The organism is Gallicola sp. Sow4_E12, from assembly GCF_052116305.1.
Taxonomy (GTDB): domain Bacteria; phylum Bacillota; class Clostridia; order Tissierellales; family Peptoniphilaceae; genus JBQKLI01.
Genome location: NZ_JBQKLI010000002.1, coordinates 55,468 through 170,241, shown reverse-complemented (window position 1 = coordinate 170,241; position 114,774 = coordinate 55,468). Strand labels below are relative to the sequence as shown.

The following is a 114,774-nucleotide window of genomic DNA, read 5'->3' as shown; positions in this document are numbered from 1 at the left end:
ATAATGAAAGGAGAAAATATCGGAGAGGAAGAAAAAGAATTCATCAGTATTATTGCTATACTACATGATATTGGTGCGGTTGAAGCACAAAAAAAATACGATTCTATTGATGGTGTCTATCAAGAAAAGGAAGGACCAGAAGTAGCGAAAGAAATATTAAAAAAGGTAGGCTATAACAAAAATATTGATAGAATATGCTTTATAATAGGCAACCATCATACTCCATCTAAAATTGATGGACTTGATTTTCAAATACAATGGGAAGCTGATTTGCTTGAAAATTTAACGGTTATGGATAAAGAAAAAGAACAGGAAAAGATAAAAAAGTGTATAGATGAAAACTTTAAAACAAACACAGGAAAAAGGATAGCTTATAATCGCTTTATTTTAGATTAGTAGTAGATTATTACAGTTATGTATTTTATATCGCAAAGAAAAAATAGTAGTTAAGTTTAACCCTAGATAATAAGCAGCAAAGGAGTGCGATAAGATGATATCTAATAATACCTCCATGCCTACAACGGATGATGGGTTGCAAAAGAATACGGTTGGTTGTTAAGGATTCTGCTGATGAGTCATCCTACGTTCCAGTGTTGGAAGCGGCCGGATATGTGCTACAGATTCGAGAACCTGACTGGTTTGAGCATCGTTTGTTTAAAGGACCGGATACCGATATTAATCTGCATGTGTTCAGTTTGGGCACATCAGAGATTGATAGAATGTTACGCTTCCGTGATTGGTTGCGGACTAATGATACTGATCGGGACAAATATGCACAAGTCAAACGAAGCTTGGCAAAGAATAAATGGAGGCATGTCCAGCACTATGCGAATGCTAAAACATCAATAGTACAGGAAATCATGAAAAGAGCGAATAGTAATAATGCTTAAGGAGAGTGTCATGTTTTCTTGGTTTGTTATAGGAGGTTATATAAATGAAAAATACAGTAGATAATTTGTCGAAAAGTAAAGTTATTTTAATGTGCGGCCCTGCGGGAGCAGGTAAATCAACACTAGCAAAAAAATTTGAAAGTACCGGGATGACAATACTATCTTATGATGAAGAATCATTCAAACGAGGTTTGAATGAACATCCTTTACCTCAGGAGGTTTTAGAAGATATTAAAACCTATCTTGATGAAAAACTAATTTCACTTATCATGCAAAACATTGATATTGTTCTCGATTATTCATTTTGGTCTAGAGAAATGAGAAATGAATATATTTCATTATTAAAGAAATACGACATAGAACCCAAAATCTATTATATAAAGACACCTAAGGAAGTTGTTATGGAACGTATTCGAAAAAGAAACGGAAATCATCAAAATGATATCATATTGACGCAGCAAACAGCTTCCACTTATTATGATCATTTTCAACCCCCAACTGATGAAGAAGGTGAAGTTATAGTAGTCGAGGGATATTAATATTGTGGTTTTAGGCATGGGAATTGTACTAGATGATAAGTTTTGTCAAATTTTTTGAAAGATATACTTCCAACAAGGGGATACCAGCTTCAGGTGATATCATTATTGTCATCTCAGAGCAGGGGGTAGTATTGATTCAGCCGGAAGAATAAGTGGCGATGCAATGAAGACGATGAATGCATTATTGAAATTACAGGAAAAAAACTTACTGAAATACGTTATGTTTATTCTTTTGACATCTCTACTCAATCATGATTATGCAATTAGACACGTTATTTTTTATCATGAATGGATATGTTCTCGTCTACCGATAGTGCTGAAAACGCAGTGGATATGTTTCCGAGAACGAACATACTCAAATGACATTCATTCTGTCCTCTCAAGCCATGTTGAGACGGTGGTATTGATGTCAAGGGTGGAAAAGTAAGAGTATAGAAACATGTGTAAATAAGAGCTTTCCGTGATTTGAGGTCTGGTTACAAGCCGGAAGGATAATCACGGTATTTTGCTTTAAGGGAACTTATCCAAAATAGGCAGGTTACAAGGTTGAACAGATAATTAGGATATTGATGTGGTGTGTGGATAAGATTACTGTCAAAAATGTGGTGAGTGGATAGAATGATTGTCAAAAAAGTAGAAAACAATTACATTATATATTGACTCGGTCAATTAAATGAATTATAATAAATATTAGATTGGAACATTGCCCTGCACCAGGAGGTGAGAACTTGATAGGATTAGAATATATTTTAAATCTCTATAACCTTCAACATATAGAACTTGCAGAAAAACTTGGCATAAAAAAACAAAATATAAACATGTGGGTGAAAGGGCGACAGAACATTCCAAAAAAGTATCTACCGATTTTAGAAGAACTTTTTGGAATTGATGCGTCTTACTTTGGACGTGAGCTTACAGAAATTGATCAATTGGAGATTCAGAAGGAAAAGCTGAAAAGAGATCTGAAGCCTGCAATCAAAAAGCATGAGCAGCAGTTTTCTGTGGGTGAAATGAATGATCTCGTTGAAGTTCCCATTTACGATAAAGAAGAAATGAATGCCATCGAGCGAGATATTGAAAAAGCAAAACTCATATCAAGGTTTAAGGCTGCAATGGATATAGTAGATAATAATCCATACTTAGAGACCTATAAACTCATCATAGAACTACTTGAAAAAGTGCAGCATGAATCAGTACTACACAAAACGGTCGAAGCGTTGGCACACTATTACGAAGTCTTGCCTGATTGGGTAAGCAGCGAACCAGAACAAGAAGGCTTTGAAGGTGAAATATTTGAAGTCTTTGATGATCATAACTATTAAACATTTTGAGGTAATATAAATGACTGAGAATACAGGAAATATTGAATATGAAGAGACACTTTGAAAAGCGGCCGATAAATTCGAAACAAAATTCAATGCACTTATTGAAGAAGGTGGAGGCTTTGAGGAAGACCGAGATGAATATGAAGAAGAGAACAGTTTGCCAGCGTTGAAGGAAAACCTGGTGGAGAATTTTTGACATCTACTATCATAATTAAGATTGTAGTTGAGATGATTAAACCATGCGAAAGGAGGCGGCTATTTGATTTTAGGAAATACTATGATTAATTCAATTGAAGAAAATAAAGATCGAAATATCGATTCAATTAGCTCGACCGATATTCTTGAAAATACAATACGTGAACAAATGCCTGGCATATTGGATATTTTGTTAATTGATCGAACCACATCAACTTCTAAGAAGAAAAAAAATATTATATGGGCAAACGAAAATTATGTGAAGTTCGGCTCAAAATCTTATGCGGCAACTGCTCAGATGTTACCTGAATTAGTAACAGGACGAATGGGAAATATTATTAAACCGCGTGCTCTCAAATCTAAAGAGATGCAAAAAGAACGAACCAAATCAAAAGCAGAGGTATTCACACCTATCTGGATTGTGAAGAAGCAAAATGATGAGATTGAAAAAGATTATATAAACGATGATTTGGAAACGTATGTCAAGCGGACTTGGTTAGAGATTACAGCTGGTGAAGCACCTTATATGGCGACTCGCTATGATATGGAAACCGGTGAAATAGTGCCACTTACTAAACGGGTTGGCTTTGTCGATAGGAAACTTAAACGTATCAATGCAGAAGTTGACGATAAAGCTGAATGGCAACGTTTAGTGGTTGAAGCGTATAAATCAAGTTATGGTTTTGAGTGGAATGGGGACTCTCTTTTAATTGCTAGGGAAAACCTTCTTTACACATACAGAGATTATTATTTTGAAAAATGGCTTGAAGGACCAACTTATGGTTTGTTTGCAGATATAGCAGAAATCATCAGTTACAATCTTTTTCAGATGGATGGATTGAAGTATATCATCCCATTAACGGAAAAACGCGAAAAGATTCTTGAAGTACAAATATCACTTTTTGATTATGAAGAGCCAGAGGAACAATGGAGGATAAAGCCAGGAAAACGCGTAAAAATCATGAACTGGGTAACGAATAAAATGGAATTCTTTGATAAAGGAGTTAGGTTGATATGAGTGATAATACAGTTATTAAAACGACTAAAATCATTTATCCGAAAATTTACGCTTATACGTTGCCAACTATCCAAGACTATAATGGGTGGGTAAAAATCGGCTATACAGAACGTAAAAATGTTGATGAACGTATTAAGGAGCAAACAAAAACGGCGGCTATTAACTTAGCTTATGACAAATTGTGGTCTGAACCAGCAAAGTTCAATACGTCTGATGATTGGTTTAAGGACAAACAACTGCACACTTATTTGCGTAGGTACAAAAATATTGAACAGCGCACTAATACTGAGTGGTTTTTCTATAATGGGACACCAGAAAAATCCCATGCTGATTTTAATGATTTTCGTAATAATGAGAGAAGTCAGGTAAAGGAAAAATTACAGTATACCTTGCGAAATGAGCAAGAAGATGCTGTTAATATGACGCTTGATTATGCAAAAAAATATAAAGGTGGTGAATTCTTGTGGAATGCTAAACCAAGATTTGGTAAAACACTCACAACGTATGATTTCATAAGAAAACTTGATGCGGCTAAAGTTTTAATCGTAACCAACCGACCAGCTATTGCAAATTCTTGGTTTGATGATTTTGAAAAATTCATTGCATGGCAAACGGACTATGCATTTGTTTCTACTAGTGATTCCTTGAAAGATCGTCCAGTAATGGATCGAGATGAATTTATAGGACAGATGATGGATGGCAAGAATAAAATGCTGGCCTTTATTTCACTTCAAGATTTAAAAGGAGCGATTTCATTTGGTGGAAACCACGACAAATTGAAATGGGTGAAAGACTTAGAATGGGATTTGCTTGTTATCGATGAATCTCATGAAGGGGTTGACACTTTAAAAACTGATATCGCGTTTGAAAATATCAATCGTAATTTCACACTACATTTATCGGGGACGCCATTTAAAGCAGTTGCATCAGGTAAGTTTTCAGATGATCAAATTTATAACTGGATATATGCTGATGAACAAGAGGCAAAAGCCGATTGGCCAATAGAGTCTGAAGAAAATAATCCCTACGAAAAAATGCCTCGTTTAAGCTTGTTTTCTTATCAGATGAGTCAAATGATCACTGATGAAGTAAATAAAGGTGCAAAAATTGATGGCGAGAACATTGACTATGCCTTTGATCTAAATGAATTTTTTGAAACCAATGATGTAGGGAAGTTTATCTACGAAGCAGATATAAAGAAATGGTTGGATTCTCTGTCTCATAATGAGAAGTACCCGTTTTCTACAGAAGAACTACGCGCTGAATTAAAACATACATTTTGGTTATTAAATCGCGTAGCTAGCGCGAAGGCTCTTGAGAAATTACTTAAGAATCATCGGGTTTTTGATAGCTACGAAATCATTCTTGCTGCAGGTGATGGTAGAACAACTGATGACCAAATCATCAATCAAAAGTCACTTGATCGTGTTAGAGACGCAATTGCAGAAAATGACCGAACTATAACATTATCGGTTGGTCAATTAACGACTGGTGTGACTGTGCCAGAGTGGACAGCAGTACTCATGCTATCAAATATGAAATCACCAAGTCTGTATATGCAAGCGGCATTTCGTGCTCAAAATCCATGGGAGTACGAAGTAAATGGTGAAATGCATCAAAAGGAAAATGCCTATGTTTTCGACTTTGCGCCAGAACGTACACTTACTATTTATGATGAATTTGCAAATAACCTATTGCGTAAGACGTCAAACGGTGGTGGGACAACCGACGACCGAAGAGATAACATTAGAACCTTGTTAAATTTTTTCCCTGTCATTGCAGAAGATAATGAAGGAAAAATGGTCGAGCTTGATGTGAATCAAGTCTTAACTATTCCAAAGGCAATTAAGGCACAAGAGGTTGTTCGTCGTGGATTCATGTCTAACTTGCTATTCCAAAATATTTCAGGAATATTCGCTTCAGCTGGGGCGCGTGAAATCCTTGAGCAATTAAATCCGGTTGATCAAGGGAAGACTGTGCCACGTAAGACGGACGATCCGATTGATACCAAGGATGTAAAAGTTGATGACAATGGTGAAGTAACTGTTGAACAAGATATTGTAGTAGCGAGAACAGAAGCTCATTTTGGCGAAAAAGTCTATGCAGATATCAAAGCGACAGTTGAAAAAGCAGCAGATGACGCGGCTAACAACTTATCAAGTGTGGTTGCAACTAGCTTCAAACAAAGCACACAAGATGCTGTGAAAGAACTAGCAAAAGAAAACGGTTTAACGGCTAGCGCAGCAGAACAAGTTGTGCAACAAAGTGCTAATGTCATCGCACGTGAGGTTGAAACTGTTCAAAGGCAAGCTGAAATCAAACATAATGAAGCTGAAGTGGAATACAAGTCAGTGGTTGCTGAATCGCATAATGACCCAATAAAGGTAGCAGAAGCAAAAACAACTTACGAAGCTAAGAAACAAGAAATCGAAGAAAACTTCAAGAAAGAAGTTGTTGCGACTGTTGAAACTAAGACTAAGGAATTGACGCAAAAAGCAACTGAAACAGTGCTTCAAAAAGCGGAAGAGAAGAAGAAAAATACAGTTGAAGATGATGTCCGTGCGCGCTTGCGTGGTTTTTCCCGTACAATCCCATCATTCTTGATGGCTTACGGTGAGCCTACAACAACGCTTGCTAACTTTGACACGACTATCACGAATTCAGTTTTCAAAGAAGTGACCGGCATCACCTTAAATCAATTTCGTACTTTGCGTGATACGTATAATTTCTTTGATCCAATCGTATTTGATGAGTCATGTCAGGAGTTCCTGCATAAACGTCAAGTGTTGGCTAACTACTTTGATGAAAGTCAAGAAGAGGATATTTTTGACTACATTCCACCGCAACAAACCAACCAAATCTTTACACCGAAAAAAGTAGTAAAGATGATGGTGGATAAGTTACAGGAAGAAAGTCCAGAAGATTTTAGGAACCCAGATAAGACATTTGTTGATTTATACATCAAATCAGGTTTATATTTAACAGAAATCGTGAAACGTTTGTATGTCGGCTTAGAAGATCAAATTCCTGATAAAGATTCTCGCTTGAAGCACATTCTTGAAAACCAAGTCTATGGATTTGCGCCAAGTGAAATCATCTATAATATCGCACGAAATTTCATCTTTGGATTTGATGAAAATGCGAAAAATATTGATGATTCCCACGTGGTATATCTAGATACAACGCCTTTTGCTCGTGGTGAAGGTGATTTTGAAGCGAAATGTGATGAATTGTTTGGAGGTAATAAATAATGAAATTTGATGTAGTGGTGGGAAATCCACCATATCAAGATGGAGCGTATCAGTTATATGCTAATTTTTACAGAATGGCTATAAGTGTTGGCGATGAAGCTTCACTTATTTTTCCGACAAGTTGGCAACTTCCCAAAAATAAAAATGGGTTATCGTTATTAAACAACGAGGAAGTAAAACATGATACTCAAATTATTTCAATTGATAATGTTGAAGATGCATTTCCAGGAATTAACGGCGCAAAATATACTAATATAATTCATTGGAAACATGGATATGATAATGGATTAAGCGGTAAACAGTTAATTTATAGCAATGGAAAAGATCCTCAAATAGTTGAGTTGTATATTGATGATTACCTTTTTGGTAAGCCGAAAGAATTAATTGATATATCTAATAAAGTTGAAATCACTTCTAGTTTTGAGTCTATATTTAGCCATATATACCTGCAAAACAAGTTTGATTTGAAACAGGTTTATGACTGGAATCAGAAATTAAAAAGTAAAGTTAAGTCTAATGGAAAAGAGAAGCGTCTTAGGACAAACATTTTTAAATCATTACCTGAAGTATTTCAAAACGAAAAAAGTAGAGATAATGATGTATTGATATATGGGCTTGATGGATTGACAAGAACTACCCGATATATAAGAAGAAATTTTCTGTTGAAACATTCAAACTTAGACAAATATAAAGTGTTGATTCCAAAAGCAGTAACGGCAGGATTTGGTGAAAGAATAACAGAACCTCTTGTAGTATCGCCCGAAGTTGGTTATACGGAAACCTTTTTAGGATTTGGCTCATTTAACACTGAAATTGAGGCGAATAATTTAAAGAAATATGTGAAAACCAAATTTTCTAGGGCTTTATTAGGAGTTCTAAAAATGACGCAAGATACAGCTCCAGATAAATGGAAAAAAGTTCCGATGCAAGACTTTACCTCTGATTCTGATATTGATTGGACGAAATCTATTCCTGAAATTGACCAACAGTTATATAAAAAATATGGTCTGGGCCAAAATGAAATTAACTTTATTGAGAGTAAAGTGAAAGCGATGGATTAGAATATGTTGGGGGTGTAGAACATGTACAGTATTAAAGGGAAACAAGCTGCCAGGATTGAACCGGTCACTTTTTCAGAACTGAATATGACTGAAAATGATATAGAGGAAGTTTTAAGAAACAGTATTGATATGATCTGTGATGAAGAAGAATCTATGCTCATTGTCGGTAGACAAGTTAGAAATGAGAAGAATGGAAGAAGTGATTTGACCGCAGTCGATAACAACGGAAATATTGTACTAATTGAAATTAAGAGGGACCGAAAAGATATTGAACATCGCAAAGAAGCTTTTGAATTTCAAGCAATAAGATATGTAGCTAGTTACGCAACAATAGATAAAATCGATGATTTAGTGAAAAAAGTTTACGCTCCATACATTGAAAAATATAGAAGTGAGTTTGAACCGGGAGAGTTAACCTCATTTGAACTTCGTATTCGTAAGTTAAATGAGTTCCTTCGGGTGAATGATGCACAGAAGAACTTCAATGAAAAGCAAAGGATCATCTTGGTGGCGTCTGATTTTGATGAGCAGACATTGTCGGCAGTTGCGTGGCTTAATAGCAATAATGTTGACATGAGTTGCTTTAGATTAACTCCGTAGGGTCCTGAGGTATGTAAGAACCGAACCGTAAAAGAAGATGAACTTTATGGTGCAGTAATGACTGCAATTAATAAGCTACTTGCAGGTGGGAACAATATGATAAAGACACTGGAAGAGAATATTCATGCTGTGATTGGCGAAACCACAGAATACCAAATTTCAGAGATTAACAACTTACTGGAGGAAAAGCAAAAAGAACTCATCAAGCTGGCTAATAAGGGTCAAGATTATGAACATCTAGCAGATGAGATTGATGAGCTGAGAGACAAGCGACAGCTCCTTTTAGTAGAAGATGCCTCCCTCAGTGGCGAGAACGAGCGAATCAATGAGCTGATTGAATTTATCCGCAAGAACAAATTCCGCACCTTAGAATATGATGATAAGCTTGTAAGGAAGATAATCCAGAGTGTTACAGTCTATGAAGAACACTTCGTCATATCCTTCAAATCTGGCATTGAAATGGAAATATGAAAATCAGAAGTAAATAGCCCATGACTCTGAAGTAGAGTTGTGGGTTTTCTTTTGCTTGCTGATTATAATAATATTTTAATAACTATTGTGTTTATCAACCAAATGGTTTATAATATTCTTAGCGTAAACTTGGAGGTGTTGTATGACTACGGCAGAAATGATTAAAGAACTGTGTGAGCAAATGAATATAAGTGTTTCCGAACTTGCTAGACGTATTGGCCAGACTCCACAGAATTTCAATAAAAAATTACAACGAGAAACGGTAACCTTGGATGAGTTGAAGGCCATCGCTGATGTACTAGGTGTCAAGTTTGTGCAGGCATTTATATTACCAGATGGAGATGAAATAAATATATCTAATGAATAAAGGAGGCAATCAATTTATGGATTAATCAAAAGAACTGGAAGCACGAGTATAATAAAATTGTCTAAATATAAAACAATATAGATAAAAGGAATTAATAGTTATTTTCAGTTTATCAAAAAAACATATATGAATAGGAGTATAAAAATGAAAGAAAGAAAAAAAGCAATTATAAATATATTAATATTATTTTTAACACTTGTAATAAATGCCCTCGGAGCCCTCGGCCTAATCAATGGCTACTCACAAAAAAAGGTATCTGACAGATATTTGACCCTGATAACACCAAGCCCAACTACATTCAGTATTTGGAGCATAATTTATATTCTTGTAATTTTATCATGTATTATAATGGTAATTAGAAGTGATAATGATTACTATAAAAACGTTATAAATAGAATTACTTCGCTCTTCCGCTTTTCCAGTTTATTCAACATACTATGGATTATATCATTTTCTTATCTACAATTAGAATTGTCAGTTATTTTTATTGTTGCTTTTTTATTTTCGCTATCATTAATATTAGAAAAATTATTATCATTAAAATCTAAAGGGCATTTTATAATACCTTTATCATTTGGAATGTATGCCGGTTGGCTTTTTATAGCAACAGTTGTAAACATGTCTGCAACTTTGGTTAAACTCAACTGGAATGGATTTGGAATATCTGACACTTTGTGGGCTTTTACAATCTTAATAGTAGCTGTAGTGATTGTATTTCTAGTCAACGTAAAAAATAAAAACGCTGTATTCCCTTTACCGATAGCCTGGGCTTATTTTGGAATCAATAATTTTCTTAAATCAAGCCAAGGCTTTTCGGGCTCGTATCCTATATTAGAAAAAGCATCTATAGTAGGGATGATTTTACTTATAATGATATCAATTTTTAGATTTTATAAAAACAATTACAAAATTATTCCTACCACTTAAACTTAGTTTTTCTATTAACATATTTTATAAGATAATAAAATACAAGCCTAAACGAATAGGCATAGGAGGGCAACGTGGGAAATTCTGTTTTATGGATAAGAAATGATTTTAGATTTCATGATAATACCGCGCTTATTAGTGCTATCAATGACATAAAAGATAATGAAAATCTTATATTTATATATCATTTAGATCCTGAGCTAATAAAGATTGAAACGACAAGTTATGCTTATTTTTTTTCTTCGTTGAATAGCTATTATGAAAGTTGTTTAAAAAAAGGTCTGGATATTTATTTTTTATATGGAGAAATTTTAACTTGTTTTGATACACTTCTCAATGAATTTAGTAACATAGACAAAATATATTATAATATTATTGAATGCGGATATGGGAAATCTCAAGAACAAAAGTTGAATAGATTCCTAAAAAGAAAAAACGTTGAAGTTTTCTCATTTTATGACCATCATTTACACTCAGCAAACAAAGTATTGAAAGAGGACAATTCTCATTATAAAGTTTTTACACATTATTATAATAAATGGATGGGTAGCAAAAAACCTGAAGAACAGAATATTGATTATGCTAAACTATCTGAGATTATATTAAGCGATTTCAGTAAAAAAGACCCTATTGGTAAAGAAAAGTTTATTGAATTAAGAAGTCTTTTGAATAATGACTTTTCTATGTTTATAGGAGAAGAGAATGCTAGAGAATGCCTTGCTGATTTTATGAACGCGAAACTTTGTAGTTACAACGAAAATAGAGAATATCCGTTTCTTGATGGAACAAGTCATTTATCGCATTATTTAACAACAGGTCAGTTGTCTGTCAGAGAAGTATTCAATGCTGCAACAATGATGCCTTTTTCTCTGGGAAAAGAAATATTTATTAAAGAGCTAGCCTGGAGAGATTTCTATAATATGATATACTATTTTCATCCAAATCAGCACAATGAAGAGATAATTGAAAAATATAGATGTATTAATTGGGAATATGATGAGGGAAATTTTATAAAATGGAAATCTGGACTAACTGGATTCCCTATAATAGACGCAGCAATGCGCCAACTTAGTGAAGAAGGTTGGATGCACAATCGTCTTAGAATGATTACCGCTTCTTTTTTAATTAAAGACTTACTGATTGACTGGAGGCTAGGCGAAAAATATTTTTCTGAAATGCTCATAGACTATGATATTGCCTCTAACATTGGCGGGTGGCAATGGGCTGCATCTGTAGGAACTGATGCAGTCCCTTACTTTAGGATTTTTAACCCAATCACTCAAAGTAAGAAGTACGATCCTGAAGGTAAGTTTATAAAAAGGTATGTAAAGGAATTGGAAGATATTCCAACACAATATATACATGAACCCTTTAAATTTAAGAAACAGCTAGAAGAAAACTACGGTATTGATATAAAAAAATTGTATGTAAGCCCTATCGTAGATCATAAAACGCAAAGACAAAAAGCGTTAGAAATGTTTAATATATAAATATTTGGAGGAAATGAAGTGAAACCAAAAATCTTAATAAGTAAGTGTTTAGGTTTTGAGAATTGCAGATATAATGGTGCTATTGTACAATTCGATCTATTAGATAAAATGAAAGATCAAATTGAATTTATTCCACTGTGCCCTGAGATAGAAATTGGTTTAGGATTACCAAGAGAAAGTCTGCGTTTAATTAAAGTGCATGACGGTATAGAATTAGTTCAACCTAAATCTAAAAAATATTTAACGAATGATATGAAAAAATATTCCCAAGATATTCTTAAAGATATTTCCGATATAGATGGACTTATATTAAAAGGACGATCACCATCTTGTGGGATAAAAGATGTTAAAGTATACTCGGGTATGGAAAAATCCCCTGTAATCGGAAAAAGTAAGGGTTTATTTGCGGCTGAAATGGAAAAGCATTTCCCTTATTTGCCAATTGAAGAAGAAGGGAGATTAACAAACCTGATAATAAGAGAGCATTTTTTTACAAAACTATATGCGATTTTTAATTTTAAAAAAATGGCACAAAGTAAATCTATAAAAAAATTAGCGGATTATCATGCAAAAAATAAATATTTATACTTTGCTTATAATCAAACATTAAAAAACAAATTAGGGCTAATTGTTGCAAATCATGAAAAATTAGAAACAAATATAGTGTTAGATAATTACTTTAATGAAATGGTAAAATTATTTTTGAACCTACCTTCTAAAAAGAATTACATTAATGCCTATCAACATATATTTGGGTATTTCTCAAACTTCGCGAGCAAAGAAGAAAAAGTGTTTATCTTACAATTAATGGAAAAATACAGAAATGGAAAGATTGACAAATCTGCCATAGCGAGTATTTTAAAAGGTTACTCTATAAAATATAATATTGAATACTTGTTAGGACAAACTATATTCGAGCCGTTTCCAGAAGAATTACTTTCATTAAATGATAGTGGTAAGCTTTAAGATGTCTCAGGTTAGAAATACAAAATTTATACAGAAATATAAATGAAATCAGTTCAGAATGATATTGTTAATATCTCTTTACACTTTTGACTCAAGGATGTTTGAACTACGCAACACCCTGTGATGAGATATAGTACAGATGTCTCTTAACCATAGGAGGTAACCCTCAGTTGGTAGAGCAGATTCTCCTGTTATTCCAATAGCTGATGAAATATCTCCAGATGAGAGTTTTAACAGTTTCAACTTTCATTTTAGTGGTATCATAGCGATTATAGAGAAGTTCCTCTTTCAGCCTTGCCCACATGCTTTCGCATTGTGCATTATCATGGCATCTGCCACCTGCACTATTCATACTTTGGAGAATGCCATATTTACTTATTGCTTTTCGGTAGAGCTCACTAGTGGAGTGCTAACATTAAAGTAGAGTCATGAAACTCACCAAATATATGTTATTATCAAAGCACATAGAAAGGTGAGAACAACATGCAATATGAAAAATCATTTAAAGAACAGGCCGTTAAACTCTTTGATGAAATCGGCGTAAAAGCAGTTGCAAATCAACTGGAATTCCTTACTATACTATTCCACTTGGAGAAATCAGCGAAAAAAATATGGAGCAGATACTTATGTTGGCAGTGGCCATAAAAGAATATCTGCGGATAACAAAGAGCAGCGTATTTTGGAGCTGGAAAAAGAAAATGCGTAACTCAAACATTCCAATGAGATCTTACAGGAGGCACTCGGTTTTTTCGCCGTACGCCGAAAGAAGTAAGAGCTCATCAGCGCTACCTTTTCATCTATGAACGTCACAGCAAACGTTGGACAATCAAACTGATGTGTCACATTCTTGGGGTCAGTACATCCGGTTATTTTAAATATAAAAAAATGATTGGACGTCCAAACAAGGATGCTATTCTTTCGGCAGAAATGGAAGATATTTTAAACGAATCTCCATTTAATGACAATTACGGTGCTCCGCGGATGCAGTTGGCTTTGCTACAACGTGGCCTAAAAGCAGGAATCTGTAGAATTACAAGGATCATGCGCGAGCATGGATGGTTGCATAAACCGCGCCGAAAACCGAAAGGACTCACGCACCCTACTACTTAGATCCAAGAACAGGAAAATCTACTGAAACAGGATTTTTCTTCGAAAAAACCATTGTAAAAGCTTTTAACGGATATCTCTCAGATACAATGCTTGGATGGAAAGCTGTAGATTTCTCCCATCTTGGATTGTTTTAATGGGGAAATACTAACCCTGATTATGAGAGACAACATGAAGAAAGAGCTCTGTCTGTATACTCTTAAGGCTGTTACACATCGATATAAACTAGATGGGACTATCCTTCATTCGGACAGGGGCAGTCAGTATACCAGTGATGCCTTTCGTCAGGAATTATCAAACCTAGGAATGACGCAAAGTCTTAGCGGTGTGGATTATTGCTACGATAATGCAAGGATGGAAAGCTTCTTTGCTACCTTGAAGAAGGAGTTACTTTATTGCATCCCTACCTATAAGATGAAACGAGAGGATGTCAAGAGCATCATCTTCAAGTATGTGTTTACCTATTACAATCGAATCAGAGTCTATACTGCAAACCCAGGAGGATATCCTCCTGCTGTATATAGAGAGCTGTCAGCAGAACAACTTCTGGCAGCATAACCATCAAAGGAAATTTAGTGAGTTTATATGACTACACTTTTCTTGACAATTCCACTAGTGTACTGCGTGCCTCTGTCACTATGTATGATACATCCTCGGATTCCGGGATGTGATTTATAGGTATTTTCCAGCGTTTTTTCACAAAGAGTTGCTTTCATGTTTGTATCCATTGCTAATCCCAATACTGCAGAATCAAAGCAATCAAAAATAGCCGATACATATAGTTTACCATCCAGGCATTTTACCTGAGTCATATCTGTTACGCATTTTTCCAGAGGTTTATCAGATGTGAAGTTACGCTTGATCAGGTCAACTGATTTTCTGGCTTCTTTATCGGCTCTTGTGATTCCATTTGGCTTTCTCTTTGGCCTATGGCTGATGCCAATTTCTTCCATAACTCGGTAAATGGTCCGTTCACTTGGAACATTGATGCCATCAGGCTGCTTTTGTTCCAATGCCTGATGCATTCGAACTCGCCCATAAGTATCATTGCATTCATCTTCAGCACAGATATCTAACATAGCATCAGCAAGAGACTGATATTTCCAAGGACTATTCTTATATTTTAAGTAATTATGAAAGCCTTGTCTTGTAACATCAAGACTTTTACAATAGAACGAGATTTTTCCTTTAAGTGTGCTTTCTTCTGTTTTAATAGCGATGAACATTAATCTCTGTTTTTTGCTGACTTCCGACGGCTGGCTGCGAAAAAAGCGCTTGCTTCCTCGAGAAATTCATTTTCTTCTTTTAAACGACGAATTTCTTTATCCTGTTCTTTTAGTTGTTTTCTAAGAGTAATAAGTTTCTCGTTGAGAGTCAGGGCATTTTCTGGAGTATGAACAGCTGCTTTTGCAGCCAATCGTCCTTCTTTGAAAGCCTTGATCCATGTATAAATAGTACCTGCTGAAACGTCTAACTCCTCAGCAGCTTTGTACCCACCAATTTCCTGCGCTAATTTAACGGCTTGTGATTTGAATTCTTGGTCATAAGTTTTTGTGATTCTTTTTGTTATTTTGAGTTCTCCTATTCATCATTGAATTATATAGCAAAATCCTTGAGAATAGGGTGGTAATTTTTATTGTACAACATCAGAATGAAGGATAAGGTGTAACGTCAATGAGAGAATTTAAATTTATTAAACGAGTTGAATTGTTGGTTCAATCTATAATAGTATCGTAGCTATTAGAAGATTAATCAGAGCTATATTTTTGTAATGTATATCAAATTGCAAAGTATAGGAAACTATATTGTTTGATAGAAAAAATGTATTATTCAAAATTCTAAACTTCTTATTGTTTTCAGTGATAGAGTAGACAAGAAATTGATATGTTTCCACATATATAATTACGCCGTGGACATATTTCCTCAGATAAGAATCTTTTAAAGATATTTAAGCTATTCATTTTTGAAAGCTATCTATACCTCTCAAAACATGTGGAAAGTGTGGGACTTTTGGACAGAGAATAGAATAATGTCTAATCGTTATAAGTATAATTATTAAATATCAAGCAATAGTTGCATCGGATTATGCTATTAACATTGTAAAATATTATATAAAAACAATGAGAATGCAATTAAAAAAGAACAAGAACGACAGATAGATTCAGCTAAAGGATATTTAAAATGAATACTCTGCTTTGTACTTGGATAAAGAATAGAGTTATAAGAGAATAAGCAGGACATATTCAGAAAACTAATAGTAAGATAAGATATAAACACTACACCACATTATATAACGGAGGGATGGTATTGCTTTTTCAGTATGGAGAAAAAGAGTTAGACTATTTAAAATCAAAAGATAAAAAACTTGGAGAGCTTATAGATCATGTAGGATATTTGGAGATCCCAGTAGATGAGGATGTGTTTTCATCTGTTGTAAGACATATTATCGGGCAGCAGATTTCTATGGCGGCTCAAAATACGATATGGAATCGGTTAAAAGAGAAATTAGGAAAAATAAGTCCAGAAAAAATTCTCAGCCTTTCAAGAGAAGAACTCCAGTCTATCGGTATTACCTTTAAAAAAGCAGACTATATATTAAATTTTGCTCAGCAAATCTATGAGGAATCCTTTAGTATGGCAGCATTGCATGAGATGTCTGATGAAGAAGTCATTAAAGAGCTGTCTAAGATAGAGGGTATCGGTCCTTGGACAGCTGAAATGATTATGACCTTCAGCATGCAGCGTTCGGATATTCTCAGCTATGGAGATTTAGCGATACTTCGGGGAATGAGAATGCTGTATCGCCACAGAAAAATAGATAAAGCAAAATTTGAAAGATATAGAAAACGCTATTCACCCTATGGGTCTATTGCGAGTTTTTACCTATGGGAACTGGCTGAAGGAGATTTTCCTGAGGTCAAAGATCCGGGGATAAAGAGGGTTAAAAAGTAAATTAAGAGCAGGAGTTGGGAATATCGGGATTTGAGATTGGTTAAATAGCTGTAGAAGAGGTATTTATAGTTACTCTATACTTTAAAGAAATAAAAGAAAGACCGATTTCTTCTTCTGAAGAGTACTTGCATCGTGCAAGTGCTTTTATTTTTTAAGTAGTTTTTACCAGTGCAATTTTAAAACAGCTTCTATATCTATCTGCAGGAGCAAAATGGGTACATAGATAGGAACTAGAAAAGACTGGAATTATGTGACAGCTATAATTTCCATAAACAGGGACACAAAGGAGGTGCTAAGATGATTAAAAACAATAAACAACATCATGTATACAATATCTTTGAATATATCTTGTTTTTCTTTGGATATGCAGGGATTGGTTATTTATATGAAACCATTCTTGAAGTTATTATTTATCGGTGGGGATTTAGCAACAGGGGAGTTTTATTTGGACCTTGGCTGCCGATCTATGGGGTCGGGGGGATTGTATTCGTATTATTATGGTATAGGCTGATTCGAAATAAGCCTATTAAAAAGAAGCTGCTTCTGATTCCGGCTGTTTTTCTTTTGACTATGGCTACGGCAACATTTCTAGAACTTCTCACAAGCTATATACTAGAGTGGACTATGGGAAGCTGGCCTTGGCAGACTTATATAGATTATGACTTTAATTTTCAAGGGAGGATTGCCCTTAGTCCCAGTATTCGATTCGGTTTAGGAGGAGTACTGTTTTTGTATTTTGTACAACCTTTTTTCGAAAAGATCGTGAAGAAAATAGGTAGAAGGAAAACAAAGATTATCGCAGGAGTGATTCTACTTTTAATTCTGTTAGATATGATTTATTCTTTTATAGCAGCATAGAAATGGCTATAAAACGTACTGGGAGAAGAAATGGAAAAGATAGATTTAAGAGTGGTTAAAACAAAAGAAAATATTACGCATAGTTTCTTAGAGCTGCTTGAAAAAAAGAGTATTGAAAAGATTACAGTAAAAGAGTTATGCGAAAAGGCAAGAATAAGCAGAAATACATTTTATCAGCATTATCAGTATAAGGTAATGCATCATATCTCTTTATGGAATAAAGTTTAACTTTTTATTTGTCGAGAGATCATTGTTAGAACAGGTATAAAGATGTAAAAAGTATTCCTATTGCAGCGGAAAGTTCGTTTTGGCAATGGGAATAGTTTTTATCAATGAATAAAGGAATGCGGACTTTGTTGCTGCTGGACATTATTTATTTTCGATACCTGCCAGCCCTACTGCTCCAGGTCCGCCGTGGCAGGATATGACCGCACCGGCGTCTACCCATTCTGTCTTCGTTACGCCTTGTTCTTTTAGAATCGTTTCGATTTCAATGATATCTTTTTTCTCTAAGCCGTGCACTTTTACAAGGCGGATCGTCTCCCGGTCAAGTTCAAAACGGCTGAAAAATTTATCGATCATATTTTTGTAGGCTTTTTTGAAACTACCCCGATACTTTGAGCCAGCGACCAGATACCCGTTTTCAAGATTGATCGTGGGGTAGATTTTTAAGAGCATCGCTCCGATATAAGAGGCATTTGAAATTCTTCCTCCAGCTTTTAAATACAATAAGCTGTAGGGCAAGAATACAAATCGCGTTCTTTCTCTGATTTCTTCTACAAATTGAATAATATCCTGAGCTTCTGCGCCGGGATTATTCTCTATATATTCTGCGGCAGCGATAACAACTGTCCCAAGACCTACTGTGCAGTTTTTACTGTCGATCATATGAACATTTGAAAACTCCTCGGCAGCAATTCTCGCAGAGTTGAAGGAAACAGTTGTTACTGAGGAATAGGCGATATATATGATTTCTGCATCGAGATAGGTTACGTTAATATTTCTAAAGATTTCTGTAAAGTCGTTAGGGGTTGATCCGGAGGTAGTAGGTAAAATTTTGTTTTTCTCATAATAATCAAAAACATCTTCAGCTTTTATGTCGGAATCTTTAAAGGTGTTTTCTCCAAAATTTACATACATAGGGACGATTTTAATGTTAAAGCGGTCGATATATTTTTGCGGCAGATCGGCGCCGCTTTCTGTAACTAGAATGAATTGACTCATATTTTATCTCCAAGGTTTATTTTGCAAGTATCGTGAACTACGTTTATTTCATAGTATCATATAGGACTATGAAAAAAGAATGTTTTTATAACTTACTAGAAGAAGTTTCAATTCTAAAGCGAAAAAGCGGGAACAAGTCTATAATCAAGATAATTATACTTTGCATACCTTTACTGATAGAAAGGGGTAATGGAACGAATTTTAAAAGATAATATAATTCAAAGAAAAGTGCCGGAAAGAGATTTACTCGTCTCCGGCACTTTGTTGTTGTAAAGCTAGAAAGGTTGTTCTAATTCATAAGGTCGCGTTTTCGATATCCGATAAAGCCTGCTGCAGACAATAGAATAAACAAAACGGTCATAAGAATAGAAGCTCCCCAAGTAATTTCCTCTAAAGGATAGGAAACTACATTTCCAAAAGGAGTAAGATCTCCTAAAATGTCCGGGAAATCCAGCATATCCCCTAAATAGACGATCACAAAGTTGTAGCATAAAAAGATGTAATTCAGCCAAGCAAATCTAGGAGTGATGCCGATTAAAAAGGTTGAGACTCCGATCATAAGCCATATAGCAGGGACGTATAGAAGAGCTGCTTTTATAAATATTTCCAGAGTGGGTATATTTTCCAAATATATCCTTCCTACAGACCAAAATCCTAATGCTACTAAGACTTGCAGGATAAAGGCGGTGCATATAGAGATTATAAAAAAGGAAAACAAATATTCATAACGGGAGACTGGTTTTGTTAATATTTCTTCGCTCAAACCTTTATGTTCTTCGCTGATTATTCTGTGAAGAAAGGCGAGGGAAGGTATAGTTGTGATGATCGCCATAATCACCATAAGCAAAGAAATAAACTGTTCTGTCAAAGAGTGGACTCCTTGTACATTAAACATGTTTTTCAAAAGATCAGAAGAATTGATATAGTTTTCCAAATCTCCAAACACAGAGCCATACATTCCAGAAAATATAAAAATGACCAAAGCCCAAATAAGAAAGCCGCTGCGGTTGATTCGAAAGGCAAAAGTTTTTATCCCGGAAAGAAATACGGATGCCGAAGATTTTCCTTTTCTTTCAGGAATGAGACCGCTGCCGAGATCCCTGTTTTTGGCAAAGAAAAATGAAAGAAGTGCAACTAGGATTATTTCGAGGAGCAAAATCCAAAAGGGCCATATATAATCGTTGACGAAGTTTTCTGTTCTTGTGACAAGACCAAGAGGAGAAACTAAAGACAATGCTTCCATCGAAACGTCGCCGACTGCTCTTAAAATATAGCTTAAAAACAAGAGGAAAAAACCTGCACCCATTACAGCTCTATTGTTTGTAAAAATTTCTCCTAACAAAGAGACGATACAGGCAAAGAGAAATCCATATCCATAAATTCCAGCTGAAAAGATAATCGCTCCCTTTAGATAAATATCAGGGGAAATAAAATACATCCCTATAGCTGTAGCTAGTAAAAGGATTAGATTTGCAAAAAAGGCGATGATTAAACTTGCTGACAGATTAGAAAGTCTTCCTACAGGTAAAGCCCGAAGGAGTTCTGTCCTTCCTAGTTCTTCATCATTTCTAGTATTGCTTGAGACGATGAAGATATTCATAGCTCCGGCGATTAAGGCTGAAAAAACCATCATATAATTCGCATAGATAGAGCCGATAGTATAGCTGTCTTCTACAAAGACGGGGCCTATCATCGCGATCATCGCAGGGTTTTTCATCGTGTCCACTAAAACCTGAGAGTTTGAAGAGGTGTCTAGTATTCCTTGAAATACAGGGATAAAACCGACCCCGTAAGCAATTAAAGCGATGATCCAGATTAAAATCTTGATTTTGTCTTTTTTTAAAATGAAACCGATAATGCTTCCAGTATTATAAAAGATATGTTTCATTATTGAATCGTCCTTTCATAATGGCTCATAAATAATTCTTCAAGGGTAGGAGGCTGTGTTTCCAAAGTCAAAATATCATATTTGCTGATTAAGGAAATAATTTCCCCTAAGTTTTTGCCGTCTACACTGAATTCTGTCAAACCTTCGTTTATATGAAAATCGTGAACTGCATGATTCGATTCGAAATCAGACAAGGGTTTTCTAGTTCTTACCTTTATTTTAGACATCGTTAAATGCCTCAATTCTGCTAAAGGACCGGATTCGATAATGGTTCCGTCTTTTATAATACTGATAGAGCCGCAGAGTTTTTCTACTTCAGATAATATATGAGAAGAAAGAAGAATACTTTTTCCTTCCCTTTTTATTCGATGAACTTCTTCTTGAAATATACTTTCCATCAAAGGATCCAGTCCGGATGTAGGTTCGTCAAAGATATACAAATCGACATCAGCAGCTAAAGCAGAGATCAAGGCGACTTTTTGCCGATTTCCTTTTGAATAAGTTCTGCATTTTTTCCGAGGATCAAAATCGAATTTTTCGATAAGCTCTTCTTTATAGTTGGAATTTTTCTGTTTTTTTAATTTCAAGAATAAATCGATCACTTCGCCTCCCGTAAGATTCGGCCAAAGATTTACATCCCCGGGTACATAGGAAAGATTTTTATGAATTTCTATAGCATCTTTCCAAGGGTCGAGTCCAAAAACCTTTGAATCTCCTGCGCCTTTTAAGATTCCGAGGATAATTCGTATAGTTGTTGTTTTTCCAGCACCATTAGGCCCTATAAACCCAAGGATCTCTCCTTTTTGAAGTTCAAGGTAAACTCCCTTTAGAGCTTCTGTTTTTCCGAAGTTTTTACTAACATCTTTTAAAGAAATTACGCTCATTGATATTTCTCCTTATAAAAAAGTCTTTTTAAATCTAGTATCATTTTGTCGAAATCTTTCCAGTCTTCATCGAAATTCTTATGGCTTATGCTTTCACCAATTAACCGTTGAGTCAGTTCGGCAGAATAACCGTCTATGATCCAGTTAATATATTTTTTTGAAGAATCAATATTTAAATCCGTTCTGAAAAAGTTGTCGTTTTTTGAACTGGATAGAATTTCTAATATCTTATTTCTATATTCTATATTCTTATCAAATTCTTCCTTAATCCTAGTAGAAATAAGTGTATTTTCTGGATTTAAATAAAGCATCCCGATAAAATCAAAAGCCTCTTTATTATCTCTATAAGCTTTAAGTTTTATTTTAGCGGCACGTTCATACTGGCCGATATAATCTAAATCCTCTATATTTTCCAAGAATTTTTCTGAAATCCCAATTCCAAAATCCGCTGTAAAAGATGCTAAGAATTCAAAAAGGCTTAATTTACTGCCGAAATAATGAAAAACCATAGATTTTGAGATGCCGGCCGACTCTGCGATTTGTTCTACAGATGTTTTTTTATATCCATATTTCCCAAATTCCTGCAGTGCTGCTCTTAAAATAATGTCTCTTTTATTCTCATCAAGGGCTAAAAACTTTTCGTACATATCATACCTCCATAAACCATTTTGGTTTATATAGAGCATACTACAATAGACTGGATCGGTCAATGGTTTTATGGTGTAGATTTAAACATCTTTAGATCCTTAAGGGCGTGATAGTTTAAAAGATAATTAGAGTCAGCGGTTATCCCGTGAAATGGGAGGGTAAATATTATAGACAAGAAAATTCGAATATAAAAAGAAAGGATATAGATACGAATGTCTGGATATAGACGTTAATTATTAGTTTGGGACTCTTTGTGTTTTTTATGTTCAAAAGATTTGTTCAAAAATGGAAAAAAGCTTCAACGCTGATCATGCTGTTTATTGCAGCATTATACAGTTCTTTTCGTTTTATAATCCCCATGAATCCTTCTCCTGATCTAGCAGGAGGAGAAAAAAATTCAGACAGAAACAGCTTTTTATATACACAAAACGCAATTTCATGAAATGTCGACAGATGGAGAAGAAAGAGAAATCTCTGTTTATATATGGGTGCTTAGTGAACTATAGTATGGTATAGGAAGTTACTCATCGATATATTTTGAAACGTCAGCTATCCCAGAAGGAATCAAGAAACAATCTATCCTTATTTTACGGTGATATCGGAAAAGTTTTGGATAAAATGAAAACGTAGATCCAAAAAATACAGCATAGTGGAATCTTGTAGAAAGCAGAGGTCGTAAAATGCTAATAATAAATGATATAGCAGCTTTTATTATAGAGATATTTTCAGTTTTATTGGTTGTAAGATGGGCTTATATTATTCTAGAGCAGATGTGGCATAAGATTTCTTTGTCTGTGGCAGCGGCTGCAGTATTTGCTCTGCTATGGAGAATCTTTTTTTCTCCAAAGGCAGCATATCCATTAAGTGGAAATCTCAGATGGTCTTTAGAGTTTTTGATATTATTGTTTCCTTATCTTCAGTTTTTGAACAAGAAGACCAGTTATATTATTTTTGCAGGGATTGGGATTTTTATAAACCTTTTTATACAGGCAAAATTTGGCAGGTCAGATTTCTAATAAATGTGCAGATGTTTTAAAGGCACTTGAATATCTATTTTTATTATGTTACAGTTGATTAGTAGTATAATTTTCAGATAGAAAGCAGCAGCGGTTTTATCGGAATAATACTATGTTCGTGAAATTGAAAATCGAATACTCACTAGGAGTGCTGGAGAGGCCAGCTGAGAGAAAGATCCTGATATCTTTTAATCCTTTAACCTGATCTGGATAATACCAGCGTAGGAAAGTGAACGACTTGTTTATAATTTACTATATGCTTGTAAAACACAAATTCTAGATCAGGATTTGTGTTTTTTTATTTGGGATAAAATGATTTTCTTGATATGTCTTGAGTGTATTTGATTTTATAAAGCTGCAAAAAATAAAAGGAGGCGGTATTATGATTTCATCTACAGTTGTGATTTCTTTAATACTTATTACAGTAATTATTTTTACGTTTATTGGTATTGTTTACAGCAAAGGGAAAATTGAGAACATCGATGATTATTTAACAGCGAGAGGAAGTACAGGTTCCCAAAGATTGACTGCTACATTTTTAGCATCTTTTATAGGGGTGTTTATATTATTCACTCCTCCAGAAGCAGGAGCTATCGGCGGAATTGCTACTATTATAGGTTATGCTTTTGGGGCAGCAAGTCTTTACTTTGCTTTTTCCATCTTAAGTCCTAAAGTAAGAGCCTATCTTCCGGAGGGTAGTACCATAAGCGATTATGCACTGAAAAGATACGGATCTAAAATGTACGTTTTAACCATTCTTTTATCTATATTTTATATGCTGGTACATTTAATAGCGGAGCTGACAGCGATAGCTCAAGTGGCTTTTCAAATGGCAGAAGTTCCTTTAGTATATACTGCATTGTTAGTAGGAGCAGCGACAATGATCTACACAACTTATGGCGGGCTCAAGGCTTCTATGTTTACAGATGCAATTCAGATGGTCTTGATCATTGTGTTAACATTAACTGTAGCTGCTGGCGTGTTGTATTATAGCGGAGGTATGGGAGAAATTATCAGACAAACTCAGGTGAACCGTCCCGATCTGCTTGATATTGGAAATATAGGCGGCATCGAATATGGTTTAACCCTTTGTATCGGGGTGTTTGCTGCGAATCTATTCCATCAAGGGTACTGGCAAAGAATTTATTCTGGAAAGAATGATGCTGCGATCAAAAAATCTCTGATTGCTTGTATACTGGTTGTTCTTCCAATAATGTTCATTACAGGATTTATCGGTATCGCCTCAGCGGGGATGGGGATAGGTGATAATCCTTCCGTGGCTTTGTTTGCTCTTGTCTATGAATTGTTTCCGACAGGACTGATTATCGCTGCGTTTATTCTAGCTTTAGTTCTTGTTATGAGTACTGTGGATACTTTGCTGAATGCAATGGTTGCAACCTTTGCCATTAAAAGAAAGAAAGAAAATAAATCTATGCTTTCTTTGCAGAAGGCAAGATGGATGACAGTTATACTGATTATAATTTCTGTCTTTATTGCATCGAGAGGATATAGCGTTTTAACACTTTTCCTAGTAGCGGATTTAGTTTGTGCAGGTGTATTTATTCCGCTGTTCTTCGGTTTATACAGTCCGAAGCTAAGAGAAAACACAGCAGTTTTGGGAGCTGTGCTGGGAGTGGCATCGGGAGTTCCTTTCTTTATCCAAAATAAATTATTCATCGCATTTCTGATCCCGATCTTTGTATCTGCAGGGATCTGTATTCTGGGAAACAAATTTGCACCCTTGGAAGCAGCGGAAGAGATGAAAGAGATGGAAGAGATGAAAGCTCTGTAAGTAGAAGAAATAGAAAATATTAGAAAAACTGCGGTTTAAGATAATCGTAGTTTTTCTTAATTGCTGAAATATACGATAAATGAATAGAATGATTTATTAGGAAAATATAGTATAATTGAAATTAACTGTATTGACAGTAAAGGAGCAAAAGGGTATACTTCAGAACTATGGGAATAATAAAAAGTGAACATTCGAGGTGCAAATATGAATATAATCGATAAAATAAATCAATTAAAGAAAGAAAAGAATGCCGTCATTATGGCTCATTACTATGTAGATGGAGACATACAAAAAATTGCAGATCTTGTAGGAGATTCTTATTATCTCAGCAAGAAGGCTTCTGAAACAGATGCAGATACCATAATTCTTTGCGGAGTATCTTTTATGGGAGAAAGTGCGAAGATATTAAACCCAGACAAAAAGGTATATCTTCCTGACAGCGATGCTGATTGTCCTATGGCTCACATGGTCGATGCAAAAAGTATCGAGAAGAAGAGAGAAGAGTATGAAGATCTTGCAGTGGTCTGTTATATAAACACTACAGCAGAAATTAAAACTTATTCTGATGTAATTGTTACTTCTTCAAATGCAGTGAAGATTGTAAGAGAGCTTCCGAATAAAAATATCTTCTTTATACCAGACGGGAATTTAGGAAGATATGTAGCAGAACAAGTTCCTGAGAAAAATATTATTTTGAATAAAGGCTACTGTCCTATTCATCAAACCATCACCGCTGAAAAGGTTCTAGAAGCGAAAAAAATCCACCCGAAAGCTTTATTTGCAGCTCATCCAGAATGTACATATGATGTATTAGAGGAAGCGGATTTTGTGGGAAGTACTTCTGGGATTATCGACTTTGTTACACGATCTCCTAGGAAGGAATTTATTATAGGAACAGAAACAGGAATCTTCTATCAGCTGAAGGAAAAAAATCCGGATAAGACATTTTATCCCGTTATAGAGGGCCAAATTTGCGAGGATATGAAAAAAGTGAACTTGGAAAAAGTTCTTGCAGTCCTTGAAGGGGAGACCGAAGAGGTAAAAGTTTCAGAGGAAACAAGGGTAAAATCACTTATTCCCCTTGAAAGAATGCTTGAGTTAGGGAATTAATAACTGAGGTAGAGGAAATGAAAAGAGCAGATGTTTTAATAGCAGGAACAGGCTGTGCTGGTCTTTATTGTGCGCTTAACCTTCCACGAAATAAAAAGATCATGATGATTACAAAGTCAGATCTTAAAAGCAGCGATTCATTTTTAGCTCAAGGCGGGATAGCCGCTTTAAAAGAGGAGAAAGACTATGAGTCTTATTTTGAAGATACAATGAAAGCAGGTCATTACGAAAACGACCCAAAATCAGTAGAAATCATGATTCGTTCATCGAAGAGTGTGATAAAAGATTTAATCGGTTACGGTGTTAAATTTCAGCGGGAGGAGAATGGAGAACTGTCCTTTACAAAAGAAGGTGCCCATTCGGCAAAAAGAATACTTTATTCCGAAGATATTACGGGGGAGAGAATTACCAGCAGACTATTAGAGGAAGTACACAAACTTTCGAATGTAGAAATCTATGAGTATACAGAGATGACCGATCTTTTAAGCCAGGATAATCGATGCTATGGAGCGGTAGTACAAAACAAAAAGAGAGAAAAAGAAGAGATCCTTGCAGATCATGTAGTCATGGCGACAGGGGGAGTCGGAGGTTTGTATGCTCATTCTACAAATTATAAGCATTTGACGGGTGATGCTATAGCGATTGCTTTGAAGTATGATATAGAAGTTAAAGATCTGGAGTATGTTCAGTTTCATCCGACAACCCTTTATAGTGCAGAAAAAGAAGAGAGAAGTTTTCTGATTTCCGAATCTGCACGAGGTGAAGGAGCGAAACTTTATAATAAAGACATGGAAAGATTTGTAGACGAGCTTCTGCCTAGAGATCTATTAACAGATGCAATTTTCAAGCAGATGAAAAAAGACGATAGAGAATTTGTTTGGGAGGATTTACGATCCATTCCACAAGAAGAGTTGGACAGCCATTTTCCAAACATTGTAAAATACTGCAAATCAAAAGGATACGATGTGAAAAAAGAGTGCATACCTGTTGTCCCTGCACAACATTATTTTATGGGAGGGATTCGGGTAGATTATTCCAGCCGAACCTCTATGAAATATTTATATGCTGTAGGAGAGACAGCCTGTAACGGCGTTCATGGAAAAAATCGTTTAGCCAGCAATTCTCTCTTAGAAAGTCTTGTATTTGCGAAGAGGGCAGCAGAGTCTATGGTTTTTCCTGCAAGAAAAAAAGAATGGAAAAAAGGATGTTTTTATAAAAGAATGGAAAACAGAGACATTTCTTATGAGAATCTGATATCTTTGCTAGAAGGAAAAATAGATTCAAAAAGAGCTGCTCTTTCGATGGAAAATTAGAATGGAGGAAATATGTTCGACCCTATAACATTAAAATTAAATGTTGATCCTTTGATTATCAGTGCTTTACAGGAAGATATATCCAGCGAAGATGTCTCTACCAACTGTGTGATGCCTTCTGAAAAATTGGGAGAAGCGGATCTAATCTGTAAAGAAGATGGAATCATCTGCGGTCTTCAAATATTCTCTAGAGTTTTTGAACTATTAGAGGATCGGATGAAGACGGAGTTTTTTGTGAAAGATGGAGAATGGGCAGAGAAAGGGAAGCTGATCGGAAAAATATATGGAGATATGCGGGTGATTTTAAGCGGAGAGCGAACCGCTTTAAATTATCTTCAGCGGATGAGCGGGATAGCAAGCTATACCTATTTTACAGCAGAACTTTTAAAAGGAAGAAATACTAAACTTTTGGATACTCGAAAAACCACTCCGAACAATCGTATCTTCGAGAAGTATGCAGTTCGTATAGGAGGCGGGAATAACCATCGATATAATTTATCCGACGCAGTAATGCTTAAAGATAATCATATCGGAGCTGCTGGAGGCGTCAAAGAAGCGATAAGAATGGCAAAGGAATATGCTCCTTTCGTACGCAAAATAGAAGTAGAAACGGAAAATCTCGAGATGGTAAAAGAAGCCCTTGAAGCAGGTGCGGATATTATTATGCTGGATAATATGAATTATGAAGAGATAAAACAAGGGATGGAAATCATAGAGGGGAAAGCCCTTGTTGAAGTATCGGGAAATATTACAAAAGAAAATATCTTAAAACTAGCAGATTTAGGAGTCGACTTTATTTCCAGCGGTGCATTAACCCATTCTGCTCCGATACTAGATATTTCCCTAAAAAATCTCCATAGTATATAGCACTTGTCTGGATAGAATTGTATAATAGTCTTTCTAAGAGTTAGAACATAAAAGAATTAGAAAGAAACAAGAGTTAAAAGATCTTAGAAGAAAAATTATATCGGATGTTTAGAATGGATATTCTAAGCATCCGGTTTTTTTACGAATAAGATTGCGAAGAAATGAAGAGCAATATATAATGAGGATACTGATTTACAAGAGTCCTTTCAGTTAAAGATAGAAAGGGCAGAAGGAGGAAAGATGTATAAACCCCAGCTTAAGGATTTAAGAACAGAGCAAATGATATCTGGAGAAGCTCTCTTTTGTTTTTAAGATTATTCATTGTATATATTCTGCTTTTTATTGCAGAGATCGCTGCGATTATGATTTTTCCGAATCGGGTCGGCTTTGTTTTAGTGATATCACTGATCTTGAATGTTTTCTTTATATTCAGATTTATGAATTATGGTTATCAAAAGCTTAGAGAAAATCATAGAATGGAGAGGCTTTTCTTTCTGGTCTACGGAATAATCTGCTATTTGTGTTTGATCTTTCAGCTTGCGGTGTTATTCTATATTTTCTATCTGACTTTAAACGGAGCAGGTGTTATTCCGAAGGAAGTGATGGAGGGTCTCGATAAACTTCAGAATGCAGCGAATGATGAGAAGGTGTTTCAAGATTATGTTTCGCCGATGTTTACCTATGTGTTTCCAGGATTTTATAAATTTCCATCGAATGGGTCAATTTACTCTATCATGCAGTATTATGTGGGGAAATTTATCGACCTCTTTATCTTAGCTTATATAGTGGAAGCAATCCGAAAAAGAACAGGGCTTAAATAAAACAGAGGAGACTCTGTTTTTTTGTGGCTTTTTTTAAGAAATATTTTGAATAGACTTGGATATAAAGTGATTGTAAAAATTTTAAAAATGAGTTTGAGTTCCCGAATATTTACTCGAGCAATAGTAAAAGTCTGCTCAAAAAAACAGCCGGATAAGAACACAGTAATTTCACTTATCGGGCTGTTTTCTGATTACAATAATTCACGGTTGTCATTTTTAAAGATAATATTTCCAGAGCTTCGGCATCGGTCTAGAAGTTTCATAACGGCAAGGGTAGCATCCTTTGCTTCTTCATATCTTTCTTTATTATTATTTTCTATAATATTAGAAAAAGTTTCTATTTCATAAGCGAGATAGTTTTCGTATCGATTATATTCTTTCCATTCTCCGGCTAAAAAGAAACCTTCCATCAAACTAATTGTCCCGGTACTGATCTTTTGGTCTGCGTTGATACAGACAAATTGATCTTCGCTTTCGGCTTCTTTGCTGGCAAGGAGAGTGGCGTTAAAAGTGTCATACTCCATAACAATAGTTCCGCTTAGATCAATGCCGTTTTTCAATTTTTTTGGAAAATAGCTTAAATTATTCGGTTTTCCAAAGAGGGCATAACAAGCATGAAGCTGATACACCATTAGATCCATAAGCACACCTCCAGAAAAATCCAAGTTAAAAACATTGGGAGTTCCGCCGGACAGGAGTGCCTGATAACGACTGGAAAGCTGATGGAAACTAGAATACACAACAGAAGGTTCTGTGATGGAGGCTTTCATTTTTAAAAAATTCGGGTTATAAATATTGCAGATGCCCTCAAAGATATAGACATCATGTGCGCAAGCTTCTTTAAAAAGATGCTCTGCTTCTCGCAAGCTGCTGGTGAAGGGTTTTTCCAGTATTACATGCCGGCCTGCTCGTATAGCTTTTAAAGCATATTCGTAATGAAGACTATTCGGAAGAGCAATATAAATTATGTCGTTATCTTCCTCTTTTAAAAACTCCTCTAATTCATAATAGATTTTTTCAATTCCAAAATCCTGAAAGAACTCCTTTTTATTTTCGGAGCGGAGATAAGCGCTGTGAAGCTGAAAAGCGCCGCTTTCTAATACTCCTTCCATCCATGTTTTTACAATCGACCCGTTTCCTATAATTCCAACCTTCAGCATAAGATCATCCCCTTTGTATTATTACAATCATTATAACAGGCTTTTCAAAGGGAAGGCAGAAAAAAGAGAAGCGGAGATAAAATCCAGCTTCTCTTTTTATATAGGGTCTTTCTTTTGTTCTTCTTTTCGTTTTTTCATTTTCTTCAAACGGAAAAATTCTTCTCTCTCTTTTTCTTCTAATGTTTCGGAAATATATTTTATGGTTTCTTCATATTCCGGGATCTTGATTTTTTCTAAAGCGTTCGCCCGTTTTTGATTCTTCTTAATTTCCACAGAAAGTTTATAGACAGTGTTTTCCGTTTCGGCAAGCCTATAAATCAAATGCTTTACTTTTCGGAAAATATAGATGGCTTCGTCTACTTCTGGAGAAGTCATAAAGAGGCTGTAGTGGGGACGAAGGGGTTTATGAGCGTATTTTATCTTCGGCACATCGAGACCCATGATGGATTGATAGGTGATTTCAAAAGGTTCGGCTTTGTCGATGGAAGTGGCTATATCATGGATCTCCCGTACACCCATGGAGATATTTGCTTTTTGCAGAAGAAGATAAGCTTTTGAAAAAAGCTCTCCTACTTCAACCTGAATTTCTTTAGCTTTATCAATCTGGGAAAGAAGTTCTTTTATTAATACAGTACGTTTTTTATCGATAAGATTATATCCTGTTTGGGATAACTTCAGGCTTTCTTTTAATTTTAAATAATTGGCTTTTGTAGGGGCAATATTTTCGATCATTTTTCCCACCTGCCATATTTTTCGATATATTTTGTTTCCAAACGATCCAACTCTGTTTGGGGGAAAAGAGAAAACAATTCCCAAGCCAAACTTAAGGTTTGATCAATCGTTCTGGATTCATGAAAATCTTGATTTAAGAATCGGTCTTCAAACTCTCGTCCAAACTGCATATAAGTTCTGTCAAGAGGAGATAGATCCTCTTCTCCGATGATTTGGGAAAGAGATCGTACTTCGATAACTTTAGAGTATAGGGCGAAAAGCTGAGACTGAACGCTTTCGTGGTCTTCTCTAGTATATCCCTCTCCGATACCGTCTTTCATAAGTCTGGAAAGGGAAGGAAGAATATTGATAGGCGGATAAATATTTTTTTGGAAAAGTTCTCTGGAAAGTACGATTTGTCCTTCTGTAATAAATCCAGTCAAGTCTGGAATCGGATGGGTGATGTCGTCATTTGGCATTGTTAAAATAGGAATAAAGGTGATTGATCCTTTTTTCTCTTTAATCATACCGGCTCTTTCATAAAGGGTAGAGAGGTCGGAATAAAGGTATCCTGGATAGCCCTTTCTTCCTGGAACTTCTTCTCTGGCAGAAGAGATCTCTCTTAAAGCTTCTGCGTAGCTTGTAATATCGGTCATAACTACAAGGATATGCATATCTTCTTCAAAAGCTAAATATTCTGCTGCAGTTAAAGCTGCCCGAGGAGTAGAGATCCTTTCAACGATAGGCGCATCGGCAAGATTTATAAAAGAGACAAGCCTTTGGGAAGCACCAGATTCTTCAAAGGTAGATTTGAAGAAGTTATAATCATCGTGTTTGATTCCAAGTCCTGCAAAGACGATTCCGAATTTTTCATCGGAATTTTTCAGCTTTGCCTGGCGGACGATTTGTGCTGCTAGCTGATTATGGCTTAAACCATTAGAGGAGAAAATAGGAAGCTTTTGTCCACGGATTAATGTAGTTAAAGCATCTATAGATGAGATACCTGTTTCTAGATAGTCCCTAGGGTATTGTCTTGCAAAGGGGTTGATAGGGCTTCCGTTAATATTATAAGTTTTTTCAGAAAGAATCGGTTCTCCGCCGTCGATAGGCTCCCCTAGTCCGCTAAAAGTTCTGCCTAATATATTCTTGCTTAGATGGATTTCTAAAGGGGAACCTTTAAAAGTAACGGTAGCATTATCGGTAGAGATTCCAGAAGTTCCCTCAAAGACTTGGGCGATTATCGTATCTCCTTCGATGCGGATGACCTTTGCCCGTCGGAGCTCTCCGCTGTCAAGGCGGATATCCATCATCTCTTCATAGCCTGCACCGGCTACGCCTTTTAATACAATTAAAGGACCTTCTATTTTGCTTAATTTTAAATATTGTTTAATCATCATAATCACCGTTTTCTTTCGCATCTTTCTTCAATTGATCATAGTACAATGTGATCTTTCCGTTTAATTTGTTGAAATATTCCATAAAATCTTCATTAGGAATGTCGTATTTCATTCTTTGGATTTCAGCGAAAAGATCATCGTTTTTAACAAGAGTTAATGCGACATGGTTTTTAACAGCATCCATAGACTCTGTATAGAGAAGATCAATGGTTTTTAGCATTTGATATTGTTTTTTCAATGGGACATAAGTGTCAAATTCATTATTGGCATTTTGCTGCAAGAATCCTTTTTTTATGACCTTTGCGATCTCAAGAACAAGCCGTTGATCAGAAGGAAGGACATCTTCTCCTACCAGCTGTGCGATCTGATTTAGTTTGTCGTCTTGGGAAAGAAGGTCCATCGCTCTATTTCGAAGAGGCAGAAGTTCAGAAGATACATTTTCATCATAATAATCTTTTAATAATGGAATGTACTCGCTATAGCTTGTGAGATAATTTACTGCTGGATAATGTCTGATATAAGCTAAAGCTTTTTCTAAAACTAGAAAAGAAGAAACAAATCTCTTTGTATTTTCTGTTACCGGCTCAGAAAAATCTCCTCCTGGAGGGGAAACGGCGCCGATAATAGTGACAGATCCTTCTTCGCCGCCTAAGGTTTCAACATAGCCGGATCTTTCGTAGAACTGTGCAATTCTTGAAGGAAGATAAGCCGGATAACCTTCTTCAGCAGGCATTTCTTCCAGACGTCCTGAAATTTCTCTCAAAGCTTCTGCCCATCGAGAGGTAGAGTCGGCCATGATTGCGACATGATAGCCCATATCTCTGTAGTATTCTGCAATAGTAACACCTGTATAAATAGAAGCTTCTCTGGCAGCTACGGGCATATTTGAAGTGTTTGCAATTAAAACGGTCCGTTCCATCAAAGGTCTTCCAGTTCTAGGGTCGGTAAGTTTCGGGAAGTCTTCTAATACTTCAGTCATTTCATTACCCCGTTCGCCGCAGCCGATATAAACGATAATATCAGCGTCAGACCATTTTGCAAGCTGATGCTGTGTCATCGTTTTTCCTGTACCAAAACCGCCTGGAAGAGCAGCGCTGCCGCCCTTTGCAATGGGGAAGAACACATCGAGTATTCTTTGGCCGGTTACAAGGAGTTTCGAGATCGGCATTCTTTTTTTAGAAGGTCTGGGAACACGAACTGGCCAGTTTTGATAAAGCTTAAGAGCTGTCTTTTCATGATCTTCATTTTCAAGAATGACAACGTCTGTTTCAATATTGTATTTTCCAGGAGGAAGGACTTTGATTGCCTTTCCCCCTTTGTTTGGAGGAACCATAATTTTGTTTTCGATAAGAGTTGTTTCTTTTACCTTTGCATAAGTGTCGCCGGCATTTAAAATATCTCCTTCTTTGACTGTGATTTCTACATCCCAAAGTTTATCTTTATCAAGAGAGATTAAACCGATACCTTCACCGATGAAGTTGCCGGTCAAATTATAAATAGTTTCCAAAGGCCTTTGAATACCGTCGAATATATTTCCGATGATCCCAGGTCCTAATGTAGCAGAAAGAGGCATCTCCATTGAGCTGATTTCCTCTCCTGTTTTAAGACCCTGCGTTTCTTCGTATACTTGAATGGTTCCTATATTTTGAGCGATTGCAACGATCTCGCCGATTAATTTCTTATCGCCTACAGCTACCATATCTCTTACTTTAAAACTGCCGATAGGTTGGGCTTTTACGACGGGACCGTTGATATCTATAATTTTAGTGATGTCTTTATTTTCCATTTTCTACACTTCCTTAATGGGCTTGTCCCGCTTTTAGAAATTGTTTCGCGTCATTGTTTATTCTGCTTCTGTTTTCTTCTACTATATAGTCCATAGTACAATTGATTTGAGAGGAGTGATCTTCACTTAAAATAATAGCTCCGCCGATTTTAATTTCTTTCTTTACAGCAGTTTTATTTTGAGGGAAAAGTTCTTTTACGATTTTTTCATCTCGGGAATAATTGTTTTCTGAAAGATAGATGAGATCTTGATCCGAGATACTAGATTTATTTTTCAAAAGCTGGTCTTTTAAAAAATCAGCCCCTTCTTCTCCTTGATAAGATTTTTTCAGCTTTTTTAAAAGAGATTTTTGAAGATCGGCATAAATTTCGTTTTCCGCATCGGAAAGGAGGGATTCTCCTTCTTTTTGGACTTGAGAGAGGATCCTTTCTTTTTGAAGGTTTAGCTTATTTTCATAGTCTTTTTTGATTTCGATGATTTTCTTTTGGATAGTATCGTTATATTTTTTAACTTCAGAATCCGCTTCCTCTTTGAGCTCTTTTATTTTTTCTTCGTTTTCTGCTGTGATTTCATCGGAAATAATTTTTCTAAATGAATCCAGTTTATCGTTAATACTAATCATATCTGTACTCCTTTAAATACTAATGCCGATGGAGTCGTTTATATACTCTGTAATAAAATCCGGACTTCTTCGTAAACCATGGCGATCAGGAATTTCTACTATAAGAGGAAATTTTCGTTTCAGTTTGATCTCCATACATTCTTCTTGAAGCAGATCAAACACCTTTTCCGTTAAGATCAGAATTCCGATTTCTTTATTTTGAAGACATTTATGAAATTCTTCTCTTGTTTCTTTATCGCCGTGGACTACGACTCCGGAGATTCCTCCAAGCCGCATTCCCACTAACGTATCTGTATTATCAGAGATTAAATAACTTTTCATAAGAACACCTTCTATTGTGCTACTAGGATCATAATAGAAATAATTAATCCGTAAATAGCAATCCCTTCTGCAAGACCTAAGATAATCATAGTTTTACCCATAATACTTGAATCTTCAGAAATAGCACCGATAGCAGCGGAACCGGCTTGTCCTACTGCAACACCAGATCCAATGCAGGCAAGACCAGTAGAGAAGGCAGCGCCGATATATTTTAGTCCACTAGAGGCTTGAGCAGCAGCTGGAGCAGCGGCTTGTGCAGAAGCGGCAAATGCAAGATTTGGAATTAGAGCGATCGCTAAAAGTCCAAAGACAGAAACGATATTAATAGCCATCATTTTCTTTAATCTTTTTTGGTTCCCGGCAACGCCTTTTATTTCATACCGAATACCTGTAATAATAGTGGCTAAGATAATACAAGTGACGATAGTTAAAATTATTTTCATTTTAGATTCCTCCAATAGAATTTGTTTTTAATTTGTATATATAATGATTTTTAAGACCCATTATTTTAGAATTTTTTGATATTCATCGGATCGTAGGAGACGCCTTCTCCTTTGAAATATCGGCTGAATAGTTCATAATACTCTAAACGAATGGATTGAATAGCAACGATCAGACCTTCAAGTACGATAATGATAATATTTCCCAGGATAAGCATAACTGCGTTTCCAATGGTGGAACCTGTCATTTGGCCAAGGGCATGAAAAGCCATAAATAAACCGACATGGTTGATTGCAAAAGCTCCAACCCGTATAAAGGATAGAGTGTTTGTAAAGAAACTCATAATCGTTTCGAAAAGCTCAAAGCCTCTTTCTACGCCGTTTGGTTTTTCCATGTGTTTATATTCTTCTGCTGTTAAGACCTTAGCGGCAAGTGCCGGTTTCATAAATAAAATAAAACAAGCGATGATCATAACTGCAGCGGTAATAATAGAAAGAATCGGTGAAAACTGCGGTATGATTCTTTTACCAAAGATCATATTTACTATAAAGATCAAAAAGGCGAGGTAGAACAACAACCCTGTAATACCATTTTTATCAAAATATAAATTGACTTTATCTTTTCGTTTGGCTAAATTGCCAAGTCCGATTCCATAAGCGATTAAGATTAACACAATTCCTAGGCAAATAGCTGCAATAAGAATGGTGTTTACCTCTTCCATTGGCCGGATAAGCAATGACGGAATGATATTTTCTATACCAAACACACTTCCGTATAAAAAACCAAAGATCATAGAACTAACACCGATTCGGCTGGCGATTCCTGCTAAACTCGGGATTTTTTTTGCGAGGAGCAAACCTGCAAGCACTAGAATAAGCCCTTGTCCAACATCGCCAAACATCATGCCGAAAAACAGCATATAAGTGATTGCGAAAAAAGGCGTCGGGTCTTTTTCATTGTAGTTTGGGACAGAATACATATTGACTAAAGTCTCAAAGGGAGCAAACAATGTATTATTTTTTAGTTTTGTAGGTGCAGGAGCTATATCTTTTACAGTATCAGCATCTTCAAAGGTTAGGATGGTCTCTGGAGCGATTTCCATAATAGAGCGTTCCATATCTTTTATTTTTGAGATGGGAATAAAACCTGCGATGAAAAAGAAGTGATCTGTTTGCGCAATATAGCCTTCTATTTGAGTACTAAGATCTGCAACCTTATAGTTATAGTACAGACTTTTTATTTTAGAAGAATTCTTTTGTACAAAAAGATTTTTCTTCTGAATAAAATCTTCTTTATTTTTGTTTTTCTCAGATAATAGTTTTTCCATCCTAGCAAGAAGGGAAGAGAAAGTATCTTCATCGTTCTCTTCAAAATCAGGCAGCTCTAAAGGAGTAAAGTTTAATGACTTTAGAATGTTTTTACTGTCTGAGGTTTTTGATAGGGGAGAAAACACCATTACCAGCTCTTCGCTTTGAGTATGATGAGTTGCAGAAGTTCTTCCTGCATGAACTACAATATCTTTTATATTTTCGTAATTATCTTTTAGCTTCTTATAGGCATCTTGTGATAATGTCCCAAAGACGTAGTTCATAAATTTTAAATTTCTGATATCTTTTATCTTTATATCTCCGGCACCTTTTTCGGTGAAAAACTGCAGAAAATCTACATATAACTGAAGATTGATCAGTTCATGATCGATTTTATATTCAAAATCTCTTAACTTGATAACCTCTGTATAGAGATCGTTGATATCAGAGAGTTCCTCAAGAGAAGGTCTGTTTTCGGTTTTTTGGTCTTGGGGATTGTTGTCGATATTAAGATAGTCAAAAATTTCTAGAAACTGCTGCTTGTATTTTCTGCTATCAAGGGAGTGATCTACTTCAAAAGGACTCAAGGAAATAGATTCTTCGTTATCCTTATCCAGATTATTATTAAGCCGTTCAAAGGCTTTAATTGTAAAATCTGAAGGTTTATTTTTGTCTGCGATATGAAAAGATCCTTGTATAATGATCTCTTTTAATACTGCAGAAGCATCCTTTTTTAAGAAGACCCCGCTCATTAGCTTCATGGGTTCAACAGCCATAAAGCACCTCCGTTACTGTTCTGAATGTATTCAAAAAATAGAAAAGTTTTATACACCGACAAGGAAGCTTTTGATTTCTTCTTTATCTTTTAAGGAGTATTTTTGCATTTCAGCTAATTTGATTAAATTTCTATTTTGATTATCAAAGCGGATATAGAACTTTAAAAAAGTGCCGATATCATTTTGATAATCTATGAGTACAGTTTGTTTATCATAGAAATTTTCCAACATTCGCTGATAAACAGTGTCTTTGTTATTTTTTTCTTGAAATGATTTGTAATACCCATTCTCGCGAATATAGGATACAGCTTCCTGAACGTTTTGGGTATATACAAGAGTTTTTAATCTTTCGCCTTTAAAAATTTTGCCGTGGCGAATAGAATAGTTGAAAATCTCTTCGTTAGAAAGATGATAAAATCTTTTCGATCGGAGAATCCACTGAATATTAACCAGATCAATTAAAGTGTGAAAATATTCGTTTACAAGTTTTTTATCTTTCGGACGCAGTTTTTTCGATGCTTTCTCTATTTCTAAGAAATAAAGATTATCTAAACTCATCTCGATATGGAAGTGTTTTTGAAGGACATCTTCATCACGAACGGAATAGATAGCATGTCGAAAAGGCGTACCGATCAGAGCTTCTGTAAACTGTCTGATATTATCGCAGTTTGCGAGGCGGTCATGATCTAGGTATCGGCTGGTCTTATACGTCAGCATTTCTTTTTCCAGATCGAGAGGATCTTTTTCCACAATAGATCGTAGAATCAGTTTCAAATCATAAATTTCATATTTGAAAATAAGGGATTCTATAAAATCTTTGTGAAACACGCCAATAAAAGGTTTTAACTTCTGCATAATTCGGACTTCGGATTTGTGAATCAAAAATTCAAAACCATATCGTTCGGCATAATAATTATATTGCAGACCTAGAAAATCTTGGCTATGCTCTTTATAATCATTCATTTCATTGTCGTATAAAGGATTCGTTGATAGATAATCAACGAGCTGTTCTTTATCAGAAAGGGAAAGAATATTTTCGTACTCGTCTTTAGAAAACAAACCTTTCTTCAAAAAACCAAGCTTTCCGTTTAGGGCATTATAGCTTTCCATCATAATAATCACTCTTCATTAAATTATTCGTTAAAGACTGGAGGATTTCTTCTTTTTTCTTAGAATAGAGATCTTTGATCTGTGCCGCTTTCTTCTGATAGTTCGACAAAAGGTCTGTATTCTCTTTTTTGAAATCCTCAACCAGCCGTTTATAGTGGAGCCGTTCTTCATCGGCTACCGTAGCTAAATGCTGATCGAGAAGCCTCAGCTGCTCATTCTTGGAAACTGCGATTTCCTTCTTTTTCTTATCATATTCGTCGGTCAGTTCTTTCGCATAAGAATCGACCTCCAGAATATCCTGCAACGTATTTTTCATGATGCTCACCCTCTTTTCTTCTAACAAACAAAACTATCGCAATAATGTAATAAAGCGATTAGAAAAACAAAAAACGATGTAGATACATCGCTTGTCCTGATACACATTCAGTTGAGAGTCTATAGAGGCGAAAACCTTACATACTCAAAACAAGTGCTGATTAAGTTTTATTAGAGTAACAAAGACCGTTCTTCCCGATGGTGAATCGGGGAGTCTGTTTTTCTATGACAATTATTATATACCTCGTAAAATAAAATGCAAATCATTTTTTCGGGTTTTTTTGATAAATTAACTATATTTGTTATTAAATATTAATAAAATTAAACATTTATAGGGTATAGAATGTCTTTAGAAAAAGAAAGACACTCCCTTAACAAAAGAGAGTGTCTAACACAGGAATTAATATTTGTTTCTCCATGAAAAATTTGTGTGAAGCAGTTCATGAGATTTTTCGTTTCCTGGTTCTCCAAGAAATTCTTTATATATTTTTTGAATAGAAGGATTCTCATAGGATCGTCTTATTTCTTTTTCTCGGTCTTCTCTATGAATAGCATGCATTCTTTGGCGAAGTTTTCGATAGTCGCCGTGAAGAGGCGGTTGTCCGCCGCCGTCAATACAGCCTCCGGGACAAGCCATAATTTCGATAATATCGTATTTGTTTCGATCTTCTCTTACTTCTTCCAACAGCTTTCTTGCATTTCCAAGTCCGCTGGCAACAGCAGCTCTTACTTTACGGCCTTGGATTTCAAGTTCAGCTTCTTTAATGCCGCTGATTTCTTTCAGACCTTTAAATTCAAGAACTTCCAAGTCTTCTCCGGTTATCATATGGTAAGCTGTACGGATAGCGGACTCGAGAACTCCTCCAGAAGCGCCGAAGATAACTCCAGCACCCGTAGATTCCCCTAAAGGATCATCAAAATCAGAATCTGGAAGGTTCACAAAGTCCATAGAAAAATCTCGAATCATAGAAGCCAATTCTTTTGTCGTAAGGACAATGTCTACATCGGAGATGTCGTTGTCGATCCCAAGTTCTGGACGGGCAGATTCATATTTTTTTGCCACACAAGGCATGATAGAAACGACGACCATATTTTTTGGATCGATTCCATGGCTTTGAGCAAAATACGTTTTTGCGATAGATCCGAACATTTCGTGGGGAGATTTACAGGTGGATGGAATTTCTAAAAGGTCCCCATAATTATGTTCGATAAATTTAATCCAGCTGGGACAGCAGGAAGTAAGAATTGGGAGGTTTTCCTGCTTTTCAAAACGCTCTGCAAATTCTTTTGCCTCTTCCATTGTGGTTAAATCTGCTGCGAAATCAGTATCGAAAACGTAGTCGAAGCCCAGCCGTCTAAGAGCTGTTGTCATTTTGCCTGTAACAACAGAACCGGGCTCCATTCCGTATTCTTCTCCTAAAGCAACCCGGACTGCAGGAGCTGTCTGAACGACAACGACTTTATCCTTATCGCTCAGGGCTTTATAAGCGTCTTTTATATTATGCACATAGTCTAAGGCTCCTGTCGGACATACGGCAAGGCATTGACCGCAGAATGTACAGTTCGTTTGAAACATGGGCTCGTTATAAGCAGTTCCGATAACGGTGCTGAAGCCTCTTCCGATATCTGTAAGGGTGCCAACAGTTTGAACTTCATTGCACATTGTTTCGCATCGTTTGCAAAGGATACATTTATTTGGATTGCGCACAATAGAAAGGGAGCTTTTATCAAGAGGAAAATCGAAACGTTCTCCTTCATAACGGATTTCTTTAATATTAGCAAGGACAGCCAAGTCTTGAAGTTCGCAATCTCCATTCTTGCTGCAGATTAAGCAGTTTTTAGGGTGATTGGATAAAAGAAGCTCAATATTGACTCTTCGAGCCGTAACAACTCTTAAGGTGTCTGTATGGATGTCCATCCCTTCTTTGACTAAAGTGTTGCAGGCAGGGACGAGTTTTCCGCCTTTATTTTGTTCTACTAAACAAATCCGGCAGTTTGCTTCCCGATTGATATAACCCAACCCTTCCATATCTAGATGGCATAAAGTAGGGACATGGATTCCCGCAAGCTTTGTTGCATCAAGGATTGTAGAACCTTCTTCTATTTCTACAGGGATATTATTGATTTTTAAATGAATCATAAAGGTTTACCTCATTTCTATTGCATTCACTGGACAGCGTTGTCTGCAGTTATCGCATTTTATACATAAAGCTAAATCAATCTCATGTTTTTCTTTCGATGCTCCTGATATCGCATCCACCGGGCATTCTCTTTTGCATAAGCTGCAGCCGATACAGCGTGGGGTGATAATATAGCTTAAAAGATCTTTACAAACAGAAGCACGGCATTTCTTTTCTAGAATATGTTCTTCATATTCCTCTAGAAAATACTGTATAGAACTTGAAACGGGATTGGTGGCAGATTTACCCAAGCCGCAGAGGCTGGTATCTGTGATAACCCAGCAGAGTTCTTTTAGAAGATCAATATCATGTTCTACTCCTTTTCCAGAAGCAATCCGATCTAATATTTCGAGAACTCTCTTGTTTCCGATGCGGCAAGGAGTACATTTTCCGCAGGACTCATCTACTGTAAATTTCATAAAGAACTTGGCAATATCTACCATACAGTCTGTTTCATCCATAACAACCATACCGCCGGAACCCATAATGGATCCGATCTTTTTAAGGGAAGCAAAATCTACAGGTGTGTCGAATAATTCTGGAGGAATACATCCACCGGAAGGTCCGCCTGTTTGAACAGCCTTTACTTTCTTTTCGTTGGGGATTCCGCCGCCGATATCAAAGACGATTTCATTGATTGTCATCCCCATAGGTACTTCTACAAGACCTGCATTTTTTACTTTTCCTACAAGGGCAAACACTTTTGTTCCCGAGGAGTCTTCTGTACCGATGGATTTAAACCAGTCGGAACCCTTCGTAATAATCTGAGCGATATTCGCTAATGTTTCTACATTATTCACAACAGTTGGTTTTTCGAAAAGCCCTCTTTGGGTGGTTCGATAAACTTTCGACTGGGGCATTCCTCGGTTTCCTTCTACAGATTTGATTAAAGCGGTTCCTTCGCCGCAGACAAAAGCTCCTGCACCAAGACGGATTTCCAAATCAAAGTTAAAATCTGTGCCAAGAATATGATCGCCTAAAAGGTTCATTTCTCGAGCTTTTCGCAGTGCTGTTTTGAGACTTTCTACAGCTTTTGGATATTCGGCTCGGACATAGACGTACCCTTTTTCTGCACCTATGGCATAGGCGCAGATCGCCATTCCTTCTATTACAGAGTGGGGATCTCCTTCTAAAATGGAGCGGTCCATATAGGCACCCGGGTCTCCTTCATCTGCATTGCATATAACGAATTTTATATCGGATTCTTCTACGAAAGCACTTTCCCACTTTCTTCCGGTAGGAAATCCAGCGCCTCCTCGTCCTCTAAGATTGGAATCTTTTATAATATCTATAATCTCTTCTCGGCTCAGTTCAAATAAAGCTTTCTCTAAAGCAAAATAGCCCCCAGAGGCGATATATTCATCGATGCTTTCGGGATTAATAATATTGAAGTTTTTTAGAGCGATACGCTGCTGCTTTTCATAAAAACTTCCAGCTAATTGCACACTGCCCTCTTTCACAACGAAACGTTTATCATTAGAAACTCTTTCTAAAAATAATGGATAGGTTTTTTCTTTGATTTTCGTTAACATTCCGGTTCTATTCATGGATATCCTCCCCGATATCGGCTAAAATGTTCGGTACATCCGATACTTTAACATTTCTATAGACGATATTATTTACTATAACAACAGGAGCATCAGCACATTCTCCGACACAACGAGTATCTTCCATGGAAAAAAGCAGATCTTCCGTAGTCTCTCCGACTTTAATGCCCAGCATTTGAGAGAATTTCTCTAGTATCGATTCTGCACCCTTTACATAACAGGCAGTTCCCATACAAACTGAAATACAGTATTTTCCTTTAGGATACAGATTAAACCTGGAGTAAAAAGTGTTTACGCCATAAATTTTTGAAAGAGGAATTTTTAGCTCTTTTGCAATCTGTACTGCTGCTTCTCTAGGGATATAGTTATAAATGTCCTGAGTGAAATGAAGAATTTCAATTAAATCTTCTTCTTTTTTACCTTTTATGAATTGTGTTAGTTTTTCTTGCTTAACATCTGTAGTAATCATAAACCACCTCATAAGTATAATTGGTACTGTTTTTTTCAGACAAAATGTATACATCTTTTTGTAAATATATTGATTTTATCCTCCTTTCTTTAAAATTTATTTAAATTGGTATTCTATGTATAATAAAAATTTTAACTGTTTTAAATATGTAATTATTGGATAATCATTATACCAAATAATATTTTAACAAGCAACAAAGCATATCAAAAGTATAAAAACCTAGAGTTAGACAGGAAAAGTATTGATAACAGCTCTCAAAAATAAATGAAAAATTCTTAATTTAAACTAATTATTATACATGAAAGATTGACATTTATATTTTATGGGTTTACCATTTAATTATAGTGACGATAAAGAGAATTCTGAGTTGAAACTGTGATATTTCTATGAATAATGGGATGCAGCAAAAAACGGCCTGTTTTTTGTTCTCTTGCTATAGAAAAGCACGGTTTGACCGTGTTTTTTTGTTTAAAGAATTTGCTGAAAAGAAGGGATCTTTATGAAAAAGAGAATTGCGATTGTCGGTATTATTATTGAAGACAGCAGCCAGAATAAAAATGTTCAAGAAATACTTCATCAGTATGGAGAATTCATTTTAGGGAGAATGGGAATTCCTAGAGTCGAAGAAGGGATCAATATTATCAGTGTTGTTGTCCGTGCTGAGCAGAAAGAGATTGCTGCATTAAGCGGGAAGCTGGGAAATCTAAAAAATGTTACAGCAAAAGCAGTATATAAACAGGAGAAAAGCGATGAATGATATGATCCAAAAACTTCAGCAAGGGCAGGAGTTAAAGGACGATGAATTATTAGCTGTTTTAAAAAATGAAGATCCTGTATGTATGGAAGAACTAAGGAAGATAGCCGAAGAAAAACTATTCAGCAATTGCGGGAATAAAGTGTATATACGGGGGCTTGTGGAATATTCGAATTACTGCAGGGAGAATTGCCGATACTGCGGGATCCAAAGGGACAATAAAAACATCGAAAGGTTTCGATTAACAAAAGAAGAAATCCTTTCGTCGGTACATAAAGGATATAAGCTGGGATTTCGTACATTTGTATTGCAGGGGGGAGAAGATCCTTTCTTAACGAAAGAGTTTTTCACAGAGATCATCCGAGAGATAAAAAATTATTATCCAGAAACAAGAATTACTTTGTCCTTGGGGGTAAAAAGTTTTGAAGAATTAAAAGCCTTTAAAGATGCAGGAGCAGACCGTTTCCTTCTGCGCCACGAAGCCGCATCTGAAGAACTGTTCCATAAGCTTCATCCAGATAATCAAAGTTTTGCCAAACGGAAAGAAACCTTGTATTCCTTAAAGGAGCTGGGGTTTGTAACGGGAACAGGATTTATGATAGGTGCTCCTTCCCAAACAGCAGAAGATCTTGTTGCGGATTTTAATTTTATAAAAGAATTGCAGCCGGAGATGATAGGAGTAGGTCCTTTTATTCCGCAAAAAGATACCAAGTATAAGGATTACGCTCAAGGCGATTTGAATTTAAGTCTTCGAATCGTAGCGCTGCTTCGGATTCTCTTTCCAAAAGCACTAATCCCTTCAACAACTGCTCTTAATTCTATTGATAAAAAGGGACGTACTTTAGGACTGCAGTACGGAGCCAATGTTATTATGCCGAATCTCTCGCCTGATTTTGCGAAAGAAAAGTATAAACTATACGATCATAAAGCAATTACAGATTTAGAGTCTGGAGAGCACATTAAACAATTGCAGAAAGAAATGGAGAAAATCGGAAGAACCATTGTAATAGATACAGGAGATCCGATTAGATAGAAACAAGAATTAGAAAGAGGAAAATATGACTAGCTATAATTCAAAAAGCGAAAAAGCTGAAGAATTTATCAGTAACGAAGAGATACTCGATACGATTCGTTATGGAGAAGAAAATAAAAATAATAGAGATTTAATCATACAGATCATTGAAAAAGCCAAGCAGATGAAAGGTCTTTCTCACAAAGAAGCTTTTGTACTTTTAAAATGCGAAGAAACAGATTTAAACGAAGAGATTTTTCAGCTGGCTAAAAAAATAAAATTGAAGATTTACGGCAATCGTATCGTTTTGTTTGCTCCGTTATATTTATCAAATTATTGTGTTAACGGTTGTGTATACTGTCCATATCATGCGAAAAACAAAAATATGCCCCGCAAGAAATTGTCTATGGAAGAGATCGAAAAGGAAGTCATTGCACTTCAGAATATTGGTCACAAAAGATTGGCGTTAGAAGCAGGAGAAGATCCTAAAAATGCTCCTATCGAATATATTTTAGACGCGATCAAGACAATTTATTCTGTTCATCATAAGAATGGAGATACAAGAAGAGTTAACGTTAATATTGCAGCTACAACAATAAAAGAATATCGGATGCTAAAAGAGGCAGGAATTGGAACTTATATATTATTCCAAGAAACTTATAATAAGCCTTCCTATGAAGAACTCCATCCTACAGGACCAAAATCGAACTATGCCTATCATACAGAAGCGATGGATCGAGCTATGGAAGCGGGAATCGATGATGTAGGATGCGGAGTTCTCTTTGGACTTAATAATTATGAATACGACTTTATTGGTCTTTTAATGCATGCGGAACATTTAGAAGCAAGGTTTGGGGTCGGTCCTCATACATTCTCCGTGCCAAGAGTAAGACCGGCAGATGATATTGATCCAGAAGAATTCGATAATTCTTTAAAAGATGAAATGTTTGAAAAAATAGTAGCACTTCTTCGCATCAGCACTCCTTATGTAGGTCTTATTATGTCTACAAGAGAGTCAAGAGAAATGAGAGAGCGTGTATTGGAACTAGGCATCTCTCAAGTAAGCGGCGGATCGAAAACGTCAGTAGGAGGATATGCTGATGGGATTGAGGAACAAGACAGCGCCCAGTTTGAAATTGTCGATGATAGAAATCTAGACGAAGTGGTTCATTGGCTATTAGATCAAGGACATATTCCATCCTTCTGCACAGCCTGCTACCGAGAAGGAAGAACGGGAGACCGATTTATGTCTTTTGCAAAAAGCGGAGAAATCGGGAATTACTGCCAGCCGAATGCCCTCATGACTCTAGAGGAATATTTGGAAGATTATGCCTCTGAGGAAACAAAGGTAAAAGGCTATGAAATTATTGAAAAAGAAGTACAAAATATACCAGAAGAGAGAATCCGAAACCTTACACAAGAGCGGTTAAAAGAGATTAAAACAGGTAAGAGAGACTTCAGGCTATGATAAAGACACCTAGATCGATGAGAACCCATATAGGTATTTTTGGAAAAACCAATGCGGGGAAATCGACACTCCTTAATAAAATTACAGATCAAAAGGTATCTATTACAAGTCGGATTCCAGGCACTACCACCGACAATGTATATAAAAGTATGGAGATTCATAATGTAGGTCCAGTTGTGTTTATAGATACTCCCGGTTATTACGATGAAAGCGAACTGGGAAAAGAGCGGCTTCTCAATACAAAAAAAGCCGTAGAAGAATCGGATATAGGAATTTTTGTCTTTTCAGACGATCGAAAAGCAGACCGGGAGATTCTTAAAGAATTAAAGAAAAAAGAAATTCCCGTAATCTATATGTGCCGAAGAGAATATCAATCTGCCCTGGAAGAGGCAGAAAGGAGCAGCTGTATATTTTTCGATCTGGAAGAAGACAGCTTTTTAAAGGAATTGTTTCGGGAATTAGAGCAAGCTGTAAAAAGAGAAGAAGAATCTATTACAGGGAGTCTTGTGAAAGAGAAGGATCTGGTTCTTCTCGTAATGCCTCAGGATATCCAGGCTCCAAAAGGCCGGCTCATTCTGCCTCAAGTTCAGACGATACGGGAATTGTTGGATAAAAAGGCTGTTGTAATATCAGCTTCAATAGATAATTTCATACAGTCTATAGAGTATATGGCGCAAATGCCGAATTTGATCATTACAGATTCACAATGTTTTTCTTATGTGTATGAACAGAAACCGGAAGGAGTTCCTCTAACTTCTTTCTCCGTGCTTTTTTCGAAATATAAAGGTGATATCGATTATTTTGTGGAATCAACTCGAGTACTAAGTGATTTTCCAGAGAATGGGAAAATTTTAATTGCGGAAGCCTGCACCCATCCTCCTATGGAAGAAGATATTGGGAGAATAAAAATACCGAAACTTCTTAAAAATAGAATAAGAAAAAATATAGAGATTGACTTTGTACGCGGCGGTGATTTTTCGCCGGAAGGATATCAATTGGTTATTCATTGCGGCGCCTGCATGTTTAATAGAAGTCATGTTGTAAATAGGGTAGAATACTGTAAAGAGAAGGGAATTCCTATGACGAATTATGGGATTGTCCTTGCTTATTTAAATGGAATTCTAGAAAATATAGTCTACTAAACCCTGAAGGAGACAACAGGACGACTTATTCAATAAAGCAGAAAGAAGGTGCAGCATGGCTAGACCAAAAACAAAAGTGGAATTATTATTAAAAGCAGATCATGATTACGCTAAACTCTGGGATTTTATAAGTTCAATGAACTACATAGAATTAAGTACAAAATTCGATTTTTCAAAAGATCCGAATAGAAAGCTGGGACATTGGAAAAGAGACAAAAATCTTAGAGATATTCTAGTTCAACTCTATGAATGGCATCAGCTTCTGATAAAATGGATCAACTCCAATATGGAAGGTATAGAAAAACCTTTCCTGCCGGAACCTTACAACTGGGAAACCTATGAGTGCATGAATAACGGCATATGGAATATACATCAAAGAACATCCTTTGAAGATTCAAAGAATATGATTATTAAAAGCCATATAGAAGTAATGAACATCATTAGAAAGTTTACAAATGAAGAATTGTTTTCAAGGAATATATTCTCATGGACCGAGACTGCTGCTTTAGGAAACTGCTTTTATTGGGCAACTTCAAGCCATTATAACTGGGCGTTTAAGAAATTGAAAGCCCATAGGAAAAAATTGTCAAAAGGAAGAAAATACAAGATAAAAATGAACCGGGAAAAGAATCAGAGCCCGGTTTTTTGTTAAAAAAATTAAAACTGCAAAATCTTAGACAAGATCGATAGGCTAAAGAACTATGGAGAGGAGAATGCTGTTTTTACGAAAAAAGTTTCAGAGATCAAAAAGACATTTTAATCTTTGTTTGAAATAAAACTTGTATTCTGTTTCTATTAATGATAAATAAATGTTAGCAGCTGACGAAATAAGCTATATAAAAAATTGGAAGGCGTTTTATGATATAATTATAACAATGCTGATTCCAAAGGAGGAAATATATGTTAAATAGAATCAAGATTAATTATGATGTATTGGAAATGATGGTGTTTTTTTGGGAAAGTATGAGCTCAAAAGAAAAAGTGGTTGATGCTTATTGTATTGAGGTTTCAGAAAAAACGGAAATGGCGCCTCTTTATGGAAAGGAGTTTACAAAAGAATCCGTCCGCAAAGTGATGTCTGCATTATCCAACAGAGAACTGGTCAATCATCCCACAAAAAAAGAATCTCGTTTTTGGAATAACAACATGTGGATGACAGAAGATATGGACAATATGAAAGAAATGCTTCAATCGGTGAAATTGCTCAACTTGGACCATTTAAAAGAGGAGTATACAGAACAAACAAAAAGCGAAGAGATCAACATTGTATTTATTCCAGGCCATGAAGATACCTATTATGTAGACGGAAATACATTAACCATTAATTTTTTCAAATTGATCGCTGACTTTTTAGATGGAAGTATTAAAATAGAAGGCAAACCGATGCAGGAATTTATAGAAGAAAAAGTGAAAGAATTATTATAAAAAAACACCGTCAAGATGATGTATCTTGGCGGTGCTTTTGTGTTTCATACAATAATTTGTCTTAAAAATTTTCTCCAAACCAATCAAGAAAATGGTGCAGAAAATTCCTATTATAACAGCAGGAGCCTCTTTAAGCTGCCCGGCTTTTGCATATTTAAATACTAAGCGGCATCTTTACAGGCTTTCGCACATTTAAAGCAGGCTTCTGCACATTTTTGGCAGTGATCATGATCATGTTTTTCGCATTCCTTGCCGCAGGCCTCGCATATTGCGGCACAAGCTGCTGCGAGTTCTTTCACGAAGGGGGTATCCCTTGCGAGCCCTTTTGAAAACAGGGAACAGATTTCAGAACATTCCACATCTAAGCGGATACAGCCAGCCATCATTTTTACATCTTCTTCCTTCAAGCAAGCATCGAAACAATGGCTGCAGGCAGCGGTACATTCTTCCAATATTTGTATTAATTCTTTGTTTTTATCATGTGTCATATGTAGATCCTCCTTTTATTTTTTGCTTCATTAATTATCTACCCAAGCATTCTGAAGAGATAACAAGATAGACCTTAATAAATGACAAAATTATCTTTTTATGTAAATAATTTAATATTTAATGAACACTGTTTTTATGGGTAAAATAACTGCAAGACCGTATTTTATTATATCGATAGAGCAATATGAAAAAAATAGAGGAGAAATAAGATGGCATCACTAGATCGTTTTTTAAAGGCGCAAGAAGACTCGTATAGCAGAGCCCTTCGGGAAATTCAATCAGGACAAAAAAAGTCACATTGGATGTGGTATATCTTCCCTCAGCTTAAAGGGTTGGGGAGAAGCGAAACAGCACTTTACTATGGCATAAAAGATCTGAAAGAAGCACAGGAGTATACAAAAAACAAGGTTCTTTGGATGAGACTTTTAGAGATAACACAGGCGTTGCTGGAAATAGATACAAGTGATCCAACTGCAGTTTTTGGGTCTCCAGACGATAAGAAACTACGATCTTCCATGACATTGTTTTTATCTATCAGCGGGGATACTATTTTTCAGAAAGTGCTGGACAAATTTTATCATGGTGAAATGGACCCTGTTACCTTAAGGATGATCAAGGAACAGAAGAAAGATTTGAATAAGAAAAAATCTTTTTAGAAGGTCAATAATTTAATATATCCTAAGAATATAGAAAAGTATTATTTGTATATTTCTATAAACTTAAAAAGAGCTTTCCTGATGGAAAGCTCTTTTTAAGTTTATTCTACTATTTGTTCCCTTTTTTTATATCTTTTCTGCATTGCTGTTCCTATAAAATAGACGATAACAGGACAAAATATTGAAATTCCGTATACAATTGGGGATACTGCATAGTCTCCATGTCCGAATATCAGAATCTGCGTAGTAGCAAAACAGCTTTGAAGGGAATGGCTAACCATAGCTGCTGTCATAGAACGAGTCAATAGATAAACAATACTGAATCCGGCACTCGTTACAAAATAGGCGAGTGTCATTACACTAATATTTAGATCAGCAACATGGGGCAGGATGAAAGCTATGGCTGTTAAAATGATGGAAAGAATTGCGGGAATACCAAAAATCCCAGTAGATTTTGGGAAAAATTTTAATAATCCATCATGAAAAGAGCGCAGCATAAATCCGCGATAAATCAATTCTTCAAAAACTGGAGCGATTATGGTTCCAGCAATTATGAGTATTAGATCAGCAACAAAGCCTTTTCCGAATCCTCCACTTGTAAATTCTACTTGAGGATTAGAAGTAACGCCTCTTAATTTTGATAGAAAATAAAAGATCAAATGAGTGATAACAAAGGTGAGGAGAACAATAATGATATTTTTTTTCGTTAATGTTTTCGTATCAAAGCCTAAGTCTGCAGATCTGGGTTTCTTTTTTGAAAGGAACACAAAGACGATATAGATCAAAAGAAAGGCAATGATCAAATGAAGAATAGGGCTAAGCTGTATGATTACGTTGCCAAGTCCCGGAATCATAGTAAGAAAGTTCAGCAGAAAGGAAGGGACAGCCATGAGAAGAAAAGGAACAAGGCCCTACCATATAGGCCATTTTGTGGGCTTTTCAGCCAAACGATTGTAGAGACGGTATTTCATAATAAACCTCCTGTATTTTAGGTTAAGGAAATAGAATTATTTTTCTTCTTAATAGCCTGATTTATAAATATAATATCATTAATTAAGATATTTATTTGCTGAAAAATAAAATGTAGAAATTTCTTGTATTTCATGTAGCTTTTTTGAAGATAGTTGTTAGGATAATTAAGGTAAAATAAGAGAGTACAAATATTGATTATGAATACGGAGGTAAGATCATGAAAAAGGCGATATTAATCTTTATTGTAGTGGCTCTTTTGAGTTCTTGCAATTTTTAAAAGAAATAGATGAATACGGATACATAAGATTGCGAAAGATTCTTCTACCTGCCTTATAAGATGAGGGGAAGAATTTTAAAATAGATAAAAGGAGAGCTTCTTCGAATAAAAAAGAAAAAGGAAACTTAACAAAAAACAGGGATTCTTATACATATAGTAGCAGGATCCCTGTTTTTTACAGCTGCTATCTGCGGAAAAATTTTTTAATAAAAGAATTTGTTTCCTGAATTTTAGTCCATTCATAAAAAGCCTCGCTAAAAGGACGAGATCTATATTATTTGCTTAAAACAGAACATCTTCTGGTATATGTTCTTGAAATCTATTTAAAAGATCTTCATTAGGGGCAATTTTACGGATAGGGAATTTTATATAGTCTCTTGTTTTTTTCAATAAAGATATTTGGTCCATAATAACTCCTTTCTATTTCTATATCTATGATAGATACTTACTTTGATTTTACCAGAAAATATCGGGTAAAGTAGTTAAAGAAGAATAAAAGGAGGGATAAGAATTGAGAATAGTAGTAACAAGCAGGATACCAGAAGAAATTATTAAGGCATTAGAAGAAAATTTTGATGTAGATTATCACAACAGCAATACTCCTCTCAAGAAAGAAGAGATCATGGATAAAATAAAAGATGCGGAGGGATTGGTTTGCCCCTTATCGGATAAGATCGATAAAGAAATAATAGACGGGGGAGAAACATTAAAGATCATCGCAAATTACGGCGCCGGTTTCGATAATATCGATATAGAGTATGCTAAGGAAAAAGGGATTGTTGTGACCAATGCCCCTGCTCCTTCTTCGGCTGTTTCGACAGCAGAACTTGCCTTTGCATTGATACTTTCCGCCTCCAGAAAATTATCACAAGCTGAAAAAAATCTCCGCAAGGGCGAATTTTTAGGATGGAGACCGACTTATTTTCTGGGTAATCAGATAAAAGGTAAAACGTTGGGGATTATCGGTATGGGAAACATCGGAAAGACTCTTGCAAAAAGGGCGCTGGCATTCGAGATGAATGTAATATATTATTCCAGAAATCGAAAAGAAGATATCGAGGCGGAAGGGGTTGTATATAAGGAGAAGGAAGACGTAATAAAAGAATCAGATTTTCTAAGTATTCATACTGTTTTTGCTCCAGAGCTTCATCATATGATTGGGAAAGAAGAGTTTGATAAGATGAAATCATCAGCTTATTTTATCAATGCAGCGAGAGGTCCTTTGATGAACGAGTCAGAGTTGGTAGAAGCGTTAAAAGAGGGAGCTATTCAAGGTGCGGCCTTAGATGTATACGAATTTGAGCCGAAAGTTTCAAAGGAGCTTTTAGAATTGGATAATGTTACTCTTATTCCCCATTTAGGAAATGCTACTGTGGAGGCGAGAATGGAAATGGGAAGAGCCTGTGTAGACAATTTATTGGACTATAAGAATGGAGAAACACCAAGAAATAAAGTGAATTAATCCAAGATGATTTATTTTTCGCGGATAAACAGGGTATAAAAAACAAAAAGCAGAGTGAATAGATTTTATGGGTTGGGGTATTTTAATAAAAAATAAAGAAAATAGGTGAAAAAATGAAAATAGACATTAGCAAATACCGGTTTGATTCAGATAAAGAACTGGATTTGAAGGACTTCAACCAATGCGAAAAGACTCTCTACTCTGATGAGGAATTGAAGGAAAAATTAATTCCGGAAATGACTGAAAGATTAGCGGATCTTCATACAAAATTTCATGCAGAAGAAAAAAAGGGGATCGTGCTAATATTGCAGGCGATGGACGCAGCTGGAAAAGACGAAATCATAGCCTTTATATTCAAGCATCTTCTTCCACAAGGGTTAAAAATAACCTCCTCCCATAAACCCTCAGAAGTGGAAGTAAAGCATGATTTTTTATGGAGAAGCCATCAAGCTTTGCCGGAGAGAGGACAAATTTCTGTGTTAAACCGTTCCTATTATGAAGAAATACTGGCATTGCTGGCAAAAGATGGTGAAGGGACGATTCCAGACCACGGGGAGAGAAAGGATAAAGAGACGTGGGAAATACGCTGCAATCATATCAATCAATACGAAAAATATTTAGTAGAAAGCGGTTTTCCAATTATTAAAATCTTCCCTTATATTTCTAAAGAGGCTCAAAGAGATAGGCTTTTAGAAAGAATGAAAGATCCCGAAAAGAATTGGGAATTTTCTTTCAGCGATATCGAAGACCGGAGAAGATGGGATGTGTTTCAAGATTCTTATGAGAAAATAATTAAAAAAACCTCCACACCCTGGGCGCCTTGGTATATACTGCCTGCAGACAATGCTTGGTATTCAAGGCTTCTTGCCGGCGAAATTGCTCTGGATCTTCTAAAGAGTATCAATCCTAAATTTCCAAAGATCTCAGGAGAAGATAAAAAACGTTTAGAAAAAGCCATACAAGAACTGGAGAATGAAAAATAGATTTTATGAGGGCTGAGCACATAAGCCCTTTTTTATGTAAAATCTCTAAATTTCATAATTTGTTTAAATTTAGGATGGACAGGTATAAATAACTGAAGTATAAAAACATTATTGGGGGGCGTCATGGATTATATTAAGCATAACAAAGAAGAACATAGCGAGTTTAAAAAATTGATGAAGAAAATCGAAAAGGCATCTGGAAAAGAAAAAAAGAAGCTTTTTAGAAAACTGTTTGTTAAATTATACGGTCATCATAACGGGGAAGAAGCAGTAGTGTTTCCGGCTGTAAAAGAGAATGTGTCGGGAAAAGACTTAGATACGGTTTTAGAAATGATCGAGGAGCATAAGCTTGGAAATTACCAGTTTAGTGTATTAGAAAGAACATCTATAGAAAATGAAACTTGGGATGCGAAGTTCGCTGTGTTAAAAGAGGTGTTAGAGCATCATATGGATGAGGAAGAGGATGAGTTCTCAGCTATTGCGAAAAAGGCTTTATCTAAAAAAGATAGAGAACAGCTTTTAGAAGAGTTTGAAGAAGTCTCTGAGAAAAAGGAAAAGGAAAAAAAGAAAGATCTTAAATAAAACCAACAGGGCTGGAGAATATATCTCCAGTCTTTTTTCTATAAACAGGGAAATAGTCTGTTTATATATCAGACTGGCGACAGATAATGAATATAAAGTATAATAGTATTTATAAGTATATAAAACTTTGAATTACAAGTGTAAATTTTATAGGAGGAATTATGTTTGATTATAAGGGAAAAGTAGTCTTTATCACTGGAGGATCTTCAGGTCTTGGCACACAAATGGCCAGAGGATTTGCACAACAAGGGGCGGATCTAGTTATTACCGCAAGACGTATAGAAAAGTTGGAAGCTGTAGCAGAAGATTTAAGACAATACGGAACGAAAGTACTGCCTGTAAAATGTGATGTTACTGTTACAGAAGAAGTAAATGAAGCTGTAGAAAAGGCTGTTAAAGAATTTGGCAAAATAGATGTCTTAGTCAACAACGCAGGAAGCAGCAAGAATGCAGCTGTAACTGAAATGACGGATGAAGAATGGGATTTTACGATCGAAACGGACCTTTCTTCAGTATTTAAGATGACGCGTGCTGTGGCGAATAAAATGGCGGAAAAGAATTACGGAAGAATTATTAATATTGCTTCTATGTACGGGATTTTAGGAACGAATCAAAACACCTCTGCCTATCATGCTTCAAAAGCCGGTGTAATAAACTTTACAAGAGCGGCGGCTGCAGAGCTGGCTCCAAAAGGAATCACTGTAAATGCAATTTGCCCTGGGTTTTTCACTACAGAGTTAACGATCGACACATTGGAAACAGATGATTTCAAACAATATATGGGAATTACTGTACCATTAAAACGACCAGGCAATGAAGGAGAGCTGAATGCAGGAGCGATATTTTTAGGTTCTGAAGAGGCAGCTTATGTTACTGGTATAGCTTTGCCTATCGATGGCGGATGGAGCAGTGCAAAGTAGTTTTTTTATGAAAAGAAGCAGAAGATGGATTCTGCTTCTTTTTTTAAAATCATAGATAAAAATTATGGATAAGATAAATAGAAGTATAGGCAAGGATATTTATCTACATCAATAGGCTCAAAGGAGAGGAGAACAGCCATGGCAGATAAAAAAAAGATCTCTGATTTTGCATATAAATGGATATTGATTTTTCAAAACCCTATGACAAAGGAATCCGAAGTGAATCAAAATTTTCCGAAGGAGTGTTTTTCTCTAGGTTTTCAGATAAGGGCAGAAGAACTTCAATCCGGCGGGCTGGTTCAAAAAGAAGCGTTGGCGGATATATCTGTGCTTTACGAAGAGCTTATCCGAATTTCAGATATAGAGAGATTAGGAACGATACTTTTTTCCATGTGGAAGCATTTAAGTCAATGGACAAAAGAAGGTCTCTTAATTCCCTTCAACCGCCTTTGGTTTATTACAGTATTAGGACGAATGGAAATGCTATGTTCAAATACTGGCATGAATCCATTTCTTTTTAGGGGTAAGCCGAAAAAAATTACTATTATCTCAAATAATGCGATCTTTGGTCAACCGCTAGAAGATAGAGAAGAAATTCAGCAGAAACTTATCCTAGCAGAAGATGGAAATGTTTCACTTGAAGCTTATATTTATGAAGAGAAAAAAGGAAATTTAGATCCAGGAAGAATAAAAGAGATCGAAATAACACAACAACATGCAGAAAAACTTCTCTTAGAATTAAGTACATATTTTAAAAAAGATATCGCTTTAGATATAGTTGATCAGCAAAGTTTTTGGCTTGTAAAGTTGGAAAATCAGAAAAATGAGGTTTTTCAGTATTCTGGATATCTTTTTCAGGAAGAAGAGTCCTTGGAAAAATTATCAAAAAGAATAAGAGACAGGATAAAAATAGAAAATCTTCTGCTTTTTGATGGAAAAGGTTTAATAAAAGAGAAAATAGAGAGAATAAAACTAGAATATCACAGTACATTATCTCATAATGTAAAATCCATAAAGAATGATTCTTTTTTCAGCGGATTCGAAGATTACTATGAAATACTGATTATCGATCTTCAGACAAACTGAAACGCTAAAACACGAACAGCGGGTAGAAGGGATTTGCGAGATCAGCAAAATATATAAAGTAGATCAAATCATTTCCTCTTTTTTAGATCAATGGGATTATAGTTTTTTTAATCAAATTGCCGGCAATGAGAACGATACAATAGAAGATAATAATCCTCGAAGAGATTTCCAAATTACGATTGACTTTCGAAAAAGGCCTCAGCATAAAATTATCGGAACATACGATAAAAATTCTTTGCCGAAGAGTTGGTGGAGTTTTGTTAATAATTTATTGGAGTTATTACTTCATATTGGAATAGGGGATCTGTTTAATCCTTCCATTTATAACAAAAGAAAACGGAGAGAAAGCGACTATATCTATTTAAGTGTAATATTTGGAGATGATAAAGTATATTACTATAGGACAGAAGATCCTTCTATTGTAAAAGGAGATTTTATAGTAGTAGAAGTAGGGGAAAATAATAAACTGGCAGTAAAAGAGGTTATAGATGTGGAATATTTTCAAAAAGAAGAAGTACCTTATCCCCTTCAAAAAACAAAAAAGATTATCCGAAAATCTACCCAAGAGGATAATGAAACCTTTGGAAACGAAGAAGAACCTACTAAATAGGAATATTATTCTCCCTTAATTATGCAAAAATGTTCATCTCGACCGATATCATGGAAGATGGTATATATTAATTACTATAATGATGGAGGAAGAAATGAAAAAAAGAATTATTAGTCTTATGTTTTTATTGATGGCAGCAGTGTTTTTCACTACTGCATGCAGCAATACAGGCACAGAGACAAAAAAAGAAGAAACGGCACAAAGGGAAGTATCTGAGGAAAAAACAGAAGCAGATCCAGTAGGTGTAAAAAAAATTTTTGTTACACCTCAATGGCTTAAAAGCTTAATTGACGGCAATCAGGAGGAATCGAAAGATTATATTATCTTAAATGTTGCATGGGGAGAAGAAGCAGATAATCCGGCTTACACAGAAGGCCATATACCTGGCGCTGTTCATATGAATACAGATAATATCGAATCAGAAGAGTTTTGGAATATCCGTACACCGGAGGAAATCGAAGCTTTATGCAAGAAATTTGGTATTACAAAGGATACAACGGTAGTTGTATATGGCGCTTCTCCTGAGTTTTCTGGAGACGATCGTGCAGCTATGGCTTTATTATGGGCTGGTGTTGAGAATGTTAAAGCATTGGACGGCGGGATTGAAGCTTGGTCAAACGCAGGATATGAATTAGAAAAAGGAAGCAATGCTCCAAAAGCGACAGACAAAGCTTTCGGTGTAAATGTTCCGGCTCATCCCGAGTATATTCTTTCGATTGATCAAGTGAAAGATAAGCTTGCAAATGACGATAATTTTAGACTTGTCAGTATTCGAAGCCGAGACGAGTTTGAGGGAAAAACGAGCGGTTACGGATATATCGACCGTGCTGGAGAACCAAAGGGAGCTATTTGGGGAAAAGATACCGATGACGGAACTTATAATAATGAAGACGGTACAACGATAGATATTGATAAAGTAGAAGGGATTTTAAAAGAGTCCGATGCTTCCTTCGATAACGAAATTTCTTACTACTGCGGCACAGGCTGGAGAGCAGCAGTTCCGTTTTTAAAAGCCTATGAAAGCGGAAAAGAAAATGTGACAGTTTATGACGGTGGATGGTTCCAATGGCAGATGGATCCAGAGAATGATGTTCAGTTAGGAGATCCAAAAACTTCAGACGTCCAATACGTCAAGGTAAAAGATTTAACGACAGATAAAGCCAAAAAACAATAAAGATGAAAGATATCAATAAGAAAAATATACTCTATCTTTTCGCCACTCTGATCCAAATACTTCTTTTTATAGGGGCCTTTGTATTGAATTATTTTACGAGAAGAAGGATGGGAATGGCAAGATATGTGTTGTATAAGAATAGGAATTGGGAAAACACATATCCTGTAGAAGAGATACAGACAGCCTTTACTGCAGGGCTTATTATTCTATCGATCCTTTTAATTCTATTCTTTTATAAAAACAAGAAAAGGCTCAGCAGAAAAGCTTTGTATGAAACAGCCGGGGTATTTATTCTTTCTGGATTATGGATCGGTTTTAAAATGTTAAACACGACTCAAAGCATACGGGCTTATTATTTTATATTGCTGGTATTTGGAGCAGCGGCGGTGATTCAAATCCTAAAAGCTGCTGTCAGGATAATGATCGAGTTAAGAGATCAAAAAAGATAGCGCTAGTTAAAAAATGAATTGACAATAATATTTGTGTAAAGTATTATTTTTACAGGGAATGAAGTTCTCCCTTGGCTTTGCCTAAACTGCATGTTAGCTGATGACTTCTATGGATTATTCATAGAGTTGTCAGCTTTTTTTATGAGAAAGGGGAAATAAGATGCTGTTTTCATTAGCTTTGATATTTTTATTGGGGATATTTTTAGGGGATGTGTTTGAAAAAATCCGACTTCCCAGCCTTCTAGGGATGCTTCTTACAGGTATGGTTCTGGGACCCTATATGTTAAATATATTAGACAAAAGTATATTGAATATTTCAACGGAGTTAAGACAGATTGCTCTTATTATAATACTAACTCGTGCAGGATTGAATTTAGATATCCAGAGTTTACGAAAATCTGGAAGACCAGCACTTCTGCTTTGTTTTTTACCGGCGAGTATAGAGATTGCAGGAATGATTCTCATAGCGCCTCTTTTATTTAAGATAAGTCTTTTAGATGCTGCGATTATGGGAACGGTGGTAGCTGCTGTATCTCCTGCTGTAGTGGTTCCTAGAATGTTAAATCTTATAGAAGAAGGCTATGGAACAGGGAAAAGCATCCCTCAGATGATTATGGCAGGTTCATCCGTAGATGATGTGTTTGTTATTGTGCTCTTTACAGCTTTTACAAGCGTGGCTGCAGGAAAAAGCGCAGGAGCACTTCAATTTTTGCAGATCCCTTCGTCAATAGTGCTGGGAGTAGTTATTGGTTCTGTTGTTGGAATGATATTAACTCACATTTTTACAAGGTTCCATATCAGAGATTCTGGGAAAGTGGTCATTGTATTATCTTTTTCTTTTCTTCTGGTTACATTAGAAAAAAACTTTACTGGAAATATAGGATTTTCGGGTTTGCTGGCAGTTATGTCATTAGCAGCGGCAATCCAGCAAAAGAAAAAGGAGTTAGGCGAAAGACTCTCTTTAAAGTTTTCAAAACTATGGGTAGCAGCAGAGCCTCTGCTTTTTGTTTTAGTTGGAGCAACGGTTAATATTCACTATGGGCTAAAGGCCGGGATACCGGCAGTGCTGCTGATCTTTTCAGTAATGTTGTTTCGAATAGCAGGTGTATTTCTTTGTCTTGTAAAAACAAAGCTTAATAAAAAAGAGAGATTGTTTATAGTCTTTAGTTATATGCCCAAAGCGACTGTTCAGGCAGCGATTGGAGGACTTCCTTTAGCGATGGGGCTTTCGGTAGGAGACTTGTCATTAACAGTTGCAGTTTTATCTATAATACTCACAGCACCCATAGGCGCTGTTTTAATAGATAGAAGCTATAAAAAATGTCTAACGAAGGAGAAGTACTGAAATATTACATTTTTTACTTAATATAAAAGGACAGGAAAAGATTTCTTTTTTGATGAAAAGAAATCTTTTCTTTTTGTTTGCTATCATAAAATAAAATTAAAAGAGAGGATATGTATTACATTGTCTATTCAATGTGGGATTTTTTGTCTTGTTGGGAAAAGAAGAAAAGGATTTTCAGGAGATTCGTTTTACAAAAAGTGCTGCAATTCATAAATTTTTTAGAAATGTTATGAGATGAAAAAGAATAATTATAGATAAATATTATCTCAGAATCTCTAGATAGAAAGATGAAAGATCAATTCAGAAAATTCAATGTAATTTATTTAACGAAAACTATTCACAAAAGTAGTTTAATTGTATAAAATAGACACTAAGTGGGTAATAAATGTTAGCGAGGAAAGAAAAGCAAGGATACATAAAGAAGTCTCTAAAGAAACATCAAATAAATGTATTAAAATTTAAAGGAGGTCTATATGACTAAGAAAATACAATTAGGTTTAGTACCCAGGTTAATTCTTGCAATTATCTTCGGTATTGCCATCGGACAAATGAAGTTTATTCCAGAGGTTGTAATCAGGGTACTGGTAACATTTTCCAGCTTGTTTAGCGTGTTTTTGAACTTCGTTATTCCGTTGATGATTATCGGATTTGTAGTGAAAGGAATTGCGGATTTAACGGATGGAGCAGGGAAACTTCTTGGAGTTACAGCGTTAACAGCTTACGGATCCACTATCATCGCAGGATCTATTGCCTATATTGTTGCTTCCAACTTCTTTCCAACGTTTATAACAGATGAACTGGTTCAAAAGATTTCCCAAACAGGGGAAGGTCTTCAAGCTATTTTTACGATACCCCTTGAACCGATGCTTGATGTTACAGCGGCAATCGTTTTTGCTTTTATGATGGGCCTTGGTATTTCTTGGCTAAAAGGACAAGGGAAAGGGCAGGCTTTATACGAGGTATTCGATGACTTTGGAGAAATTATTATTAAAGTTTTAAATAAGGTTATTATCCCGCTTTTACCTATTTACATTGCAGGAAACTTTGCGAATATGAGTTATGCAGGATCAGTATTTAGTGTTCTTTCTGTATTTTGGAAAGTATTTATTATCGTAATCGTTATGCATTTGCTCTATATTTCATTTTTATTTGTCGTGTTTGGAACCTATGCTGGGAAAAATCCAGTCAAGCTTATTAGAAATCAAATTCCTGGATATATGACTGCGATCGGAACACAGTCTTCTGCAGCGACCATTCCTGTTAATATAAAATGTGCTGAAGCAAATGGTGTATCCGAGGATATCCGAAATTTTGTTGTTCCTTTATGTGCCACGATTCATCTTGCAGGAAGTATGATAACGATTACTTCTTGTGCAACGGCAGTTCTACTCATGTATAATATGCCTCATGAGTTTACGATGATCTTAGGTTTTATTATGATGCTGGGTGTTGCTATGGTTGCAGCGCCAGGGGCTCCGGGAGGAGCTATAATGTCAGCTCTTCCTTTCTTGCCGATGGTTGGAATTTCAACAGAAGTACTTCAACAGCTGATGATCACCTTATATCTTACTCAAGACAGTTTCGGAACAGCAGCGAATATATCTGGAGACAATGCAATTGCAGTCTTTATTGATAAGTTTTATAATAAGCATATTAAGACAAAGACAAAAATAGAAACAGCAACTGAAAGGCCGGTATCAAAAATAGAATAAACCGGTGTTTCAATGTTGCAGAGGGTAAGATGAAGGTAAAAGTTAAAACGCAGGAATGAGGCAAGACCTTAGGACATACCCGAAAAGAGATGGATTCTGTTTCAGAAGAGGCGAGTATGGGGTTGGACTGCGGAGATCCCAGGAAAAAGCTGAACCCAAACCGGGGAGATGATTATTAATCTTAGCTGGAACGAATGTGTTTACTGCATCGATGAAGGCGGAAGATTAAGTTCATCTTATCAGCATAGATATGACAATAGTCCTGTTTCGATGTTTACAGGACAGGCAGAAAAGAGAAGTAAGAAATAAGAAATAAGAAAGGTTGATGAATATAATAGAAATAATATCAGGAAACTCAGTGCTTCATACCCTAATCTACGGAACAATATACTATATTTTTATAGTTGTACTGCTTCGAGTGTCGGGAAAAAGGTCATTATCAAAGCTCAATTCATTTGATTTCATTGTGACAATCGCGTTAGGATCCATCTTTGCAACAGTTATCACTGACAAGTCAATATCCTTGGTGGAAGGGCTGGCAATGATTTCAATACTTGTTGTTCTTCAGTTTATTATCACCTTTTTATCATCAAGATTTGATGGATTCAACAAAATGATCAAATCGGAACCGACGCTTGTTTTTTATAAAGGCGAATTTCTTAAAAAGAGAATGAAAAAAGAGAGGGTTGCGGAAGACGAGATTATGCAGGCTGTTAAGAATTCGGGAAGCGGATCAATGGAGGAAGTTGCCGCTGTTGTATTGGAAACAAATGGAACTTTTTCTATAGTGAAATCAGAAGGTGAATTGTTGAAAGAGATTGGAAGATCCGTTGATAAAATATAGTTGCAGGCTGTGCTTAATTTAAAACACTTCACCTTGTATTATAGTTCTTAATAAAATATATAGGTTTTGATGCGAAGTGTTTTACAGGTGGAATGACGTTTGCAGTATTTTTTTATAAGGCCTATAATAAACCTAGAACAATGGATTATGAAGATATGCATGCTTTTGGCAGTCCGATAATTAAAATCAAGAAAGGTTTGATATAGATGAAAGAAAATGACATTAAAAAATCTGTTGCAGACTTTTACAAAGATATTGCTTCGGATAAGAAAAAGGTAAGAGTTAAAACAAAGGAATTAGGCAAGGCCTTAGGATATACCCAAGAAGAGCTGGATTCTGTTCCAGAAGAGGCGAATATGGGATTGGGCTGCGGAAACCCTCAAGAAAAAGCGGAACCAAAACCAGGCGAGACGATTCTTGATCTTGGCTGCGGAAAGGGAATGGATGTATTTATTGCCGCAAAAAAGGTTGGAGCATCCGGGCATGTAATCGGCGTGGATATGACATTAGAAATGGTACAAAAGGCTCGCATGATCGCTGAAAAAAGGAAATTTACAAATGTTGAATTTCGTCTAGGAGAGATCGAATTTCTTCCTATAGCAGACAACAGCATCGATCTTGTTCTCAGCAACTGTGTTATTAATCTTGCGACAGACAAGAGTATTGTCTATAGAGAAATTTTAAGAGTTTTAAAAAAAGGCGGGAGAATCGGGATTTCGGATATTACTTTGTCAGAACATCTTCCCCAAGAAGTCCTTGATGATCCTAGAATGTACGGCACATGAGTTGCAGGAGCATTAACTCTGGAAGAGCTAGAAAGGATTTTAAAAGAAACAGGTTTTGTGAATATTGATATTGAAACAAAAGTAGTTTCAGATGAATATGCAGGAAAATGGGGACTTAATATTGATTTAAAAAGATATTTAAGAAATTCTACGATTACAGCCTATAAAGCAATATCATAAAGATTAAAGGGCTAGAGTGTTGATTGCAATACTCTAGCTTTTCTTTTTTCAATAAAGGTTGATTCTAACAATATTCGGGTAAAGATTTAATATGAACTATAAAAGGAGGCAATATGAAAAATACATTATTAAGAGAATTAGCAGAAAAGACTCAAGGGCCTTTAGTTAGTATCTATTTGCCAACTCATAAAAGTTCCCCGGAGAATAAACAAGATCCCCTTCGATTCAAAAATCTTCTAAATAAAGCAGAAGAGAAATTCGAAGAAACAGAAGGGAAAGAGAGTAAAGATTTCTTTAAAGAAGCTCATAATCTTAAAGAAGACATCGATTTTTGGAACAATTCAACTGAAGGTCTCGCTGTTCTTATCGACGCCGAAAGAACACGTATCTATCGATTAGGAGGCCGGATAAATGAAAAAGTAGTAGTAAGCGATCATTTTGATATACTTCAGCTTATGAACTATTACGAAACACCGAATGACTATTATCTTTTAGATATCTCTAGGGACCGATACAGTCTCTTTTCCTTAATCAACGGAGAGATCAAGGAAGTAGAGACCCCTGGAGTGTGCGATAAATTCACAGATTTGTATGATGATAATGATAATGAAACGAATGTAAACTTTACAAGAAATACTTCAAATTCTCTCCACGGTCAGAAATCAAAACCGGAAGAGGATGAAAAGGATATGGAAAAATACTATCGTTATCTTGATAAAGAACTAGGAGAATTTTTCAAAGACAGTACTCTTCCAGTTATCTTATTCGGGACGACAGATAGTGTTGCATCTTTTTCGGAAAGTGCAGACAGTATTCCGATCTACGAAAAAATCGAGAAGCCCTTCGACTCTATTCCTATCAATGAAGTGGTAGATACTTTAAGGGAAAAACTCCTTCCTAAATATATTGAACGAATTAATAAGAGAATTGAAGGACTTCATACTGAAATTGCAAACGATAGAGGAACGAAAGATCTCGAAGAAATTAAAAAGGAAGCTCATACCGGAAAAATTGAAACGCTATTTGTTTCAACAAAATTTGATGATGCAGAGATTGAAAAAATTGTTTCTTCTGTTATGGCAGCAGGAGGAGAAATCGTCCTTGTTGACAGCGATCAGTCCGAGTTTGAACTAGGTATCGGGGCAAACTACCGTTATTAATATCAGTATAAAAAAAGAAAAGCAGATGAAATAAAAGAAGGAATGCCTTTAGAGGGTTCCTTCTTTTATTTGGGGTTAAAGTAAAAAAAGAGTATAATAATTTTGTAAGACAATACTATATTGGGAATAAATGATTTATAAATTATATATATAAGGAGACATAAGTATGGAACTATTAGAATTACTAAGAAATAGAAGAAGCTATCGAAAAGAGTTTTCATCCCGCAAGGTGACAAAAGAAGAACTGAAGACTATTTTAGAAGCAGCTTTTCTTGCTCCCTCAGGATGCAACTTGCAGTCGGCACGTATGATCGGGGTTTTAGAAGAAGAAAAAGTAAAGAAAATAGCGGATATTTATGGTTTTGAATGGGCGAAAACTTCAACTGCATGCGTGGTTATTGCTACAAAAGCAATGGCGTTGAAAGGAAAAGGGCCTAGCAGGCATAAAGAGGATTTTGGAGCAGCGCAGAAAATTTATTATTGGCAGTAGAAAACCTTGGTCTTGCGACAACTTGGATTCAAGGTCAAATTGAAAACGAAAAGGGTGCAGAAATCGGAAAACTCTTGAATGTACCTGAAGATTATACGGTAACAGGTTATTTTCCAATCGGAGAACCTGTCACTGAAGTCAAAGGTCCTAAAAAAATGGAGTTTAGCGAACGATGTTTTATAGATGAATTCGGAAAAGGATTTAAAGAATAGAAGTTAACTTTTGGGGATATGGAGTATTAGACAGATCCGCAAAAGAGACGGCTCTAATGTTGGAATCTAAAAATTCCTATGAAGTTTTTATAGAAGATAGTGAAAAGAGCGGATAGAAGGAGGCGAATATGTTAGAAATAAAAGGCGTGTCGAAGTCTTTTCCAGGGGTAAAGGCTGTGGATGATGTATCTGTTACGATAGAGCCGGGTGAAATTCTAGGTCTGATCGGCCAAAATGGTGCTGGGAAAACAACCTTATTCAGAATGATATTAAAACTTTTGAAGATGGACTCCGGCGAAATATTGTGGAATGGCGGAGAAATTAACGAAAAAGTATTAGACGAAATCGGATTTCTGCCCGAAGAAAGGGGTCTTTATCCCAAGAGAAAGATTGAAGATCAGATTCTTTTCTTCGCAGAACTGCGCGGGAAACGGCGTTCTGAAACAGCTGAAAAAATCGACGGATGGTTTGAAGAGCTTCAGGTAAAAGGGAAGAAGACCGATAAAATCAAGACATTATCCAAAGGAAACCAGCAGAAAGTTCAGCTGATCTGTACATTGATACACGAGCCGAAACTGATTATATTAGATGAGCCTTTTTCCGGTCTTGATCCTGTGAATGCAGGTCTTCTTGCAAAAAGTATAAAAAAGGCAAAAGAGAGAGGGGCATCGATCATTTTTTCCAGCCATAATATGGAAAATGTTACAGATATCTGCGATAAGGTATTGATGTTGAAAGATGGGCGGAATGTGTTAAGCGGTACTCTTCAAGAGGTTCGAAATCAGTTTCCAAAGGATCGGGTGTTTGTAGAGACTGATTTATATACTTTTGACGAGTTGTTGTCTTTAGAAGGAGTTGTATCTGGGAAGGTGCTTCCTTCCGGAATAACAGAACTTATCCTCGAAAAGGAAGAATACGGTAAAGAATTATTCCAATTATTGTCGAAAGATGGTTTCATCCAAACATTCAGCCAGCAGTCCCCAGACCTTGATGAGATTTTCAGAATGAAAGTAGGTGAAGAAGATGCGTAAACTATGGGTTGTAGCGAAAGATGCGTATTTGCAGACTGTAAAATCCCTTTCCTTTGTAATATTGCTTCTTCTTCCCATTATAATCGGAGCAGTTATTGCAGTAATATCATTTTTTGCAGCGGCGAGTGCTATGAATACAAATCGAGACGTTGCATTAATAGGAGAGTCCGCTCATTATGAGGAGATTCAGAAGATAATAGGTGATAACTGGAAATTAAATACAGAAATTACAACACAAGAAGAGGCTGAAAAGTCTTTAAGAGAAGATGATATCTCCGGATACTATCAAATTAATGAATCCGATGGGAATGTTCAAATCAGATTCATTAATCGAAATGACAGCCCGGATATGAGTCAAACGAAGATACAGTCGGAACTCCATGATCTAGAGCGGAGAGAAAGTGCGAAGAGTCTCGGTTTAACAGAAGAAGAGATTGCTCAAATAGATAAGTCGGATTGGAATATCGAGACGGTTACGAAAACCTATGGTCCAGAAGGTGAAGAGTCTACTGTTGATCTCAGCAGAAAATATATTGGACTTGGAATTGCATATGTTGTGGTTTTTGGAATGTTTATGTTTATAACAAACTATGCATCCATTATTGCAACGAATATTGCTCAAGAAAAAGGAACTCATATAATGGAAATACTTCTGTCCTGCAGCAGCCCGATGACACAATTTTTCGGGAAGATCCTTGGTGTATCATTGGCGATATTTACACAGATAGCGATCTATTCTATCGTAGGGGTTATTACAATATTAACCTTCCCCTTTGATAATTTGCCATTGCCGGAAGGTGTTGCAATACCTTCCTTAGGAGGGTTTACAGGGCTTATCATACCGGCAGTATTTATGTTTATTATCGGATGTTTTACGTATATTGTTTTAGCTGCGATGTTCGGTTCTTTTGTATCAAAGGCAGAGGATGCGCAGAAGGCTATGACTCCAATGATGATTCCTTTAATTGCAGGATTTTATATAGGAATGTTTTCATTAAATTCACCGCAAGCTTTGTTTGTAAAAGTGACCTCGTTCATTCCCTTCTTTACACCTTTTATTATGCCCTTTAGAATTGCAGGAGGTACAGCTTCCCAGGTAGAAGTCTGGTTGTCTATTTTAGGAATGGTGCTTTTTGCTGTATTGGTTTTATTCCTGTCTATGAAAATATATAAAAAATCTGTGTTGGATTATGACGATTCAAGTCTTTTTGCAAAGGTGAGAAGAGCGTTATGGGGTTAAATAATTTATTGTTTTTTGATTAAAAGCAAGAATAGCCATTGAATTTAAGGAGAGAGTGTATGATTGAAAAAGTTTTTCCGCTAGAGTACAGCGAGGAGAAGATGATTCAAAAAGTGGTGTATGACGAAAATATTCATTATCTTCATATGCTGTTTAATAAAAATGAAGGGCTTCCAGAACATTTTTCTAATTCAAATGTGTATATGACTGTTGTAAAAGGAACGTTGTCTATCGGTCTTGATGATCAAGAAACTCATGAGTATAGAGCTGGAACTCTACTAAATATTCCTAAAGATATAAAAATGAACGTGACAAACCTTCATGAAGAGCAGCTGGAACTGATTGTAGTGAAAGCTCCGGCTCCAGAAAAGCAATAATCAAAAACTAAGTGCTTGCAAGCACTTAGTTTTTTTGTAATAAAAGAAGAATAAGTTAAATCGTTTTTCATGTAGAAGATCGGGTATATAATAAACAGTTTGAGTATATAAATTCTCACGAAAGGAGTATTTATGAAATATAATTCAATAATTATCGGTTTTGGAAAAGGGGGAAAGACATTAGTTGCGGATTTAGCAAAATCTGGAGAAAAAGTTGCCCTAATTGAAAAATCAGCTAAAATGTATGGCGGAACCTGCATCAATGTTGGATGTCTTCCATCTAAATCTTTGGTAAAAAACGCAGAGCTGGCAGTTTTAAAAGATGGAGACTTCAATATAAAAGCAGACTTTTATAAAAAGGCGGTTGAAGAAAAGAACAATATGACCGCAATGCTTCGGAAAAAGAACTTCGATAAGCTGGATTCTTTAGAAAATATAGATATTATCAATGGAGAAGCAGCCTTTATAGATCAGCATACAGTTTGCGTTTCTACGGATAATAATGAAGAGAGGCTGGAAGGAGAAAAGATCTTTATCAACACGGGTGCTTATCCTTTTATTCCTTCAATAGACGGGATAGAAGGAAATCCGAATGTATTTACCAGCGAATCACTGATGGACTTGGAAGATCTTCCGCGTAGATTGACGATTGTCGGCGGCGGATATATCGGATTGGAATTTGCTTCAATGTATGCTTCCTTTGGAAGCGAAGTCACCGTATAGACAGCTCTGAGGAGTTTTTAAAGAGAGAAGATACAGATATTGCAGAAACGATCCGTGAGATTCTTGAAAATAAAGGCATTAAAATCATCAGCGGAGCAAGAGCGAAAAATGTTGAGGCAGACACTCTTTACTATGAAAAAGAGGATGATCGTTTTTCTATAGAACAAACGAAAATACTGCTTGCAACAGGAAGAAGACCAAATATCGAAACATTGAATCTAGAAAAAGCAAATGTAGAAGTTACAGATAGAGGTCTTATAAAAGTTGATAAACATTATAAAACAACAGCAGACAATATCTGGGCTATGGGTGATGTAGCAAGCTCCCTTCAATTTACCTATATCTCTCTAGATGATTACCGTATTGTTCGATTTGCTGTACTTGAAAAGGGAGAGTATAATTTAGAAAAACGTAAAAATGTGCCCTATTCTGTATTTACCACTCCTAGTTTTTCTAGGGTTGGGATAAATGAAAAGGAAGCAAAAGAACAAGGTATAGAATATCAGCTCTTTAAAATACAGGCTGCTGCTATTCCAAAAGCCAGAGTCTTGGACAGTCCGGAAGGAATACTAAAAGCCCTTGTTGATCCAAGCACAGGGAAGATTTTGGGAGCGATGCTTCTTTGCGAAGAATCTTACGAAATGATCAATACTGTAAAGCTTGCTATGGATTTGGAAGCAGAATATACCGTTTTGAGAGACAATATCTATACCCATCCTACGATGACAGAAGCTTTAAATGATTTATTTAAAAACTAGCGGCAGTTATTTTATTTGAATAGATGGGTATAAAAAGATTAAGAAAATAACAAAATAAAATGGAGGAACTATTATGTTAAAAGTTGGGGATAAAGCACCTGATTTCACATTAGAAGATCAATCAGGGGAAAAAGTTCAGTTATCGAAATTACAAGGGAAGAAAGTGTTAATATCTTTTCATCCATTAGCATGGACTTCTGTATGTACAGATCAAATGAGAGCCTTAGAAAGTCATTTTGATAAAATAAAAGAAAAAGGCGTTTCTGAAGTCTTAGGAATATCAGTAGATGCTCAGCCGACAAAAAGCATTTGGGCAAAGGGATTAAGTCTTGAAAATATTAAAATCTTAGCAGACTTTGAACCAAAAGGACAAATGGCAAAAGATTATGATCTTTTTAATACAGATTTAGGAACAAGCGAAAGAGCAAATCTATTAATAGATGAAGATGGAAAAATTGCGTGGATTAAAAAATATGAGTTATCAGAACTTCCTTCCATTGAAGAAGTCTTAGAGAATATTTAAAATTTCGGGAGTGGAAATTTTCCACTCCTCTTTTTGTACATATAAAAGACAGAGAGGGTTAAGGGTAGAGAGATGAAGAGTCCAGAGATTATCATTAAAACAATCGGAACTTTTAAAGGACCGATTGCTGAAGTCTGCTGTGATGAAGTTGTCGTTTTTGAAGGACAATCCGCGCTGGATCTGATTATTAATGTGAGCTACGAAACGGACACGGAAAAGATGGTCATCGATAAAGAGATGATTGCAGAAGAGTTTTTTGATTTGGATACAGGATTAGCAGAAGAAGTTCTTCAAAAATCAGTAAACTATCAAATAAAAATAGCTATATGCGGAGATTTTTCAGCTTATGATCGACAGTCTTTTAAGAGATTTGCAGAAGAAAACAATCAAGACGCATATTTCTTTTTCGCTGAATCTTTAGAAGAAGCGATAAAAAAGCTTGAAGAGATTTAAGAAAGGGAGTACATCTGTGATTTTAGAAATTTTACAAAAGCGTTTCGAAGAGCACTCCTACCGTCATGAAGAGATAGAGTGGAAAACGGTGGAAGAGAGACTTTTAAAACAAAAGGGCAAACTTCTTTCTCTTCAAAAAATGGAAGAGACAGGAGGAGAGCCGGATGTTATGGGAATTGATGAAAATACAGGGGAATATTTATTCTGCGACTTTTCTATCGAAACACCTTCTGGCAGAAGAAAAATTACTTATGATCTAGAAGGAGAAGAAAAAAGAAATAAAAAGAAAGTATATCCTGAGGGGAATCCTGTTTCCATGGCAAGGGAGCTTGGCATCGAAATTTTGACTGAAGGGCAATATCGTATGCTTCAGGAGAAGGAAAAGGTAGATTTAAAATCTTCCAGCTGGCTTAAAACACCGGAAGAAATTCGAAAGCTTGGGGGAGCGGTTTTTGGGGACTGCAGATACGATCATGTTTTTATTTATCATAATGGAGCAGAATCTTTTTACAGCTCCAGAGGTTTTCGCGGGATACTAAGAGTGTAAGGAAAGAGGAGTCTTATGAATATTGCATTAATTGCTCATGACGAAAAGAAAGGGCAGATTGTAGACTTGGCCATTGCCTATAAAGAAGTTTTAGAAAAATATAAATTATATGCGACTGGAACGACAGGTTTAAGAATTATGGAGGCAACTGGGCTTGAAATCCATCGTTTTAATTCTGGTCCCTTAGGAGGAGATCAGCAGATCGGCGCTCTGATTTCTACAGGAGAAATGGATCTTGTAATCTTTTTAAGAGATCCCTTGACAGTGCAGCCTCATGAACCGGATGTAAGCGCCTTGATAAGATTATGCGATGTTCATAATACTCCTCTAGCAACGAATTTAGGAACGGCATCTGCACTTTTAAGAGGTTTAAAAGAAGGCTATTTCGACAGTGATCCTTTTAAGTAAGAGGTTTAAACAGAGTGCAGCCCTTCGTTTCCAGCCAAGAACGGTGTTTTACCGCTCTTGGGAAAAGAATTGTATCACTTCATAGTCTTTTGTGAATAAAATATATAATCCAGCAAAATAAAAGGTTATAACACAATTTTTACTTAAAGAGGGCTATAGGATGGGTGTTTTGACAGCGAGCTTATTAATTAAAAGATAAAGGAATAAAGATTTAGGAGGGATACATATGCCTTGGACAGAAAAAGATTATCCAGATTCTTGGAAAAACTTTGATCCTGAAACTCGGAGAAAAGCAATTGATATCGCCAACGCAATGATTAAAGAAGGGTATGAAGAAGGCCAAGCTATACCTATTGCTACGAAGCAAGCGAAGGAATGGGTAAAAGACGCATCTGAAGAAGAGCTTAAGGATTTGAAAAAGAAAGATATTACAAAACACAAAGCAGATGGGGACGGACCAAAATATATGAACAAAGATGTAGAAGTCCGTTACCGTGAGGATGAAAAAATGTGGGAAGTAAAGTCCAAAGGAGCAAAACAAGCGGACTCTCTTCATAAGACAAAAAAAGAAGCAATAGAACGAGCCGAACATATTGCAGAAAATAGAGAAAAAGATGTTATCTCTCATAAAAAGAAGGAGTAAAGAGCGTTGAAACAGTATGAAGTATTATAGAGGGGAGTTAAGAGAGAAATATGGAACGTGTTTCTTTTGAGATTAAAAAAAGTATCGACTTTACCATAACCAGGAAAGCCGACAGTAAAAATTATTCACACATTAAAAAAATACATCAGCGTTTCTTTAAATAGAAATGCTGATGTATATAATGATTAACATCTTAATCTTTATCTAGAAAGTGAAATGCATAACTTTTCTAAAGAGGGTATAAAGCATTCGTAATTTATCTTTCACACAAAAGAAAAAGGGCGTACCTCCGATTTCTTTCTTAACTCCATGCTTCACTCTTTCTTTTATAATCCTGTTTTTTCAACAGCTTCTTTTATAACCTGTATAGTTTTTTCAAGTTTTCTTTTTTCTTCTTCATTCATTTCCGGAACCACAGTGTAGTGTTTTCCCTCTCGACCAACTACAGTAGGGGCAGAATAATAGATTCCTTCATTTTCATCATAGGAAGATACAGAAAGAATAGAGTGTTCATCCCTTAAGATGGCTTCGGCAATTCTTCGTACAGCTAAAGAGACGGCGTAGTTTGTGTAGCCTTTCTTTTCAATGATTTGGTAGGCACTGTTTTTTACTTCTTTGGTAATTTCTTTTTTTATTTCTTCTAAAGCACATCCATGTTCTTTTGCAAAATAATCTAAACGCATACTTCCAACAGAAGCTGCAGACCACATAGGAAATTCGCTATCCCCATGTTCTCCCATGATATGGGCATGAACATTTCTGGCATCGATATCGAAACGTTCAGAAAGAACATGGCGAAGGCGGGAGGAGTCAAGAACAGTTCCGCTTCCTAAAACATGGTTGGAGGAGAGTCCGGATAATTTCCAAGTGACATACGAGAGTACATCAACTGGATTTGAAACTACGAGTAGAATCGCATCTGGAGAGTATTTCACAATTTCCGGAATCATTTCTTTGAAAATTTTCACATTTTTCTCAATTAAATCTAAGCGTGTTTCTCCTTCTTTTTGACTGGCACCTGCAGTAATAATAACTAAATCAGAATCTTTAGTATCTGGATAGCTGCCGGCCCTAAGATCTACACTTCGAACAAAAGCAGCTCCATGAGATATATCCATCGATTCCCCTTTTGCTTTATCTTCGTTGATATCTACAAGTACAATATCCGAAGCCATACCGCTTTCTGTTAAGCTGAATGTGATAGCAGATCCTACAAATCCCGCACCAATAACTGATATTTTATTCGTTTTAAACATTAGAAAACCTCCTGTTTTTGCTAGATAATCCTAGGATCATCCTATCATTATAAAGAGGAAGAGTCAATGAAATCGATTATCAATGACGAAGTCGGATAAATGGAACAAATAGAGATATAATAGAACAAAAAGGAGAAATGATATGGAACTACTTGTTTTGAAGAATGAATTTTCAGTGTGCCAAGTAGAGGATTATTCTCAAGTAGATTTTGAAAGAGAGTATATATTTACAGCACAAACAACGGATGAAAAATCTTTGTTATGCAGAATCAAAGATATTCCAAAGAATGTTATCCAAAAAGAAAAGGGATGGAGGGGACTCAAGATAGAAGGTGTTCTGGATTTTAGTCTGAAGGGAATATTATATCGGATTTCCAAAATATTATACGATGAGAATATTGGGATTTTTGTAGTTTCAACTTACAATACAGATTATATCTTTGTAAAAGAAGAAGATTTAGAGCTTGCGGTACTCTCATTAGAAAAGGGACAGTATAAAATAAAAAGGGAATGCTTATAAATTTAGAAAGGGGATAAGATCTTTCACAATATTTTTATAAATAAAGGAAGGTTATCCCTGTAATTTTAAGACAAGGACTGCTAAGATCAAGCTGGAGAATGTTTTGGCATATGAAAGAAAGGAGATTAGTGATAGCTTTTAAATTGTTATTTATGTAATTGATTTATCTTAGTAAATTGACAAAGACTTTAGATTTATCTATAATACTAATATATTCAAGAAGCAGCTGCCTTAAGGATTGTAAAAACGTTAACTTAGTATAAAAATTGAGCTTATAAATTCAGTCATATCCTTGTAGTACAGGAAGATAGGCAGATTTAGAGCTATGATGAAACCGCTTTCGGAGGGGCGGGAAAAGGTATCCATAGTCCAAGGGATCTAAGAATGTACAGAGGCATAGTCAAAACAGCAGAAAGCTGCTTGAAGAATAGGATATGAATTAAAGTATGTTTCATAAGAATTTGGAGTACGAAAATCCACTTCAGCAAAATTTCCGATTTTAAAATCCAAGGAGGATATTATGGGAGCAGAACATGACAGAGTAATGGGGATTGCGAACAGCTTTCCGATGTGGCTGGCAGCTGGGATAGCAATTGCGCTGGCTTTAGTACAGGCATTTATATTTTATAAAAAATCAATCACTGCAGGCAAAGAGCTGGGGATTACAGAGGAGCAGATAAAAAGTGCAAGAAGATCAGCATTTATTACATCAATCGGACCGTCTATAGTAATTTTATCAGGGGTGTTGGCTCTAATGGTAACCATCGGAGGGCCTATGGCATGGATGAGACTTTCCTTTATAGGGTCACTGATGTTTGAAATGATGGCAGCAGGTTTTGGTACCGGTGCGACAGGTGTTCAGCTGGGCGTTGACCCTATGACAGAAGCAGCTCTCGGAACGGCTGTTTGGACCATGATCTTAGGTTCTATCGGATGGATCATTATGTCTGGTCTAACAACGGACAAGATGAGTAAGATTCAGGACAAATTTACAAAAGGAAATGCAGCTATTGTTGGTATTATATCAACATCAGCTTTGCTTGGAGCATTCGGTGCTTTAGTAGCACCGCATCTATTATCGATGAATGCAAACACAGTGGCAGCTATTGCAGGTGCTGCGATAATGTTGGGATTATCGATGTTTGAAAAAAGCGGAAAAGCACCTAGATGGCTAAAAGAATGGGCACTTGCTATAGCGCTTTTTGGCGGTATGATCATCGCAGTAATAGCAAGCTAAGGAGGATACAAAATGGATAAAAATAATTATTTTGAAGGTGTTTATATACCGGAGATTATTAAACTTGGTAAATTGACTAGTTTATTGGGAGTATTAGTTTCTTTCGGACCTGCTTTAGTCTTAGCGGCATTTTATGGAATTATTCCCCCTTGGGGAGCGGTAGGGCAAGCATTTATTAATATCGCAGGGGCAGTTGGTGTTATTTGGATCATAGAGCCGATCTCTTACTTCCCGATATTAGGGGTGCCTGGAAACTATCTGGCATTTATAACAGGAAACATTTCAAACCTTAGAGTTCCATCTGCTACGGCAGCACAAAATGCAACGGGATATGAACCGGGAACGCATGAAGGAACGATTGTTGCGACGATCGGTATGGCTGTTTCAGTCGTTGTAAATATCGTTATACTTGCAGCAGGTGTGTTCGCTGGAAATGCGATCTTATCCTTGCTTCCTGAAAATGTTCTATCAGCATTAAACTTTTTATTGCCGGCACTTTTTGGAGCGTTGTTTGTACAGTTTGCAATAGCAAAGTTGAAACTGGCACCTATCGCTTTAGCAATATCTATTGTGTTGACGATATTATCACAAAAAGGAATTACACCATCCTTCTTAACTACATTAGTAGCAGTGTTTGGTACGATGGCGATAGGAATCTTTATGGAAAAAGGAAAAGCTTAATAAAAATAAAATCGGAAATGAGAAAAGACAGTACAGGCGATTCAACACCTGCGCTGTCTTTTTTAGTGTTATAAAACCCCAGGAGCATAAAGGAAAATGACAGGATTTGAATTGAAAGATTGGTATCTTATAGCCTTATTACATATAATATAAATAGTTCTCCAAAGAAATGGAAAGAAATAGAAGGCTAATCTTTCCTACTGAGAAGGATAAGAAAAGAAGGGAATCATGTTATGACATTACAGCAGTTAAAATATATTATCACAGTAGCTGAAAAAGGAACCATCAGCGAAGCGGCTAAGGAACTTTTTATTTCTCAGCCAAGTCTTACGAATGCAATTAAAGAGCTGGAAAAAGAGATGGGAATTAAAATCTTTCATCGTACAAACAGAGGGATTACCATCACGAATGACGGGGATGAGTTTTTAGCTTATGCAAGACAAGTAATCGAACAGGCAAATCTTTTAGAAGAGAAATATTTAAACCGAACGGACCACAGTACAAGATTTTCAGTATCCTGCCAGCATTATTCTTTTGCAGTAAATGCCTTTGTAGATGTGATACGGGAATTTGGAGGAAATAAATACGACTATACTTTAAGAGAGACACAAACATACGAAATTATAGAAGATGTGCAAAGGCTTATCAGCGAGATCGGGATTTTATATACTTCTTCAAAAAACGAAGAGATTATTATGAAGCTCTTAAAGAAAAACGATCTCGTTTTTGAAGAACTTTTAGTGGCAAAACCTCATGTTTTTATTAATTCGAACCATCCTTTAGCAGGAAGAGAAACTCTTAGTTTAAAGGATCTTGAAGACTATCCTTATCTATCCTTTGAACAGGGGGAGTATAATTCTTTTTATTTTTCGGAAGAAATATTAAGCACATTAGACCGCAATAAAAATATTAAGGTAAGAGATCGGGCGACTTTATTTAATCTTGTAGTAGGACTCAACGGCTATACAGTAAGTTCTGGAATTATAAGCAAAGAGCTAAACGGAGCCCATATTATAGCAAAACCGTTGATGGTAGAGGAGTATATACGAATAGGAGTGATTACAAAAAAGAATATGGTGCTAAGCCGATATGGGAAAGCTTATATGAAAGCTTTAAGGATTCATACGAGTAAGTTTTAAAAGTTAGCCATAGAAAAAAGCTATAACAAAGCATGATTATTATGTATTATTCAAAGAACCTAATAGATACTATTATGAATTTATTATTTGAAGAATAAAAAATTCTTCAAGAGAGGAGATTTGAATATGAAAACATCGATCATTGGTTTTCCCAGAATCGGCGAAAGCAGAGAATTAAAATTTGCATCGGAAAAGTACTTTAGAAAAGAGATAGACGCAGAGGATCTGGAAGAACAAGCTAGAGATCTTAGAAAAAAACACTGGAATTTTCAAAAGGAGAAGGGTATCGATTCTATTTCTTCTAATGACTTTTCTTATTACGACACGGTCTTAGATACATCTGTATTATTTAATATCGTTCCAAAGAGATATCAAGATTTGAATCTGTCTTTACTCGATACATATTTTGCTATGGCAAGGGGTTATCAAGGAATAGAGGGAGATGTAAAAGCTCTAAGTATGAGAAAATGGTTTAATACGAATTATCATTATATGGTTCCTGAGATCGACAAAGATACAGAGATTAAGCTTAAAGGAGAAAAAATATTTCAGGAATATTTAGAGGCTAAAAAAGCTGGTGTTGAAACAAAATCTGTTTTAACGGGACCTTTTACATTCCTTAAGATCTCGAAAGTAGAAAAAGGGGCTGATTTGGACAAAATTATCCCCGACTTAACAAAAGTATATGCGGATCTTCTAAAAAAAGCCGAAGAAATCGGGATCGAATGGCTGCAGTTGGATGAACCTTCTTTAGTCTTAGACCTATCTCAAGAAGATAAAGAACTATTCTCTAAAATCTATCAAGAGTTGTTAAAAGAAAAAGTAAATTTAAAATTCATTTTACAAACGTATTTTGGAGATATAAGAGACTGCTATAAAGAAGTTATCGAGTTTCCCTTTGACGGGATCGGGCTGGATTTTATAGAAGGAAAAAAGAGTTTAGAATTATTAAAAGCTTACGGTTTTCCAAAAGGAAAAACGCTTTTTGCAGGAATTATAAATGGCAAAAATATTTGGAAAAATTCTTATGAAAAATCTTTAGAGATTCTTAAAGTATGTTCTAAAATAGCGGAAACTATTGTGATTAATACTTCCTGCTCTCTGCTTCATGTCCCCTTTAGCGTAAAAGCGGAGAAAAGCTTATCAAAGGATATTACAAAACATTTCTCTTTTGCCTTAGAGAAGCTGGAAGAATTAAAGGACCTAGCTGAAATCTCATCTTTAGAAGAAGCAAAAAAATCCGAAGCGTATAAGGAAAATAAGGATTTATTCAAAGAGGAGAGAGACTGCAAGGATGATGCTGTCCAAAAGAGAGTCTCTTCTATAACAGAAGAAGATTTTTCGAGAAAGTCTGATTTTTTCGAAAGAGAAAAAATACAAAAACAGCAGTTTGATTTTCCTTTATTTCCAACGACAACGATCGGTTCTTTCCCTCAGACAAAAGATGTAAAGAAAAATCGCAAAGAGTATCGCACAGGAGTTATTTCTAAAGAAGAGTATATTTCCTTTAATCAAAGAAAAATCCAAGAATGGATCGCTATCCAATAAGAGATCGGTCTTGACGTCTTCGTTCATGGAGAATTTGAACGAAACGACATGGTGGAATACTTCGGAGAATCTTTAAAGGGTTATGTTTTACAGAAAAAGCATGGGTTCAGTCCTATGGAACAAGATGTGTAAAGCCGCCGATTGTATGGGGAGATATTTCCAGAGAAAAACCGATCACTGTGGAATGGTCGACTTATGCACAATCTTTAACGAAAAGACCTTTAAAGGGAATGCTCACAGGACCTGTAACGATATTAAACTGGTCCTTTCCTAGAGAATACATTTCCTTAGAAGAGTCTGCTATTCAAATTGCTCTTGCAGTACGAGATGAAGTGCTTGATTTAGAAAAAGCAGGACTTTCTATCATACAAGTAGATGAAGCAGCTCTTCGGGAAAAACTTCCATTAAGAAAAACGCAATGGGATAGGGAATACCTTGACTGGGCGATAAAAGCCTTCCGTCTTGTCCATAGCGGGGTACAGAAAGAAACGCAGATACACACACATATGTGCTATAGCGAATTTACAGATATTATTATCGCAATAGACAATATGGATGCGGATGTGATCACTTTCGAAGCTTCTCGTTCGAACTTAGAGATTCTAGAGGCACTTAAAGAAAATCATTTTAAAACAGAAGTCGGTCCTGGAGTATATGATATCCATTCGCCTAGGGTTCCTTCTGTAGAAGAAATAAAAAGAGTAATCGAAAAGACAATACAAAGAATTCCAAAAGAGAAAGTATGGGTGAACCCGGACTGCGGACTGAAAACAAGAGGAGTAGAAGAAACAATACCAAGTCTTAAGAATTTAGTAAAAGCAGCAAAGGAATTAAGAGAAGAATATTAAGAGAACTGCGGCAGAATGTTTTCAGCAAAGAAGGAAAGTGCAAAAGAAAAGCACTTTCCTTTTTTATAATGCAAAGGAGAACTTTTCTAGATAACATAAAAAACGGTATAGATCAAAACCTTAGTACCATTTATTCTTACAAAAATAGCGATTCAAAGGTATTTAAAGATAAATCACTTTCATCACCAGAAGTTCAATGATACTGTCAACTTTACATGGATTTAATCGATTTTAGATGCAAAAGAGTTTTGTTTCAGTTATAGTATATAAGTCTATAAAGAATTTCTGAAGATGAGGTGATGATAGAGTGAGAAAAAGAAATAAAAAGTTTGTTATGAATGATTATTTAGCAGGAGGGATTTTTTTAGAACTTTTAATGGTATCGATTCATAAATATTTTTTCGAAATACCGATATTATTGCTGATTCTACTTTTAGGAGCCGCGTTAATTCTTATTATAATAGGTTTATCAAAAGGAAGAACATAGGAATAGAAGGATAGAAGGAATTGGAGAATATTCAATTCTTTTTTTGTGAGAATATAAAGGTTGTAGAAAGTAAGATTCAAGAGTTTTAAAATACTTTAGATGAATCTTTAGCATCAATGATAACAGTATAAACTTGAAGGAATTAGTATAACTAAAGTATTAAAACTCATCTTTTTTTTATATGAAAAACTATGGTATGATAATGCAATCACAGATACTAGGGGGATCAGAGGTTCGTTTCTTCGTCTATATATTAAATTAACGATACTGTAGCTTAAAGAAACGGATATACTTTCTTTAGGATCGAATCAAAAAAATGTATAAAAATCTCATAATTGATTTTTAGCATTGATAAAAGGAGGGTTTATGGCAGCGCCAGAACAAAGAAAGAAAGTTGAGAGATATAGATGGTTGGTGTGGGGGATACTAGCGTTAATGTATACCTTTGTTGCCTTCCATAAAATGGCAGCAGGAGTCGTAAGACCAGCATTAGAGAATTCGTTCGGTATTGGCGCCTCGGAGTTTGCGATGATCAGCTCCATGTACTTTTATGCATATTTTATAATGCAGATTCCATCAGGGGTATTCGCTGATACATTAGGTCCAAAGAAAACAGTTACTTACTTTTCGATATTAGCAGCATTAGGGTCAATGCTATTTGGATTTTCACCGAATCTTTATCTTGCCTATGCAGGTCGTTTTATGGTTGGTGTCGGTGTATCCGTAGTTTTTGTATGCATTATAAAAATACAGTCCCGCTGGTTTTATGCAAAACAGCTGGCTTTTATGATGGGTATGGTTGGATTGACGGCTAATTTAGGTGCTCTTTTGGCACAAACGCCTCTGTTGATTGTATCTCAGAGAATCGGATGGAGAGCAACTTTTATCGGCATGGGTGTTATTATGCTTGTCTTTGCTATTTTAACTTGGATTTTTGTAAAGAATGATCCTTCAGAAATGGGTCTTCCAAGCATGGAAGAGCTGGAAGGAAGACCTGCGCCAAACCCTGCGGCAAAAAGAATTACTATAGGCAAAGCTTTAAAATCCGTATTAAGCAATCCGAAAACTTGGGTTTTATCTCTTGCGTTTGTAGGACTTTATACAGGTTATGTTATTCTTTTGGGAACTTTCGGCGGAGCGTTTCTATCGGTTAAATACGGATATTCCCAAGAGACAGCATCGAATTTGATCATTGCATCTGTTGTTGGTTCCACTGTGGGTGGACTTGTCATCGGCTCTTTTTCAGACAAACTAAAGAAGAGAAAAATTGTATTAATTCTAACTGAAGTTGCTACATTAGTATTATGGCTGATGTATTTATATGTTAATATACCAAATGTAATTGCTATGGGAGCTTTACTATTTGTTTTAGGATTTATTATGACAGGTTTTACCTTAACCTGGACGATGTCGAATGAAAGCAATGATAGAGGGCTGCCAGGGATTGCAACAGGTGTTGTAAACTGTGTTGGTTTTGCAGGGACAGCGATTATACCTGTACTTATGGGGAATCGTCTGGATGCACTAGGAAATAATCTAGAAGGGTATTTAAATGCATTTTTTATCTTCATTGCCGTTATGATTATTTCAACTGCTGCCTCGTTCTTTACAACAGAAACAAATGCTGAAAATATTTACAAAAGCAAATAAAATGCATTATATTTAATAAGCAGTCTGTTTTTAAAGATTGCTCATTTTTTTATGGGGTATAATTATAGAAAGACATGTAACAGGAATAAAGGAGGTTTTTATGACAAGTACAATAGAAAAAGCAAAAAATATCGAATCCTATATCATTGATTTTAGAAGAGAGCTTCATCGCAATCCGGAATTAAGCGGTCAGGAAGTTGAAACTCAAAAGAAAATCATGAGAGAACTGGATAAACTGGGTATTCCTTACAGAAAAGCGGGAAATACCTCTTTGATCGCTACAATTAATGAAGGAAAAGGCAAAGTTGTAGCACTCCGAGCCGATACAGATGCACTTCCAGTGTTGGAACAGGCGGATGTAGACTTTAAATCTGAGATCAAAGGCAATGCCCATGCCTGCGGACATGATGCTCATACGGCGATGCTTTTAGGAGCTGCCCGTATTCTTTCTGAAATGAAAGAGGAACTGCCTGGAGAGGTGAGACTCTTTTTCCAAGAAGGAGAAGAGACCTTTACTGGAGCAAAACTAATCGTAGAAGCTGGCGGAATGGAAGGAGTCGATGCGGCTTTTGGTATGCATGTATTTACATTCTTTAAAGATAAAAAGCTTCCTATAGGCACCTTCGACATGACGCCCGGCTATCGAATGGCAGGCTGCGATACGATTTATGTAAAGTTCGAGGGAGTATCAGGACATGGTTCTGCCCCTCATTTAGCAAAAGATACGATTCATCCAGCTGCGATGTTTGTAACAGATATTCAAAGCATTATTGCTAAAAACGTAGATCCTCAGCAAGCCTGTGTTTTAAATGTGGGCCGCTTCCATGGAGGAACAAAGGCGAATGTTGTATCAAAATATACAGAGCTGGATATTTCTATGAGATATTTTGATCAGGAAGCAAGGGAAGCCCTTCATGCAGGAATACGAAGACATGCAAAAGCCATTGCTGAGATGTATGAAGTTCAGGTAGATGTAAATATCGAAGAAAGTGCATTAAGTCTTTTTAATGATGAAAAACTTGCTCTTATGGCACAAAAATCAGGAGACAAAGTCTTCGGAGAAGGAAAACGCATTGAGTTTGATAGAAATATGGGTTCAGAAGATATGCCATTTTATCTACAGAAAAGCCCAGGATGCTACGCCTTCTTAGGAATCTATAATGAGGAAAAAGAATCCGTATATTTCCCTCATCATGAGCGTTTTAAAGTAGATGAAGACGCATTAAAATACGGAGCAGCTTATCACGTTCAGTTTGCTTTAGACTTTTTGAATGGAGAAGCAGATTAAAAAGTGAAAACGGGGTCAGGCGTTCGTTTTGTTCGTTTGTGAATGTTTTTAACGAGAAACTGTATAGATAGAAAACTAAAAAGATATCAGTCTTTCTACAAACAGATAAATGGACATAGGAAGATCGTTCTCTCTTATTTTTATAAAAAGCTTCTTCGAGGAACAAGGTTTAAAACTTGCAGGATTATTTTATAGAAAAGAAAGGCGATGGATTTTCTCTTTTCCACTATAACTCCACTCTTTTACTCTTCATTTTCACACTCTTTATTAAAAATTACGGCCTGCAATCTGCAGGTCTTTTATTTTGTTTTAAATTCGGGGTATAGTATCATTAGATGTAAACATGGACGTGAAGGAGAGAGATCGATATGTTAAAGGTTCAAAACGAAATAGGAAGATTACAAAGAGTATTAGTTCATCCGCCAGGAAGAGAGCTTCTGAATTTAACACCGTCGACACTGGAAGAACTTTTATTTGATGATATACCTTATTTAAAAAAGGCTCAAGAAGAGCATGAAATATTTAGAAGGATTTTAGAGGGCCATTCTGTGGAAACTCTCTGCCTAGAGGATTTAATGGCTGAAACATTAGAACAAAATCCAGGACTGAAGGATTTGTTTTTAGACCAGTACCTTAAAGAAAGTTCGATTACAGCGCCCCATTATCGGGAATTGGTATTAGAGTATTTTAATGCGTTCAAAGACCCGAAAGAGCTGGTGCTAAAAACAATGGAAGGCATCAGCAGCAAAGAGCTGGAGATTTGCAAAACAAGCTGTCTTGTTGATGTTGTAAAAAGAGATACCCAGATGATTATCAACCCCATGCCGAATCTTTATTTTACAAGAGATCCTTTCTCTGTTATCGGCAAAGGAGTTTCTATAAACAAGATGCATTCTGCAACAAGAAGCCGTGAAACAATCTATGGAGATTATATTATAAAGCATCATGAAGATTTTAAAGATATCAAGCTCTATTACGGCAGGGATGATTTGTTCTCGATAGAAGGGGGAGATATTTTTAATTTCTCCGAAAAAATCATCGGGATTGGAATTTCGCAAAGGACTACCCCCGAGGCGATACAAGATATTGGGATGAGATTGTTTTATGATTTTGACACGAAAGTTGAAAAGATCATTGCTTTTAATATACCAAGCCTAAGGGCTTTTATGCATTTGGATACTGTTTTTACACAGATCGATAAAAATGCCTTTCTATATCATCCGGGAATTATGAGCAGTTTGAGAGTATTTGTATTAACGAAAAGTTCCGTTTCTTCAAGGGAACTTAAGATCCGGGAAGAAACAGGGAAGCTTTCGGATATATTGTCCTGCCATTTAGAGCTTGGCGACGTGAAACTTTTCCCTTGCGCCGGAGGAGACTATATTACAAGTCAAAGAGAGCAGTGGAATGACGGCTCAAACACCTTGGCTATAGCACCAAGAACTTTAGTCGTTTATGACCGGAACGAAGCAACGAATGAAATGCTCAAAGAAGAAGGCTATACATTGTTGGAAATGCCCAGTTCGGAATTGTCCAGGGGCAGAGGCGGGCCAAGGTGCATGTCTATGCCCTTAGAAAGAGAAAATTTGTAGGAGTTGTTATGCATCGAATTATGATCGTAGAAGATGATGAAATTATCTCTTCGGAAATTAAAAAGAATCTGAAACAGTGGAATTATGAGGTTTTTATAATAAAAGATTTTCAGAAGGTGATGGAAAGCTTTTTTGACTGCAGCCCTCATCTAGTTTTATTAGACGTATCTCTGCCTTTTTTTGATGGATATCATTGGTGTCAGGAAATTCGAAAGCTTTCTAAAGTGCCGATTGTATTTATCTCTTCCGCATCGGAAAATATGAATATTGTAATGGCTATGAATTTAGGCGGCGATGATTATATTCTGAAACCTTTTGACTTGACGGTGCTAGAGGCGAAGATCAAGGCGCTCATTCGAAGAACCTATGATTTTGGAAAAGGAACTGAAATTTTAGAGAAAGAAGGTTTGATTTTAAACTTAACAGAAATGACTGTAACCTATGAAAAAAAGACCGTAAATCTCACAAAAAACGAATTTAAAATATTGGAAACAATGTTAAAACAAGAAGGGATCATCCGCAGAGAAGAGCTGATGGAAAAGCTGTGGCAGTCTGATTATTATATCGATGACAATACTCTCACTGTAAATGTGGGTAGGCTTAGAAAGACTTTAAAAGAGCTCGGTGCCTCGAATGTTATTCATACCAAAAAAGGAGTGGGCTATTATGTGGGAAAGGAATAGTTCCATAACTTTTTTACAGTTTTTAAAAAACCGAATATCTTGGTGGTTTCATTTTTTGGTGATTCTTTTGATTTCTTTTATCGTTTTTTTATTTTTTGGACTTCCAGTAGAAGCAGTGCTTTATGCAGCTTTGCTAAATACAGTTTGTATTTCTATTCTGCTTATCGCCGAGTATAGAAATACAAAGAAAAGAGTAGAAAAGATCGATCTTTATAAGAAAATGGACTATATACCAGAGCATCTTGGAAAGACCGATGAGATAGAAAAGAAGTACGAAGAAGTCATAGAGTATTTAAGGGCAGGACTTCGCAAGAAAGATTCGAAAAATCAAAAGAAAATAAAGGAGCTGGAAGACTATTACAGACTCTGGACCCATCAGATCAAAACACCGATACAAGCTTTATATCTTTTGCTGGAAAATAGGGAGATAGATTCTTCTGCTGTTAAAAGAGAAGTTTTTAGAATCGAAGAATATGTAAACACCCTTTTGGCTTATTTATATATTGATTCGGAATTTTCGGATTATGTATTCAAAAATGTAGAGTTAGACGAAGTGCTTAGGGATTCTATCCGAAAGTATGCCCCTTTATTTATCCGCAAAAAGATTCGCATAGAATATGAAGAGATGGATACTTCTTTTATTACAGATGAAAAATGGCTTAAGTTTATTATCGATCAGCTTCTTTCAAATGCTTTAAAGTACACGAAAGAAGGACTCATAAAAATCTTCTGGAAAGACAACAGCATCTATATAGAAGACTCTGGGATTGGAATCGTGGAGGAAGATCTCCCAAGGATCTTCGAGAGAGGTTTTACAGGGGTTAATGGACGTATCGATAAGAAATCAACAGGCATTGGGCTTTCTTTATGCAAAGATATTTCTAAGGAGCTTTCCATTGAGCTTCGTGTAGATTCCAAAAGGGGTCAAGGAACAAGCTGCCGTCTAAAGATACAGGAAGAACAGCTGCAAAACAAATAAAAAACTCATCCTTACAAAAATGTCACTTAAAAGAGAAAAATGTAAGCCGAATCTAAGGCAGTACATGCTCTCTTTTTTTATACTTAGATTAGATAAAGAATAGACTGGAACAAAATAAAGGAGGAAATTATGAGTTTTTTAGAAATAAAAGAACTAAAGAAGGTGTACTTTACAAGAGTTGGAGGAAATCAGGTTACAGCATTAAAGAATATCGATTTTACAGTAGAAGAGGGTGAATATACGGCGATAATGGGAGAGTCGGGAAGCGGAAAGACTACATTGCTGAACACGATAGCTTTGTTAGACCAGCCTACGGAAGGAAAGATTCTTTTAAAGGGGAAAGATTTAGCCTCTATGAAGGATAAAGAAATCGCATCCTTTCGGAGAAATCACTTAGGATACGTATTTCAGGATTTTAATCTTTTAGATACTTTTACACTGGAAGACAATATTATGCTTCCATTAGTGCTGGCGGGAGAAGAGTATCAAAACATGAGAAACAAAATGATCCCTATCGCAGAGACTCTTTCTATAGATCATTTGCTGGAGAAGTATCCTTATGAAGTCTCAGGAGGAGAAAAACAAAGAGCCGCCGTTGCAAGAGCAATGATAACGAACCCAGACCTTATCTTGGCAGACGAGCCTACAGGTGCTTTAGATTCTCATTCTACGGATGAGCTTTTAAAATATTTTTCAGAAATCAATGATAAAGGCCAGACGCTTCTAATGGTGACCCATTCTGTAAAAGCAGCTTCTTTTGCGAAAAGGATACTATTTATTCAAGACGGCAAAATCTTTCATCAGCTCTATAAAGGAGAACGAACTCAGAAAGAGATGTACGAGGAGATTTCTCATACTTTGACAATGCTTACCAAAGGAGCAAAATAAAATGAAAAAACTTTACTTCCAACTGGCACTTCAGGGGATAAGAAAAAATCGAGAGTTTTACTATCCATTCCTGCTATCAGCCATAGGTATGGCGGCAATCTTTTATATCGTGAGTACTTTGCAGAGCTCAGAAGAGATTTCACAGTTTTACGGAATGGAACAGATACAGATCGTTCTAGGAATGGGCGTTTATATTATGGGAATCTTTGCTGCGATATTTCTTTTTTATACAAATAATTTTCTAATGAAACGAAGAAAAAAAGAATTTGCATTATATTCTATTCTAGGCATGGAGAAAAAACACCTTCGAAAAGTTATATTATGGGAGAATATGATCCTTGCTGTGATCACAATAGCTGCCGGATTATTCTTTGGAGCTTTATTATATAAAATAGCAGAAGGGGCTCTCTTTTTTATTATAGATAAAAGAGCTGATACAGGATATCTTCCCTCTATTGAAAACTTAGGAAAGACGGCTTTGCTCTTTGCAGCAATTTACTTTGGGATTTTTTTAAATGGAATTCGCCAAATAAGTTTTTCAACTCCGAAAAAATTAATGGAGGAAGCAAGAGCTGGAGAAAAACAGCCGAAAGCCAACTGGCTGGTAGGGGTTTTGGGGATTCTGTTTTTAGGAGCGGGATATTATATGGCAGTTACAGTTAAAAATCCATTAAGTGCAATGTCTGCATTTTTTATGGCTGTGTTATTGGTATTAGCCGGGACCTATTTTACATTTATGGCAGTATCGATTATTGTACTGAAACTTCTGAAAAAGAACAAAGACTATTATTATAAAAAGAATCATTTTACAGCAGTTTCCGGTTTGATTTATCGGATGAAGCAAAATGCTGCAGGTCTTGCCAGTATCTGCATCTTTGCTACAGCAGCCCTTATTCTGATTTCCTCTGGAGTCTCATTATATGCAGGAGGAGAAGATATTTTAAGAACAAGGTATTCTAGAGATATTATGATAACTTCAGAATATTCTCCAGAAATTCCAGAACAGCTCAAGTCTATGAAAGAGAATGTGTTGGAAGGGGATGATATAAGAACAAAGGACAATGTATCGTTCTCGAATTTATCCGTTTTGGGATCTATAGAAGGAAATAGGCTGATTTCGGGAGAAGAAGAAATTCTAAGACAAAATGTCATGGATGATAGTACAATAGGAATTCTTATAGTTCCTCAAGAAGATGCGAATAAGTATTTAGACCGGCCATTGGAGTTAAAAGAATCCGAAGCGATTCAGTTTGGAAGTAAAGATCCGATTAGCAGTTTCGAGATTGGAGATTTACAATACTCTGTAAAAAATGATTCTAGAAGGATTGAGCTTCAAGAGATGAATGATTTTCCAGCTATGGGCTCTGTGTTCTTAGTCGTTCCGAAAATAGAGGATTTGTATAAGATTAAAGATCAAATAAATATTGGTGTCAATAAGATCGAATACAATGAGTTTTTTAATTTAGATTCTCCAGCAGGCGAGAAAATGGAAGAAACTCTTAAGATCAGAACGAGTCTTAGGGAGGAAATCGAAAAGGGAAATATCAAACTCGATACTCTTGAAACGGAACGAGAAGACTTTAAAGTATTATATGGCGGGATTTTCTTTACGGGAATATTTCTGGCACTTATTTTCTTAATGGCAACTTCTCTGTCTATTTACTATAAACAGCTGACAGAAGGCCTAGAAGATCAAAAGAGATTTCAAATTCTGGAAAAAGTAGGAATGAATGACGAGGAAATTAAAGAAACCATAAAGACTCAAATTCGAGTAGTGTTTTTATTTCCTATTATTATGGCGGGAATCCATACAGCTTTTGCCTTTCCGATTTTGACGAAGCTATTGGCTCTTGCGAATATGACAAACAAACAACTGTTTCTCTACTGTGTAATAGGGGCGTTTGCAGCCTTTACATTATTTTATTTTCTAGTGTATAAAGCTACTTCAAGAACCTATTATAATATTGTAAAAAAAGCATATTAATAGTAAACTGCGGGGATTGTTCTCCGCAGTTTTTGTTTTGGAGAAAATATGAAATAAGGGTATGAATAACAAAAAGGCAAGAGATTAGAAAGGAGGATGAAATGAGAATTACTGTTATTAATGGCACAGAGATAAAGGGTTGTACCTTTCAGATAAAAGAAAGTTTTTTAGAAGAGCTGAGAAATGAAAATGATGTATTTGAATTTGTTCTGCCAAAAGACCAGCCGGATTTTTGTATCGGATGCAAAAATTGTTTTTTAAAAGGGGAAGAATATTGTCCCAATTTTGAAAAGGTATCGTTGATATGGAAGAAAATGGTAGAAAGCGATCTTATTGTTTTTCTTTACCCAGTATACGCTCTAAGGGCACCAGCACAAGTAAAAGCTTTATTAGATCATCTTTGCTATAATTGGGTTATTCATCGTCCGAATAAAGATTTTTTCAACAAAGAAATAGCGATTATAACACAAAGTATAGGAGCACAAAATGGAGCAGCGCGAAAAGAGGTAGAAACTTCTATGAATTGGATGGGGAATTCCAATATTCGGAAACTAGGATTTGGTTTAATAGAAGGGATAATCTGGGAAGAATTGTCAGAGGAAAGAAAAAATAAAATACTATTAAGAACAAAAAAGTTTTCCGAGTATTGCAAGAAACCGAGAGCACCAAAACAGGGAAAAAAAGGAAAGATATTGTTCCGACTTGGAAAAACATTGAGGAACAATAATATAAAAAAAGAAAAAGAACTATCTTTAGACAGCAGATACTGGCTGGAACAGGGATGGATAAAAGAAAAAAATTGAATAAAAAAACAGCTGAAAACAAGGAAGAAAAGCCTAGATTCCAGCTGTTTAAGGTACTGCTATAAATTTTATTCCGTATCAAACCCCACATGTTCAGTAGACAGAACATCTTCTTCTACTTTTTCGGTTCCTCTAAAGATAATCAGTCCTGCGATCATTCCGATGATTGTAGGAACAAGCCAGCCGAAACCGATACTTGACAGCGGAAGCAAAGAGTTGATTTTTGCAAGGAAAGAAGATTGAATTCCTGTGCTTAAGATAGCATCTCCAAGGCTGAAGAGGAAAGCCATTAAAACGCCGCCTTTATACGCTCCGTCATTTGGAAGGATATGGTTTATCAGTCCTAAGAAAGTCATTACGATACACATCGGGTAGATCACTAGAAACAACGGTGTTACGTAATCGACTAGGCGGTCTACACCGCTGACTCCTAAAAGCGTTCCGACGATACAAATAATGATCAGCCACATTTTGTAAGAGATTTTGTCTTTTGTAAAATCAGCTAAGAAGGCTGCAACGGTAGCAGATATTCCGATCCCTGTTGTTAAACAAGCCAAGGAAACGGGAACTGCCAATATAGTAAGTCCTAATGTTCCAAGACTTTCTCTTACAAGCTAAACTAATAGTTCCGCTTTTCCCACTTCACCTTGAACGATGTCTGTGCCGGTAGCTCCTAGATAGACTAATCCGCCATAGATAATAAAAAGACCGACAACAGAAACGATCGAGGCGATAAAGATTCCCTTTTTAAGCTCTTTTCGATTAAATCCTTTATAAGCAAAGTTTGCCAGAAAGATATTTGCCGTAATAATTCCAGTGGTTAAATCTCCTGTTAAGTAGCCTGTGAGCATAGAAGAAGTGAAGGGATGCTCATTACCCGTAGCCTGAGGCGTTCCAATAGGGCTTATAAATGTTTTTAAAATAATGGCCAATAGAAACAACAGCAACACGGGTGTTAAGTATTTTCCTACCCGGTCTACGATATGATGCTGATCGCTTGTAAATATGTAGATCAAGATAAAGAAAATGACTACAGTGACTGCGATAGGTACATTCGGAAAGACGGTAGAGATCCCGATTTCATGAGTGGTTGCCGCTACACGGGGCATTATAGAACCCATACCGATGAGTGTAGTCGTAAGCAGATAAAAAACAGTATAATACCAGGGGCTTACATGGTCCATCAACGTTTTAGAGCTGTTTCCCGTATTGCTGATAGCAATAATAGAGAGAATGGGAAGGATAATTCCAGTAGCCAAGAGTCCTAGAGAACCTAGAACCCATTGATTTCCTGTATGGAGTCCGATATCCGGCGGAAAAATTAGATTTCCCGCGCCGAAAAAGGTAGCGAACAGGGCAAAGCCTGCTATTATGCCTTCATAACCGATTGATTTTCTTTTATCCATAGGATTCCTCCTTGTTTTCGTATACTATTTTACCATTGCAGATCGTCATAGCGATTTCAATATCTTTTAAATGTTCTTTTTCTGTGGTGTAGGGATCTTCTTCCAGTACAACGAGATCAGCAAATTTCCCGGTTTCCAACGTTCCCTTTTTGTTTTCGTCAAAGGAAGGATAAGCGCCCATCTGCGTAAAGAGCCGTATAGCAGTATCGATATCCAGACCTTCTTCAGGGAGATATTCTTTTGTCTCGGCTAAATTTTTTCTTGTCACTGCAGCATAAATATTTTTCATAATAGTAAATCAGTAACAGGCGAGTCGGAACCTCCGCTTAGAGGAACGCCCGCTTCCAGCATGCTTTTCCAGCAATAGGCACTTTCCGCCCTTTCTTTTCCAAGTCTTTCATACACCACATTCATATCGTCTTCGATAAAGTTTGGCTGGATAAGGGCAAGGATATTAGATTTTGCCATACGCTTGATTAAATCTGCGGGAGTGATCTGAGAATGGACAATACTGTTTCTTATAGTGTTTTTTGGGTCATCTACCAGAGTTTTCTCAATGCTTCAATGCCCATCTCTATAGCTTTGTCGCCGATGCCGTGAATCGCCACACTCATGTTATTGTCAGCGGCTTCTTGTACGTAATGGTCTAAGGTTTTTTGATCAAAAGTAATATCCCTAAGGTGTCTTTATCGCTGTAAGGTTCTCTCATAGCGGCGGTTCTTGCGCCTAGGGATCCATCTTGAAGGAGTTTGCGAGGTCCCAGCCTAAAGAGGGAATCTCCATCTTTATCGGTAGAATAACCTGCATCTATAAATCTTTTGAATTCTTTGTCATATAAAAACAAACACTGCTCATGGACTCGTATATTTAGTTCATCTTTTTCTTCTAAAGAACGATAAGCTTTTATAATCTCCTCGAAATCGCAGGGCAGAGTCTGAAAGTCATCAGAATGGATAGAAGTGATCCCTGCTTTATGAAGATGAGATACGCTGTAGCGGATCAGCTCTTCGATATCTTCTGTTGTAAAATCAGGTAAAATGCTCATATAAAGCTTGTTCGCTTCTTCGCGCAAAATACCTTTATCCCAGTCGATAAGAGGTTCATAATCAGGATGATATCCTTTTGTTTTAACCATCTCTAAAGCTTTTGTGTTCATAGAGGCGATATGGCCGCAGGAACGAAGAAGACAAATGGGAATCTCTGTTGATACTGTATCAAGATCATCTTTTGTAATCATTCTTTTTTCTTCTAAATAAGCTTGATTCCATCCCATTCCCAATATATAAGATTTCTTTTCTTGAATTTTTTTCTGAACCATTTCCTGTATGTCTTTGATAGAATTTTGTCCAAATAATACTAGATTTGTACTGAAAAAAGCATAATGAATTAAATGCATATGGCTGTCGATAAAGCCGGGAAGAACTCGTTTGCCTTGAAGGTCGATTTTGTTAGAGCAATTTTTTTTCAACCCTTCCTCGTCACTTCCAAGAAAAAGAATTCTTCCATTTTCGATACCAATAGCTGAAAATTCACTGTTATTCGGATCCAAAGTAGATATTTTTCCGTTGTATAATAAAAGCATAGTACTCTTCCTTTCTTTTTCACGTTACAATAGTAAATTTTATTACAACATGAAAATTATGGTTTTTTGAGTGGAAATGAAACAAAAGGCTAAAGGACAAGGCTTTATGAAGGAGCAGTTCTATTATTCAATATTTCTTCGGATAATTTTATAAAAACATTTGACAAAATAGAAAAACATGTCTATACTTAAGTCAATTGAATATGAAACCAATAAATTCTAGGAATAGAACGAGTAGGTAAAGCATAAAGTTATAGAGAGTCGAGGATGGTGGAATCTTGACATGGAGTGTTTGCTGAATGGATCTATGAGAAGTGGTGTGAAATCTTTGGAGAGTACCACTAGCCGTAAGTCTTACGTTACAAAGACAGGGTATCGAAAATCAGAAAGATTTTTCCGTACCTGATAAAGAGAGATTGTTTTTACAGTCTAAAATGGGTGGCAACGCGAGATAAGGTATTTCGTCCTATAGGGAGAAGTGCTTTTTTTATTGCCCTAAAACATTCATAAACTGTAAAAATCATCTAAAATGGGTGGCAACGCGGATAACACTTCGTCCCTTTATAGGGATGAAGTGTTTTTTTTTATTTTAAATAAGGAGAAAGAAATGATCTCACCAAGTAAAGAAGTATTTGATCAAATAATAAAGAATGCAAAGGCAGTTCCAATTGTAAAAGAAATCAGAGGCGATACAGAAACGCCGATAACACTGTTCCAAAAAATTTCCCGAGAAAAAAGCTATCTTTTAGAAAGCGGCGAAGGAGCAAGATACTCCTTTATTGGAAGAGATCCGTTCTTAAGAATCGAAAGCAGAGGAGAGGAGATCCTTATAGAAGAAAATGGAATACAGAAAAAGTTTAAGGGAAAAGTTTTAGAAAAGACTCAGAAAATTTTAAAGAAATATCAGTATCCAAACAATTCGGAACTTCCAGATTTCTTAGGCGGAGCTGTAGGCTATATCGGTTACGATATCTTAAGCCAGTATGAAAATCTTGTTTTCGAAAACGAAGAGGATATGGATCTTCCAGAAGTACATCTCTTGCTAACGAAAGAAGTAGTTGTATACGATCATTTTCATCAAAAGATCATTTTAGTTGTAAATGTGGATGCAGATAAGGAAAGTTATGAAGAAGGGCTTTTAAAAATAGAAGACTTGGAAAAGGAAATCAGAGAAAATACTGCAAAAGAAGAAATCAAGAATGAAGATTCCTTTTTCACTATGAAAAGCAATGTGTCTAAAGAAGAGTTTATGGATAATGTTACAAAAGCAAAAGAATATATAAAAAAAGGAGAGATCGATCAAGTTGTTCTTTCCCAGAGATTTGAAGTCGAGACATCTAAGAAGCCTTTTGAAACCTATAGAGAGCTGAGAAGTTTGAATCCTTCTCCTTATATGTATTATCTGGATTTTGAGGAATATAAAATTGCCGGATCTTCTCCTGAAATACTCGTTAAAGCAACAAATGGGGAAGTTGAAACTTGTCCTATAGCAGGAACAAGACCTCGAGGAGAATCAAAGGAGATCGACGAAGAAAGAATAAAGGATCTATTATCCGACCCGAAAGAGCTGAAAGAGCATATGATGCTTGTTGATCTTGCGCAAGAAGATCTAGGAAGAATTTCAAAAGAAGGAAGCATTCATATTACGGAATTGAAAAAGATAAAAAAATATTCCCATGTCATGCATATCGTGTCCCATGTAAAAAGCGAAATCAAGGAAGAACTGAATGTTATAGATGCATTGATAGCCTGCCTTCCAGCAGGAACTGTGAGTGGTGCACCGAAGAAAAGAGCTCTTGAAATCATAGAAGAATTAGAAAATAAAAAAAGAGGAGTCTATGCTGGAGCGGTAGGATATATCGGATTTAACGGAAATTTAGATATGGCGATAGCCATTCGAACAATCGTGTTTGATAAAAACAAAGCGTATGTACAAGCGGGTGCGGGGATTGTAGAAGATTCTCAACCAGAAAAAGAATATTATGAAACCGTATCGAAAGCTCAGGCACTGGTTGAAATATTAAAAACAAAAGAAGCTCTATTGAGCCAAGTATAGGAGGAAGTTATGTTAAAAACAGCTGTTGAAAAAGCAAGTAAAAATGTAAATTTATCTGAAGACGAAATGATTTACGCTATGAACGATATTATGGAAGGCAAAGCTTCCCAGGCTCAAATCGGAGGACTTCTGATGGCCCTTCGTACAAAAGGGGAAACGGTAGATGAAATCACTGGAAGCGCAAAGCTCTTAAGAATAAAGTCAAGAGATCTTGGAATTTTAGAGGATTATGGAATAGATACCTGCGGAACAGGGGGAGACTGTGCCCATACTTTTAATATTTCTACAACAGTTTCTTTTGTGGCAGCAGCGGCAGGGGTCAAGGTTTTTAAACATGGAGGAAGAAGCGTATCCAGCAGCCGCGGAAGTGCAGATGTGTTGGAAGCACTAGGTGTAAATATCCATTTAAGCCCAGAAGAAGTAAAAAAATGCGTGGAACGCTTAAATATTGGTTTTATGTTTGCTCCAGATTTTAACCCGGCGATGAAGCATGCACAAGGAGCGAGAAAAGAATTAGGCGTTCGAACGATCTTTAATATATTGGGACCTCTTATTAATCCGGGGAAAGTAAAAGGACAAGTGCTGGGAGTTTTTGATGAGAATATGACAGAAACACTTGCAGAGGTTCTTAAAAATCTTGGCACAGAACGCGCTGTAGTAGTTCACGGAATGGATGGACTAGATGAGATTACCATTACCGACCAGACAAAAGTAAGCGAATTAAAAGAGGGTAAGATCAAGACTTATTTTATAGAACCGGAACAGTTTAGTATGGATAGAGCTCTTTCACAAGATCTTGTAGGGGGAGATGCAGAGGAAAATGCAGAAATTTTAAAAAGCATTCTTCAAGGAGAAAAGGGGCCAAAACGAGATATTGTGTTTTTTAATGCAGGAGCAGCGATCTATGTTGGGAAGAAAGCAGACTCTATAGAAGAAGGAATTCAAATCGCAAAAGAAATGATCGACAGTGGCAAGGCTTTTGAAAGACTAAAGGAACTGATCGCTTTAACACAGGAGGAAAACATTGTTTTTAGAGAATATATTAGAATCTAAGAAAAAAATCCTTGAAAAAGAGAAGGCAGAGGTTTCCATAGAAGAGTTGTATCAGCAGATCAATCCCGAAGAAAAATGCCGAGATATCAAAAGCCGATTTCTGCAAGGCGAAATTGGCATTATAGCAGAAGTGAAAAAAGCTTCTCCTTCAAAAGGACTCATTCGAGAAGACTTCCATCCTCTTGACATCGCAAAAGAATATGAAAAAAACAATGCGGCAGCGATCTCTGTGTTAACAGAAGAAGAGTTCTTTTTAGGAAAAAAAGAATATCTTAAAGAAATCAAAAAGAATACGTCTATTCCCGTATTGAGAAAAGATTTCATCATCGATCCTTATCAGATCGTAGAATCGAAAGTTTTAAATGCAGATATCATTCTTTTAATCGCAGCGATATTAAAGGAAGAAGAAATTATAGAATTCAGTACTTTAGCCCATAAAGTAGGCCTTCAGACTTTAGTAGAGATCCATGAAGAGGAAGAGATAGAGAAGGCATTGAAGGCAGAAGCAGATATTATAGGGATCAACAATCGAAACTTAAAGACTTTTGAAACGAGTATAAAAAACACAGAAAGAATAAAGAAGCTCCTTCCAAAAGACCAGCTTATTATTAGCGAAAGCGGAATTTATACCAGAGAAGATATGAAATATTTAGAAGAGATAGGCGTAAGGGGAGTACTTATAGGAGAAAGTCTTATGAGGGCAGACTCTATTACAGAAAAAATGAAGGAACTGCGGGGATATGAAAACGAAAATTAAAATCTGCGGACTGCAAAGCGCTGAAGACATCGAAATGGTAAACGAGTTGATGCCGGAATATGCGGGGTTTGTGTTTTGTGAAAGCAGAAGAAAAGTCAGCAAAGAAAAAGCAGAAGAACTCATAAAAAGTCTTGATTCGAAGATAAAAAAAGTAGGTGTATTTCTAGATCAGGACTTGGAGGAAGTTCATAATATTGCTCAGGACTGCAGTCTAGACATCCTCCAGTTTCACGGATCGGAAAGTCAACAATACTGTAATAGTTTTATTCAAGAGATCTGGAAAAGTTTTCTGGTTGAAGACGAAAGTTCGCTGGAAATGTTAGAAAACTATAGTACAGAAGGTTATCTTTTAGATAGTTTTGTAAAAAGGGTTGCCGGAGGAAGCGGGAAAAAGTTTAACTGGGAAATTTTAGAAAACAAAGAAATCCCTAGGACTTTTATCCTAGCTGGAGGACTTAACAGCGAAAATGTTCAAGAAGGGATCCGAAGAACAAAACCGGATATTGTTGATGTCAGCAGCGGTGTTGAAACAAATGGATGTAAGGATTATCAAAAGATAAAAGAGTTTATCAGAAAGGTGAGAGCATGAAAATAGATCTAATGGAAAAAGAACGGGATTTTGGACCTTTTGGAGGACAGTTTGTACCAGAGACATTAATGAACGCATTGACTGAATTAGAAGAGGTCTACAAAGCATCTATGAAGGACGAAGAGTTTTTAAAGGAATACAAGTACTATTGCCAGCAGTATACAGGAAGGCCCAGTCCTTTATATTTTGCAGAAAATCTTACAAAGGATTTAGGCGGCGGAAAGATCTACCTTAAAAGGGAAGATTTAAATCATACTGGGGCTCATAAAATCAACAACGCCATCGGACAGGGTCTTTTAGCAAAAAAGATGGGCAAGAAAAGACTGATCGCCGAAACGGGAGCAGGACAGCATGGTGTAGCTGCTGCAACTGTTTGTGCAATGCTTGGACTGGAATGCGAAGTGTATATGGGCTATGAAGATACAATAAGACAATCTTTAAATGTTTTCAAAATGGAGCTTTTAGGAGCTACGGTTCATCCTGTTACCTCTGGAACAGCAACGTTAAAAGATGCAACAAACGAAGCAATAAGAGACTGGGTTGCAAATGTAGAAGATACATTTTATATGATCGGGTCAGTAGTTGGACCTCATCCTTATCCTACGATGGTAAGAGATTTTCAAAGAATTATAGGAGATGAGGTAAAGGAACAGATAATAGAAACCGAAGGGAAGCTTCCTACTCATTTAATCGCCTGCGTAGGTGGAGGAAGCAATGCGATGGGACTTTTTTATCCTTTCAAAGAAGATGAATCGATTAAGATATTTGGTGTAGAGGCAGGAGGCAAGGGCATCGATACTCCATACCATTCTGCAACCTTAACAAAAGGATCTGAAGGTGTGCTGCATGGGATGATGACTTATCTTCTGCAAGATGAAGATGGACAGATACTGCCTGTTCACTCAGTATCTGCAGGATTAGATTATCCGGGGGTGGGACCGGAACATGCATATTTCCATAAAACAAAAAGAGGAGACTATACAAGTGTTACGGATAAGGAAGCCTTAGATGCTTTTGTTTATTTAACGAAGACGGAGGGAATTATTCCAGCACTTGAAAGCTCTCATGCGATCGCTTATTTAAGAAAACTTGCACCAAAGACAAAAAAAGAGGATATCATCGTTGTGAATTTGTCTGGAAGAGGAGATAAAGATATGATCACGATCACAGAACTTGTAGAGAAAGGAGAACTGGATGTTAGCAACTGTTAAGGAAACACGAATTTCAAAATGTTTTAATTCGATCGATAAAGGTGAAAATGTATTTATACCCTATATTACTGCAGGGGATCCGAATTTAGAGAAGACGAAAGAGATCGTTCTAGCATTGGAAAAAGCGGGAGCAGATATTGTTGAGCTGGGAATTCCTTTCTCTGATCCTTTGGCCGACGGACCGATTATTCAAAAGGCTGCAGGAAGATCCCTTGAAAATGGAACAAATCTTGAAAAAATCTTTAAAACCGTAGAGGAAATACGCAAAGAGACGGATATTCCTCTAGTGTTTTTAATCTATATTAATACAGTTCTTCAGTTTGGATTAGAAAGTCTTTTGGAAAGATGCAGAGAAACAGGTGTAGACGGACTGATTATTCCAGATCTTCCTGTGGAGGAGAGGAGAGAGCTTTTAGATCTTATGGAAGAATATCCTGTAGACTTAATCCCTCTTGCCTCATTAGCTTCCAAAGGACGTGTCAGCGAGGTGGTTTCCTGCGGAAGCGGATTTGTATACTGTATTTCTTCTAATGGTGTGACAGGGAAAAGAAATAGTTTTGACAACAACCTTGGGGAAATGATGAAAAATGTTCGAAAGGCGACAGATCTTCCTTTGGCAATCGGCTTTGGTATTTCTAGTGAGGATCAGATTCGGGAATTAAAGAATTTATGCGATGGAGTGATTGTCGGATCAGCCTTAGTGGAGCAGATAGAAAAGGGAATCGAAGATAATTCTATCCTAGAGAGGGTTTACGATATGGCTTTTAAGATGAAAGAAGCTGCAAGAGGTTAATGAAAAAAGCGAAGAGTGAAGATGAAAAAAGGAAAGTGGAGAAATACCACTTTCCTTTTTTGTGTTTAAAGAAAATTATGTTTCTGACGAAAAAACTTCTGCTTTTCAAACTTAGTTCAAATGATGGTTTTCTAGATGGAAAAAGTTTAAGGCGTTTTTTTCGACAGACCATTCGATCTTACGAGTATTAAAAATTTCTCCATCGATATTGCAGAGTATATTTTCAGGAGAGGTTATCATTCCTTTTTGTGTTAACTGAGTGAGGATATCTTTGGACTGGAGATGGCTGCCTTTTTTATATTTCAAGATAAGTCTTGGGATTTTGTATTTTGAAATATTCTCTAATAAAACGAGAAAAGCGGTTCCATCGTTTAATCTGCCTTTCGGATTCGGGTTAAAACCATTACCGTAAAAACTTCCGTTGCAAATAGCGCCTAATATATATTCAGAATTTCGATGAAATATTTTTTCATTAAAATAAGAGTAAATTTCATAGGGATAAGAGTTTATCTTCAGAATACTTTTGAGAATAGCTGCGTAATAAGCCTTTGTCTTCAGCTTTGGATGTTCTTCGAGAAGCTTATAGGCTTCCTTTAATATAATTGTGTCAAAACCAAAGGAAAGTACATTTAAGCAGTAGCGGCTTTTGTGATCGGAAAGTTTTGTTTCTATCAAATCAATGGGAGAAAAGAAACCTTTGTGAAAATTTTTCAAAATTTCTTCGATCTCTCTATCTTTATACAGGGTCTTGCTGAAGTCGTTCGCAGTCCCAGTTGGAAGAACGCCCATAGCGGTCTTTGTTCCTGCTAGTGCATTTGCAGCTTCATTTAAAGTACCGTCTCCGCCGCAGACAATTACAACACCAGAGTCTTCTTTTTGACAGGAAAAGTCTCTTGCAAGTTCTTGTGCGTGGTTTTTGTGTTTTGTTTCCCGGATTAAAAAAGAAATTTTTTGGAGCTGCATTTCTCGTTGGATCTGTTCATGTAATTTGTGGCTGCTGGAACCTGCCTTTGTGCTGATAATAAATAGAAATTCCTTCATAGTATGCTCCTTTGTCTAAAGTTTAGTTTATCGGAATTTATATTTAAGTCAAGGTAAATGGTATACTAGTAGAAAGAAATACAAAGGAGACCATTGAGTGGAAACCCAAGCAGTATACGAACATAATTCATATTTAAAGAATCTAAAAGCAAAGATAATAGATATTCGTTATAAAGACAAAATAGAACTGCTTTTTGATAAAACGGTTTTTTATCCGGAAGGAGGCGGTCAGCCTTCTGATACCGGGTATATCTTAGCAGGAGATGAAAGGGTCGAAATCATAGATGCGCAAGAAGAAGAGGGAAAGATTTGGCATACCGTTGAGAAGGGAGAGCATCTTCGTATAGGTCTTGAGGCGGAACAGTTTATTGACTGGGATAAAAGATTTCAAAATATGCAGTCTCATAGCGGGGAGCATATTTTCTCGGGACTGCTTTCTAAATATTATAAAGCTAATAATACCGGCTTTCATATCGGCAAAGACTATTTTACCTGCGACTATGATATTGAATTAAGCAGGGAAAAGCTTCAAGAGATTGAAATACTTGTAAATACAGTCATTCAAAAAAATATTCCGATTGATTCTTCTTATCCTTCCCAAGAAGAAATTGAAAAGATTGACTATCGGAGCAAAAAAGAGATCGACGGACCCATTCGAATTACTGCAATACCGGAGGTAGACAGCTGTGCCTGCTGTGGAACCCATGTGGGATCCAGCGGCGAGATCGGATATATCAAACTGATATCTTATGAACGCTATAAAAAAGGGATACGCTGTACTTTAAAGGCGGGGATGGCTGCTGTGAAATATTCTGTTTCAGCTAGTGATATCGTTGAAGAGATCGGGAGAAAATATTCCTGTTCTATGGGAGATGTCATAGATCGTTTAGAAAAGACCGAAAAAGACAAAGAGACTCTCTTAAATGAAATAAAAGTATTGAAAAAAGAGAAAATACTAGCTGTATCGGAAAAGATCGAGAAACAGGAAAATCTTTATTTAAAACTTGATGCGGATATGGAAGACGGGAGAGTGATAGCGAATGAGCTTTTATCTAAATGCCGAAATCTGTTTTTGCATTTAAATAAAGATCAGTTCTTAATTGCATCGAGGAAAGAACAGGCGAAGGGTATCTTTGAGGAAATGAAAGAAAATCTGCGGGGAGGAGGATCTTCCTCTATGGTACAGGGAAAAATAGTAAAAGAGAACGAAAATATGGAGAAGGATTTTTATTCTTGTGTAGAGAGAAATTTAAAAGAAGAAATGTAATTTTAAGAGGTTGTTATGATATTTAAGATGGTTTATTTTTTATTATATATCGTGCTGATTTTTACTCCGATCGGATTTTTATGGACATCGCTGCCGGAGTCCTTCGGAATAAGTTCGAATATGATTCCATTATTGAACTATATCCTTTTAGCGATAATAGGAGTTGTAGTTTTTAGAAAGGAGTACAAAGACTCTTTTCTGGAATCTTTTAAGAACAAAGGGAAGTTTTTCGTTCGACAGGCGGCAGTTTATATCGGAACGATTGTTGTCGGAGCAGTGCTAGTAAATATATTCAAAATCCAGTCGGCTCAAAATCAGGATCTTGTTACAACAGCCTTTAAAAAAGTGCCAAATCTTCTCTTTATTCTTTCTGTTGGGATAGCCGGACCCATCACAGAGGAATGTATCTATCGAGAAATATTGATTGGAAAGGTGGGCAGGAAGATTAATAAGACTGTTATGTCTATAATTTCCATCCTACTCTTCGCTTGGGTTCATGTAATGTTTGCGAATCTGAAAGAAATCGTGGTATATCTTCCCATGGCAGCGGGTTTTGTGTATTTATATTTAAAAGACAATGGAGGATTGTTCTCATCTACAGCAGGACATATATTCAGAAATTCTCTGTCGGCAATATTAATGATGTTTATTATCTAAAAGGAGCTTAGAAATGAATCAGTGGAAAAAGAACTTTCGTAATATTCTTGTTCTAATCAGTCTTAGTTTGATCATAATATTTATTGTATTTGTGTTCAATCAGTTTGCAGAGCTTTATAGGAATGTTGCTGGCTTTAGTGAAAACTTTGCAGCAGTCCTTATTGCAGTGATTGCTTTTATTATTGCCGGTACAATTACACTTTCTCTTGTGAGTTTTTTCCGTTATCCAAAAGTCTTGGAACTTCCGGAAAATCCGAAGGATGAAGAGTATAAAAAGTACGTAGTGGATGTCTATGATCGTCTGCAGAGAAATAGAATCTTAAAACAAGAAGGTTTCAAGTGGTCAGGAGAAATCAGCACAGAAGAAATTATGCGGGCTTATGATGTATTGGAAGAATACAGCGATTCGGTGATTGCACAAAATGGAAATGCAGTATTTTTAACAACGGCGATCTCTCAAAACGGAGTCCTCGACGGTGTTGTTATACTGGCGACACTGATGAAAATGATGTGGACGATTACTCGTATTTATGAAGGGCGTCCGAGTATTGCACGAATGATATTTTTATATACGAGAGTAGCCGGAGTGATATTTATTGCCCGAAGTATAGAAGATTTTGATATTATAGAAGAACAAATAGAGCCTCTAGTTGCATCGATCATTTGAGGAAGTGTCCTTTCTCTTATTCCAGGGTCTGTTCAGATAACGAATTTAGTAGTGAATTCGTTAATGGAAGGATCTGTAAATGCTTTATTGACGTTAAGGGTAGGGATTGTAACGCGGAAGTATTTAACAGCTATGACGAATCCATCTAGAAAGTTTTTAAGAAGAACCTCATCTTTGCAGGCTGCAGGGATGTTGGGAGGAATTATCCGCACAAATTCAGTAACGATTATAAAATCCTTCGCAGGAGCAGTTAAAAACGCTACTGTCACGAAGGCAACAAAATATAATCCATTTAAATAAGACAGGTGTTAGTATGATAATAAAAAGAATAGTATTAATTCTGGCGATGGCTCTTATCTTTAGTGCTTGCGGAGAAAAGAATATAACAAAGCAGGAAACTCCGATTCAAAAAGAAGAGCAGCCGAAGGAAGTTCAGCCGGAAGAAAACAAAAAAGAATATATTCGTTATGAAGGGAAATTCGAACTGCCTGTAAAAGGATCAACGGGATTTACGACTATTCCAAGGGAACTTTTCATAGAACCGGAATTGGAAGCAGACATACTTGGTACTATTCCAGGAGGAAAGCCTTTTGAAATAGTTGAAGAAATAGAAGGCTGGTGGAAGATTCGGTACGAACAGCAGGAAGGCTATGTAGAATCTTCTTATTGCATGATCAATCTCCCGGATGTAGTTCCTTCTATCGTCTATGATGGAATCAATACTTACGCTTCCAAAGATCGTTCGTCAAGAAAAGATATCCCAGGTGTTACAGGTCAATTAATATACCCTGGAACAGATTATAATGAACGCTTTTCTCAGGAAAGATTTATCCTTCCAGTCCTATACGGGACAGCAAAGAAAATCCATAATATCCAGCAGGAAGCGTTGGAGAATGGAGAAACTTTAGTGGTCTACGAAGGATATCGGCCGTTAAGTGCTCAGGAAGTTATGGTAGATGGACTTGAAAATTTAGCTTATAATGATGAAGAAGTGCTGGCAGGCATTGAATCGCCGCCTTGGTCTATGGATTGGTTTGCGGGAAGAGGTGTATCGAATCATCAGTATGGTTATGCCATTGATTTGTCTTTAGCATTAATCAAGGATCAAAGAATGGAGTATTCCGGAGACTACGAATATTTGGAAGTGACAAAACACTCGGATTTTCAAATGCCTACAGCAATTAATGAATTGAGCACAAGATCGATCGTTTTTACAGAACCTGTAAAACCATCTTCTTCTGAAGAATGGAAAAATGCGAAACTGGCACCTACGATGACCGAATATGCTATACGCCTCCAAAAATACTGTACAGATCATGGCTTGACGCCGTTAGCCTCTGAATGGTGGCATTTTAATGATCTAGCAGAAGAAGACAAAATGACAAATACAGACTTTACAGGGCAGTATGTATATAAATCGCTCCGAAGCAAACCGCCTGTTAAATTGGGGGATTAAAAGAAGTGTGGCCGATCATTTCTAGCCAAGAATGTAAAAACACCATTCTTGGGAAATGATCGGCATGAGCTAGACCTAACTAGTGTTTTTGAAAAAACTTTAGTAGGTCTGGTGCAACTCGTTCTCCAAATGAGTTTTTCCATTTGGCGAAGAACGATCTGCTGACCTGCGTGCAAATCAAAATACTACTTGACTTAAAGAGGGCTTCATAATGTGATAGAGGGGGAGGGGAGTTGTGGTTGAAAAGCTCCGCTTTTCTTTTGTTATATCAAAATGAATTTTTATAAAAACAAAAAATAGTCATGAAATAGAACGGGTTTTTCTGATTGAGAGACAAATAGATTTAAGAATTATGGTTTTAGGGGATTGTGCTAAAACAAGAGAAAAGATAGGAAATGGGGTTGAATATGGAAATTATTTGGACTAGAGATCTAGAGAGCAAAAGTTATGCAGAGGGGCTGCGGCTTCGCAAGGAAGTGTTTGTGAAAGAACAAAAAGTGCCGGCGGAAGAAGAAGTGGATGAGTTCGAAAAAGATTGCTATCATCTTTCTATTTATGATGGAGAGGAGGCTGCGGCTACAGGAAGAATTCTTCCAAAAAGCGGAGAGAAGGTTAAATTTGGACGAGTTGCAGTTGCAAAAGAGAAACGTGGCACAGGACTTGGCAAACTTGTGATGGAAGAGATGGAAAAGAAGACTCTAGAATTAGGATATAAGAAAATCATTCTAGGCGGTCAGCTCTCAGCAGTTCCTTTTTACGAAAAGCTGGGATATACTCCTTACGGCGATATATTTCTAGATGGGGGAATCGAACATAGAATGATGAAAAAAGATTTAAGAGAGGAGTAAATCGTGGAAATTATCATCCGAAAAATGGAAGAAAAAGATCTTCCTTCAATGATCCGGATATGGAATGAAATCGTGAAGGAAGGAATTGCCTTTCCTCAAATGGAGGAATTACAAGACGGCCGTTTCTTTTTAGAACAGGATTATTCTGCAGTTGCGCAAATCAATGGGAAGGTTGAAGGTCTTTATATTATTCACCCCAACAGTATTGGAAGGTGCGGCCATATTTCGAACTCTTCCTATGCTGTTTCGAAAGCTGCTAGAGGAAAAGGTCTCGGCAGGAAATTGGTAGAGCATAGTTTAAAACAAGCGAAAGAATTAGGATACAGAATCCACCAGTTTAACGCTGTTGTAAAAACGAATTCTTCAGCTCACGCACTGTATGAAAGCTTGGGATTTATAAAGATTGGTGAAATACCCGGAGGGTTTTTGATGAAAAACGGTACGTATGAAGATATCGTGCTATACTACTATTTTTTAAAATAGGATTCGTACTGGAAGGGAGAGTAGAATGGATGAAAATATTATAAATATTCTAAAAAACCTTCCTAAAAGTCCCGGAGTTTACGAAATGCTGGATTCTTTTCAGAGGGTTATCTATGTAGGGAAATCGGTCAGTCTAAAAAATAGAGTCAGTTCTTATTTTTTAGAAAATCCGAAATGGCATAAAGCTAAAAATATGCAGCCTTTTATAAAAGATATTGCCATTACCAGAACGGACACAGACTTAGAAGCCCGTTATTTAGAATGCAGAAAGATACATTTACTGCAGCCTTTTTATAACAGTCAGATGAAAAGATCTAGAAGGGGATTGTATTTGTCTTTTGAGAATAAAAAAGAGCCCCTTAGCATTAGTTATACCAAATCTGAAGAAACGGTAGGTCCGCTTAAAAACTTCCATAGTTTAAAGAGGCTTATAAGCGATCTATCTTGTTTATATCCGATTCATAAACAAGATGGAAATTATATTTTCTTTTATTCTCCGATACCTGTAAGAAATTCTGGAATAGAATTAGAACAGACGAGGAGAGTTCTAAAAGACTGTTTTCAAAATCCGGACGAGTATGAACTGTTTTTAGAGACTTTAGGAAACAAAATGAGAGAATCATCCGCTTCCTTTCATTTTGAGAGGGCAGCTTTTTATCGAGATTTAATTCAATCATTAAAAAATCTGGAAAGAGAAGTCCATGAATTTTCGAGGTTTATCCGTAAAGAGTATTTTTTAATTATACAGATAGAAGAGGGGCAGAAAATATTTTATCTGCGGCATGGAATTATAGAAGAAAGCTGTTTTCTTATAAATGGAAGGTATCAGAACATTCAGTTGGAGGAAAGGATAGAAGATCCTAAGCTTAGAATAAAACTTCAAAGGGTAGTCTATCATTTTATAAGTTCTTATGAGCAAGAACATTTAACGGAAATAAAATAAAGCGCTTTCATGCGCTTTATTTTTCTTTGTCGTAAAAATGACCTTTTTTCTCTTTTAGAATTTCGATTTCCTCTGGAGTCGACTCTCTTCCCAGGTCATCGTTTTGATAAGGGTAACGGCCAAATTTTTCCAATACTTCACGGTGTTTTCTTTCAAACCATAGGAGATCCTCATCGCCGATTTGTTCGTAATAAGGCATCGCCCAGTCATGGAGCTCCAAGGACTCGGAATGCATAAAGGGAAGCACTGCGAAATGTTTTTCTTCCATTTCCAACTCGCCGTACAAGGGATGTGTTACCAGCTCTTGAGCTAAAGCGATTGCCATTTTATCCTGTGTATAAGTTCGGATATCCTCTCGCCACAGATTCCTTGAGAACTGGTCTAGTACAATGATTTCAGCTAATCTCCCTCTTACATTTTCTCTCCACTCTACAAGCAGCCCTTCGGAGGCAGCTTTCCATGTGTCTAAAAAATTTGCTCTGATTTTTTCGTCAAATTCATTGTTTTCTTCAAACTGCAGCGGAATGTGTTCCGGATCAAACCAGAAATCTAATACTTCTTGCCATGTTGCTATTTTCATAAAAATCTCCTTTCAATCATTCTAGTACTAATTCGTTATAATAATACCCTAATTTATGACCGTTTACCCATGAGAGAAATTCAAAAAAGAAAGAGCCTTTTAAGACTCTTTCTTTATGAAAAAATATGTATTATTCTGCTGATTTTTCAGTAGGAGTTTTCCAGTAATGGAATTCTTCGACTTTAAACTGAACCACAGTCACAGATGAATCATCTTTCGGTAATTTTAATAATTGTTCTGCCATTTCATCCCAATACTCGTCTATTAGTTTTTTGTCTTGGCTCCAAGTATATTTTCCCTGCAATACAAGAAAAGTATTCTCTTTTGTTAAAGTCAAATTGACGATAGTTAATGTTTGTAATAGAAGATACAGTTCAGAATTTCTTGAAGTTAATAAGAAAATGGTGCCATCCTTATTATCGTGTACTGTCATCGGTCTGGAATAGAGATTTCCATGATCTACGAAATTGAAAAACACTACATCTTCTCTTTTTATTAAGTCCGTTAAAGCTGCTTTTTTCATCATGCCCTCCTTATTCTTTTTATCCATTCTATCTATTTTATATATTTCCCAGATACATCCTGTCAATCACAATAGAGTCTTAAAAGAGAGGAACAGTAAAAAGAGCATTTTAAATTTTCTGACATATGATATACTGTAAGAAGTAAGATAAATTATCTACAAAAATAAATTATTATATGAAGGGGTGTTGTATCATGGCAGGATCACATATGATTGCAGAGAACAGCAGAAAAGTTGTGCCTTATGGTAGAATTAGAACAGTTTCAGTATTTACGGATATCGATAATTCTGATTCAAAATTCAACTATGAATTTTTCTTTGAGGTAAATCCATATTCTCGTTTCGTTATCAGCGCAGAAGGTAATTCTAAAGAAGAAGTAGTTTCTGATATCGAAAAACAAATGGATGAATACTATAATAATATTCCAGTTTGGAGCCAAACTTGTTTTGATATTCTTAATGATAACGAAGAACCGGAAGTAGAAATGGTGTCAAGAAGAGATCTTAACGGTAAAATCTATTCTTTTGAAAAAGTTTTAGAAAAAGATAATGTGGAACTTTTCAAAGGAAATGTTAAGGAAGATCTATATTCTAAATATTATTTTGAAATCAAATTAGAAGATGGGGGAAAAATCAGTATTTATTCGACAGGTTCCGAGGAAGAATCTTCTAAAAACCGCTTAATTAACGAGATTAACAAGTATATGGCTTATATTAAAGAAGATCTTGATTGGGCAAAAGAATATTTAAAAGAAGATGCTAAATAAAATTTTTAAATCCAATGGGAAGCCATTAGATTTTTTTGTAAGGTGAAGTATGAAATATAGATGCGGAAAATGCGGACATGAGAAAAAGGTCAGTACAAAATCCTTTCAGTGCGAATGCGGCGGGTTGTGGATATTAGAATATGAGCCTATTCTAAAAAAAGAGGATATAGATCAAAGTGTATGGAATCAATTTCGATATCATAGGTTTATGGCGTTAGAAGGAGAAGAGTGGAGAGAAATCACCTTAGGAGAAGGGATGACGGATATTGTAAAAGACGGGGATCTTTTGTTTAAAATGGACTATATGATGCCGACATTGTCTTTTAAAGATCGTGGAGCAGCAGCCTTGATAGCCCATTGCAAAAGGTTGGGGATAGAAGAAGTGATTCAGGATAGCAGCGGTAATGCGGGCAATAGTATCGCAGCCTATGCTGCAAAAGCCGGTATACAATGCAATATCTTTGTTCCAGAAGGGACTTCTCCAAAGAAAATAGAAATGATTGAAAGCAATGGAGCAAAAGTTGATATCATACCGGGCTCCAGAGATCATTGCGCAGAAGCGGCTCGGGAAAAAGCAGAAAAGGAACAGATCTTTTATGCAAGCCATGTATATAATCCTTTCTTTTATGAAGGAACGAAAACATATATCTATGAAGTTTTCGAGCAGTTAAAGCGGATTCCAGACAATATTATGATTCCTGTAGGAAACGGAACACTGTTTTTAGGGATTATGAAAGGATTAGAAGATTTAAAAAGAAGCAGCTTGATTGAAAAAATGCCGAAAATCTACGCTGTGCAAAGCGAAGGCTGCAATCCTCTTGAAAGGGCTGCAAAAGAAGGGCTGAATGCTCCGGCTAAAATCATTCCTAAAAAAACAAAAGCAGAAGGGATCGCTATCGGAATTCCTTTAAGAGGGGAAGAGATTTTAAAATATGCGAAAAAGCATCAGCTGCAGTTTTTAACGGTTTCCGAGAATATTATCGGCAAAGCACAGTCTCTTTTAGCACAAAAAGGAACTTATACAGAACCGACTACAGCTGCGGTATACGGAGCCTATTTAGAACATCAGAAAGAATTTGAAATCGGTGAATGTTTAATCTCCCTTTGCGGTGCAGGATTAAAAGGGAAATAATATGAATGTTTTATTAGAGCTGGGAAATATTTTTAGAATTGGGGCTTTTGTATTGTATGGGCTGATGACCTTTGAGAAAAAAGTATTGTTCTTTCGAAATGACCGTATCTATTTTATAGGGATATGCATTTTAAGCGGTTTTGGTTTTTTTCCTTCCATAGTGAGGATACTTCCCTTCGTTAATTAGCAGGGAATACGAGGAGTGTTGGGGATTGTATTGGGGATGCTTTTTTCAGGACTTCTTGTAATCGGTTTTTCTAAATGGAATAAAAAAGATTTCGACGGATACAATCATCTTGCTGCAATGATCCTTTTTATTCTAATGGTTCAATGGTTCCTCCTGACTTCTGCAGCCAATACCTGAGGCGGCAGTGTCTGCTGGCAGTAGAAATGAGAGGGAAATCAGCATTAAGGCGTTATATTGTTTTGCTGATTTCCCTTATTTTGGATATAATATTAGAAACAGTTTATCTTGTGAATAATTAAAGAAAGTGGGTAAAAAATAACTGTAGAATTATCTTAAAAAGTAGGTGATTTTGTGTTTGCTAAAAGAGAAATTGTGGAGGAAAAGGCGGAAAGTTCGCTAAATATTCCCGGATTGTTAGAGACCATTATAGTCTCAGGGATAGAACAGCAGGCATCGGATATTCATTTTGAAATGTATCAAAACAGGCTTCGAATCCGTTTTCGGATAGATGGCAAATTGTATAATCACCTTTTGATGGAAAAAGAACATCATTCAGGAATCATCGCTAGAATAAAAATTCTGTCCGGTATGGATATAGCTGAAAAACGTTTACCTCAGGACGGGAGATATACCTTTGAGATAGAAGGACGGGAAGTCGACATGAGAGTTTCATCCATACCGGCAATAGCAGGAGAGAAAATTGTAATTCGAATTCTCGATCCTATAAAATTTCAAAGATCCATAGAGGATTTAGGAATTACTAAAGAGGATGGCAGGCAGATAGAAGAACTTTTGCGATATGAAAATGGCATTGTCATTTTAGCAGGTCCTACTGGATGCGGAAAGACAACTACACTTTATTCACTTATTAGAGAACTCAATCAAGAAGAAGTTAATATCGTAACAATAGAAAATCCTGTAGAGTATAAAATGGATGGTATTAATCAAATTCAAGTTCATGAAGAGATCGGGCTGACATTTAGCAGTACCCTTCGTTCTGTTTTAAGGCAGGATCCTGAAATAATTATGGTCGGGGAGATTCGAGATTTAGAAACGGCTCAAATAGCTATTCGAGCGGCGATAACAGGTCATAGAATATTTACTACAGTGCACACAAACGATTCCTATTCTACAATTGTACGACTATTGGATATGGGAATTGAAGCGTACTTATTAAAATCAAGTATCAATGGTATTATTTCGCAGCGCCTTGTAAGAAAGCTCTGTCCCTATTGTAAAGTCCAAGAAGAACCGAATATAAAAGAACAGCAGTTGTTAAAAAAATTCGGGAAAACAGGGTCTGTTTATAGAGCTGTCGGCTGCGACAGATGTCATGGCGGTTATAAAGGACGGGAAGCGATTATGGAAATCCTTCCTATAGATCAGGATTTTATGGATTTAATTCATGAAAAGACCGACAGCAAGTCTCTTCGAACCTTAGGAAAGAAGAAGGGTATCCGTTCGTTGTTGGACAAAGGAATGGATTATGTTTTAGAGGGAAGAACCACGGTAGAGGAAGTGGCAAGATTAATGGTAGAAATGGAGTAGGTTATGGATATTCAAAGAAGTTCTATTCAAAAACTTCTGAACACAGAAATTTCCTTCGGGATAAATCGAAAACAGCTCAGTATTTTTCTCCGCCAGTTTTCGGCGCTCTTAAAGGCGAAAGTAAGTGTAGATGAGGCCCTTGCACTTCTAAGTTCTCAAAAAGAACTAAAATCGCTGCAAAAGATATTAACAAATGTACATAAGAAAATATTAGAAGGAGAAAGTCTTTCAATTGCGTTCCAAGGTGAAAAAATACCGGGCTCTTTATTTCTTTCTATGATTCGTGCAGGGGAAGAAACGGGAAGATTATCTGTAGTACTAGAGCAGCTGTCTTATTATTATGAAAGAGAATACGAAATGAAACAAAAGATAAGCCAAGCATTGGCTTATCCTATTATTTTATTAGGCACTTTGTTTTTAGTGTTGTTTTTTTTATTCCAAAATGTACTGCCTACATTTGTGAATTTATTTGAAGATACTGGAAATAATCTTCCCATATCAACACGGATATTAATAGATATAAGTTCGTTTTTTAACCATTACGGTATATTTCTTATAGCGATATTTGCTGTGCTGATTATGATTGCAGCGATATTGTTGAGAAATAAGAGGTACAGACAGAAGACGGATAGAATAATCTTTTTTATCCCATTTATTTCAAAATATCTTATTCAAATCCAAACAGGCCATATGGTTAGAACCTTGTCCATTTTAAATAAAAACGCGATTCCTTTCTTAGAGTCTTTAAAGATTACAGCGGATGGAATATCAAATCTTCACTATCAAGAAGAGCTGTATGGAATGATAGAGAAGATTGCAGAAGGAGAGGATATTTGGAGGACGTTCAGCGGTAAAAAAATCTTTCCGGATATTTTGGTCTCTATGATACGGGTAGGGGAAAATACTGGAGACCTAGGCGGTATATTAGACGAAACAGCAGTGTTTTATGAGAAAGAAACAGAATATGCTTTAAAAAGCCTTGTAAGCATTTTAGAGCCAATGCTGATTATAATGATGGCAGTTGTGATCGGATACATCGTCATTGCTATCGCCACACCGATGTTTGACTTAATTAACAACTATTCTTTCTAAAAATAACATGATTTTTCATGATGATATAGATAATATTATGAAGGAGGAAATTATGATATGAAAGCAGCAGTTTTAAAAAGGAAGAAAAGAGGATTTACGCTTATTGAATTAATCGTAGTGATAGCTATTCTTGCGATCCTTGCAGCTATTGCCATCCCGAGATACAACGAATCGAGAGCAAAATCAGCAACAACAGCTCATAATTCTAATGTTCGGATTTTAGAAGGCGCAGCACAGAATTACATAGCGAATGAAGGAGCCAAGGAAGAAACATGGGTGACTGGTTCAGAAGCAGGGGAAAAGATCAAAGAATATGTAGACAAACCAGAAGAGATTAAGGTGCCAAAAGGAGCAAAAAATAATGATAAAACCGATGTCACTCCTGATTATTATACAGTGGAAATTGAGGCAGATGGTACAGTCAATGTTACTCCAGCGGCAGTAGCGCTTGATTAATATGATTTATCTTATCGCTTTTACTTTTGGACTTATTTGGGGCAGTTTTTTCAATGTCTATGTATCGAGAAGGATTGCAGGAGAATCTCTCCTGTGGCCTCCTTCTCATTGCGATAATTGCGGAAGAAAACTTTATGGATGGCAGCTGGTACCAGTCTTGGGATATGTATTTCAACAAGGGAAATGCAGATTTTGCGGCAGTACAATCCCTCTAGAATATACAGTCTTTGAAATGATTCATGGTGTTATGGCAGTACTGTTATTCCTCTATTATCCAATAGCAGAAGGACTGCTATATTTTTTTAGTATCAGTGTTTTAGTTGCCATGGCTCGGATCGATTACACATCAGGAGAAGTTTATTTACAGGATTTGGTAATTTTATGTCTGCTTTTTGTTTTACAAGGGATAATGAAAGAGGTTAGCTGGGTAAAAATGGCAGTCTTTATATCGCTGTTTCTATTATCCTTCTTTACACTCCAAAAAGAAAAATATATCGGAACAGGGGATATCTCAATATTTATCTTAATCGGAATGAATATGACATTATTAGAAGGATTTGGTTTTTTTCTGCTCTTTTCCATACTAGGGGGGATTGTTGGATTGTTTCTTTTGATGACGGGAAGAGACCGGAAAGATGAAATTCCCCTTGTTCCAATAATAACCGCAGCTTACATTTTGTATCTGCCATTAAATATTCCGATTTATTATTTTTTGGGGTGGGGGTTATGAAAAAAGGCTTTACATTATTAGAACTTCTTTTAGTGATTTCTTTAATAGGAATCCTGGTATCTGTAGCCGTTATGCGTTTTGATTTCTTTACAGAAATATCCGAGAAGGTTGAGATAAGAACGATGGTTAATCAGTTAAGATTTTCCAGAAACAAAGCAATTTCATCAGGTAAAAGAACCTATGTAAATTTTACGGATGAGGGGGGTAATTTCATTGTTGTTTTATCCAGTGAGGATTTTTCAGATGGTAAAAAGTATACATATATAAGAAGAGCAAAGTCGATTGGCAAGGTTGAATTTTTAAAAAGCGGAGCGCCAGACAGAGGAGAAACTTTGATTTTTGTTGGTAAAAATAGAGAGTATGAAATAACTATACAGCCGGGAACTGGCTATATTCGTTGGAGCAAATAATATGAGAAGAGGATTTACATTAACAGAAGTTTTAGTGGGTTTGTTTATATTGGGACTTATTGCTATGTTGACGCTGCCCAATATTAATAGAGCTTTAACTCTTGAAGAAGACACACATGAAAAGGTTCGGCAGATTCTGTATTTAAAATCTGTGATGGCAAGAGTTAAAGGAAATATGCTGGAGAATAGAGATCCTGAAACAGGAGTAGAAAGTCATGAAGATTTTTCTTATGATTATCGAACGGAAGAGATAGAGGGACTTAAGAAACTAACTGTCGGGGTGGTAGATGATGAAAATAAAAGAATGGAACTTGAAGTCTTTCTCCGCCGCTAAAGGCTTTAC

125 protein-coding genes, 3 pseudogenes, 2 riboswitches and 1 other annotated feature (2 of these 131 cut by a window edge) are annotated in these 114,774 nt (G+C 36.2%); of the genes and pseudogenes, 98 read left to right on the top strand and 30 right to left on the bottom strand.

The features are described from left to right. From ACTQ46_RS02025 to ACTQ46_RS01950, 16 genes are all read left to right on the top strand, one after another. Positions 1-396: the 3' portion of an HD domain-containing protein gene (locus tag ACTQ46_RS02025; RefSeq protein ID WP_441747142.1), read on the top strand. The gene continues 99 nt to the left of window position 1, outside the view; the window shows 396 of its 495 coding nt (coding positions 100-495); its start codon lies beyond the left edge, outside the window; it ends in the stop codon at positions 394-396. A gap of 128 nt (positions 397-524) precedes the next feature. Beyond that, positions 525-890 (top strand): GrpB family protein, encoded by a 366-nt coding sequence (locus ACTQ46_RS02020; RefSeq protein WP_441747140.1) that lies wholly within the window; start codon positions 525-527, stop codon positions 888-890. 44 nt (positions 891-934) lie between these two features. Further along, the gene (locus ACTQ46_RS02015) at positions 935-1,429 is read left to right on the top strand and encodes an AAA family ATPase (protein WP_441747138.1); all 495 of its coding nucleotides are present in this window, start codon (positions 935-937) and stop codon (positions 1,427-1,429) included. 728 nt (positions 1,430-2,157) lie between these two features. Continuing rightward, complete coding sequence (locus ACTQ46_RS02010; protein WP_441747136.1) at positions 2,158-2,751, top strand: helix-turn-helix domain-containing protein; 594 nt, start codon at positions 2,158-2,160, stop codon at positions 2,749-2,751. 262 nt (positions 2,752-3,013) lie between these two features. Then, positions 3,014-3,967, top strand: a complete 954-nt coding sequence (locus ACTQ46_RS02005) for a hypothetical protein (RefSeq protein ID WP_441747134.1) — start codon at positions 3,014-3,016, stop codon at positions 3,965-3,967. Beyond that, entirely contained in the window at positions 3,964-7,218 is a 3,255-nt protein-coding gene (locus ACTQ46_RS02000; RefSeq protein WP_441747132.1) for a DEAD/DEAH box helicase family protein, read from the top strand. Before ACTQ46_RS02005 ends, ACTQ46_RS02000 begins: the two co-directional genes overlap by 4 nt. After that, positions 7,218-8,279, top strand: coding sequence for a hypothetical protein (locus tag ACTQ46_RS01995; protein ID WP_441747131.1), 1,062 nt, complete (start codon positions 7,218-7,220; stop codon positions 8,277-8,279). Before ACTQ46_RS02000 ends, ACTQ46_RS01995 begins: the two co-directional genes overlap by 1 nt. A 21-nt stretch (positions 8,280-8,300) precedes the next feature. Beyond that, positions 8,301-8,879: a hypothetical protein gene (locus tag ACTQ46_RS01990; protein ID WP_441747129.1), complete on the top strand. Its 579-nt coding sequence runs from the start codon at positions 8,301-8,303 to the stop codon at positions 8,877-8,879. Between the two features lie 96 nt (positions 8,880-8,975). After that, positions 8,976-9,350 (top strand): hypothetical protein, encoded by a 375-nt coding sequence (locus ACTQ46_RS01985; RefSeq protein WP_441747127.1) that lies wholly within the window; start codon positions 8,976-8,978, stop codon positions 9,348-9,350. A 142-nt stretch (positions 9,351-9,492) separates the two neighbouring features. Next, the gene (locus ACTQ46_RS01980; RefSeq protein WP_441747125.1) at positions 9,493-9,717 is read left to right on the top strand and encodes a helix-turn-helix domain-containing protein; all 225 of its coding nucleotides are present in this window, start codon (positions 9,493-9,495) and stop codon (positions 9,715-9,717) included. Positions 9,718-9,861: 144 nt separating this feature from the next. Continuing rightward, positions 9,862-10,644 carry a hypothetical protein gene (locus ACTQ46_RS01975; RefSeq protein WP_441747123.1) on the top strand — a complete coding sequence of 261 codons (783 nt, stop codon included), beginning with the start codon at positions 9,862-9,864 and terminating at the stop codon, positions 10,642-10,644. Positions 10,645-10,718: 74 nt separating this feature from the next. Further along, positions 10,719-12,134, top strand: coding sequence for a cryptochrome/photolyase family protein (locus tag ACTQ46_RS01970; RefSeq protein ID WP_441747121.1), 1,416 nt, complete (start codon positions 10,719-10,721; stop codon positions 12,132-12,134). An 18-nt stretch (positions 12,135-12,152) separates the two neighbouring features. Beyond that, entirely contained in the window at positions 12,153-13,100 is a 948-nt protein-coding gene (locus tag ACTQ46_RS01965) for a YbgA family protein (RefSeq protein WP_441747119.1), read from the top strand. A 483-nt stretch (positions 13,101-13,583) separates the two neighbouring features. Next, positions 13,584-13,745 (top strand): hypothetical protein, encoded by a 162-nt coding sequence (locus ACTQ46_RS01960; protein ID WP_441747118.1) that lies wholly within the window; start codon positions 13,584-13,586, stop codon positions 13,743-13,745. A gap of 189 nt (positions 13,746-13,934) precedes the next feature. After that, the gene (locus ACTQ46_RS01955) at positions 13,935-14,210 is read left to right on the top strand and encodes an IS3 family transposase (RefSeq protein WP_441747116.1); all 276 of its coding nucleotides are present in this window, start codon (positions 13,935-13,937) and stop codon (positions 14,208-14,210) included. A 120-nt stretch (positions 14,211-14,330) separates the two neighbouring features. Then, a complete protein-coding gene (locus tag ACTQ46_RS01950) occupies positions 14,331-14,765 on the top strand; it encodes a transposase (protein WP_441747114.1) in 435 nt (144 codons plus the stop codon). A gap of 23 nt (positions 14,766-14,788) precedes the next feature. Here ACTQ46_RS01950 and ACTQ46_RS01945 read toward each other — a convergent pair whose 3' ends face one another. Together ACTQ46_RS01945 and ACTQ46_RS01940 are read right to left on the bottom strand one after the other, a co-directional pair. Continuing rightward, complete coding sequence (locus ACTQ46_RS01945; RefSeq protein ID WP_441747112.1) at positions 14,789-15,433, bottom strand: DDE-type integrase/transposase/recombinase; 645 nt, start codon at positions 15,431-15,433, stop codon at positions 14,789-14,791. Then, positions 15,433-15,765 carry a transposase gene (locus ACTQ46_RS01940; RefSeq protein ID WP_441747210.1) on the bottom strand — a complete coding sequence of 111 codons (333 nt, stop codon included), beginning with the start codon at positions 15,763-15,765 and terminating at the stop codon, positions 15,433-15,435. The genes ACTQ46_RS01945 and ACTQ46_RS01940 overlap by 1 nt, the downstream gene beginning before the upstream one ends. A gap of 743 nt (positions 15,766-16,508) precedes the next feature. On the opposite strand from ACTQ46_RS01940, the gene ACTQ46_RS01935 reads away from it, so the two are divergent. From ACTQ46_RS01935 to ACTQ46_RS01925, 3 genes are all read left to right on the top strand, one after another. After that, entirely contained in the window at positions 16,509-17,159 is a 651-nt protein-coding gene (locus ACTQ46_RS01935; protein ID WP_441747111.1) for a DNA-3-methyladenine glycosylase family protein, read from the top strand. Positions 17,160-17,456: 297 nt separating this feature from the next. Then, positions 17,457-18,017, top strand: a complete 561-nt coding sequence (locus ACTQ46_RS01930; RefSeq protein WP_441747109.1) for a putative ABC transporter permease — start codon at positions 17,457-17,459, stop codon at positions 18,015-18,017. A gap of 30 nt (positions 18,018-18,047) precedes the next feature. Beyond that, positions 18,048-18,245 carry a TetR/AcrR family transcriptional regulator gene (locus tag ACTQ46_RS01925; RefSeq protein WP_441747107.1) on the top strand — a complete coding sequence of 66 codons (198 nt, stop codon included), beginning with the start codon at positions 18,048-18,050 and terminating at the stop codon, positions 18,243-18,245. 141 nt (positions 18,246-18,386) lie between these two features. Here the strand turns inward: ACTQ46_RS01925 and ACTQ46_RS01920 are convergent, their stop codons facing one another. The 4 genes from ACTQ46_RS01920 to ACTQ46_RS01905 form a co-directional block, all read right to left on the bottom strand. Then, positions 18,387-19,241, bottom strand: a complete 855-nt coding sequence (locus ACTQ46_RS01920; RefSeq protein WP_441747105.1) for a DegV family protein — start codon at positions 19,239-19,241, stop codon at positions 18,387-18,389. 289 nt (positions 19,242-19,530) lie between these two features. Next, positions 19,531-21,129, bottom strand: coding sequence for an ABC transporter permease (locus tag ACTQ46_RS01915; RefSeq protein ID WP_441747103.1), 1,599 nt, complete (start codon positions 21,127-21,129; stop codon positions 19,531-19,533). Continuing rightward, complete coding sequence (locus ACTQ46_RS01910) at positions 21,129-22,013, bottom strand: ATP-binding cassette domain-containing protein (RefSeq protein ID WP_441747101.1); 885 nt, start codon at positions 22,011-22,013, stop codon at positions 21,129-21,131. Before ACTQ46_RS01910 ends, ACTQ46_RS01915 begins: the two co-directional genes overlap by 1 nt. Next, positions 22,010-22,660, bottom strand: a complete 651-nt coding sequence (locus tag ACTQ46_RS01905; protein ID WP_441747099.1) for a TetR/AcrR family transcriptional regulator — start codon at positions 22,658-22,660, stop codon at positions 22,010-22,012. The genes ACTQ46_RS01910 and ACTQ46_RS01905 overlap by 4 nt, the downstream gene beginning before the upstream one ends. A 681-nt stretch (positions 22,661-23,341) precedes the next feature. Between ACTQ46_RS01905 and ACTQ46_RS01900 the strand changes: the two genes are divergently transcribed. The 6 genes from ACTQ46_RS01900 to ACTQ46_RS01875 all read left to right on the top strand — a co-directional run bounded on the left by ACTQ46_RS01900 (position 23,342) and on the right by ACTQ46_RS01875 (position 29,580). Then, positions 23,342-23,677 carry a DUF2568 domain-containing protein gene (locus tag ACTQ46_RS01900; RefSeq protein WP_441747098.1) on the top strand — a complete coding sequence of 112 codons (336 nt, stop codon included), beginning with the start codon at positions 23,342-23,344 and terminating at the stop codon, positions 23,675-23,677. A 134-nt stretch (positions 23,678-23,811) separates the two neighbouring features. Then, positions 23,812-23,922, top strand: a riboswitch (TPP riboswitch). A gap of 137 nt (positions 23,923-24,059) precedes the next feature. Continuing rightward, on the top strand, positions 24,060-25,469 hold the full coding sequence (locus ACTQ46_RS01895) for a sodium:solute symporter family transporter (protein WP_441747096.1): 1,410 nt from the start codon (positions 24,060-24,062) through the stop codon (positions 25,467-25,469). A gap of 204 nt (positions 25,470-25,673) precedes the next feature. Further along, positions 25,674-26,579, top strand: a complete 906-nt coding sequence (gene nadA, locus ACTQ46_RS01890) for a quinolinate synthase NadA (protein ID WP_441747094.1) — start codon at positions 25,674-25,676, stop codon at positions 26,577-26,579. 17 nt (positions 26,580-26,596) lie between these two features. Continuing rightward, positions 26,597-27,892, top strand: a complete 1,296-nt coding sequence (locus ACTQ46_RS01885) for an L-aspartate oxidase (protein WP_441747092.1) — start codon at positions 26,597-26,599, stop codon at positions 27,890-27,892. Between the two features lie 12 nt (positions 27,893-27,904). Further along, positions 27,905-28,759, top strand: a complete 855-nt coding sequence (nadC, locus tag ACTQ46_RS01880; RefSeq protein WP_441747090.1) for a carboxylating nicotinate-nucleotide diphosphorylase — start codon at positions 27,905-27,907, stop codon at positions 28,757-28,759. 302 nt (positions 28,760-29,061) lie between these two features. Beyond that, entirely contained in the window at positions 29,062-29,580 is a 519-nt protein-coding gene (locus tag ACTQ46_RS01875; protein ID WP_441747088.1) for a hypothetical protein, read from the top strand. Positions 29,581-29,771: 191 nt separating this feature from the next. Here the strand turns inward: ACTQ46_RS01875 and ACTQ46_RS01870 are convergent, their stop codons facing one another. The 13 genes from ACTQ46_RS01870 to ACTQ46_RS01810 all read right to left on the bottom strand — a co-directional run bounded on the left by ACTQ46_RS01870 (position 29,772) and on the right by ACTQ46_RS01810 (position 43,722). Further along, positions 29,772-30,740, bottom strand: coding sequence for a Gfo/Idh/MocA family protein (locus ACTQ46_RS01870; protein ID WP_441747086.1), 969 nt, complete (start codon positions 30,738-30,740; stop codon positions 29,772-29,774). A 96-nt stretch (positions 30,741-30,836) separates the two neighbouring features. Further along, entirely contained in the window at positions 30,837-31,472 is a 636-nt protein-coding gene (locus tag ACTQ46_RS01865) for a V-type ATP synthase subunit D (RefSeq protein ID WP_441747084.1), read from the bottom strand. After that, entirely contained in the window at positions 31,469-32,845 is a 1,377-nt protein-coding gene (locus ACTQ46_RS01860) for a V-type ATP synthase subunit B (protein ID WP_441747082.1), read from the bottom strand. The genes ACTQ46_RS01865 and ACTQ46_RS01860 overlap by 4 nt, the downstream gene beginning before the upstream one ends. Beyond that, complete coding sequence (locus ACTQ46_RS01855; RefSeq protein ID WP_441747080.1) at positions 32,838-34,634, bottom strand: V-type ATP synthase subunit A; 1,797 nt, start codon at positions 34,632-34,634, stop codon at positions 32,838-32,840. The genes ACTQ46_RS01860 and ACTQ46_RS01855 overlap by 8 nt, the downstream gene beginning before the upstream one ends. Before the next feature lie 13 nt (positions 34,635-34,647). Next, a complete protein-coding gene (locus tag ACTQ46_RS01850) occupies positions 34,648-35,256 on the bottom strand; it encodes a hypothetical protein (protein WP_441747078.1) in 609 nt (202 codons plus the stop codon). 12 nt (positions 35,257-35,268) lie between these two features. Then, positions 35,269-35,577 carry a V-type ATP synthase subunit F gene (locus ACTQ46_RS01845; protein ID WP_441747076.1) on the bottom strand — a complete coding sequence of 103 codons (309 nt, stop codon included), beginning with the start codon at positions 35,575-35,577 and terminating at the stop codon, positions 35,269-35,271. A gap of 11 nt (positions 35,578-35,588) precedes the next feature. Beyond that, on the bottom strand, positions 35,589-36,020 hold the full coding sequence (locus tag ACTQ46_RS01840) for an ATP synthase subunit C (RefSeq protein WP_441747074.1): 432 nt from the start codon (positions 36,018-36,020) through the stop codon (positions 35,589-35,591). A 65-nt stretch (positions 36,021-36,085) separates the two neighbouring features. Next, the gene (locus ACTQ46_RS01835) at positions 36,086-38,101 is read right to left on the bottom strand and encodes a V-type ATP synthase subunit I (RefSeq protein ID WP_441747072.1); all 2,016 of its coding nucleotides are present in this window, start codon (positions 38,099-38,101) and stop codon (positions 36,086-36,088) included. A gap of 48 nt (positions 38,102-38,149) precedes the next feature. Continuing rightward, the gene (locus tag ACTQ46_RS01830; RefSeq protein WP_441747070.1) at positions 38,150-39,214 is read right to left on the bottom strand and encodes a V-type ATPase subunit; all 1,065 of its coding nucleotides are present in this window, start codon (positions 39,212-39,214) and stop codon (positions 38,150-38,152) included. Next, positions 39,198-39,527, bottom strand: coding sequence for a hypothetical protein (locus ACTQ46_RS01825; protein WP_441747068.1), 330 nt, complete (start codon positions 39,525-39,527; stop codon positions 39,198-39,200). Before ACTQ46_RS01825 ends, ACTQ46_RS01830 begins: the two co-directional genes overlap by 17 nt. A 399-nt stretch (positions 39,528-39,926) precedes the next feature. Further along, the gene (locus tag ACTQ46_RS01820) at positions 39,927-41,666 is read right to left on the bottom strand and encodes an NADH-dependent [FeFe] hydrogenase, group A6 (protein ID WP_441747066.1); all 1,740 of its coding nucleotides are present in this window, start codon (positions 41,664-41,666) and stop codon (positions 39,927-39,929) included. 6 nt (positions 41,667-41,672) lie between these two features. Then, positions 41,673-43,253 (bottom strand): NADH-ubiquinone oxidoreductase-F iron-sulfur binding region domain-containing protein, encoded by a 1,581-nt coding sequence (locus tag ACTQ46_RS01815; protein ID WP_441747064.1) that lies wholly within the window; start codon positions 43,251-43,253, stop codon positions 41,673-41,675. Continuing rightward, positions 43,246-43,722, bottom strand: a complete 477-nt coding sequence (locus ACTQ46_RS01810; RefSeq protein WP_441747063.1) for an NADH-quinone oxidoreductase subunit NuoE family protein — start codon at positions 43,720-43,722, stop codon at positions 43,246-43,248. The genes ACTQ46_RS01815 and ACTQ46_RS01810 overlap by 8 nt, the downstream gene beginning before the upstream one ends. Before the next feature lie 499 nt (positions 43,723-44,221). Between ACTQ46_RS01810 and ACTQ46_RS01805 the strand changes: the two genes are divergently transcribed. The 6 genes from ACTQ46_RS01805 to ACTQ46_RS01780 all read left to right on the top strand — a co-directional run bounded on the left by ACTQ46_RS01805 (position 44,222) and on the right by ACTQ46_RS01780 (position 49,523). Beyond that, entirely contained in the window at positions 44,222-44,479 is a 258-nt protein-coding gene (locus tag ACTQ46_RS01805; protein WP_441747061.1) for a TM1266 family iron-only hydrogenase system putative regulator, read from the top strand. After that, positions 44,472-45,509 (top strand): [FeFe] hydrogenase H-cluster radical SAM maturase HydE, encoded by a 1,038-nt coding sequence (gene hydE / locus ACTQ46_RS01800; protein ID WP_441747059.1) that lies wholly within the window; start codon positions 44,472-44,474, stop codon positions 45,507-45,509. The genes ACTQ46_RS01805 and hydE overlap by 8 nt, the downstream gene beginning before the upstream one ends. A gap of 25 nt (positions 45,510-45,534) precedes the next feature. After that, a complete protein-coding gene (hydG, locus tag ACTQ46_RS01795) occupies positions 45,535-46,956 on the top strand; it encodes a [FeFe] hydrogenase H-cluster radical SAM maturase HydG (RefSeq protein WP_441747057.1) in 1,422 nt (473 codons plus the stop codon). Beyond that, positions 46,953-48,098, top strand: a complete 1,146-nt coding sequence (gene hydF / locus ACTQ46_RS01790) for a [FeFe] hydrogenase H-cluster maturation GTPase HydF (protein WP_441747055.1) — start codon at positions 46,953-46,955, stop codon at positions 48,096-48,098. The genes hydG and hydF overlap by 4 nt, the downstream gene beginning before the upstream one ends. Positions 48,099-48,153: 55 nt before the next feature. Further along, positions 48,154-48,750 carry a ClbS/DfsB family four-helix bundle protein gene (locus tag ACTQ46_RS01785; RefSeq protein ID WP_441747053.1) on the top strand — a complete coding sequence of 199 codons (597 nt, stop codon included), beginning with the start codon at positions 48,154-48,156 and terminating at the stop codon, positions 48,748-48,750. A gap of 248 nt (positions 48,751-48,998) precedes the next feature. After that, the gene (locus ACTQ46_RS01780; protein WP_441747051.1) at positions 48,999-49,523 is read left to right on the top strand and encodes a TDE2712 family protein; all 525 of its coding nucleotides are present in this window, start codon (positions 48,999-49,001) and stop codon (positions 49,521-49,523) included. Between the two features lie 161 nt (positions 49,524-49,684). On the opposite strand, the gene ACTQ46_RS01775 is transcribed toward ACTQ46_RS01780, so the two are convergent. Further along, positions 49,685-50,011 (bottom strand): four-helix bundle copper-binding protein, encoded by a 327-nt coding sequence (locus ACTQ46_RS01775; RefSeq protein ID WP_441747050.1) that lies wholly within the window; start codon positions 50,009-50,011, stop codon positions 49,685-49,687. 210 nt (positions 50,012-50,221) lie between these two features. Between ACTQ46_RS01775 and ACTQ46_RS01770 the strand changes: the two genes are divergently transcribed. Beyond that, the gene (locus tag ACTQ46_RS01770) at positions 50,222-50,668 is read left to right on the top strand and encodes a DUF1810 domain-containing protein (RefSeq protein WP_441747048.1); all 447 of its coding nucleotides are present in this window, start codon (positions 50,222-50,224) and stop codon (positions 50,666-50,668) included. A gap of 101 nt (positions 50,669-50,769) precedes the next feature. On the opposite strand, the gene ACTQ46_RS01765 is transcribed toward ACTQ46_RS01770, so the two are convergent. Together ACTQ46_RS01765 and ACTQ46_RS01760 are read right to left on the bottom strand one after the other, a co-directional pair. Further along, complete coding sequence (locus ACTQ46_RS01765; protein WP_441747047.1) at positions 50,770-51,522, bottom strand: CPBP family intramembrane glutamic endopeptidase; 753 nt, start codon at positions 51,520-51,522, stop codon at positions 50,770-50,772. A 677-nt stretch (positions 51,523-52,199) separates the two neighbouring features. Further along, entirely contained in the window at positions 52,200-52,325 is a 126-nt protein-coding gene (locus ACTQ46_RS01760; RefSeq protein WP_441747045.1) for a hypothetical protein, read from the bottom strand. Positions 52,326-52,428: 103 nt separating this feature from the next. Here ACTQ46_RS01760 and ACTQ46_RS01755 point away from each other — a divergent pair, with 103 nt between their 5' ends. The 27 genes and pseudogenes from ACTQ46_RS01755 to ACTQ46_RS01625 all read left to right on the top strand — a co-directional run bounded on the left by ACTQ46_RS01755 (position 52,429) and on the right by ACTQ46_RS01625 (position 72,614). Next, entirely contained in the window at positions 52,429-53,379 is a 951-nt protein-coding gene (locus ACTQ46_RS01755; protein ID WP_441747043.1) for a 2-hydroxyacid dehydrogenase family protein, read from the top strand. A gap of 113 nt (positions 53,380-53,492) precedes the next feature. Beyond that, positions 53,493-54,362: a PPK2 family polyphosphate kinase gene (locus ACTQ46_RS01750; RefSeq protein WP_441747041.1), complete on the top strand. Its 870-nt coding sequence runs from the start codon at positions 53,493-53,495 to the stop codon at positions 54,360-54,362. Positions 54,363-54,485: 123 nt separating this feature from the next. Further along, positions 54,486-54,944: a hemerythrin domain-containing protein gene (locus ACTQ46_RS01745; protein WP_441747039.1), complete on the top strand. Its 459-nt coding sequence runs from the start codon at positions 54,486-54,488 to the stop codon at positions 54,942-54,944. 161 nt (positions 54,945-55,105) lie between these two features. Next, positions 55,106-55,864 (top strand): SDR family NAD(P)-dependent oxidoreductase, encoded by a 759-nt coding sequence (locus ACTQ46_RS01740; protein WP_441747037.1) that lies wholly within the window; start codon positions 55,106-55,108, stop codon positions 55,862-55,864. Positions 55,865-56,002: 138 nt separating this feature from the next. Continuing rightward, positions 56,003-56,950 (top strand): hypothetical protein, encoded by a 948-nt coding sequence (locus ACTQ46_RS01735; RefSeq protein WP_441747036.1) that lies wholly within the window; start codon positions 56,003-56,005, stop codon positions 56,948-56,950. 235 nt (positions 56,951-57,185) lie between these two features. After that, complete coding sequence (locus tag ACTQ46_RS01730; protein WP_441747035.1) at positions 57,186-57,560, top strand: hypothetical protein; 375 nt, start codon at positions 57,186-57,188, stop codon at positions 57,558-57,560. A 94-nt stretch (positions 57,561-57,654) separates the two neighbouring features. Beyond that, positions 57,655-58,734: a sulfurtransferase gene (locus ACTQ46_RS01725; protein WP_441747033.1), complete on the top strand. Its 1,080-nt coding sequence runs from the start codon at positions 57,655-57,657 to the stop codon at positions 58,732-58,734. Between the two features lie 83 nt (positions 58,735-58,817). Then, positions 58,818-59,183 (top strand): hypothetical protein, encoded by a 366-nt coding sequence (locus ACTQ46_RS01720; RefSeq protein ID WP_441747031.1) that lies wholly within the window; start codon positions 58,818-58,820, stop codon positions 59,181-59,183. 45 nt (positions 59,184-59,228) lie between these two features. Further along, a riboswitch (Fluoride riboswitch) is annotated at positions 59,229-59,300 on the top strand. Between the two features lie 43 nt (positions 59,301-59,343). Next, positions 59,344-60,528, top strand: coding sequence for a cation:proton antiporter domain-containing protein (locus tag ACTQ46_RS01715; RefSeq protein WP_441747029.1), 1,185 nt, complete (start codon positions 59,344-59,346; stop codon positions 60,526-60,528). Positions 60,529-61,001: 473 nt separating this feature from the next. Further along, complete coding sequence (locus ACTQ46_RS01710) at positions 61,002-62,240, top strand: dicarboxylate/amino acid:cation symporter (RefSeq protein ID WP_441747027.1); 1,239 nt, start codon at positions 61,002-61,004, stop codon at positions 62,238-62,240. Between the two features lie 168 nt (positions 62,241-62,408). Further along, on the top strand, positions 62,409-62,549 hold the full coding sequence (locus ACTQ46_RS01705; protein WP_441747025.1) for a hypothetical protein: 141 nt from the start codon (positions 62,409-62,411) through the stop codon (positions 62,547-62,549). Positions 62,550-62,565: 16 nt separating this feature from the next. Continuing rightward, positions 62,566-63,084: a DUF421 domain-containing protein gene (locus ACTQ46_RS01700; protein ID WP_441747023.1), complete on the top strand. Its 519-nt coding sequence runs from the start codon at positions 62,566-62,568 to the stop codon at positions 63,082-63,084. 206 nt (positions 63,085-63,290) lie between these two features. Further along, on the top strand, positions 63,291-63,869 hold the full coding sequence (locus ACTQ46_RS01695; RefSeq protein ID WP_441747021.1) for a methyltransferase domain-containing protein: 579 nt from the start codon (positions 63,291-63,293) through the stop codon (positions 63,867-63,869). 57 nt (positions 63,870-63,926) lie between these two features. Then, complete coding sequence (locus tag ACTQ46_RS01690) at positions 63,927-64,049, top strand: hypothetical protein (RefSeq protein ID WP_441747020.1); 123 nt, start codon at positions 63,927-63,929, stop codon at positions 64,047-64,049. A gap of 113 nt (positions 64,050-64,162) precedes the next feature. Then, on the top strand, positions 64,163-65,209 hold the full coding sequence (locus ACTQ46_RS01685) for a baeRF8 domain-containing protein (RefSeq protein ID WP_441747018.1): 1,047 nt from the start codon (positions 64,163-64,165) through the stop codon (positions 65,207-65,209). Positions 65,210-65,375: 166 nt separating this feature from the next. Continuing rightward, positions 65,376-65,699 (top strand): nitroreductase family protein, encoded by a 324-nt coding sequence (locus ACTQ46_RS01680; protein WP_441747016.1) that lies wholly within the window; start codon positions 65,376-65,378, stop codon positions 65,697-65,699. Continuing rightward, positions 65,690-65,911 carry a hypothetical protein gene (locus ACTQ46_RS01675; protein WP_441747014.1) on the top strand — a complete coding sequence of 74 codons (222 nt, stop codon included), beginning with the start codon at positions 65,690-65,692 and terminating at the stop codon, positions 65,909-65,911. The genes ACTQ46_RS01680 and ACTQ46_RS01675 overlap by 10 nt, the downstream gene beginning before the upstream one ends. A 128-nt stretch (positions 65,912-66,039) precedes the next feature. Continuing rightward, positions 66,040-66,942 carry an ABC transporter ATP-binding protein gene (locus ACTQ46_RS01670; protein ID WP_441747012.1) on the top strand — a complete coding sequence of 301 codons (903 nt, stop codon included), beginning with the start codon at positions 66,040-66,042 and terminating at the stop codon, positions 66,940-66,942. After that, a complete protein-coding gene (locus ACTQ46_RS01665) occupies positions 66,935-68,182 on the top strand; it encodes an ABC transporter permease (protein WP_441747010.1) in 1,248 nt (415 codons plus the stop codon). Before ACTQ46_RS01670 ends, ACTQ46_RS01665 begins: the two co-directional genes overlap by 8 nt. A gap of 59 nt (positions 68,183-68,241) precedes the next feature. After that, positions 68,242-68,559, top strand: coding sequence for a cupin domain-containing protein (locus ACTQ46_RS01660; protein WP_441747008.1), 318 nt, complete (start codon positions 68,242-68,244; stop codon positions 68,557-68,559). 132 nt (positions 68,560-68,691) lie between these two features. Continuing rightward, positions 68,692-69,563, top strand: a pseudogene (locus tag ACTQ46_RS01655) (FAD-dependent oxidoreductase); the annotation flags it as partial. A gap of 24 nt (positions 69,564-69,587) precedes the next feature. Then, positions 69,588-70,040 carry a hypothetical protein gene (locus ACTQ46_RS01650; RefSeq protein WP_441747208.1) on the top strand — a complete coding sequence of 151 codons (453 nt, stop codon included), beginning with the start codon at positions 69,588-69,590 and terminating at the stop codon, positions 70,038-70,040. 73 nt (positions 70,041-70,113) lie between these two features. After that, the gene (locus ACTQ46_RS01645) at positions 70,114-70,563 is read left to right on the top strand and encodes a redoxin domain-containing protein (protein WP_441747006.1); all 450 of its coding nucleotides are present in this window, start codon (positions 70,114-70,116) and stop codon (positions 70,561-70,563) included. A 72-nt stretch (positions 70,564-70,635) separates the two neighbouring features. Further along, positions 70,636-71,016, top strand: a complete 381-nt coding sequence (locus ACTQ46_RS01640) for a DUF4180 domain-containing protein (RefSeq protein ID WP_441747004.1) — start codon at positions 70,636-70,638, stop codon at positions 71,014-71,016. A 16-nt stretch (positions 71,017-71,032) separates the two neighbouring features. After that, on the top strand, positions 71,033-71,563 hold the full coding sequence (locus ACTQ46_RS01635; protein WP_441747002.1) for a DUF4256 domain-containing protein: 531 nt from the start codon (positions 71,033-71,035) through the stop codon (positions 71,561-71,563). Positions 71,564-71,578: 15 nt separating this feature from the next. Beyond that, complete coding sequence (gene mgsA / locus ACTQ46_RS01630) at positions 71,579-71,971, top strand: methylglyoxal synthase (protein ID WP_441746998.1); 393 nt, start codon at positions 71,579-71,581, stop codon at positions 71,969-71,971. A gap of 226 nt (positions 71,972-72,197) precedes the next feature. Then, positions 72,198-72,614 carry a DUF2188 domain-containing protein gene (locus ACTQ46_RS01625; protein ID WP_441746996.1) on the top strand — a complete coding sequence of 139 codons (417 nt, stop codon included), beginning with the start codon at positions 72,198-72,200 and terminating at the stop codon, positions 72,612-72,614. A gap of 326 nt (positions 72,615-72,940) precedes the next feature. Here ACTQ46_RS01625 and ACTQ46_RS01620 read toward each other — a convergent pair whose 3' ends face one another. Beyond that, the gene (locus ACTQ46_RS01620; protein WP_441746994.1) at positions 72,941-73,870 is read right to left on the bottom strand and encodes an L-lactate dehydrogenase; all 930 of its coding nucleotides are present in this window, start codon (positions 73,868-73,870) and stop codon (positions 72,941-72,943) included. A 142-nt stretch (positions 73,871-74,012) separates the two neighbouring features. On the opposite strand from ACTQ46_RS01620, the gene ACTQ46_RS01615 reads away from it, so the two are divergent. The 14 genes and pseudogenes from ACTQ46_RS01615 (at position 74,013) to ACTQ46_RS01550 (ending at position 90,197) form a co-directional block, all read left to right on the top strand. Beyond that, a complete protein-coding gene (locus ACTQ46_RS01615) occupies positions 74,013-74,390 on the top strand; it encodes an ACT domain-containing protein (protein ID WP_441746992.1) in 378 nt (125 codons plus the stop codon). Between the two features lie 520 nt (positions 74,391-74,910). After that, positions 74,911-75,627 (top strand): DUF5058 family protein, encoded by a 717-nt coding sequence (locus tag ACTQ46_RS01610; RefSeq protein WP_441746990.1) that lies wholly within the window; start codon positions 74,911-74,913, stop codon positions 75,625-75,627. Positions 75,628-75,639: 12 nt separating this feature from the next. Further along, positions 75,640-76,308 carry a hypothetical protein gene (locus tag ACTQ46_RS01605; RefSeq protein ID WP_441746988.1) on the top strand — a complete coding sequence of 223 codons (669 nt, stop codon included), beginning with the start codon at positions 75,640-75,642 and terminating at the stop codon, positions 76,306-76,308. Between the two features lie 233 nt (positions 76,309-76,541). Beyond that, positions 76,542-77,447 (top strand): LysR family transcriptional regulator, encoded by a 906-nt coding sequence (locus ACTQ46_RS01600; RefSeq protein WP_441746986.1) that lies wholly within the window; start codon positions 76,542-76,544, stop codon positions 77,445-77,447. Between the two features lie 126 nt (positions 77,448-77,573). Next, a pseudogene (metE, locus tag ACTQ46_RS01595) lies at positions 77,574-79,843 on the top strand (5-methyltetrahydropteroyltriglutamate--homocysteine S-methyltransferase). A 307-nt stretch (positions 79,844-80,150) separates the two neighbouring features. Further along, positions 80,151-80,330: a hypothetical protein gene (locus ACTQ46_RS01590; RefSeq protein WP_441746984.1), complete on the top strand. Its 180-nt coding sequence runs from the start codon at positions 80,151-80,153 to the stop codon at positions 80,328-80,330. A 366-nt stretch (positions 80,331-80,696) separates the two neighbouring features. Then, entirely contained in the window at positions 80,697-81,980 is a 1,284-nt protein-coding gene (locus tag ACTQ46_RS01585) for an MFS transporter (RefSeq protein ID WP_441746982.1), read from the top strand. 100 nt (positions 81,981-82,080) lie between these two features. Beyond that, positions 82,081-83,268 carry an amidohydrolase gene (locus tag ACTQ46_RS01580; RefSeq protein ID WP_441746980.1) on the top strand — a complete coding sequence of 396 codons (1,188 nt, stop codon included), beginning with the start codon at positions 82,081-82,083 and terminating at the stop codon, positions 83,266-83,268. 368 nt (positions 83,269-83,636) lie between these two features. Continuing rightward, positions 83,637-84,860, top strand: a complete 1,224-nt coding sequence (locus ACTQ46_RS01575; RefSeq protein ID WP_441746978.1) for an arginine deiminase — start codon at positions 83,637-83,639, stop codon at positions 84,858-84,860. 8 nt (positions 84,861-84,868) lie between these two features. Continuing rightward, positions 84,869-85,543 (top strand): response regulator transcription factor, encoded by a 675-nt coding sequence (locus ACTQ46_RS01570; RefSeq protein ID WP_441746976.1) that lies wholly within the window; start codon positions 84,869-84,871, stop codon positions 85,541-85,543. 67 nt (positions 85,544-85,610) lie between these two features. Next, positions 85,611-86,522, top strand: coding sequence for a sensor histidine kinase (locus ACTQ46_RS01565; RefSeq protein ID WP_441746974.1), 912 nt, complete (start codon positions 85,611-85,613; stop codon positions 86,520-86,522). A gap of 129 nt (positions 86,523-86,651) precedes the next feature. Beyond that, positions 86,652-87,410 carry an ABC transporter ATP-binding protein gene (locus ACTQ46_RS01560; protein WP_441746972.1) on the top strand — a complete coding sequence of 253 codons (759 nt, stop codon included), beginning with the start codon at positions 86,652-86,654 and terminating at the stop codon, positions 87,408-87,410. A gap of 1 nt (position 87,411) precedes the next feature. Beyond that, complete coding sequence (locus ACTQ46_RS01555; protein WP_441746970.1) at positions 87,412-89,394, top strand: FtsX-like permease family protein; 1,983 nt, start codon at positions 87,412-87,414, stop codon at positions 89,392-89,394. 101 nt (positions 89,395-89,495) lie between these two features. Next, positions 89,496-90,197 (top strand): flavodoxin family protein, encoded by a 702-nt coding sequence (locus ACTQ46_RS01550; protein ID WP_441746968.1) that lies wholly within the window; start codon positions 89,496-89,498, stop codon positions 90,195-90,197. Positions 90,198-90,265: 68 nt separating this feature from the next. Here the strand turns inward: ACTQ46_RS01550 and brnQ are convergent. The 4 genes and pseudogenes from brnQ to ACTQ46_RS01530 form a co-directional block, all read right to left on the bottom strand. Next, a pseudogene (gene brnQ / locus ACTQ46_RS01545) lies at positions 90,266-91,603 on the bottom strand (branched-chain amino acid transport system II carrier protein). Further along, positions 91,596-91,892: an amidohydrolase family protein gene (locus ACTQ46_RS01540; RefSeq protein WP_441746966.1), complete on the bottom strand. Its 297-nt coding sequence runs from the start codon at positions 91,890-91,892 to the stop codon at positions 91,596-91,598. Before ACTQ46_RS01540 ends, brnQ begins: the two are co-directional and overlap by 8 nt. Then, positions 91,889-92,125, bottom strand: a complete 237-nt coding sequence (locus ACTQ46_RS01535) for an amidohydrolase family protein (RefSeq protein WP_441747206.1) — start codon at positions 92,123-92,125, stop codon at positions 91,889-91,891. The genes ACTQ46_RS01540 and ACTQ46_RS01535 overlap by 4 nt, the downstream gene beginning before the upstream one ends. 124 nt (positions 92,126-92,249) lie before the next feature. Next, entirely contained in the window at positions 92,250-93,185 is a 936-nt protein-coding gene (locus tag ACTQ46_RS01530) for an amidohydrolase (RefSeq protein WP_441746964.1), read from the bottom strand. Between the two features lie 212 nt (positions 93,186-93,397). Further along, positions 93,398-93,657, top strand: a binding site (T-box leader). A gap of 135 nt (positions 93,658-93,792) precedes the next feature. On the opposite strand from ACTQ46_RS01530, the gene trpE reads away from it, so the two are divergent. Genes trpE through trpA form a run of 6 tightly spaced genes read left to right on the top strand, consistent with a single transcriptional unit; the run spans position 93,793 to position 99,644 of the window. Then, complete coding sequence (gene trpE, locus ACTQ46_RS01525) at positions 93,793-95,241, top strand: anthranilate synthase component I (protein ID WP_441746962.1); 1,449 nt, start codon at positions 93,793-93,795, stop codon at positions 95,239-95,241. 9 nt (positions 95,242-95,250) lie between these two features. Then, complete coding sequence (gene trpD, locus ACTQ46_RS01520; RefSeq protein WP_441746960.1) at positions 95,251-96,294, top strand: anthranilate phosphoribosyltransferase; 1,044 nt, start codon at positions 95,251-95,253, stop codon at positions 96,292-96,294. Continuing rightward, positions 96,266-97,051, top strand: a complete 786-nt coding sequence (gene trpC, locus ACTQ46_RS01515; protein WP_441746958.1) for an indole-3-glycerol phosphate synthase TrpC — start codon at positions 96,266-96,268, stop codon at positions 97,049-97,051. Before trpD ends, trpC begins: the two co-directional genes overlap by 29 nt. Then, on the top strand, positions 97,035-97,640 hold the full coding sequence (locus ACTQ46_RS01510; protein WP_441746957.1) for a phosphoribosylanthranilate isomerase: 606 nt from the start codon (positions 97,035-97,037) through the stop codon (positions 97,638-97,640). The genes trpC and ACTQ46_RS01510 overlap by 17 nt, the downstream gene beginning before the upstream one ends. Further along, positions 97,637-98,851 (top strand): tryptophan synthase subunit beta, encoded by a 1,215-nt coding sequence (gene trpB / locus ACTQ46_RS01505; RefSeq protein ID WP_441746955.1) that lies wholly within the window; start codon positions 97,637-97,639, stop codon positions 98,849-98,851. The genes ACTQ46_RS01510 and trpB overlap by 4 nt, the downstream gene beginning before the upstream one ends. Beyond that, a complete protein-coding gene (gene trpA / locus ACTQ46_RS01500; RefSeq protein WP_441746953.1) occupies positions 98,835-99,644 on the top strand; it encodes a tryptophan synthase subunit alpha in 810 nt (269 codons plus the stop codon). Before trpB ends, trpA begins: the two co-directional genes overlap by 17 nt. 111 nt (positions 99,645-99,755) lie before the next feature. On the opposite strand, the gene ACTQ46_RS01495 is transcribed toward trpA, so the two are convergent. After that, entirely contained in the window at positions 99,756-100,685 is a 930-nt protein-coding gene (locus tag ACTQ46_RS01495; protein WP_441746951.1) for a diacylglycerol/lipid kinase family protein, read from the bottom strand. A gap of 97 nt (positions 100,686-100,782) precedes the next feature. On the opposite strand from ACTQ46_RS01495, the gene ACTQ46_RS01490 reads away from it, so the two are divergent. The 8 genes from ACTQ46_RS01490 (at position 100,783) to ACTQ46_RS01455 (ending at position 107,006) form a co-directional block, all read left to right on the top strand. Next, a complete protein-coding gene (locus tag ACTQ46_RS01490; protein ID WP_441746949.1) occupies positions 100,783-101,952 on the top strand; it encodes an alanyl-tRNA editing protein in 1,170 nt (389 codons plus the stop codon). 15 nt (positions 101,953-101,967) lie between these two features. Continuing rightward, positions 101,968-102,609 (top strand): CPBP family intramembrane glutamic endopeptidase, encoded by a 642-nt coding sequence (locus ACTQ46_RS01485; protein ID WP_441746947.1) that lies wholly within the window; start codon positions 101,968-101,970, stop codon positions 102,607-102,609. A gap of 13 nt (positions 102,610-102,622) precedes the next feature. After that, positions 102,623-103,276 (top strand): hypothetical protein, encoded by a 654-nt coding sequence (locus tag ACTQ46_RS01480; RefSeq protein ID WP_441746945.1) that lies wholly within the window; start codon positions 102,623-102,625, stop codon positions 103,274-103,276. 63 nt (positions 103,277-103,339) lie between these two features. Further along, positions 103,340-103,576, top strand: a complete 237-nt coding sequence (locus tag ACTQ46_RS01475; RefSeq protein WP_441746943.1) for a hypothetical protein — start codon at positions 103,340-103,342, stop codon at positions 103,574-103,576. 13 nt (positions 103,577-103,589) lie between these two features. Further along, entirely contained in the window at positions 103,590-104,732 is a 1,143-nt protein-coding gene (locus ACTQ46_RS01470; RefSeq protein WP_441746941.1) for an SH3 domain-containing protein, read from the top strand. Between the two features lie 407 nt (positions 104,733-105,139). Further along, the gene (locus ACTQ46_RS01465) at positions 105,140-105,580 is read left to right on the top strand and encodes a GNAT family N-acetyltransferase (RefSeq protein ID WP_441746939.1); all 441 of its coding nucleotides are present in this window, start codon (positions 105,140-105,142) and stop codon (positions 105,578-105,580) included. Between the two features lie 3 nt (positions 105,581-105,583). Further along, on the top strand, positions 105,584-106,063 hold the full coding sequence (locus ACTQ46_RS01460; RefSeq protein ID WP_441746937.1) for a GNAT family N-acetyltransferase: 480 nt from the start codon (positions 105,584-105,586) through the stop codon (positions 106,061-106,063). A gap of 25 nt (positions 106,064-106,088) precedes the next feature. Further along, entirely contained in the window at positions 106,089-107,006 is a 918-nt protein-coding gene (locus tag ACTQ46_RS01455) for a UvrB/UvrC motif-containing protein (RefSeq protein WP_441746935.1), read from the top strand. A 16-nt stretch (positions 107,007-107,022) separates the two neighbouring features. On the opposite strand, the gene ACTQ46_RS01450 is transcribed toward ACTQ46_RS01455, so the two are convergent. Together ACTQ46_RS01450 and ACTQ46_RS01445 are read right to left on the bottom strand one after the other, a co-directional pair. Beyond that, positions 107,023-107,586 (bottom strand): DUF924 family protein, encoded by a 564-nt coding sequence (locus ACTQ46_RS01450; protein ID WP_441746933.1) that lies wholly within the window; start codon positions 107,584-107,586, stop codon positions 107,023-107,025. A gap of 130 nt (positions 107,587-107,716) precedes the next feature. After that, on the bottom strand, positions 107,717-108,109 hold the full coding sequence (locus ACTQ46_RS01445) for a pyridoxamine 5'-phosphate oxidase family protein (protein ID WP_441746931.1): 393 nt from the start codon (positions 108,107-108,109) through the stop codon (positions 107,717-107,719). A 194-nt stretch (positions 108,110-108,303) separates the two neighbouring features. On the opposite strand from ACTQ46_RS01445, the gene ACTQ46_RS01440 reads away from it, so the two are divergent. From ACTQ46_RS01440 to ACTQ46_RS01390, 11 genes are all read left to right on the top strand, one after another. Next, on the top strand, positions 108,304-108,876 hold the full coding sequence (locus ACTQ46_RS01440) for a hypothetical protein (protein ID WP_441746929.1): 573 nt from the start codon (positions 108,304-108,306) through the stop codon (positions 108,874-108,876). A 49-nt stretch (positions 108,877-108,925) separates the two neighbouring features. Further along, entirely contained in the window at positions 108,926-110,008 is a 1,083-nt protein-coding gene (locus tag ACTQ46_RS01435; protein WP_441746927.1) for a threonine synthase, read from the top strand. 1 nt (position 110,009) lies between these two features. Then, complete coding sequence (locus tag ACTQ46_RS01430) at positions 110,010-110,195, top strand: hypothetical protein (RefSeq protein WP_441746925.1); 186 nt, start codon at positions 110,010-110,012, stop codon at positions 110,193-110,195. An 18-nt stretch (positions 110,196-110,213) separates the two neighbouring features. Beyond that, a complete protein-coding gene (locus tag ACTQ46_RS01425; RefSeq protein ID WP_441746924.1) occupies positions 110,214-110,372 on the top strand; it encodes a hypothetical protein in 159 nt (52 codons plus the stop codon). Between the two features lie 174 nt (positions 110,373-110,546). Beyond that, a complete protein-coding gene (locus tag ACTQ46_RS01420; RefSeq protein ID WP_441746922.1) occupies positions 110,547-111,743 on the top strand; it encodes a GspE/PulE family protein in 1,197 nt (398 codons plus the stop codon). Between the two features lie 3 nt (positions 111,744-111,746). Next, positions 111,747-112,835 carry a type II secretion system F family protein gene (locus tag ACTQ46_RS01415; RefSeq protein ID WP_441746920.1) on the top strand — a complete coding sequence of 363 codons (1,089 nt, stop codon included), beginning with the start codon at positions 111,747-111,749 and terminating at the stop codon, positions 112,833-112,835. Positions 112,836-112,892: 57 nt separating this feature from the next. Further along, positions 112,893-113,291 carry a type II secretion system protein gene (locus ACTQ46_RS01410; RefSeq protein ID WP_441746918.1) on the top strand — a complete coding sequence of 133 codons (399 nt, stop codon included), beginning with the start codon at positions 112,893-112,895 and terminating at the stop codon, positions 113,289-113,291. A gap of 1 nt (position 113,292) precedes the next feature. Continuing rightward, complete coding sequence (locus tag ACTQ46_RS01405; RefSeq protein WP_441747204.1) at positions 113,293-114,021, top strand: prepilin peptidase; 729 nt, start codon at positions 113,293-113,295, stop codon at positions 114,019-114,021. After that, the gene (locus tag ACTQ46_RS01400) at positions 114,018-114,431 is read left to right on the top strand and encodes a pilus assembly FimT family protein (RefSeq protein WP_441746916.1); all 414 of its coding nucleotides are present in this window, start codon (positions 114,018-114,020) and stop codon (positions 114,429-114,431) included. The genes ACTQ46_RS01405 and ACTQ46_RS01400 overlap by 4 nt, the downstream gene beginning before the upstream one ends. Before the next feature lies 1 nt (position 114,432). After that, a complete protein-coding gene (locus ACTQ46_RS01395) occupies positions 114,433-114,765 on the top strand; it encodes a type II secretion system protein (protein WP_441746914.1) in 333 nt (110 codons plus the stop codon). Beyond that, a protein-coding gene (locus ACTQ46_RS01390; protein ID WP_441746912.1) for a PulJ/GspJ family protein crosses the window boundary here: on the top strand, positions 114,722-114,774 show its 5' end (the start). The gene runs 511 nt beyond the window's last position; 53 of the gene's 564 nt are visible here — the first part of the coding sequence; it begins with the start codon at positions 114,722-114,724; its stop codon lies beyond the right edge, outside the window. Before ACTQ46_RS01395 ends, ACTQ46_RS01390 begins: the two co-directional genes overlap by 44 nt.

What these genes read in the sequence shown, in the direction of transcription:
- ACTQ46_RS02020 (WP_441747140.1), top strand. Translation starts at nt 525, where the DNA reads ATGATGGGTTGCAAAAGAATACGGTTGGTTGTTAAGGATTCTGCTGAT.
- ACTQ46_RS02015 (WP_441747138.1), top strand. Translation starts at nt 935, where the DNA reads ATGAAAAATACAGTAGATAATTTGTCGAAAAGTAAAGTTATTTTAATG.
- ACTQ46_RS02000 (WP_441747132.1), top strand. Translation starts at nt 3,964, where the DNA reads ATGAGTGATAATACAGTTATTAAAACGACTAAAATCATTTATCCGAAA.
- ACTQ46_RS01995 (WP_441747131.1), top strand. Translation starts at nt 7,218, where the DNA reads ATGAAATTTGATGTAGTGGTGGGAAATCCACCATATCAAGATGGAGCG.
- ACTQ46_RS01990 (WP_441747129.1), top strand. Translation starts at nt 8,301, where the DNA reads ATGTACAGTATTAAAGGGAAACAAGCTGCCAGGATTGAACCGGTCACT.
- ACTQ46_RS01985 (WP_441747127.1), top strand. Translation starts at nt 8,976, where the DNA reads ATGATAAAGACACTGGAAGAGAATATTCATGCTGTGATTGGCGAAACC.
- ACTQ46_RS01980 (WP_441747125.1), top strand. Translation starts at nt 9,493, where the DNA reads ATGACTACGGCAGAAATGATTAAAGAACTGTGTGAGCAAATGAATATA.
- ACTQ46_RS01975 (WP_441747123.1), top strand. Translation starts at nt 9,862, where the DNA reads ATGAAAGAAAGAAAAAAAGCAATTATAAATATATTAATATTATTTTTA.
- ACTQ46_RS01960 (WP_441747118.1), top strand. Translation starts at nt 13,584, where the DNA reads ATGCAATATGAAAAATCATTTAAAGAACAGGCCGTTAAACTCTTTGAT.
- ACTQ46_RS01955 (WP_441747116.1), top strand. Translation starts at nt 13,935, where the DNA reads ATGTGTCACATTCTTGGGGTCAGTACATCCGGTTATTTTAAATATAAA.
- ACTQ46_RS01945 (WP_441747112.1), bottom strand. Translation starts at nt 15,433, where the DNA reads ATGTTCATCGCTATTAAAACAGAAGAAAGCACACTTAAAGGAAAAATC.
- ACTQ46_RS01935 (WP_441747111.1), top strand. Translation starts at nt 16,509, where the DNA reads ATGGTATTGCTTTTTCAGTATGGAGAAAAAGAGTTAGACTATTTAAAA.
- ACTQ46_RS01930 (WP_441747109.1), top strand. Translation starts at nt 17,457, where the DNA reads ATGATTAAAAACAATAAACAACATCATGTATACAATATCTTTGAATAT.
- ACTQ46_RS01925 (WP_441747107.1), top strand. Translation starts at nt 18,048, where the DNA reads ATGGAAAAGATAGATTTAAGAGTGGTTAAAACAAAAGAAAATATTACG.
- ACTQ46_RS01920 (WP_441747105.1), bottom strand. Translation starts at nt 19,241, where the DNA reads ATGAGTCAATTCATTCTAGTTACAGAAAGCGGCGCCGATCTGCCGCAA.
- ACTQ46_RS01915 (WP_441747103.1), bottom strand. Translation starts at nt 21,129, where the DNA reads ATGAAACATATCTTTTATAATACTGGAAGCATTATCGGTTTCATTTTA.
- ACTQ46_RS01910 (WP_441747101.1), bottom strand. Translation starts at nt 22,013, where the DNA reads ATGAGCGTAATTTCTTTAAAAGATGTTAGTAAAAACTTCGGAAAAACA.
- ACTQ46_RS01905 (WP_441747099.1), bottom strand. Translation starts at nt 22,660, where the DNA reads ATGTACGAAAAGTTTTTAGCCCTTGATGAGAATAAAAGAGACATTATT.
- ACTQ46_RS01900 (WP_441747098.1), top strand. Translation starts at nt 23,342, where the DNA reads ATGCTAATAATAAATGATATAGCAGCTTTTATTATAGAGATATTTTCA.
- ACTQ46_RS01895 (WP_441747096.1), top strand. Translation starts at nt 24,060, where the DNA reads ATGATTTCATCTACAGTTGTGATTTCTTTAATACTTATTACAGTAATT.
- nadA (WP_441747094.1), top strand. Translation starts at nt 25,674, where the DNA reads ATGAATATAATCGATAAAATAAATCAATTAAAGAAAGAAAAGAATGCC.
- ACTQ46_RS01885 (WP_441747092.1), top strand. Translation starts at nt 26,597, where the DNA reads ATGAAAAGAGCAGATGTTTTAATAGCAGGAACAGGCTGTGCTGGTCTT.
- nadC (WP_441747090.1), top strand. Translation starts at nt 27,905, where the DNA reads ATGTTCGACCCTATAACATTAAAATTAAATGTTGATCCTTTGATTATC.
- ACTQ46_RS01870 (WP_441747086.1), bottom strand. Translation starts at nt 30,740, where the DNA reads ATGCTGAAGGTTGGAATTATAGGAAACGGGTCGATTGTAAAAACATGG.
- ACTQ46_RS01865 (WP_441747084.1), bottom strand. Translation starts at nt 31,472, where the DNA reads ATGATCGAAAATATTGCCCCTACAAAAGCCAATTATTTAAAATTAAAA.
- ACTQ46_RS01860 (WP_441747082.1), bottom strand. Translation starts at nt 32,845, where the DNA reads ATGATTAAACAATATTTAAAATTAAGCAAAATAGAAGGTCCTTTAATT.
- ACTQ46_RS01855 (WP_441747080.1), bottom strand. Translation starts at nt 34,634, where the DNA reads ATGGAAAATAAAGACATCACTAAAATTATAGATATCAACGGTCCCGTC.
- ACTQ46_RS01850 (WP_441747078.1), bottom strand. Translation starts at nt 35,256, where the DNA reads ATGATTAGTATTAACGATAAACTGGATTCATTTAGAAAAATTATTTCC.
- ACTQ46_RS01845 (WP_441747076.1), bottom strand. Translation starts at nt 35,577, where the DNA reads ATGAAAAGTTATTTAATCTCTGATAATACAGATACGTTAGTGGGAATG.
- ACTQ46_RS01840 (WP_441747074.1), bottom strand. Translation starts at nt 36,020, where the DNA reads ATGAAAATAATTTTAACTATCGTCACTTGTATTATCTTAGCCACTATT.
- ACTQ46_RS01835 (WP_441747072.1), bottom strand. Translation starts at nt 38,101, where the DNA reads ATGGCTGTTGAACCCATGAAGCTAATGAGCGGGGTCTTCTTAAAAAAG.
- ACTQ46_RS01830 (WP_441747070.1), bottom strand. Translation starts at nt 39,214, where the DNA reads ATGATGGAAAGCTATAATGCCCTAAACGGAAAGCTTGGTTTTTTGAAG.
- ACTQ46_RS01825 (WP_441747068.1), bottom strand. Translation starts at nt 39,527, where the DNA reads ATGAAAAATACGTTGCAGGATATTCTGGAGGTCGATTCTTATGCGAAA.
- ACTQ46_RS01820 (WP_441747066.1), bottom strand. Translation starts at nt 41,666, where the DNA reads ATGATTCATTTAAAAATCAATAATATCCCTGTAGAAATAGAAGAAGGT.
- ACTQ46_RS01815 (WP_441747064.1), bottom strand. Translation starts at nt 43,253, where the DNA reads ATGAATAGAACCGGAATGTTAACGAAAATCAAAGAAAAAACCTATCCA.
- ACTQ46_RS01810 (WP_441747063.1), bottom strand. Translation starts at nt 43,722, where the DNA reads ATGATTACTACAGATGTTAAGCAAGAAAAACTAACACAATTCATAAAA.
- ACTQ46_RS01805 (WP_441747061.1), top strand. Translation starts at nt 44,222, where the DNA reads ATGAAAAAGAGAATTGCGATTGTCGGTATTATTATTGAAGACAGCAGC.
- hydE (WP_441747059.1), top strand. Translation starts at nt 44,472, where the DNA reads ATGAATGATATGATCCAAAAACTTCAGCAAGGGCAGGAGTTAAAGGAC.
- hydG (WP_441747057.1), top strand. Translation starts at nt 45,535, where the DNA reads ATGACTAGCTATAATTCAAAAAGCGAAAAAGCTGAAGAATTTATCAGT.
- hydF (WP_441747055.1), top strand. Translation starts at nt 46,953, where the DNA reads ATGATAAAGACACCTAGATCGATGAGAACCCATATAGGTATTTTTGGA.
- ACTQ46_RS01785 (WP_441747053.1), top strand. Translation starts at nt 48,154, where the DNA reads ATGGCTAGACCAAAAACAAAAGTGGAATTATTATTAAAAGCAGATCAT.
- ACTQ46_RS01780 (WP_441747051.1), top strand. Translation starts at nt 48,999, where the DNA reads ATGTTAAATAGAATCAAGATTAATTATGATGTATTGGAAATGATGGTG.
- ACTQ46_RS01775 (WP_441747050.1), bottom strand. Translation starts at nt 50,011, where the DNA reads ATGACACATGATAAAAACAAAGAATTAATACAAATATTGGAAGAATGT.
- ACTQ46_RS01770 (WP_441747048.1), top strand. Translation starts at nt 50,222, where the DNA reads ATGGCATCACTAGATCGTTTTTTAAAGGCGCAAGAAGACTCGTATAGC.
- ACTQ46_RS01765 (WP_441747047.1), bottom strand. Translation starts at nt 51,522, where the DNA reads ATGATTCCGGGACTTGGCAACGTAATCATACAGCTTAGCCCTATTCTT.
- ACTQ46_RS01760 (WP_441747045.1), bottom strand. Translation starts at nt 52,325, where the DNA reads ATGGACCAAATATCTTTATTGAAAAAAACAAGAGACTATATAAAATTC.
- ACTQ46_RS01750 (WP_441747041.1), top strand. Translation starts at nt 53,493, where the DNA reads ATGAAAATAGACATTAGCAAATACCGGTTTGATTCAGATAAAGAACTG.
- ACTQ46_RS01745 (WP_441747039.1), top strand. Translation starts at nt 54,486, where the DNA reads ATGGATTATATTAAGCATAACAAAGAAGAACATAGCGAGTTTAAAAAA.
- ACTQ46_RS01740 (WP_441747037.1), top strand. Translation starts at nt 55,106, where the DNA reads ATGTTTGATTATAAGGGAAAAGTAGTCTTTATCACTGGAGGATCTTCA.
- ACTQ46_RS01735 (WP_441747036.1), top strand. Translation starts at nt 56,003, where the DNA reads ATGGCAGATAAAAAAAAGATCTCTGATTTTGCATATAAATGGATATTG.
- ACTQ46_RS01725 (WP_441747033.1), top strand. Translation starts at nt 57,655, where the DNA reads ATGAAAAAAAGAATTATTAGTCTTATGTTTTTATTGATGGCAGCAGTG.
- ACTQ46_RS01715 (WP_441747029.1), top strand. Translation starts at nt 59,344, where the DNA reads ATGCTGTTTTCATTAGCTTTGATATTTTTATTGGGGATATTTTTAGGG.
- ACTQ46_RS01710 (WP_441747027.1), top strand. Translation starts at nt 61,002, where the DNA reads ATGACTAAGAAAATACAATTAGGTTTAGTACCCAGGTTAATTCTTGCA.
- ACTQ46_RS01705 (WP_441747025.1), top strand. Translation starts at nt 62,409, where the DNA reads ATGATTATTAATCTTAGCTGGAACGAATGTGTTTACTGCATCGATGAA.
- ACTQ46_RS01700 (WP_441747023.1), top strand. Translation starts at nt 62,566, where the DNA reads ATGAATATAATAGAAATAATATCAGGAAACTCAGTGCTTCATACCCTA.
- ACTQ46_RS01695 (WP_441747021.1), top strand. Translation starts at nt 63,291, where the DNA reads ATGAAAGAAAATGACATTAAAAAATCTGTTGCAGACTTTTACAAAGAT.
- ACTQ46_RS01685 (WP_441747018.1), top strand. Translation starts at nt 64,163, where the DNA reads ATGAAAAATACATTATTAAGAGAATTAGCAGAAAAGACTCAAGGGCCT.
- ACTQ46_RS01680 (WP_441747016.1), top strand. Translation starts at nt 65,376, where the DNA reads ATGGAACTATTAGAATTACTAAGAAATAGAAGAAGCTATCGAAAAGAG.
- ACTQ46_RS01670 (WP_441747012.1), top strand. Translation starts at nt 66,040, where the DNA reads ATGTTAGAAATAAAAGGCGTGTCGAAGTCTTTTCCAGGGGTAAAGGCT.
- ACTQ46_RS01665 (WP_441747010.1), top strand. Translation starts at nt 66,935, where the DNA reads ATGCGTAAACTATGGGTTGTAGCGAAAGATGCGTATTTGCAGACTGTA.
- ACTQ46_RS01660 (WP_441747008.1), top strand. Translation starts at nt 68,242, where the DNA reads ATGATTGAAAAAGTTTTTCCGCTAGAGTACAGCGAGGAGAAGATGATT.
- ACTQ46_RS01650 (WP_441747208.1), top strand. Translation starts at nt 69,588, where the DNA reads ATGGGTGATGTAGCAAGCTCCCTTCAATTTACCTATATCTCTCTAGAT.
- ACTQ46_RS01645 (WP_441747006.1), top strand. Translation starts at nt 70,114, where the DNA reads ATGTTAAAAGTTGGGGATAAAGCACCTGATTTCACATTAGAAGATCAA.
- ACTQ46_RS01640 (WP_441747004.1), top strand. Translation starts at nt 70,636, where the DNA reads ATGAAGAGTCCAGAGATTATCATTAAAACAATCGGAACTTTTAAAGGA.
- mgsA (WP_441746998.1), top strand. Translation starts at nt 71,579, where the DNA reads ATGAATATTGCATTAATTGCTCATGACGAAAAGAAAGGGCAGATTGTA.
- ACTQ46_RS01625 (WP_441746996.1), top strand. Translation starts at nt 72,198, where the DNA reads ATGCCTTGGACAGAAAAAGATTATCCAGATTCTTGGAAAAACTTTGAT.
- ACTQ46_RS01620 (WP_441746994.1), bottom strand. Translation starts at nt 73,870, where the DNA reads ATGTTTAAAACGAATAAAATATCAGTTATTGGTGCGGGATTTGTAGGA.
- ACTQ46_RS01615 (WP_441746992.1), top strand. Translation starts at nt 74,013, where the DNA reads ATGGAACTACTTGTTTTGAAGAATGAATTTTCAGTGTGCCAAGTAGAG.
- ACTQ46_RS01610 (WP_441746990.1), top strand. Translation starts at nt 74,911, where the DNA reads ATGGGAGCAGAACATGACAGAGTAATGGGGATTGCGAACAGCTTTCCG.
- ACTQ46_RS01605 (WP_441746988.1), top strand. Translation starts at nt 75,640, where the DNA reads ATGGATAAAAATAATTATTTTGAAGGTGTTTATATACCGGAGATTATT.
- ACTQ46_RS01600 (WP_441746986.1), top strand. Translation starts at nt 76,542, where the DNA reads ATGACATTACAGCAGTTAAAATATATTATCACAGTAGCTGAAAAAGGA.
- ACTQ46_RS01585 (WP_441746982.1), top strand. Translation starts at nt 80,697, where the DNA reads ATGGCAGCGCCAGAACAAAGAAAGAAAGTTGAGAGATATAGATGGTTG.
- ACTQ46_RS01580 (WP_441746980.1), top strand. Translation starts at nt 82,081, where the DNA reads ATGACAAGTACAATAGAAAAAGCAAAAAATATCGAATCCTATATCATT.
- ACTQ46_RS01575 (WP_441746978.1), top strand. Translation starts at nt 83,637, where the DNA reads ATGTTAAAGGTTCAAAACGAAATAGGAAGATTACAAAGAGTATTAGTT.
- ACTQ46_RS01570 (WP_441746976.1), top strand. Translation starts at nt 84,869, where the DNA reads ATGCATCGAATTATGATCGTAGAAGATGATGAAATTATCTCTTCGGAA.
- ACTQ46_RS01560 (WP_441746972.1), top strand. Translation starts at nt 86,652, where the DNA reads ATGAGTTTTTTAGAAATAAAAGAACTAAAGAAGGTGTACTTTACAAGA.
- ACTQ46_RS01555 (WP_441746970.1), top strand. Translation starts at nt 87,412, where the DNA reads ATGAAAAAACTTTACTTCCAACTGGCACTTCAGGGGATAAGAAAAAAT.
- ACTQ46_RS01550 (WP_441746968.1), top strand. Translation starts at nt 89,496, where the DNA reads ATGAGAATTACTGTTATTAATGGCACAGAGATAAAGGGTTGTACCTTT.
- ACTQ46_RS01540 (WP_441746966.1), bottom strand. Translation starts at nt 91,892, where the DNA reads ATGAAAAATATTTATGCTGCAGTGACAAGAAAAAATTTAGCCGAGACA.
- ACTQ46_RS01530 (WP_441746964.1), bottom strand. Translation starts at nt 93,185, where the DNA reads ATGCTTTTATTATACAACGGAAAAATATCTACTTTGGATCCGAATAAC.
- trpE (WP_441746962.1), top strand. Translation starts at nt 93,793, where the DNA reads ATGATCTCACCAAGTAAAGAAGTATTTGATCAAATAATAAAGAATGCA.
- trpD (WP_441746960.1), top strand. Translation starts at nt 95,251, where the DNA reads ATGTTAAAAACAGCTGTTGAAAAAGCAAGTAAAAATGTAAATTTATCT.
- ACTQ46_RS01510 (WP_441746957.1), top strand. Translation starts at nt 97,035, where the DNA reads ATGAAAACGAAAATTAAAATCTGCGGACTGCAAAGCGCTGAAGACATC.
- trpB (WP_441746955.1), top strand. Translation starts at nt 97,637, where the DNA reads ATGAAAATAGATCTAATGGAAAAAGAACGGGATTTTGGACCTTTTGGA.
- trpA (WP_441746953.1), top strand. Translation starts at nt 98,835, where the DNA reads ATGTTAGCAACTGTTAAGGAAACACGAATTTCAAAATGTTTTAATTCG.
- ACTQ46_RS01495 (WP_441746951.1), bottom strand. Translation starts at nt 100,685, where the DNA reads ATGAAGGAATTTCTATTTATTATCAGCACAAAGGCAGGTTCCAGCAGC.
- ACTQ46_RS01485 (WP_441746947.1), top strand. Translation starts at nt 101,968, where the DNA reads ATGATATTTAAGATGGTTTATTTTTTATTATATATCGTGCTGATTTTT.
- ACTQ46_RS01480 (WP_441746945.1), top strand. Translation starts at nt 102,623, where the DNA reads ATGAATCAGTGGAAAAAGAACTTTCGTAATATTCTTGTTCTAATCAGT.
- ACTQ46_RS01475 (WP_441746943.1), top strand. Translation starts at nt 103,340, where the DNA reads ATGGAAGGATCTGTAAATGCTTTATTGACGTTAAGGGTAGGGATTGTA.
- ACTQ46_RS01470 (WP_441746941.1), top strand. Translation starts at nt 103,590, where the DNA reads ATGATAATAAAAAGAATAGTATTAATTCTGGCGATGGCTCTTATCTTT.
- ACTQ46_RS01465 (WP_441746939.1), top strand. Translation starts at nt 105,140, where the DNA reads ATGGAAATTATTTGGACTAGAGATCTAGAGAGCAAAAGTTATGCAGAG.
- ACTQ46_RS01455 (WP_441746935.1), top strand. Translation starts at nt 106,089, where the DNA reads ATGGATGAAAATATTATAAATATTCTAAAAAACCTTCCTAAAAGTCCC.
- ACTQ46_RS01450 (WP_441746933.1), bottom strand. Translation starts at nt 107,586, where the DNA reads ATGAAAATAGCAACATGGCAAGAAGTATTAGATTTCTGGTTTGATCCG.
- ACTQ46_RS01445 (WP_441746931.1), bottom strand. Translation starts at nt 108,109, where the DNA reads ATGAAAAAAGCAGCTTTAACGGACTTAATAAAAAGAGAAGATGTAGTG.
- ACTQ46_RS01440 (WP_441746929.1), top strand. Translation starts at nt 108,304, where the DNA reads ATGGCAGGATCACATATGATTGCAGAGAACAGCAGAAAAGTTGTGCCT.
- ACTQ46_RS01435 (WP_441746927.1), top strand. Translation starts at nt 108,926, where the DNA reads ATGAAATATAGATGCGGAAAATGCGGACATGAGAAAAAGGTCAGTACA.
- ACTQ46_RS01430 (WP_441746925.1), top strand. Translation starts at nt 110,010, where the DNA reads ATGAATGTTTTATTAGAGCTGGGAAATATTTTTAGAATTGGGGCTTTT.
- ACTQ46_RS01415 (WP_441746920.1), top strand. Translation starts at nt 111,747, where the DNA reads ATGGATATTCAAAGAAGTTCTATTCAAAAACTTCTGAACACAGAAATT.
- ACTQ46_RS01410 (WP_441746918.1), top strand. Translation starts at nt 112,893, where the DNA reads ATGAAAGCAGCAGTTTTAAAAAGGAAGAAAAGAGGATTTACGCTTATT.
- ACTQ46_RS01405 (WP_441747204.1), top strand. Translation starts at nt 113,293, where the DNA reads ATGATTTATCTTATCGCTTTTACTTTTGGACTTATTTGGGGCAGTTTT.
- ACTQ46_RS01400 (WP_441746916.1), top strand. Translation starts at nt 114,018, where the DNA reads ATGAAAAAAGGCTTTACATTATTAGAACTTCTTTTAGTGATTTCTTTA.
- ACTQ46_RS01395 (WP_441746914.1), top strand. Translation starts at nt 114,433, where the DNA reads ATGAGAAGAGGATTTACATTAACAGAAGTTTTAGTGGGTTTGTTTATA.